At 59.8% G+C, this 107,465-nt stretch carries 129 protein-coding genes, 1 tRNA gene and 6 pseudogenes (1 of these 136 running past the window's edge); 61 read left to right on the top strand and 75 right to left on the bottom strand.

The genetic code is table 11. From position 1 onward, the window contains the following. Window positions 1-1,264 carry the end of a glycosyltransferase gene (locus HBO09_RS22585; protein ID WP_169999428.1) on the top strand. The gene continues 3,746 nt to the left of window position 1, outside the view, so 1,264 of the gene's 5,010 nt are visible here — the last part of the coding sequence; its start codon lies beyond the left edge, outside the window; it ends in the stop codon at window positions 1,262-1,264. Window positions 1,265-1,354: 90 nt separating this feature from the next. Here the strand turns inward: HBO09_RS22585 and HBO09_RS22580 are convergent, their stop codons facing one another. Then, a complete protein-coding gene (locus HBO09_RS22580) occupies window positions 1,355-2,683 on the bottom strand; it encodes a PLP-dependent aminotransferase family protein (protein WP_169999427.1) in 1,329 nt (442 codons plus the stop codon). Between the two features lie 91 nt (window positions 2,684-2,774). On the opposite strand from HBO09_RS22580, the gene HBO09_RS22575 reads away from it, so the two are divergent. The 3 genes from HBO09_RS22575 to yghX are packed head-to-tail and all read left to right on the top strand — an operon-like array spanning window position 2,775 to window position 5,145. Further along, window positions 2,775-3,665, top strand: coding sequence for a DMT family transporter (locus tag HBO09_RS22575; protein ID WP_169999426.1), 891 nt, complete (start codon window positions 2,775-2,777; stop codon window positions 3,663-3,665). Window positions 3,666-3,717: 52 nt separating this feature from the next. After that, entirely contained in the window at window positions 3,718-4,212 is a 495-nt protein-coding gene (locus HBO09_RS22570; RefSeq protein ID WP_169999425.1) for a PaaI family thioesterase, read from the top strand. A 45-nt stretch (window positions 4,213-4,257) separates the two neighbouring features. Next, complete coding sequence (gene yghX / locus HBO09_RS22565; protein WP_169999424.1) at window positions 4,258-5,145, top strand: YghX family hydrolase; 888 nt, start codon at window positions 4,258-4,260, stop codon at window positions 5,143-5,145. Between the two features lie 183 nt (window positions 5,146-5,328). Here yghX and HBO09_RS22560 read toward each other — a convergent pair whose 3' ends face one another. Then, complete coding sequence (locus HBO09_RS22560) at window positions 5,329-6,213, bottom strand: LysR family transcriptional regulator (RefSeq protein ID WP_169999423.1); 885 nt, start codon at window positions 6,211-6,213, stop codon at window positions 5,329-5,331. A 132-nt stretch (window positions 6,214-6,345) separates the two neighbouring features. On the opposite strand from HBO09_RS22560, the gene ampC reads away from it, so the two are divergent. Further along, window positions 6,346-7,488 (top strand): class C beta-lactamase, encoded by a 1,143-nt coding sequence (gene ampC, locus HBO09_RS22555; protein ID WP_169999422.1) that lies wholly within the window; start codon window positions 6,346-6,348, stop codon window positions 7,486-7,488. Window positions 7,489-7,736: 248 nt separating this feature from the next. Here the strand turns inward: ampC and HBO09_RS22550 are convergent, their stop codons facing one another. The 7 genes from HBO09_RS22550 to norR all read right to left on the bottom strand — a co-directional run bounded on the left by HBO09_RS22550 (window position 7,737) and on the right by norR (window position 14,303). Beyond that, on the bottom strand, window positions 7,737-8,213 hold the full coding sequence (locus HBO09_RS22550) for an SCP2 sterol-binding domain-containing protein (protein ID WP_070996332.1): 477 nt from the start codon (window positions 8,211-8,213) through the stop codon (window positions 7,737-7,739). Further along, the gene (locus HBO09_RS22545; RefSeq protein WP_169999421.1) at window positions 8,207-9,097 is read right to left on the bottom strand and encodes a U32 family peptidase; all 891 of its coding nucleotides are present in this window, start codon (window positions 9,095-9,097) and stop codon (window positions 8,207-8,209) included. The genes HBO09_RS22550 and HBO09_RS22545 overlap by 7 nt, the downstream gene beginning before the upstream one ends. Window positions 9,098-9,107: 10 nt before the next feature. Beyond that, entirely contained in the window at window positions 9,108-10,103 is a 996-nt protein-coding gene (locus HBO09_RS22540; protein ID WP_029294516.1) for a peptidase U32 family protein, read from the bottom strand. A gap of 55 nt (window positions 10,104-10,158) precedes the next feature. Next, on the bottom strand, window positions 10,159-11,394 hold the full coding sequence (gene glp, locus HBO09_RS22535; RefSeq protein WP_169999420.1) for a gephyrin-like molybdotransferase Glp: 1,236 nt from the start codon (window positions 11,392-11,394) through the stop codon (window positions 10,159-10,161). After that, entirely contained in the window at window positions 11,391-11,945 is a 555-nt protein-coding gene (gene moaB, locus HBO09_RS22530; protein ID WP_169999419.1) for a molybdenum cofactor biosynthesis protein B, read from the bottom strand. The genes glp and moaB overlap by 4 nt, the downstream gene beginning before the upstream one ends. 92 nt (window positions 11,946-12,037) lie before the next feature. Next, window positions 12,038-12,685: a pyridoxamine 5'-phosphate oxidase gene (pdxH, locus tag HBO09_RS22525; protein ID WP_169999418.1), complete on the bottom strand. Its 648-nt coding sequence runs from the start codon at window positions 12,683-12,685 to the stop codon at window positions 12,038-12,040. A gap of 100 nt (window positions 12,686-12,785) precedes the next feature. Then, window positions 12,786-14,303 carry a nitric oxide reductase transcriptional regulator NorR gene (norR, locus tag HBO09_RS22520; RefSeq protein WP_169999417.1) on the bottom strand — a complete coding sequence of 506 codons (1,518 nt, stop codon included), beginning with the start codon at window positions 14,301-14,303 and terminating at the stop codon, window positions 12,786-12,788. Between the two features lie 190 nt (window positions 14,304-14,493). Here norR and HBO09_RS22515 point away from each other — a divergent pair. Beyond that, a pseudogene (locus tag HBO09_RS22515) lies at window positions 14,494-14,931 on the top strand (hemerythrin domain-containing protein); the annotation flags it as partial. A gap of 124 nt (window positions 14,932-15,055) precedes the next feature. On the opposite strand, the gene HBO09_RS22510 reads toward HBO09_RS22515, so the two are convergent. After that, on the bottom strand, window positions 15,056-15,487 hold the full coding sequence (locus HBO09_RS22510; protein WP_159907313.1) for a hypothetical protein: 432 nt from the start codon (window positions 15,485-15,487) through the stop codon (window positions 15,056-15,058). Window positions 15,488-15,497: 10 nt separating this feature from the next. Then, window positions 15,498-16,685 (bottom strand): NnrS family protein, encoded by a 1,188-nt coding sequence (locus HBO09_RS22505; protein WP_169999415.1) that lies wholly within the window; start codon window positions 16,683-16,685, stop codon window positions 15,498-15,500. Window positions 16,686-17,198: 513 nt separating this feature from the next. On the opposite strand from HBO09_RS22505, the gene HBO09_RS22500 reads away from it, so the two are divergent. Beyond that, complete coding sequence (locus HBO09_RS22500; RefSeq protein ID WP_029294499.1) at window positions 17,199-17,900, top strand: Crp/Fnr family transcriptional regulator; 702 nt, start codon at window positions 17,199-17,201, stop codon at window positions 17,898-17,900. Further along, complete coding sequence (locus HBO09_RS22495; protein ID WP_169999414.1) at window positions 17,897-18,097, top strand: protein DnrP; 201 nt, start codon at window positions 17,897-17,899, stop codon at window positions 18,095-18,097. The genes HBO09_RS22500 and HBO09_RS22495 overlap by 4 nt, the downstream gene beginning before the upstream one ends. On the opposite strand, the gene HBO09_RS22490 is transcribed toward HBO09_RS22495, so the two are convergent. The 4 genes from HBO09_RS22490 to HBO09_RS22475 all read right to left on the bottom strand — a co-directional run bounded on the left by HBO09_RS22490 (window position 18,091) and on the right by HBO09_RS22475 (window position 22,526). Next, window positions 18,091-19,932 (bottom strand): VWA domain-containing protein, encoded by a 1,842-nt coding sequence (locus tag HBO09_RS22490; RefSeq protein ID WP_169999413.1) that lies wholly within the window; start codon window positions 19,930-19,932, stop codon window positions 18,091-18,093. The genes HBO09_RS22495 and HBO09_RS22490 overlap by 7 nt on opposite strands. A 73-nt stretch (window positions 19,933-20,005) precedes the next feature. Beyond that, window positions 20,006-21,427, bottom strand: coding sequence for a cbb3-type cytochrome c oxidase subunit I (locus HBO09_RS22485; protein WP_070996340.1), 1,422 nt, complete (start codon window positions 21,425-21,427; stop codon window positions 20,006-20,008). A gap of 3 nt (window positions 21,428-21,430) precedes the next feature. Continuing rightward, entirely contained in the window at window positions 21,431-21,871 is a 441-nt protein-coding gene (locus HBO09_RS22480) for a cytochrome c (RefSeq protein WP_029294425.1), read from the bottom strand. A gap of 187 nt (window positions 21,872-22,058) precedes the next feature. Next, complete coding sequence (locus HBO09_RS22475) at window positions 22,059-22,526, bottom strand: GNAT family N-acetyltransferase (protein ID WP_169999412.1); 468 nt, start codon at window positions 22,524-22,526, stop codon at window positions 22,059-22,061. 223 nt (window positions 22,527-22,749) lie between these two features. Here HBO09_RS22475 and HBO09_RS22470 point away from each other — a divergent pair, with 223 nt between their 5' ends. Continuing rightward, window positions 22,750-24,000 (top strand): ribonucleotide-diphosphate reductase subunit beta, encoded by a 1,251-nt coding sequence (locus HBO09_RS22470; protein WP_170060967.1) that lies wholly within the window; start codon window positions 22,750-22,752, stop codon window positions 23,998-24,000. Between the two features lie 135 nt (window positions 24,001-24,135). Here the strand turns inward: HBO09_RS22470 and HBO09_RS22465 are convergent, their stop codons facing one another. Further along, the gene (locus tag HBO09_RS22465; RefSeq protein ID WP_169998882.1) at window positions 24,136-24,435 is read right to left on the bottom strand and encodes a putative quinol monooxygenase; all 300 of its coding nucleotides are present in this window, start codon (window positions 24,433-24,435) and stop codon (window positions 24,136-24,138) included. Between the two features lie 83 nt (window positions 24,436-24,518). Then, window positions 24,519-25,529 carry a zinc-binding alcohol dehydrogenase family protein gene (locus HBO09_RS22460; protein WP_169998880.1) on the bottom strand — a complete coding sequence of 337 codons (1,011 nt, stop codon included), beginning with the start codon at window positions 25,527-25,529 and terminating at the stop codon, window positions 24,519-24,521. A gap of 112 nt (window positions 25,530-25,641) precedes the next feature. On the opposite strand from HBO09_RS22460, the gene HBO09_RS22455 reads away from it, so the two are divergent. The 4 genes and pseudogenes from HBO09_RS22455 to HBO09_RS29045 form a co-directional block, all read left to right on the top strand. Further along, on the top strand, window positions 25,642-26,532 hold the full coding sequence (locus HBO09_RS22455; protein WP_169998878.1) for a LysR family transcriptional regulator: 891 nt from the start codon (window positions 25,642-25,644) through the stop codon (window positions 26,530-26,532). Between the two features lie 36 nt (window positions 26,533-26,568). Continuing rightward, entirely contained in the window at window positions 26,569-27,057 is a 489-nt protein-coding gene (locus tag HBO09_RS22450) for a DUF1289 domain-containing protein (RefSeq protein ID WP_169998876.1), read from the top strand. A 163-nt stretch (window positions 27,058-27,220) separates the two neighbouring features. After that, a pseudogene (locus HBO09_RS29050) lies at window positions 27,221-27,304 on the top strand (DUF1289 domain-containing protein); the annotation flags it as partial. A gap of 163 nt (window positions 27,305-27,467) precedes the next feature. Next, window positions 27,468-27,551, top strand: a pseudogene (locus HBO09_RS29045) (DUF1289 domain-containing protein); the annotation flags it as partial. Between the two features lie 131 nt (window positions 27,552-27,682). On the opposite strand, the gene mdeB reads toward HBO09_RS29045, so the two are convergent. After that, a complete protein-coding gene (gene mdeB / locus HBO09_RS22445; RefSeq protein WP_169998875.1) occupies window positions 27,683-30,361 on the bottom strand; it encodes an alpha-ketoglutarate dehydrogenase in 2,679 nt (892 codons plus the stop codon). 192 nt (window positions 30,362-30,553) lie between these two features. Between mdeB and HBO09_RS22440 the strand changes: the two genes are divergently transcribed. Next, window positions 30,554-31,492, top strand: coding sequence for a class I SAM-dependent methyltransferase (locus HBO09_RS22440; RefSeq protein ID WP_169998874.1), 939 nt, complete (start codon window positions 30,554-30,556; stop codon window positions 31,490-31,492). A 150-nt stretch (window positions 31,493-31,642) separates the two neighbouring features. Continuing rightward, complete coding sequence (pcsA, locus tag HBO09_RS22435; RefSeq protein WP_029295130.1) at window positions 31,643-32,365, top strand: phosphatidylcholine synthase; 723 nt, start codon at window positions 31,643-31,645, stop codon at window positions 32,363-32,365. Between the two features lie 210 nt (window positions 32,366-32,575). On the opposite strand, the gene HBO09_RS22430 is transcribed toward pcsA, so the two are convergent. Next, window positions 32,576-33,361, bottom strand: coding sequence for a sulfite exporter TauE/SafE family protein (locus HBO09_RS22430; RefSeq protein ID WP_169998873.1), 786 nt, complete (start codon window positions 33,359-33,361; stop codon window positions 32,576-32,578). A 203-nt stretch (window positions 33,362-33,564) separates the two neighbouring features. Here HBO09_RS22430 and HBO09_RS22425 point away from each other — a divergent pair, with 203 nt between their 5' ends. The 6 genes from HBO09_RS22425 to HBO09_RS22400 all read left to right on the top strand — a co-directional run bounded on the left by HBO09_RS22425 (window position 33,565) and on the right by HBO09_RS22400 (window position 37,840). Further along, a complete protein-coding gene (locus HBO09_RS22425) occupies window positions 33,565-34,086 on the top strand; it encodes a DUF3455 domain-containing protein (protein WP_169998872.1) in 522 nt (173 codons plus the stop codon). A gap of 90 nt (window positions 34,087-34,176) precedes the next feature. After that, the gene (locus HBO09_RS22420; protein ID WP_169998871.1) at window positions 34,177-34,716 is read left to right on the top strand and encodes a sigma-70 family RNA polymerase sigma factor; all 540 of its coding nucleotides are present in this window, start codon (window positions 34,177-34,179) and stop codon (window positions 34,714-34,716) included. Continuing rightward, window positions 34,713-35,405 carry an anti-sigma factor gene (locus HBO09_RS22415; protein ID WP_169998870.1) on the top strand — a complete coding sequence of 231 codons (693 nt, stop codon included), beginning with the start codon at window positions 34,713-34,715 and terminating at the stop codon, window positions 35,403-35,405. The genes HBO09_RS22420 and HBO09_RS22415 overlap by 4 nt, the downstream gene beginning before the upstream one ends. Window positions 35,406-35,489: 84 nt before the next feature. Further along, complete coding sequence (locus HBO09_RS22410; RefSeq protein ID WP_169998869.1) at window positions 35,490-36,047, top strand: UPF0149 family protein; 558 nt, start codon at window positions 35,490-35,492, stop codon at window positions 36,045-36,047. A gap of 102 nt (window positions 36,048-36,149) precedes the next feature. Then, on the top strand, window positions 36,150-37,406 hold the full coding sequence (gene aroA / locus HBO09_RS22405; protein ID WP_169998868.1) for a 3-phosphoshikimate 1-carboxyvinyltransferase: 1,257 nt from the start codon (window positions 36,150-36,152) through the stop codon (window positions 37,404-37,406). 32 nt (window positions 37,407-37,438) lie between these two features. Next, window positions 37,439-37,840: a hypothetical protein gene (locus HBO09_RS22400; RefSeq protein ID WP_169998867.1), complete on the top strand. Its 402-nt coding sequence runs from the start codon at window positions 37,439-37,441 to the stop codon at window positions 37,838-37,840. An 832-nt stretch (window positions 37,841-38,672) separates the two neighbouring features. On the opposite strand, the gene HBO09_RS22395 is transcribed toward HBO09_RS22400, so the two are convergent. Both HBO09_RS22395 and HBO09_RS22390 read right to left on the bottom strand, forming a co-directional pair. Beyond that, window positions 38,673-39,353, bottom strand: a complete 681-nt coding sequence (locus HBO09_RS22395) for a GNAT family N-acetyltransferase (RefSeq protein ID WP_169998866.1) — start codon at window positions 39,351-39,353, stop codon at window positions 38,673-38,675. A gap of 28 nt (window positions 39,354-39,381) precedes the next feature. Further along, entirely contained in the window at window positions 39,382-40,287 is a 906-nt protein-coding gene (locus tag HBO09_RS22390) for a LysR family transcriptional regulator (RefSeq protein ID WP_169998864.1), read from the bottom strand. 118 nt (window positions 40,288-40,405) lie between these two features. Here HBO09_RS22390 and HBO09_RS22385 point away from each other — a divergent pair, with 118 nt between their 5' ends. From HBO09_RS22385 to HBO09_RS22360, 6 genes are all read left to right on the top strand, one after another. Further along, window positions 40,406-41,626, top strand: a complete 1,221-nt coding sequence (locus HBO09_RS22385; protein WP_169998862.1) for an MFS transporter — start codon at window positions 40,406-40,408, stop codon at window positions 41,624-41,626. A 54-nt stretch (window positions 41,627-41,680) separates the two neighbouring features. Next, the gene (locus tag HBO09_RS22380; RefSeq protein WP_057959528.1) at window positions 41,681-42,391 is read left to right on the top strand and encodes a FadR/GntR family transcriptional regulator; all 711 of its coding nucleotides are present in this window, start codon (window positions 41,681-41,683) and stop codon (window positions 42,389-42,391) included. A gap of 109 nt (window positions 42,392-42,500) precedes the next feature. Next, a complete protein-coding gene (gene lhgO / locus HBO09_RS22375) occupies window positions 42,501-43,694 on the top strand; it encodes an L-2-hydroxyglutarate oxidase (protein WP_169998859.1) in 1,194 nt (397 codons plus the stop codon). A 103-nt stretch (window positions 43,695-43,797) separates the two neighbouring features. Continuing rightward, window positions 43,798-45,126, top strand: coding sequence for an MFS transporter (locus HBO09_RS22370; protein WP_169998857.1), 1,329 nt, complete (start codon window positions 43,798-43,800; stop codon window positions 45,124-45,126). An 80-nt stretch (window positions 45,127-45,206) separates the two neighbouring features. Then, complete coding sequence (locus HBO09_RS22365; protein ID WP_169998855.1) at window positions 45,207-46,058, top strand: CAP domain-containing protein; 852 nt, start codon at window positions 45,207-45,209, stop codon at window positions 46,056-46,058. Between the two features lie 85 nt (window positions 46,059-46,143). Next, a complete protein-coding gene (locus tag HBO09_RS22360) occupies window positions 46,144-48,330 on the top strand; it encodes a response regulator (RefSeq protein WP_169998853.1) in 2,187 nt (728 codons plus the stop codon). 2 nt (window positions 48,331-48,332) lie between these two features. Here the strand turns inward: HBO09_RS22360 and HBO09_RS22355 are convergent, their stop codons facing one another. Next, complete coding sequence (locus HBO09_RS22355) at window positions 48,333-49,460, bottom strand: diguanylate cyclase (RefSeq protein WP_169998851.1); 1,128 nt, start codon at window positions 49,458-49,460, stop codon at window positions 48,333-48,335. 145 nt (window positions 49,461-49,605) lie between these two features. Next, window positions 49,606-49,833, bottom strand: a pseudogene (locus HBO09_RS22350) (amino acid transporter); the annotation flags it as partial. 240 nt (window positions 49,834-50,073) lie between these two features. Between HBO09_RS22350 and HBO09_RS22345 the strand changes: the two are divergent. Then, a complete protein-coding gene (locus HBO09_RS22345) occupies window positions 50,074-50,616 on the top strand; it encodes a hypothetical protein (RefSeq protein ID WP_169998849.1) in 543 nt (180 codons plus the stop codon). A 199-nt stretch (window positions 50,617-50,815) separates the two neighbouring features. Here HBO09_RS22345 and HBO09_RS22340 read toward each other — a convergent pair whose 3' ends face one another. Continuing rightward, window positions 50,816-51,295: a VOC family protein gene (locus HBO09_RS22340; RefSeq protein ID WP_169998847.1), complete on the bottom strand. Its 480-nt coding sequence runs from the start codon at window positions 51,293-51,295 to the stop codon at window positions 50,816-50,818. A gap of 55 nt (window positions 51,296-51,350) precedes the next feature. Beyond that, complete coding sequence (locus tag HBO09_RS22335; protein ID WP_169998845.1) at window positions 51,351-52,562, bottom strand: EAL domain-containing response regulator; 1,212 nt, start codon at window positions 52,560-52,562, stop codon at window positions 51,351-51,353. 387 nt (window positions 52,563-52,949) lie between these two features. On the opposite strand from HBO09_RS22335, the gene HBO09_RS22330 reads away from it, so the two are divergent. Both HBO09_RS22330 and HBO09_RS22325 read left to right on the top strand, forming a co-directional pair. Then, window positions 52,950-54,170, top strand: a complete 1,221-nt coding sequence (locus HBO09_RS22330; RefSeq protein WP_169998843.1) for a multidrug effflux MFS transporter — start codon at window positions 52,950-52,952, stop codon at window positions 54,168-54,170. A gap of 15 nt (window positions 54,171-54,185) precedes the next feature. Continuing rightward, window positions 54,186-54,797 (top strand): TetR/AcrR family transcriptional regulator, encoded by a 612-nt coding sequence (locus HBO09_RS22325; protein ID WP_169998841.1) that lies wholly within the window; start codon window positions 54,186-54,188, stop codon window positions 54,795-54,797. A 185-nt stretch (window positions 54,798-54,982) separates the two neighbouring features. On the opposite strand, the gene HBO09_RS22320 is transcribed toward HBO09_RS22325, so the two are convergent. Further along, a complete protein-coding gene (locus HBO09_RS22320) occupies window positions 54,983-55,336 on the bottom strand; it encodes a hypothetical protein (protein WP_029295077.1) in 354 nt (117 codons plus the stop codon). A gap of 301 nt (window positions 55,337-55,637) precedes the next feature. On the opposite strand from HBO09_RS22320, the gene HBO09_RS22315 reads away from it, so the two are divergent. The 5 genes from HBO09_RS22315 (at window position 55,638) to HBO09_RS22295 (ending at window position 57,245) form a co-directional block, all read left to right on the top strand. Continuing rightward, window positions 55,638-55,724 (top strand) — tRNA-Leu (locus tag HBO09_RS22315). Window positions 55,725-55,742: 18 nt separating this feature from the next. Further along, entirely contained in the window at window positions 55,743-55,904 is a 162-nt protein-coding gene (locus HBO09_RS22310) for a hypothetical protein (RefSeq protein ID WP_169998839.1), read from the top strand. After that, a complete protein-coding gene (locus tag HBO09_RS22305; RefSeq protein WP_133714824.1) occupies window positions 55,891-56,097 on the top strand; it encodes a hypothetical protein in 207 nt (68 codons plus the stop codon). The genes HBO09_RS22310 and HBO09_RS22305 overlap by 14 nt, the downstream gene beginning before the upstream one ends. A gap of 97 nt (window positions 56,098-56,194) precedes the next feature. Next, entirely contained in the window at window positions 56,195-56,542 is a 348-nt protein-coding gene (locus HBO09_RS22300) for a hypothetical protein (RefSeq protein ID WP_092239207.1), read from the top strand. A gap of 22 nt (window positions 56,543-56,564) precedes the next feature. Continuing rightward, the gene (locus tag HBO09_RS22295; RefSeq protein ID WP_169998837.1) at window positions 56,565-57,245 is read left to right on the top strand and encodes an SOS response-associated peptidase family protein; all 681 of its coding nucleotides are present in this window, start codon (window positions 56,565-56,567) and stop codon (window positions 57,243-57,245) included. Here HBO09_RS22295 and HBO09_RS22290 read toward each other — a convergent pair. The 10 genes from HBO09_RS22290 to HBO09_RS22245 form a co-directional block, all read right to left on the bottom strand. Continuing rightward, a complete protein-coding gene (locus HBO09_RS22290; protein WP_169877897.1) occupies window positions 57,242-58,036 on the bottom strand; it encodes a DNA adenine methylase in 795 nt (264 codons plus the stop codon). The two genes, HBO09_RS22295 and HBO09_RS22290, sit on opposite strands and share 4 nt — an antisense overlap. A gap of 67 nt (window positions 58,037-58,103) precedes the next feature. Further along, window positions 58,104-58,622, bottom strand: coding sequence for a lysis system i-spanin subunit Rz (locus tag HBO09_RS22285; protein WP_169998835.1), 519 nt, complete (start codon window positions 58,620-58,622; stop codon window positions 58,104-58,106). After that, window positions 58,622-59,047, bottom strand: coding sequence for a cell wall hydrolase (locus tag HBO09_RS22280; RefSeq protein ID WP_169998833.1), 426 nt, complete (start codon window positions 59,045-59,047; stop codon window positions 58,622-58,624). The genes HBO09_RS22285 and HBO09_RS22280 overlap by 1 nt, the downstream gene beginning before the upstream one ends. 59 nt (window positions 59,048-59,106) lie before the next feature. Further along, window positions 59,107-59,355, bottom strand: coding sequence for a hypothetical protein (locus HBO09_RS22275; RefSeq protein ID WP_169998831.1), 249 nt, complete (start codon window positions 59,353-59,355; stop codon window positions 59,107-59,109). Between the two features lie 286 nt (window positions 59,356-59,641). Then, entirely contained in the window at window positions 59,642-60,445 is an 804-nt protein-coding gene (locus tag HBO09_RS22270; RefSeq protein WP_169998733.1) for a phage tail protein, read from the bottom strand. A 57-nt stretch (window positions 60,446-60,502) separates the two neighbouring features. Further along, window positions 60,503-61,366 carry a hypothetical protein gene (locus tag HBO09_RS22265; RefSeq protein ID WP_169998829.1) on the bottom strand — a complete coding sequence of 288 codons (864 nt, stop codon included), beginning with the start codon at window positions 61,364-61,366 and terminating at the stop codon, window positions 60,503-60,505. A gap of 309 nt (window positions 61,367-61,675) precedes the next feature. Beyond that, window positions 61,676-65,536 carry a DUF1983 domain-containing protein gene (locus HBO09_RS22260; RefSeq protein WP_169998827.1) on the bottom strand — a complete coding sequence of 1,287 codons (3,861 nt, stop codon included), beginning with the start codon at window positions 65,534-65,536 and terminating at the stop codon, window positions 61,676-61,678. 59 nt (window positions 65,537-65,595) lie between these two features. Further along, complete coding sequence (locus HBO09_RS22255) at window positions 65,596-66,207, bottom strand: tail assembly protein (protein WP_169998825.1); 612 nt, start codon at window positions 66,205-66,207, stop codon at window positions 65,596-65,598. Window positions 66,208-66,269: 62 nt separating this feature from the next. Beyond that, the gene (locus tag HBO09_RS22250; RefSeq protein WP_169998823.1) at window positions 66,270-66,620 is read right to left on the bottom strand and encodes a hypothetical protein; all 351 of its coding nucleotides are present in this window, start codon (window positions 66,618-66,620) and stop codon (window positions 66,270-66,272) included. Window positions 66,621-66,682: 62 nt separating this feature from the next. After that, the gene (locus tag HBO09_RS22245) at window positions 66,683-67,573 is read right to left on the bottom strand and encodes a hypothetical protein (RefSeq protein ID WP_169998821.1); all 891 of its coding nucleotides are present in this window, start codon (window positions 67,571-67,573) and stop codon (window positions 66,683-66,685) included. A gap of 278 nt (window positions 67,574-67,851) precedes the next feature. On the opposite strand from HBO09_RS22245, the gene HBO09_RS22240 reads away from it, so the two are divergent. Both HBO09_RS22240 and HBO09_RS22235 read left to right on the top strand, forming a co-directional pair. Continuing rightward, window positions 67,852-68,271, top strand: a complete 420-nt coding sequence (locus tag HBO09_RS22240; RefSeq protein ID WP_169998819.1) for an RDD family protein — start codon at window positions 67,852-67,854, stop codon at window positions 68,269-68,271. Between the two features lie 199 nt (window positions 68,272-68,470). Beyond that, window positions 68,471-68,815: a hypothetical protein gene (locus tag HBO09_RS22235; protein WP_169998817.1), complete on the top strand. Its 345-nt coding sequence runs from the start codon at window positions 68,471-68,473 to the stop codon at window positions 68,813-68,815. Between the two features lie 75 nt (window positions 68,816-68,890). Here HBO09_RS22235 and HBO09_RS22230 read toward each other — a convergent pair whose 3' ends face one another. Then, complete coding sequence (locus HBO09_RS22230) at window positions 68,891-69,295, bottom strand: hypothetical protein (protein ID WP_169998815.1); 405 nt, start codon at window positions 69,293-69,295, stop codon at window positions 68,891-68,893. Window positions 69,296-69,393: 98 nt separating this feature from the next. Here HBO09_RS22230 and HBO09_RS22225 point away from each other — a divergent pair, with 98 nt between their 5' ends. After that, on the top strand, window positions 69,394-69,801 hold the full coding sequence (locus tag HBO09_RS22225; RefSeq protein ID WP_169998813.1) for a hypothetical protein: 408 nt from the start codon (window positions 69,394-69,396) through the stop codon (window positions 69,799-69,801). Between the two features lie 297 nt (window positions 69,802-70,098). Here the strand turns inward: HBO09_RS22225 and HBO09_RS22220 are convergent, their stop codons facing one another. Next, window positions 70,099-70,707 carry a DUF6338 family protein gene (locus HBO09_RS22220; protein WP_169998811.1) on the bottom strand — a complete coding sequence of 203 codons (609 nt, stop codon included), beginning with the start codon at window positions 70,705-70,707 and terminating at the stop codon, window positions 70,099-70,101. A 164-nt stretch (window positions 70,708-70,871) separates the two neighbouring features. On the opposite strand from HBO09_RS22220, the gene HBO09_RS22215 reads away from it, so the two are divergent. Both HBO09_RS22215 and HBO09_RS22210 read left to right on the top strand, forming a co-directional pair. Continuing rightward, window positions 70,872-71,174 carry a hypothetical protein gene (locus HBO09_RS22215; protein ID WP_169998809.1) on the top strand — a complete coding sequence of 101 codons (303 nt, stop codon included), beginning with the start codon at window positions 70,872-70,874 and terminating at the stop codon, window positions 71,172-71,174. Window positions 71,175-71,254: 80 nt separating this feature from the next. Then, the gene (locus tag HBO09_RS22210; protein ID WP_169998807.1) at window positions 71,255-71,521 is read left to right on the top strand and encodes a hypothetical protein; all 267 of its coding nucleotides are present in this window, start codon (window positions 71,255-71,257) and stop codon (window positions 71,519-71,521) included. Here HBO09_RS22210 and HBO09_RS22205 read toward each other — a convergent pair. The 27 genes from HBO09_RS22205 to HBO09_RS22075 all read right to left on the bottom strand — a co-directional run bounded on the left by HBO09_RS22205 (window position 71,499) and on the right by HBO09_RS22075 (window position 89,692). Then, window positions 71,499-71,651 (bottom strand): hypothetical protein, encoded by a 153-nt coding sequence (locus tag HBO09_RS22205; protein WP_169998806.1) that lies wholly within the window; start codon window positions 71,649-71,651, stop codon window positions 71,499-71,501. The two genes, HBO09_RS22210 and HBO09_RS22205, sit on opposite strands and share 23 nt — an antisense overlap. 24 nt (window positions 71,652-71,675) lie before the next feature. Continuing rightward, on the bottom strand, window positions 71,676-72,440 hold the full coding sequence (locus HBO09_RS22200) for a C40 family peptidase (protein WP_169998804.1): 765 nt from the start codon (window positions 72,438-72,440) through the stop codon (window positions 71,676-71,678). A gap of 2 nt (window positions 72,441-72,442) precedes the next feature. Then, window positions 72,443-73,195 carry a phage minor tail protein L gene (locus HBO09_RS22195; protein WP_169998802.1) on the bottom strand — a complete coding sequence of 251 codons (753 nt, stop codon included), beginning with the start codon at window positions 73,193-73,195 and terminating at the stop codon, window positions 72,443-72,445. Window positions 73,196-73,206: 11 nt separating this feature from the next. Then, window positions 73,207-73,545 carry a phage tail protein gene (locus HBO09_RS22190; protein WP_169998800.1) on the bottom strand — a complete coding sequence of 113 codons (339 nt, stop codon included), beginning with the start codon at window positions 73,543-73,545 and terminating at the stop codon, window positions 73,207-73,209. Next, the gene (locus HBO09_RS22185; protein ID WP_169998798.1) at window positions 73,545-76,586 is read right to left on the bottom strand and encodes a phage tail tape measure protein; all 3,042 of its coding nucleotides are present in this window, start codon (window positions 76,584-76,586) and stop codon (window positions 73,545-73,547) included. Before HBO09_RS22185 ends, HBO09_RS22190 begins: the two co-directional genes overlap by 1 nt. A gap of 27 nt (window positions 76,587-76,613) precedes the next feature. Continuing rightward, entirely contained in the window at window positions 76,614-76,919 is a 306-nt protein-coding gene (locus HBO09_RS22180; protein WP_133714842.1) for a DUF1799 domain-containing protein, read from the bottom strand. A 17-nt stretch (window positions 76,920-76,936) separates the two neighbouring features. Continuing rightward, entirely contained in the window at window positions 76,937-77,317 is a 381-nt protein-coding gene (locus HBO09_RS22175; protein ID WP_169998796.1) for a phage tail assembly chaperone, read from the bottom strand. Window positions 77,318-77,326: 9 nt separating this feature from the next. Next, window positions 77,327-77,986 (bottom strand): phage tail protein, encoded by a 660-nt coding sequence (locus HBO09_RS22170; protein WP_169391027.1) that lies wholly within the window; start codon window positions 77,984-77,986, stop codon window positions 77,327-77,329. Between the two features lie 39 nt (window positions 77,987-78,025). Continuing rightward, window positions 78,026-78,454: a phage tail terminator-like protein gene (locus HBO09_RS22165; RefSeq protein WP_169998794.1), complete on the bottom strand. Its 429-nt coding sequence runs from the start codon at window positions 78,452-78,454 to the stop codon at window positions 78,026-78,028. Beyond that, on the bottom strand, window positions 78,451-79,047 hold the full coding sequence (locus tag HBO09_RS22160) for a hypothetical protein (protein WP_169998792.1): 597 nt from the start codon (window positions 79,045-79,047) through the stop codon (window positions 78,451-78,453). The genes HBO09_RS22165 and HBO09_RS22160 overlap by 4 nt, the downstream gene beginning before the upstream one ends. Further along, complete coding sequence (locus tag HBO09_RS22155; RefSeq protein ID WP_169998790.1) at window positions 79,044-79,412, bottom strand: hypothetical protein; 369 nt, start codon at window positions 79,410-79,412, stop codon at window positions 79,044-79,046. The genes HBO09_RS22160 and HBO09_RS22155 overlap by 4 nt, the downstream gene beginning before the upstream one ends. Before the next feature lie 48 nt (window positions 79,413-79,460). Continuing rightward, window positions 79,461-79,685: a hypothetical protein gene (locus HBO09_RS22150; protein WP_169998788.1), complete on the bottom strand. Its 225-nt coding sequence runs from the start codon at window positions 79,683-79,685 to the stop codon at window positions 79,461-79,463. Window positions 79,686-79,725: 40 nt separating this feature from the next. After that, entirely contained in the window at window positions 79,726-80,229 is a 504-nt protein-coding gene (locus tag HBO09_RS22145) for a DnaT-like ssDNA-binding protein (RefSeq protein WP_169998786.1), read from the bottom strand. 59 nt (window positions 80,230-80,288) lie between these two features. Further along, window positions 80,289-80,873 (bottom strand): hypothetical protein, encoded by a 585-nt coding sequence (locus tag HBO09_RS22140; RefSeq protein WP_169998783.1) that lies wholly within the window; start codon window positions 80,871-80,873, stop codon window positions 80,289-80,291. 47 nt (window positions 80,874-80,920) lie between these two features. Continuing rightward, window positions 80,921-81,886, bottom strand: a complete 966-nt coding sequence (locus HBO09_RS22135; protein WP_070996033.1) for a major capsid protein — start codon at window positions 81,884-81,886, stop codon at window positions 80,921-80,923. A gap of 12 nt (window positions 81,887-81,898) precedes the next feature. Continuing rightward, entirely contained in the window at window positions 81,899-82,627 is a 729-nt protein-coding gene (locus HBO09_RS22130; protein ID WP_169998781.1) for a hypothetical protein, read from the bottom strand. Window positions 82,628-82,733: 106 nt separating this feature from the next. Beyond that, a complete protein-coding gene (locus HBO09_RS22125) occupies window positions 82,734-83,018 on the bottom strand; it encodes a hypothetical protein (protein ID WP_169998778.1) in 285 nt (94 codons plus the stop codon). 55 nt (window positions 83,019-83,073) lie between these two features. Beyond that, window positions 83,074-84,162, bottom strand: a complete 1,089-nt coding sequence (locus tag HBO09_RS22120; RefSeq protein ID WP_169998775.1) for a minor capsid protein — start codon at window positions 84,160-84,162, stop codon at window positions 83,074-83,076. Beyond that, the gene (locus HBO09_RS22115) at window positions 84,137-85,555 is read right to left on the bottom strand and encodes a DUF4055 domain-containing protein (protein WP_169998772.1); all 1,419 of its coding nucleotides are present in this window, start codon (window positions 85,553-85,555) and stop codon (window positions 84,137-84,139) included. The genes HBO09_RS22120 and HBO09_RS22115 overlap by 26 nt, the downstream gene beginning before the upstream one ends. Then, window positions 85,552-86,874 carry a terminase gene (locus tag HBO09_RS22110; RefSeq protein ID WP_169998770.1) on the bottom strand — a complete coding sequence of 441 codons (1,323 nt, stop codon included), beginning with the start codon at window positions 86,872-86,874 and terminating at the stop codon, window positions 85,552-85,554. Before HBO09_RS22110 ends, HBO09_RS22115 begins: the two co-directional genes overlap by 4 nt. After that, the gene (locus HBO09_RS22105; protein WP_169998767.1) at window positions 86,849-87,325 is read right to left on the bottom strand and encodes a DUF2280 domain-containing protein; all 477 of its coding nucleotides are present in this window, start codon (window positions 87,323-87,325) and stop codon (window positions 86,849-86,851) included. The genes HBO09_RS22110 and HBO09_RS22105 overlap by 26 nt, the downstream gene beginning before the upstream one ends. A 31-nt stretch (window positions 87,326-87,356) precedes the next feature. Next, on the bottom strand, window positions 87,357-87,980 hold the full coding sequence (locus tag HBO09_RS22100; protein ID WP_169998764.1) for a putative metallopeptidase: 624 nt from the start codon (window positions 87,978-87,980) through the stop codon (window positions 87,357-87,359). Between the two features lie 72 nt (window positions 87,981-88,052). Continuing rightward, a complete protein-coding gene (locus HBO09_RS22095; RefSeq protein WP_169998762.1) occupies window positions 88,053-88,517 on the bottom strand; it encodes a hypothetical protein in 465 nt (154 codons plus the stop codon). Window positions 88,518-88,595: 78 nt separating this feature from the next. Continuing rightward, complete coding sequence (locus HBO09_RS22090) at window positions 88,596-88,850, bottom strand: hypothetical protein (RefSeq protein WP_169998760.1); 255 nt, start codon at window positions 88,848-88,850, stop codon at window positions 88,596-88,598. After that, the gene (locus HBO09_RS22085) at window positions 88,847-89,038 is read right to left on the bottom strand and encodes a hypothetical protein (RefSeq protein ID WP_169998758.1); all 192 of its coding nucleotides are present in this window, start codon (window positions 89,036-89,038) and stop codon (window positions 88,847-88,849) included. The genes HBO09_RS22090 and HBO09_RS22085 overlap by 4 nt, the downstream gene beginning before the upstream one ends. Next, window positions 89,031-89,303, bottom strand: a complete 273-nt coding sequence (locus tag HBO09_RS22080; RefSeq protein ID WP_169998756.1) for a hypothetical protein — start codon at window positions 89,301-89,303, stop codon at window positions 89,031-89,033. The genes HBO09_RS22085 and HBO09_RS22080 overlap by 8 nt, the downstream gene beginning before the upstream one ends. A 53-nt stretch (window positions 89,304-89,356) precedes the next feature. Further along, the gene (locus HBO09_RS22075) at window positions 89,357-89,692 is read right to left on the bottom strand and encodes a phage holin, lambda family (protein ID WP_029294997.1); all 336 of its coding nucleotides are present in this window, start codon (window positions 89,690-89,692) and stop codon (window positions 89,357-89,359) included. A 294-nt stretch (window positions 89,693-89,986) separates the two neighbouring features. Here HBO09_RS22075 and HBO09_RS22070 point away from each other — a divergent pair, with 294 nt between their 5' ends. Further along, window positions 89,987-90,502 carry a hypothetical protein gene (locus HBO09_RS22070; protein ID WP_169998754.1) on the top strand — a complete coding sequence of 172 codons (516 nt, stop codon included), beginning with the start codon at window positions 89,987-89,989 and terminating at the stop codon, window positions 90,500-90,502. Here the strand turns inward: HBO09_RS22070 and HBO09_RS22065 are convergent. The 8 genes and pseudogenes from HBO09_RS22065 to HBO09_RS22035 all read right to left on the bottom strand — a co-directional run bounded on the left by HBO09_RS22065 (window position 90,475) and on the right by HBO09_RS22035 (window position 95,042). Further along, window positions 90,475-90,714, bottom strand: coding sequence for a hypothetical protein (locus tag HBO09_RS22065; RefSeq protein WP_169998752.1), 240 nt, complete (start codon window positions 90,712-90,714; stop codon window positions 90,475-90,477). The two genes, HBO09_RS22070 and HBO09_RS22065, sit on opposite strands and share 28 nt — an antisense overlap. Window positions 90,715-90,881: 167 nt before the next feature. Continuing rightward, the gene (locus HBO09_RS22060) at window positions 90,882-91,568 is read right to left on the bottom strand and encodes a hypothetical protein (RefSeq protein WP_169998750.1); all 687 of its coding nucleotides are present in this window, start codon (window positions 91,566-91,568) and stop codon (window positions 90,882-90,884) included. Beyond that, window positions 91,565-92,239, bottom strand: a complete 675-nt coding sequence (locus HBO09_RS22055) for a recombination protein NinG (protein ID WP_169998747.1) — start codon at window positions 92,237-92,239, stop codon at window positions 91,565-91,567. Before HBO09_RS22055 ends, HBO09_RS22060 begins: the two co-directional genes overlap by 4 nt. Next, window positions 92,236-92,751 (bottom strand): hypothetical protein, encoded by a 516-nt coding sequence (locus HBO09_RS22050; protein ID WP_169998745.1) that lies wholly within the window; start codon window positions 92,749-92,751, stop codon window positions 92,236-92,238. Before HBO09_RS22050 ends, HBO09_RS22055 begins: the two co-directional genes overlap by 4 nt. Beyond that, window positions 92,748-93,545 carry a hypothetical protein gene (locus HBO09_RS22045; protein WP_169998743.1) on the bottom strand — a complete coding sequence of 266 codons (798 nt, stop codon included), beginning with the start codon at window positions 93,543-93,545 and terminating at the stop codon, window positions 92,748-92,750. Before HBO09_RS22045 ends, HBO09_RS22050 begins: the two co-directional genes overlap by 4 nt. Beyond that, window positions 93,532-94,446 carry a helix-turn-helix domain-containing protein gene (locus HBO09_RS22040; protein WP_169998741.1) on the bottom strand — a complete coding sequence of 305 codons (915 nt, stop codon included), beginning with the start codon at window positions 94,444-94,446 and terminating at the stop codon, window positions 93,532-93,534. Before HBO09_RS22040 ends, HBO09_RS22045 begins: the two co-directional genes overlap by 14 nt. A gap of 5 nt (window positions 94,447-94,451) precedes the next feature. Continuing rightward, window positions 94,452-94,664: pseudogene (locus HBO09_RS29220) on the bottom strand (phage replication protein); the annotation flags it as partial. Window positions 94,665-94,862: 198 nt separating this feature from the next. Then, a complete protein-coding gene (locus HBO09_RS22035; RefSeq protein ID WP_017255748.1) occupies window positions 94,863-95,042 on the bottom strand; it encodes a Cro/CI family transcriptional regulator in 180 nt (59 codons plus the stop codon). Window positions 95,043-95,151: 109 nt separating this feature from the next. Between HBO09_RS22035 and HBO09_RS22030 the strand changes: the two genes are divergently transcribed. The 13 genes and pseudogenes from HBO09_RS22030 to HBO09_RS21975 all read left to right on the top strand — a co-directional run bounded on the left by HBO09_RS22030 (window position 95,152) and on the right by HBO09_RS21975 (window position 102,822). Continuing rightward, window positions 95,152-95,808 carry an XRE family transcriptional regulator gene (locus HBO09_RS22030; RefSeq protein ID WP_057959973.1) on the top strand — a complete coding sequence of 219 codons (657 nt, stop codon included), beginning with the start codon at window positions 95,152-95,154 and terminating at the stop codon, window positions 95,806-95,808. Window positions 95,809-95,862: 54 nt separating this feature from the next. Then, window positions 95,863-96,375, top strand: coding sequence for a DUF4823 domain-containing protein (locus HBO09_RS22025; protein WP_237150422.1), 513 nt, complete (start codon window positions 95,863-95,865; stop codon window positions 96,373-96,375). 41 nt (window positions 96,376-96,416) lie between these two features. Further along, window positions 96,417-96,650 carry a hypothetical protein gene (locus HBO09_RS22020; RefSeq protein ID WP_169998739.1) on the top strand — a complete coding sequence of 78 codons (234 nt, stop codon included), beginning with the start codon at window positions 96,417-96,419 and terminating at the stop codon, window positions 96,648-96,650. 47 nt (window positions 96,651-96,697) lie between these two features. Further along, window positions 96,698-96,909: pseudogene (locus tag HBO09_RS29215) on the top strand (hypothetical protein). Between the two features lie 287 nt (window positions 96,910-97,196). Continuing rightward, window positions 97,197-97,529, top strand: a complete 333-nt coding sequence (locus HBO09_RS22015; protein WP_169998737.1) for a hypothetical protein — start codon at window positions 97,197-97,199, stop codon at window positions 97,527-97,529. Then, window positions 97,519-98,295 carry a hypothetical protein gene (locus tag HBO09_RS22010; RefSeq protein WP_169998735.1) on the top strand — a complete coding sequence of 259 codons (777 nt, stop codon included), beginning with the start codon at window positions 97,519-97,521 and terminating at the stop codon, window positions 98,293-98,295. Before HBO09_RS22015 ends, HBO09_RS22010 begins: the two co-directional genes overlap by 11 nt. A gap of 426 nt (window positions 98,296-98,721) precedes the next feature. After that, a complete protein-coding gene (locus HBO09_RS22005; protein WP_133714871.1) occupies window positions 98,722-99,153 on the top strand; it encodes a hypothetical protein in 432 nt (143 codons plus the stop codon). Between the two features lie 107 nt (window positions 99,154-99,260). Further along, complete coding sequence (locus tag HBO09_RS22000; RefSeq protein ID WP_169910232.1) at window positions 99,261-99,587, top strand: DUF2388 domain-containing protein; 327 nt, start codon at window positions 99,261-99,263, stop codon at window positions 99,585-99,587. Window positions 99,588-99,804: 217 nt separating this feature from the next. Beyond that, window positions 99,805-100,215, top strand: coding sequence for a VOC family protein (locus HBO09_RS21995; protein WP_170060966.1), 411 nt, complete (start codon window positions 99,805-99,807; stop codon window positions 100,213-100,215). 127 nt (window positions 100,216-100,342) lie between these two features. Further along, entirely contained in the window at window positions 100,343-100,993 is a 651-nt protein-coding gene (locus tag HBO09_RS21990) for a zinc ribbon domain-containing protein (protein WP_262381306.1), read from the top strand. A 165-nt stretch (window positions 100,994-101,158) separates the two neighbouring features. After that, window positions 101,159-101,410 carry a DUF1654 domain-containing protein gene (locus tag HBO09_RS21985; RefSeq protein WP_170060965.1) on the top strand — a complete coding sequence of 84 codons (252 nt, stop codon included), beginning with the start codon at window positions 101,159-101,161 and terminating at the stop codon, window positions 101,408-101,410. 671 nt (window positions 101,411-102,081) lie between these two features. Beyond that, the gene (locus tag HBO09_RS21980) at window positions 102,082-102,375 is read left to right on the top strand and encodes a hypothetical protein (protein ID WP_170060964.1); all 294 of its coding nucleotides are present in this window, start codon (window positions 102,082-102,084) and stop codon (window positions 102,373-102,375) included. A 63-nt stretch (window positions 102,376-102,438) separates the two neighbouring features. Further along, a complete protein-coding gene (locus HBO09_RS21975; protein WP_070996012.1) occupies window positions 102,439-102,822 on the top strand; it encodes a helix-turn-helix transcriptional regulator in 384 nt (127 codons plus the stop codon). A gap of 75 nt (window positions 102,823-102,897) precedes the next feature. Here HBO09_RS21975 and HBO09_RS21970 read toward each other — a convergent pair whose 3' ends face one another. Further along, on the bottom strand, window positions 102,898-103,194 hold the full coding sequence (locus tag HBO09_RS21970) for a cupin domain-containing protein (protein ID WP_170060963.1): 297 nt from the start codon (window positions 103,192-103,194) through the stop codon (window positions 102,898-102,900). 143 nt (window positions 103,195-103,337) lie between these two features. Here HBO09_RS21970 and HBO09_RS21965 point away from each other — a divergent pair, with 143 nt between their 5' ends. From HBO09_RS21965 to HBO09_RS21935, 7 genes are all read left to right on the top strand, one after another. Beyond that, a complete protein-coding gene (locus HBO09_RS21965) occupies window positions 103,338-103,775 on the top strand; it encodes a hypothetical protein (protein ID WP_170060962.1) in 438 nt (145 codons plus the stop codon). Next, on the top strand, window positions 103,772-103,963 hold the full coding sequence (locus HBO09_RS21960) for a hypothetical protein (RefSeq protein WP_060773043.1): 192 nt from the start codon (window positions 103,772-103,774) through the stop codon (window positions 103,961-103,963). Before HBO09_RS21965 ends, HBO09_RS21960 begins: the two co-directional genes overlap by 4 nt. Next, a complete protein-coding gene (locus HBO09_RS21955) occupies window positions 103,960-104,163 on the top strand; it encodes a hypothetical protein (RefSeq protein ID WP_170060961.1) in 204 nt (67 codons plus the stop codon). Before HBO09_RS21960 ends, HBO09_RS21955 begins: the two co-directional genes overlap by 4 nt. After that, entirely contained in the window at window positions 104,160-104,414 is a 255-nt protein-coding gene (locus HBO09_RS21950) for a hypothetical protein (protein WP_170060960.1), read from the top strand. The genes HBO09_RS21955 and HBO09_RS21950 overlap by 4 nt, the downstream gene beginning before the upstream one ends. 144 nt (window positions 104,415-104,558) lie before the next feature. Further along, window positions 104,559-105,755, top strand: coding sequence for a hypothetical protein (locus HBO09_RS21945; protein WP_170060959.1), 1,197 nt, complete (start codon window positions 104,559-104,561; stop codon window positions 105,753-105,755). A gap of 7 nt (window positions 105,756-105,762) precedes the next feature. Beyond that, window positions 105,763-106,683 (top strand): hypothetical protein, encoded by a 921-nt coding sequence (locus tag HBO09_RS21940; RefSeq protein ID WP_170060958.1) that lies wholly within the window; start codon window positions 105,763-105,765, stop codon window positions 106,681-106,683. Then, the gene (locus HBO09_RS21935; protein ID WP_170060957.1) at window positions 106,680-107,324 is read left to right on the top strand and encodes a lambda exonuclease family protein; all 645 of its coding nucleotides are present in this window, start codon (window positions 106,680-106,682) and stop codon (window positions 107,322-107,324) included. Before HBO09_RS21940 ends, HBO09_RS21935 begins: the two co-directional genes overlap by 4 nt. A 32-nt stretch (window positions 107,325-107,356) precedes the next feature. Here the strand turns inward: HBO09_RS21935 and HBO09_RS21930 are convergent. Then, on the bottom strand, window positions 107,357-107,465 hold a 109-nt coding region (locus HBO09_RS21930), incomplete at its 5' end, for an IS3 family transposase (RefSeq protein WP_169993622.1).

The following is a 107,465-nucleotide window of genomic DNA, read 5'->3' as shown; positions in this document are numbered from 1 at the left end:
AACGCCCTGGAGGCTCGCTGACAGTACTTATGTCGTGCCGATGGACGATATCACTGCGAACCAAAACTTAAACGCTCCCTTTACCGTCAATTACAAGGGCGTGGATCATAGCGTTCGCTTCGACAGTTCAGCCGGCGCATGGAAAGCCACCAACGTCTCGACGGGTGTTGATGGGACCAACCCTATGTATTTCTGGCGCAGCGGCAAAGGCAAATGGCAGCGGGGAACATTCAATGAGCTGAAAAAGGCCAAACAAATCGACGCCCATCGATTCCAGTTTGTCGATGTTGCCTCCTCCGCAACCATCGCCGTCCCCAAGGATGCAAGGCCTTTACCCAAAGCGCTGCACTATTTTTGGGCTGGTCAGGAAATCCCCCCTCACCTGGTCGACAAAATGGTTGAAAACGCGCGCAAAGCCTCAGGGTATAAATCCGTCGTACACGTAGATGCCGACAACCCGGCCATTTTTCAAAAAATAAAAAGTGAACTGGAGAACAAAGCCCCCGGCATGACGGTGGCAAACCTCAATGACGACGAGATTTTCAAAGAGTTGAAAAACAGCGAGCTCTACAGCTTTTTCCGCCAGGGCCCAGGCAAAAACCTGGCAGCCGCATCGGATGTCGCCCGCTATCCAATCATGAACAAACACGGCGGGATTTATCTCGATACCGATGACCTCATTCAAGCCAATGTCGGCAATGCGACAGTCATGGCCGGCGCCAATGACTTCCTCCTCAATAAGCCTGTTGTTCATTACGTCAATGACTACAAAACGTTCTACAACACCAGCAACTTTGCAACGCAACCCGGCAATCCAGTAATAAGCGACATAATCACCGAAATGAAGCAACGGTTTAGCAAAAACAAGCCCTATTTCGCTGCCAATCGACCTATCGCCACCCGCCGACCTGATGGATCGATTATCTACACACCGGAATTCAAAGCGTATGAGCGTAAAATTTTTGAGACCGTGGGGCCCAACCTGTTCAACGACACCCTGAAAGCGAAAAGGCCTGATATGTATGATCTGGGCTTCGATGGAATGACCCGGCAAGCCAAAGCTGTCGAAGGAGAACAAGAACTGGTCGCCATCGGACCGGTGGTCAATGTCCTGGACAACGCCCGCAACGCCTACGCAAAAAAGGGGATTGCGCACCCTGACCTTCTGGGCCTACAACTCCTTAGAGCCAAGGAACACTACTTACCGCTTTTTCACACGTTCAACGTCAAGATTGGTGCTGAACACTCGTGGATCGGCGCCTAGGCGCGCCCGTTTCCTGATCCGGCGCAGTCAGTCCCAGTAGTAATGGGCCTGCTGTGGCAAGGGGCTGTTCCCTTGCCACAGCAAGCCGCCTCAATAACCCGCCACCACCCACCGCACCCTCAACAACGCCGCACGCAACGCGCCTTTATCCACCGAGCCCAATGCCAGGCGTATCGCGTGGGGCACATGGTCCGACACCGAAAACGGCTCTGCGGTGGACACCGAGATATTCTCCCGCGCCAACGCCATGGCGATCTGATCGGCCCGCACGTCTTCCCCCAGCGCCAGCCATAAAAAGTACGACGCGGGATGGGCAATGTAATCCAACCCCGCCAACACCTGCGCCGCCATCGCTTGCCGGGCCCGGGCGTCCTGGCGCTTCTGCGCTTCCAGTTGCAACACCGTGCCATCTTCGATCCAGGCCGTAGCAAGGGCGGTCATCACGCCAGGCGCATTCCACACGGTGGCCATGATCGTACGCTCCAGCGCCGGCACCCACGCAAGCGGCGCCACCACAAACCCCACGCGCAGGCCCGTGGCGACGCTCTTGGACAGTCCCCCCACGTAAACCGTGCGCTCCGGCGCCAAGTGCGCCAGCGGTGGCGGCGCGTGTTCGGCGAGGAAGGCGTAGGCGGCGTCTTCGATCAGAATCAGCCCATGCTCGCGGGCGATGCTGACCAGTTGCTCGCGCTGCTCGATCCCCAGCACCCAGCCCAGTGGGTTATGCAGCGTCGGCATGCAGTACAGCGCCCGCACTGGCCGGCGCCGGCACAGCTGCGCCAGCGCCTGCAGATCAGGGCCGCTCGGCGTGATTGGGATCGCGACGATTTCCAGGTGCAAGGTCTCGGCCAGCACCTTGAACCCCGAATAGGTCAGCGCATCCACCGCGATCACGTCTCCCGGCTTGAGCAGCGCCATCATGCTGACCGCCAGCCCGTGTTGCGCACCGCCGACCACCAGCACCTGCTCGGCCGCAACGCTCAGGCCACGCTGCAGCAGATGCCGCGCCATCACCGCCCGCTCATGGACGCGCCCGGCGTGGGGCTGGTAACGCAGCAGCGCCTCCAGGTCGCCGGACAACGCCAACTGGCGCAGGGCCGTGCGCAGCAGGTCGGCCTGGCCGGGCAAGGACGGGTAGTTGAAGTTCAGATCGAGCATGCCCGCCGCCACGGCCATCTGCCCGCTGCCCTGGCCCGGCGCCAGGGCAATTTCGCGCACAAAAGTGCCACGCCCAGTCTCGCCGCTGACCAGGCCCATGGCCTCCAGTTCGCTATACACCCGGCTGGCCGTGACCAGGGCCAGGCCGTGGCTGGCCGCCAATTGGCGGTGGGTGGGCAGGCGCGTGCCGGGCACCAGGGTGCCGGCGCGGATATCCCGGGCAAAGCTATCTACCAACGATTTGTAACGGGCGCGGGGCATGGGCGATGTATCCATGACAATTTTTTGATTGTCGAAATCTTCAGCCCTAGGATGCCCCAAACGCAACCCTCACTTACCGAGCGCCCCCTTCATGGAACAGACTTCCCGGATCATCACCCCCGAACATAGCCGCAGCGCCTGGATCAATGGCTTGATCGGCGTGCTGATTTTCAGCGGTTCGCTGCCCGCCACGCGCGTGGCGGTGCTGGAGTTCGACCCGGTGTTTCTGACCGTGGCCAGGGCGAGCATCGCCGCCGTACTGGGCCTGTGCCTGTTGTGGCTGTTGCGCGAAAGGCGCCCGGTGCGCGAACAGTGGGGGCCGTTGCTGATTGTGTCGCTGGGGGTGGTGATCGGCTTCCCGCTGCTCACCGCACTGGCCTTGCAGTATGTGACCTCGGCCCACTCCATCGTGTTTATCGGCCTGCTGCCCCTGGCCACCGCCGTGTTTGGTGTGCTGCGCGGCGGCGAGCGACCGCGCCCGGTGTTCTGGCTGTTTTCGATCCTCGGCAGCCTGTTGGTAATGGGCTATGCCCTGGCCCAAGGCCTGAGCGCCGCCCCCGCCGGCGACCTGCTGATGCTGCTGGCGGTGCTGGTGTGCGGGCTGGGTTACGCCGAAGGGGCCAAGCTGTCGCGCACCCTCGGCGGCTGGCAGGTGATCTGCTGGGCGCTGGTGATGGCGCTGCCGGTGGTCGCGCCATTGACCTTGCTCCTGGCCCCCGCGTCCTTCGCCGGGATCAGCCTGCCGGCGTGGTTGAGCCTAGGTTACGTGGCGCTGTTCAGCATGTTGATCGGCTTTGTGTTCTGGTACCGCGGGCTGGCCCAGGGCGGTATCGCTGCAGTCGGCCAGTTGCAGTTGCTGCAACCGTTCTTCGGCCTGGCGCTGGCCGCCAGCCTGCTGCATGAACAGGTGAGCCTGGGCATGCTGGCCGTGACCGTCGCGGTGATTGCCTGCGTGGCCGGGGCGAAGAAGTTTGCACGTTAGGGGGGTGCGCCTTTAGGCTCGTGGATTGGCCCCAGAACAATAAGGATCGACGATGCACACCCCTTCCCTGCAAGACACCACCGCGCCAGACGGCGTCTGTTACGGCTGCGGCCCGCGCAATGCCCATGGGCTGCACATCCAGAGCCGCTGGGATGAAGACGGCGTCCACATCGTCGCCGAGCACCTGCCCGAGGCTCAATATTGCGGCTGGCCGGACCTGGTCTACGGTGGCCTGATCGCCATGTTGGTGGATTGCCACTCCAACTGGACGGCCATGGCCTATCACTACCGTGCCGAACAGCGCGAACCGGGTGTACTGCCACGCATCGACTGCGTGACTGGCAACCTGGGCATCAAATTTATCAAGCCGACCCCAATGGGTGTGCCACTGACTTTGCGCGCCAGGGTCGAGGGTGAGGTCGGGCGCAAGAGCCGCGTGGTGTGCGAGGTGTACGCCGATGGTGTGCTAACGGCGATGGGCGATTCGATCTTCGTGCGGGTCGATACCGGGCGCCTGGCGGACACCGCCCATGGCCGGCAAACCTGACAATGGTCTACATTCAACGCCACACGCCGCTATAGGAGCCTGCCGATGCCTCGCCTGACCGCCAAAGACTTCGCCCCTGAACTGCTGGAACTCTACGACGGCTACGCCCACGGCAAGATCAACCGCCGCGAGTTTCTCGACCGCGCGGCCCTGTTCACCTTTGGCGGGCTAACCGCATCGGCGTTGCTGGCCTCGCTGAGCCCCAACTACGCCCTGGCCGAACAGGTGAAGTTCACCGACCCGGACATCGTTGCCGACTACATCACCTACCCCTCGCCCAAGGGTAATGGCCAAGTGCGTGGCTACCTGGTGCGCCCGGCCAAGGTCGAGGGCAAACGGCCGGCGGTGGTGGTGGTTCACGAAAACCGTGGGCTCAACCCCTATATCGAAGACGTCGCCCGACGCCTGGCCAAGGCCGGATTTATTGCCCTGGCCCCCGATGGCCTCAGCTCGGTGGGCGGTTACCCCGGCAATGACGAAAAAGGCGTAGCACTGCAACAGACCGTCGACCCGACCAAGCTGATGAATGACTTCTTCGCCGCCATCGAATGGCTGATGCACCACGACGCCAGCACCGGCAAAGTGGGGATCACCGGCTTCTGCTACGGCGGTGGCGTGACCAATGCGGCGGCAGTGGCCTACCCGGAACTGGGCGCGGCGGTGTCGTTCTACGGACGCCAACCCGACGCCAAGGACGTGCCGAAGATCAAGGCGCCGATCCTGTTGCATTTTGGCGAGCTGGACACGCGGATCAACCAAGGCTGGCCGGCCTATGAAACCGCCTTGAAGGCCGCCGGCACGACCTATGAAGCGTATATCTACAAGGGCGCCAACCACGGCTTCCACAACGACTCGACCCCACGTTACGACGAAGCGGCGGCGAACCTGGCGTGGGAGCGCACGTTGGGGTGGTTCCGCAAGTACCTTGCCTGAGCGCTAATGTCGCCCGCGCTGGGCTGCGAAGCAGCCCCAAAACCTGCACCCTCGGTCTATCTGATACAACTCAGCGGTCTTATTGGGGCTGCTTCGCAGCCCAGCGCGGGCGATGCGGCGTTCCGACAAGCCCGCTCGCCACAAGAAGCCCGCTCGCCACAACCACAACCACAACAAGGCAGCTCAAGCCAGCTCAATCGCCGTCACCTCCTCCAACCATTGCCTGAACGCCAGCATGGCCGGGGTTTCCGCCCGCGATTGCAAGCGCGTCAGCCAATAGCTACCCGTGGTGATTCCCACGTCGAACGGCTGACGGATCACGTCCTGGGCCAACTGGCGCGAGAACATCATTGCCGGCGCCAGGGCCACGCCACTGCCCTGTAACGCCGCTTCCATCATCGCCAGGGACGAGTCGAACACGATGCTGCGCGGCACCAGGGTGTCGGCGGGCAAACCGGCGGCCTGGAACCAGAGGCTCCACTCATCCGCCCGATACGAGCGCAACAACGTGTGCTTGAGCACATCGCCCGGGCCGTGCAACTGGCGGGCAATCGCCGGTACGCACAATACCGTCAGCGGCGCCGCCAGCAACTCACAGGCGTGGGTGCCATGCCACGCGCCGGCGCCAAAGCGGATTGCATAATCCAGACCTTCGGCTGCCACATCCACGCGGTTGTTATGGGTCGACAGGCGCAGATCGATAAACGGGTAGCGCGCCTGGAAATCCGCCAGGCGCGGCAGCAGCCAGCCCACCGCGAACGTGCCCACCGCGCCCACCGTCAGCACTTCGCGGTAGTGCCCGGCCTGGAACTGGCCCAGGGTCTGGGCAATACGGTCGAAAGACTCACGCAATACCGGTAATAGCGTCTCCCCTTCGCGGGTGAGCATCAGGCCACGGGGCAGGCGCTTGAACAGGGTGACATTGAGTTGTGCCTCCAGGCTCTTGACCTGATGACTGACCGCCGCCTGGGTCACGCACAGCTCGATGGCCGCCCGGGTAAAGCTCAAATGCCTGGCGGAGGCTTCAAACGCACGCAGTGCGTTAAGGGGCAGATGGGAACGCAACATGGTTTAAGCCCAAATTTTTCTAATGACTGGTGCGAGATATCATCGGTTGTCCAGGGCCGGAAAACTGCCTATCTTGGCCACGCCTGCGCAGGCCGTGATACATCCGATCATCCTCATGGAAGCGACCTCATCATGTACCAACACGTGCGTAACGTCACGATTCTCAGCCTATTGCTCGGCGCCGGCAACTGCATGGCCGCCGCCGACCTGCGCCAGGTGGTGGACGCCACCGTCAAGCCCCTGATGCAGCAACAGGCAATTCCCGGGCTGGCCGTCGCCATCGTGCAGGACGGCAAGGCCCGATACTTTAACTACGGCATCGCCGCCAAAGACAGCCAGCAGCCCGTCAGCGAAAACACCCTGTTCGAGATCGGCTCGGTGAGCAAGACCTTCGCCGCCACCCTGGCCGGCTATGCCCAGGCCACCGGCAAGCTGAAGCTCTCTGCCCCCGCCAGCGACTATTTGCCGGCCTTGCGCGGCAGCCTGTTCGACCACATCAGCGTGCTCCACCTGGGCACCTACACCGCAGGCGGGCTGCCGTTGCAGTTCCCCAACGAGGCGGACAATGCACAGCAGATGATCGGCTACTTCCAGCACTGGAAAGCCGCTTTCGCCCCCGGCACCCAGCGCCAGTATTCCAATCCCAGTCTGGGCCTGTTCGGCTATCTGGCGGCGCAAAGCCTGCAGCAACCTTTCGACGTGGCGATGGAAAAGACTCTGCTGCCCAAGCTTGGGCTCAAACACACCTATCTCACGGTGCCCAAGGCACAAATGGGCCTGTACGCCCAGGGTTATGACAAGGCCGGCAAGCCGCTGCGCGTCAGCCCAGGCGCACTGGACAGCGAAGCCTACGGCGTGAAAACCAGCCCTGCCGACCTGGCTCGCTACATGGCGCTGAACATGAACCCGACTTCGCTGGAGCAGCCGCTACAACAGGCGATTGCCGCCACGCACACGGGTTATTACACCGTGGGCAACACTACCCAGGGGCTCGGCTGGGAGATGTACCCTTACCCCCTGAGTGTCGACGAACTGCTAGCTGGCAACTCAACGCCCATGGCCATGGAACCGCACCCGGTCAAGTGGCTGACACCGGCACAGCCACTGCGCGCCAATACCCTGGTGAACAAGACCGGCTCGACCGGTGGTTTTGGTGCCTATATCGCTTATGTGCCGAGCAGAGGCATCGGTGTAGTGATCATGGCGAACAAGAACTACCCCAATGCCGAACGGGTGAAAGCGGCCCACGCGATCTTGCGGGCCATGGAGCAATGACCCCATAGCACCGCGCTTGCTTGTGGCTAGGGGGCTGGCTATGGATAGCTTTCTGTGGCGAGGGGGCTTGTCCCCCGCTGGGCTGCGCAGCAGCCCCAACAAGATCGCTGAGTTGTATCAGAGAGACCGAGGGTGCAGGGTTCGGGGCTGCTTCGCAGCCCAGCGCGGGGCAAGCCCGCTCGCCACAAGCAAGCCCCCTCGCCACAACAAGCCCCCTATCCATAGCCAGCCCTCTAGCCACAGGGGTATCAGGTCGCTCCAGTCGCCAGGCCTTTACCGGCCCGTTCCAGATTGCGCCATAACCAGGGCGGCAACACGTCCGGGTCGAGGCTGTCGATCAGGTTTTTCAGGCCCAACCCCAACTCCGTATCCCCCTCGATCACCAACCGCCGGCGGAAGAACAAGGTGTCCGGATCTTCCTGGCGGCTGGCCAATAACAGGAACTCGCGCCAGTTGCCGCTGATGGTCACCTGGGCCTCGGCCCGTTCGGCGATGCGCAGCCCGTCGCGGCCCAGGGTCAGGTACCAGCGCAAGCCCAGGTCGGGAATGCGCAGGCACATCCAGCGCCCACGCAGCAGTTCAAAACCGCCATCGCGCAAGGGCTCGGCCAGACAGCGATTCAATGCCTGTTGCAGCGCCAGCCGTTGCACCACAAACGGCACCTTGCGCATCAGCGGTAATAAGCGGTCGGCGCCCTTGAGCAGCCATTGCTTGCGATTCAGCACAGCCCCACCTCCTCGACCCGCAACATCCCGGCCTGACCATGCCAGTAGCCATTGCAGCCTTCGACAAATACCGGCGGCGTGGCGCCCTGGCGCACCCGATCAAAAGCTTCGACGATGCCCACCATGCCCTGCGCCCTTGGGCTCAGGCGCAGCAGGTCGGCGCCGCAACTCACAAGCCCCGGATAGTCGGCCAGCAGGTTGGTGACATCCGCCGACATGGTCTGGATGCCATTCAACGTAAACAGCGCCTGCCCTTCCTGGCTGGTCAAGGCCATGCCATCGGGGTAGTTCAGGCAGCAGAACTGGCAGTCATCCTTGGGCCGGTTCTCCGCTCGGGCAGTGAAGCAGCGCGCCGAGTAGGCCAGGGGCAAGTGCCCATAGGCAAAGACTTCCACCTCCGGCAACGGCCGACCCAATTCACGCACCTGCTCCAACACATCACCAATCAGCGCGGCCGAGCACTCCACCGGCGGCACCCAGCGCATCATCCCGGCATCCAGCAGTTGCACCAGGGCATGGCCGTTATACAAATTCAACGCCGGCCCACCGACAAAGGGCAGCTTGCGCTCGGCAAGCAGTTGCACGGCGCCCATGTCATTGGCCTCGACCAGCACCTGGCCGTTGTCACACAGGCGGCGCAGGCTCGACAGCTCCGATGCGGCCTCGATCAGGGTCAGGCTCGACAGCACGATTTGCGCGTGGCCCGCCGCCTGCAATTCGCGGCCCAGGCCCAACCATTGATCAAGGTTGAACGCGCGACGCTTGGAGCACACGGTTTCCCCCAGGTAGATCACATCCAGCGGCAAGCTGGCCATCTCGGAGTAGAACTGCCCCAGTTGTTGCTTATCCCAATAAAACAGCACCGGTCCCAGGCTGAGTTTCATGTGCGGTTCCTCATTGCCACGAACGATGGTAGGCGCCCAGGGTGGTCTGGCTGCCTTCGGATAGACCGGCCAGCACGCTGCGCCACTGGTCCTTGACCACAAAGCGTTCCGGCGCACTGCGGTGGGCGTCCAGCGCGGCGCGCCAGACCCCGGTGACTTGCTCGACATACGCCGGGCTGCGCTGGCGGCCTTCGATTTTTACCGCTTCCACGCCCATGGCGATCAACTCGGGGATCAGGTCCAGGGTATCTAGGCTGGTGGGTTCTTCGAGGGCGTGGAAGCGTTTGCCATCGACCATGAAACGGCCCTTGCACAGGGTCGGATAGCCCGCCGGTTCGTCCGGGGTATAGCGGTCGATCAACACTTCGCTCAGGCGTGCGCTCAGGCCATCGGCGTCTTCGCTCCAGCGCACCGCCTTGGCCGGCGAGCACACGCCGCACAGGTTCGGTGATTCGCCGGTAATGTACGAAGACAGATGGCAACGGCCTTCAGCCATGATGCACAGGCTGCCGAAACCGAAGACCTCAATGGGCACCGAACTGCTGGCGGCCACGTGTTTGACCTGGGCCAGCGACAGCACTCGGGGCAGCACCGCACGGCGGATGCCGTAGCGCTCGGCGTAGAACTGCAACGCTGCCGCATGGGTCGCCGAACCCTGTACCGAGAGGTGCAAGGCCATCTGCGGATGACGGCTGCTGGCGTACTGCAGCACGCCCGGGTCACCGGCAATCAGCGCATCCACGCCATGGTCGGCGGCGCGATCCACTGCCCGTTGCCAGCGCTCCCAGCCTTTGGGCTGCGGGTAGGTGTTGACCGCCACATACAGCTTGCGCTGGTGCTGGCGGATATGGGCGACGGCGCCGTCGAACTGTTTGTCGTCCATGTTCAACCCGGCAAAATGCCGGGCGTTGGTGTCATCGCGAAACCCCACATACACCGCATCGGCACCTTGGCGCACGGCGGCTTTAAGCGCAGGCAGGTTCCCTGCCGGGCAGACCAGTTGCATGGTTGATCCTCATCAGAAAATACATCACCAACACCACATTGATTACCGCCGACAGTTACTGCATCAGTTCGGCAAAAGACACGAACCGCACCAGGCCGCCCTTCTCCACCAACTGTTCGCGCTCCACAATCGCCAAACCATCGGCCCAGCACGCCGCGCTCAACATTGCCGAGCTTTGCCGTGGGTGCAGGGTGACGCACGCCTGGCCATCGATGCCCGGCGCCAGGCGTGCGCGCAGGTATTGGCGACGGCGGTTGCGCTGGGTCCAGGTAAAATCGGCGGGCAGCAACATCGGCACCGACGTGACCTCAGTCACACCCTGGGCGCGCAACAGAAACGGGCGCACCACCACCAACGCGGTAATCAGCGCCGCCGAAGGGTTGCCGGGCAAGCCGATCCACGGTTTGCCCGCCACGTCACCAAATGCCAGGGGTTTGCCCGGCTGGATCGCTAAACGCCAGAAATCCACGCGGCCCAGTTCCTTGATGGCTTGCTTGAGATGATCTTCCTCGCCCACCGACACTCCGCCAGAGGTCAGCAGCAGGTCACATTCCGAAGAGGCCAAGGTCAACGCATCGCGGCTGACGGCCAGTTCGTCGGCCATCACCCCATAGTCATGCACTTCCACCCCCCAGCCTTGCAGCAGTGCTGCCAGGCAGTGGCGATTGCTGTTGTAGATCTGCCCCGGCGCCAGGTGATCACCGGGCTCGCGCAGTTCGTCGCCACTGCTCAACAGGCACACCCGCAGCGGTCGGTAGACCTTGACCTGAGCCAGCCCGGCCGCCGCGAGCAAGCCCAACTCCTGGGCGCGCAAGCGCTTGCCGGCCGGCAGCAGCAAGGCGCCTTGGGTCACTTCTTCACCCTGCTTGCGCACGTGTTCGCCGGTGCGCATGGGTGGGCACCAGATACGCTGGCCATAGACCCGGCAACGCTCCTGGGGCACCACGGTGTCGGCCCCGGACGGCAAGGGAGCACCGGTAAAAATGCGCATGGTCTGCCCGCTGCTCAACGCCGTCGCGGCGCCGTCGCCAGCAGCGATGCGCCCGGCCAGACGCAGGTAGCCGCCCTCGGCCGGCAAGTCCGCGGCACACAGCGCGTAGCCATCCATGGCGCTGTTGTCCCAGGCCGGCAGGTTGACCGGGGAAAAAATATCGCCGGCCAGCACCCGACCCAAAGCCTGGCCGGTTTTCACCTGCTGGGTCGACGGGGGTGGGGGTGCCTGGGCCAGCAGGCGCTCGATGGCCTCGTCCACCGGGATCAATTCGCCGCTTTCACACACCGATAGGCTCATGACCGCGCCTCGCAGGGTGCTAGCGCTTGCGCAGCCTGGGGCTTGAGGTGCGGGGCGAAATTGCACGGCCCGGTGCGGCTGTCCAGTTGCCCCAGCAGAATCTTGTCCCAGCCGGTGCGGCACGCGCCAGGAGAGCCGGGCATGCAGCACACCAGCACGCCGTTGCTCATGCCGGCCAGGGCGCGTGATTGCAGGGTCGACATGCCGATCTCTGGCACGGAGACCTGGCGAAACAGCTCGCCAAAGCCTTCGACATGTTTGTCCAGCAACGGCAGTACCGCTTGTGGGGTGTTGTCCCGCGCAGTGAAGCCGGTGCCGCCGGTGGTGAGGATTACCTGCACCTGTGGGTCGGCGATCCACTGCGAAATGCGTGCGCGGATCTGGTAGATGTCGTCCACCACCAGGGCCCGGTCGATCAGTTCGTGCCCGGCCGCTTGCACGCGGTCGCACAGGGTTTGCCCGGAGGTGTCGTTGTCAAAGTTGCGTGTGTCGCTGATGGTCAGGACGGCGATATTCAGTGAGACAAAATTGCGTTGAGTCAGGTGTGCCATGGTGAAAATCCCGGGATAAATGAGCAATGGCCCAAGCCTGCACCGCAAAGGCCGGCGGGCCTATTCCTCCGAGGAGGTACCTCTAGGCGGATTCAGGGGGCCAGGCGGCTGCGTTGCCAGGTGCCGGCGTGGCGGCGGTAATCGAGGCGGTCGTGCAGGCGGTCGGGGCGGCCTTGCCAGAACTCCACGCGCTCGGGTTGCAGGCAATAGCCACCCCACTCCTCCGGGCGCGCCGGTTGTTGGCCGGCAAAGCGCTGGGTGACGTCGCGCAGGCGCCCCTCCAGTTCGGCGCGATGGGTCAGAGGCTGGCTTTGCGGCGACGCCCAGGCGCCGATCTGGCTGGCCAGCGGCCGCGAGTGGAAGTAATCGTCGGACAGCTGCGGCGCCAGGCGCGTGACGGCGCCTTCAATGCGTACCTGACGCTCCAGGCCCGGCCAGAAAAAGGTCATGGCCGCGCTGGGATTGCTCGCCAGTTCCTGGCCTTTGGCGCTCTGGTAGTGGCCGAAAAAGGTGAAGCCCTCGGCACTGAAGCCCTTGAGCAAGAGAATCCGGCAATGGGCACGGCCCTGGGCATCGACCGTGGCCAGGGCCATGCTGTTGGCCTCCACCGGTGCCACTTCGGTCTTGCGTGCCTGCTCCAGCCACTGGCCGAACAACACGAGGGGATCGTCCTGTACCAGGTCATCCCGCAAACCGTACAGGGTGTAGTTGCGGCGCATCTGCGCCAGGGAAAGGGGCATGGGGCGAACCTCCGGTCAGTTCGCCACAGTCTGATCAGCCGACGCGCCCGGCACCTTGACCGCGGTCAACTGCGCACCGCGGCATGGCGTCGCAGCGTTGCTACTTGAGGCCCAGGCGCCGCGCCAATTTGTGCAGGTTGCTGGAGTCCAGGCCGAGCATCCGCGCGGCGCTCGCCCAGTTATCGCCCGACAGGCTCAACGCCTGGCGCACCTTCTGGCGCTGGCAGTCGTCCACCGCGTCGCTCAAGGTCTGGAACGCCTGCACCGGGGCTTGAACGACAGGGGCCTGCGCCAAGGTGGCGCTGTCCAGGTCCAGCAGTTCGGCTTCCAGGGTCATGATCTGGTTGCGATTGCCGCCACGGCTCAGTTGCTTCAAGGCGGCGCGGCTGATCACATGTTCCAGCTCGCGCACATTGCCCGGCCAGGCATAACCGAGCAGGGTTTGTTCGGCCGCCGGCGACAGGCGCAAACCGCGCAGGCCCAGCCGTGCACGGTTGAGCTCAAGGAAGTGCCCGGCCAACAGCAGCACATCGTGACCGCGCTCGCGCAAGGCCGGGATCGGCACCGGGTACACCGACAGCCGGTGGTACAGATCAGCGCGAAACAGCCCTTCACGAATGCTCTCGGGCAGGTGGCGGTTGGTGGCGGCGATGATCCGCACATCCACATGCAGCGGCTTGTCGGCGCCCAGGCGCTGGATCTCGCCGTTCTGCAAGGTGCGCAATAGCTTGGCCTGCACACTCAATGGCAGCTCGCCCACTTCATCGAGGAACAGCGTGCCGCCGTTGGCCGCATCAAAACGCCCGGCACGGTCACTGGTAGCCCCGGAAAACGCACCTTTGACATGGCCGAACAGCTCGCTCTCGGCCAAAGATTCCGGCAGCGCCGCGCAGTTGACCTGGATCAGCGGCTTTTTGCTGCGCCGCGACAGGCGATGCAGGCGCCGCGCGAACAGCTCCTTGCCCACCCCTGTTTCGCCGAGCAACAGCACCGGCAAATCCGAATCGGCGAGCACATCCAGCTCGTTGAGCAGTTGATGCAGGACCGGGCTCTGGCCGAGGATCTCGCCATCTTCGACGCTGGGCGCACCCGCCACCGGTTCGCTGCGCGACAGGCGCAGGCTGCGGTTTTCCTGCTCCAGGCGCGTGACCCGCACCGCCGCCTCGATCTGCAGGGTGCAGCGTTTGAGTTGCTCGCGGGCATTGGCATCGAAGGTTCCGGCATGCAGCGCATCCAGGGTAATCGCGCCCCAGGGCCGGCCTTCGACGAACAGGCTCACGCCCATGCAGTCATGCACGGGTAGCGGTTCGCCGACCTGGCTGTCCAGCAGCCCGTCGTACGGGTCCGGCAGGCGGCTGTCGGGTTCGAACCAGGTCGGTTCGCGGGAGGCCATGATCGCCGCCAGCCGCGGATGTTGGGCGATCACAAAGCGCCGGCCAAGGGCTTCGTGCACCAACCCCACTGTGGCCACGGGGCGCAGGCTGTCGTCGCCATCCAGGCGCAACAGGCCCACGGCGCCGCTATGGAAATATTCGCGCAGGGTCTGCACCAGGCGTTGCAGGCGCACCGCGTTGGGCAATTCGACAATCAGGTCGGCCGACAGACTTTCACGCAGCATGGTCATTACTACCCTTGTATGGTCGGTTCTACCGTGCAGCATCAGGGTGATCCTGACCACTACAAAAAATTAATCTCTATTTTTCAACAAGTTGCCAATGGCACACGGCATGCAATCACCGCTTCATCTGTTCACTTGATGAGGAAAGCCGATGAACGCCATCGCCCCCCACAGCCTGCCCCAGGCGCAACTGATCGACCATTTGCTGCAGCGCTACCACGCCCGCCACCGCGAACAACTGCCGGAGCTGATTCGCCTGGCCAGCCGTGTCGAGCAGGTCCACGGTCACCACCTGGCCTGCCCCAATGGCCTGGCCGACTTGCTGCGTGACATCGAGCAGGAACTGGAGGGCCATATGCTCAAGGAAGAACAAGTGCTGTTCCCGATGCTGCAGATGGGCCTGGGCCCCCAGGCCGCGCCGCCGATCAACGTCATGCGCTGTGAACATGAGCAACATGGCCAGGCTTTGGAACAGTTGCAGGCGCTGACCAACCACATCCAACCGCCCAGCGATGCATGCAATACCTGGCGCGCGTTGTATCACGCGCTGGAGGTGTTTCATGGGGATTTGCTGGAGCATATTCATCTGGAAAATGACGTGTTGTTTGTCCGCGCACTAAAGCCCTGACCGACCTGTAGGAGCGAGCTTGCTCGCGAAGAACATCAACCAAAACGCGGGCTGCCTGGGTAGACGCGTTGTCCGTGAGTTTTTCGCGAGCAAGCTCGCTCCTACAGGAAGGGATCAAGGTGTCTTAACGCAGCATCAGCTTGGCCAGGATCACGATCAGGACCATATGCCCAAGGATGCTGCGCCGGATCCACACCGCCCGCAGCGGGCTCAGGCGTTTTTGCGTCAACCAGTAGGCGAGCAACAGGTAATGTCCGATGATGCTCAGCGCCAACACGATCTTCAGGCTCAACATCGCCGAAAAATGGCTGGCCCATGGCGCGCCCAGCACACCGCGGTAATGCCAGGCCAGGCCGATGCCCGCGCCATACAACAGCACCACCACGCCATGCAGCACCTGCCGCGAACGCCGGGCAATGGCTTGGTCGCTGGTGAACTGCGCCGACCACGCCAACTCTTCACGGGCGCGGTGCCAGATGAAAACCTCAAAGAACAGCGTGCCGATAAAGGCGATGGCCGCCAGCAGATGCACAATCAATAGCCACGAATACAGCATTCCCGTTCTCCTAGCCCGGATGGCCGTCAACCCGCGCATGCCACAGCATTGGGGCATAGCGCCATAGATACACGCCAAGGCCCAGGGTCCAGCACAAACCCGCCAGCCACAGCGCGGCGTACGGCCAGATCAGCACCATCAGCACCCGGCTCAGGCAGGCCAGGTTCAACAGGATAAAGGCCAGGGTCATGCCCTTGGGCGGGGTCAGTGATCGGCCGGTATGGCCCAGGCTGACCCGTGCGATCATCGCCAGGATCAAGCCGCCCATCGCCCCTACCGTCAGCGCATGCACCGCCAGGCTTGGGTTCAGTGGCACGCCCACATGCCACAGCGCCATACCCAGGCAAGCCATGGCCAGCCAGGCATAGGCCAGGTGCAGCGACCACAGCAGCGGCACGCGCCACAAGCCACGGTCGTGCCAGCGCACCAGGCGCAGCAGATGGCCGACTCCCAACAGGCCAAACAACAGGCCGACCCAGAGGCTGGGCATCAGCGCTAAACCGCTGGCATACAACAGAGCGATCAGCGCCGAGCCTACCAACAACAGGTAATCCAGCCACGGCCAGGGCTTCACCGCTTCCGTACGCCCCAGGCCACGCTGGGTGAAAAACGGAATCACCCGACCACCGATCAAGCCCATCATCGCCGCCACCAGCCACAGCCCGGTCAACACCGCCTGGCGCTGCCAGCCTTCGTCACCGCGCAGCAAGCCATACAGGGACAGGGCGTCGGCCAGGGTCAACAGCAGCAACACCAGCACAATCGGGTAGTTGCGCTGTTGCCGCACTTTCCACAAGGTCCAGCCCATCAACCCAGCGACGGCCAGGGGAAAGGTCAGTTCCAGCACGGCCAACAGCGGCCATGGCAGGTTGAACAGCCAGGCCAGGCGTGCGGCCAGCCACACCCCGGCCAGCACCGCGAGGGGCGTACCGCTGATGCCGGGGCGACCGGTCCAGGTCTGCACCGCCGTCAGCAGGAACCCGCCGATGATCGCCAGGGCGAAACCGAACAGCAGTTCATGGCGATGCCACGCCAGCCAGCCACCCGCCGGCTGCCAGCTCGCGTCGCCGGCCAGGGCCAGCAACCACAGGGGAACCGCGAGCAACGCCAACAGGCAGCCACCGAGGAAAAATGGCCGGAAAGCCAGGCGAAACAACGGGGTTATCGACATGGCCTTGCGTCGATCCAGCACTTGCATACCACCACTCCTCAAGTCATTGCCGGCCCGATCATCCGGGATTGCCCGCGCCTGGCCCTTGTCGCAGATCAAGCAGGGCTTCGAGGCGGGGCAATATCCTGGGGGCCGTCGCGGGATTGGCATTGCAAGGGCCGGGCCGAACTCCCGGGTGCGCCGCCACCCTATGTGGGAGCTGGCTTGCCTGCGATGGCATCGCTGCGGTTTAACTGGAAGAGCGAGGTGCCTGCATCGCAGGCAAGCCAGCTCCTACATGGGATCGGCGCTGATCATGAGGGTTTAAATGACCATTAGAGGGTTAAAAAAACCCTTACCAACAGGGTCATTCAAACCCTGGTGACGCTACAGCCCACATTCTGCAACGCCCTCTCTTTGGCCCAGCTCTTGCTCTACCCGGTTATCCCGTCTTCCCCTGCCCCACGGAGTCCCCATGAAAAAAGTCATCCAGCCCCTGGCCTGGTTTGTGATCCTCGGTTCGATGATGGCGGCGGCCAGTGGCCTGTCGTTGTGGCTTGTATGATCACCGACGCACCGAGGGTCCTGCACCGCGTGCATCATCAGATCCTGCGCAGCCATCACCTGTTCGAGCCGCTCAACGAAGAGCAGATGGATGAGTTGATGGCCAGCAGTCAATTGCTGAGTGTCGACAAGGGCGAGCCATTGTTCCGCCAGGGCGAGCCGGCCGAGGGGTTTTACTTCGTGATTGCCGGCGCGGTGAAGATCTACCGCCTGACCCCGGACGGCCAGGAAAAAGTCTTTGAAGTGATCGGCGAGCGGCAGACCTTCGCCGAGGCGATGATGCTGATGGACACCCCCAATTACGTGGCCTGCGCCGAGGCGGTGTGCCCGACGCAGTTGTATCGCCTGTCCAACGCCACCTATATGCGCCTGCTCCACAGCAACAGCCGCCTGACCTTTGCCCTGCTGGGCAAGTTGTGTGTGCGCCTGCACCAGCGGGTCAACGAGATCGAGACCCTGTCCTTGAAAAACGCCACCCACCGCGTGGTGCGCTATTTGCTGACGCAACTGGTGCGCCTGCACAGTGCCGACAGTTCGTTCGAACTGCCCATGGCCAAGCAGTTGATCGCCGGGCACCTGTCGATCCAGCCGGAGACGTTCTCGCGGATCATTCGCCGGCTGATCGATGAAAAAATCATCACCCAGGACGGTCGACAGATCGCCATTCTTGATCGCCTGCGCCTGGAGCAATTCGAATGAGCGCAGCGCGAGTCTGCCTGTACTGCCAGCATGCCAACCCGCCGCCGCACGCTGCTTGCGAACGCTGCGCCATGCCCCTGCCCACCTCCACCGCCAGCCTTGAGGCGCGGCGGCTCAAGCGTTTCCAATGGTTCTGCCTGGGGCTGGCCGTGTTCTGCATCACCATGTTCTTGTGGCTGCCCCGGGACTTCTACTGATCTTCGGTCAACTGCCGGTACAGCTGCGGCAAGCGTAGTGGCAGTTGCTCCGGCTGGCGGATCAGGGTGTAGCCGTGGGCGCCGAACATGTACGGCAGGTAATCCCCGGCCTGTTTGTCGATGGTGATGCAGAACGGCACCAGGCCCTGGCGCCGCGCTTCCATTACGGCCTGGCGGGTGTCCTCCACGCCATAACGTCCCTCATACAAGTCCAGGTCGTTGGGCTTGCCATCGGTCACAATCAACAGCAGTTTGCGCCGTTGCTTACAAGCGCCCAGGGTCTGGCTGGCGTGGCGGATGGCCGCGCCCATGCGCGTGTAGTAACCCGGCTTGAGGCCTTGGATACAGCCGCGGGTGTGGTCGTCATAGGGTTGCTGGAATGACTTGAGCTGTTGCAGGCGCACCTGCTGGCGACGCAGGGATGAAAACCCATACAAGGCAAACGCATCACCCAGGCCCGACAGGCTCTCGCCAAACAGCAACAGGCTGTCGCGGATCACGTCGATGACCTTTTGCGTATCGTTCAAATGGGCGTCGGTGGACATCGACAAATCGGCCAGCAGCAAACAGGCCAAGTCACGCCGGGTGCGGCGCTGCTCCTTGAACAGACCGCGCTCGGCGCACGCGCCGTGCTGGCGCTCGACATGAAAATCCAGCCACGCCTGCAGGTCCAGCTCCGCGCCCTGGGGCTGTTGGCGCAACCATTGGCGATCGGTACGCAGTTGCTGGAACTGGCGACGCAACCGCGCAGCCTGGGGCAGCAAGCGTGCCGGCAGCGGCTGGGGCGTGCTGTCGCGCGGTTGCATCAATTGCAGATTGACGAAGTTGGCGTGCAGGCATTGTTGGCGGTAGTCCCACTCCGGCAGTTTGATGCCTGCGCCCAGGGGGATATCGTCGACGTCGGCCGGTGGCAGATCCAGGTGCAGCTTCAAGCCGCCGCTCTTGCGCACGCGCTGGCGTGACAGGCTCAGCTGGTCGAGGTCTTCGGCGACCCGCGCGGCATCTTCGTCCTCGGAGTCATCGGCCCAGCGATCGAGGTCGACGTGTTCGGTCCAACTGAACAGGTTTTCCAGGCGCACCACCAGCAGGCCGCCGTCGCGGCTGTTGTCGTCGACTCGGTTGGCTTGCTTGGGCGCGCCCTGTTGTTGGCCGGGGCGGGTTGCCAGGTCATCGCCCTCGTCCTCCAGATCGCCGGCCTGCGGGCTGTGCAGGTGCAAGGGTGGATACAGCCACAACGGCAGCGGCCAGGCGGCGCGCTCGCTGCGGGGTAACTGGCGGATGCTGCCGGGCTCGCGCAGGGCTTTGCGCAAGGCCTTTTCCACGGCGGCTTCGGCGGGGTTGAGGGTGGCGGGATCCGGGCGCAATTGCAGATGGGCGTCCACCAGGCGCTGATAGCTGGGGAGCATGGCCGGGTAACGCTGCAACAGCAGCCAGGTCCAGCGCTGGTTGTCCCGGGCCCAGTGGGTCATCGGCCCGGCATGTGCGGCCAGGAGCGCCAGCCAGCGGTACAGTTCCAGGTTCAGGGCGGCCGAGGGAAACACCGCCAGGCTTGCCGGCAGGCGCAGGCGATGACCATCGCACGAGGCCAGGGGGGCTTGCCGGCAGGTACCGGCAATGCGCATCAACAGATTGCGCCGCAGCAGCAGGTCACGCTCGCTGGCGGCCTCCAGGGCAATTGCGTGGGCGCCGCCCAGGGCGCGGAACAACAGCGCCAGGCTGCGCTGGCGGTCGACCAGATCGACCCGCGCCTCGGGGAAGTCAGCACTGGCACGGCGGGTGATAAAGCGGTGCCAGACACTGCCGACCCACTCTTCCAACTCAAGGGTAAAGGCCATGTGAAGTGCTCCAGACATAAAAACGGCCCGCACTACCTGCCGGGCCGCCCTCTTGGGGATTAACGTTGACCGCTCACGCAGTCACGGGGACGGCAGAGTCCAAGCCCTTGCCCCGCTGCCGGAAGCTCCACAGGTAGCAGAGCAGGCCCAGCAGGAACACCACGCCACTGGCCAGTCGCGCCCAGAACAACACGGTCAGGTGGTCCATGGTGGCCATGAACGGCAGTGCCACACCGTCTACCTGCCAGCGTTGCAACCAGACTTGCACCGCACCGGCCGCCGTCAGGAACAGGGTGATCATCACCATCGACAGAACCATCATCCAGAAGCCCCAGATCTCCAAGGTCTGCGAGCGTGCATCCGGCGCTTCACCGATACCGCGCAGGCGGGGCATGGCGTAGCTGATCAGGGTCATGACGATCATGGCGTAGGCGCCGAAGAACGCCAGGTGGCCGTGGGCAGCGGTCAATTGGGTGCCGTGGGTGTAGAAGTTGACCGGTGCCAGGGTATGCAGGAAGCCCCAGACCCCGGCGCCGAAGAACGCCGTGACCGTGGTGCCCTTGGCCCACAATGTGGCCGCCCGGTTCGGGTGCTGGCGCCGGCGCTGTTTGACCATGGTGAAGGCAAACATCACCATCGCCAGGAACGGCAGCGGCTCCAGGGCCGAAAAGATCGAACCGACCCACAACCACACCTCGGGCGCGCCGATCCAGAAGAAGTGGTGACCGGTGCCGATGATCCCGGTGATCAGGGCCATGGCGATGATCACGTACAGCCATTTCTCCACGACCTCACGGTCGACACCGGTGACTTTGATCAGTACGAAAGCCAGCATCGAGCCCATGATCAGCTCCCACACGCCTTCAACCCAAAGATGCACCACCCACCACCAGTAGAACTTGTCCCGTGCCAGGTTGCCGGGGTTGTAGAACGAGAACAGGAAGAACACCGCCAGGCCGATCAGCCCGGTCATCATCACCATGCTCACGGTGGTCTTGCGACCTTTGAGCAGGGTCATGCCGATGTTGTAGAGAAAGCCCAGGCACACCACCACGATCCCCATCTTGGTGATGGTCGGCTGCTCCAGAAACTCCCGACCCATGGTGGGCAGCAGTTCGTTGTGGGTCAGCTTGGCCAGGGCCGCATAGGGCACCAGCAAGTAACCGAGGATGGTCAACACCCCCGCCACGGCAAACACCCAGAACAGCAGGATTGCCAGCTTGGGACTGTGCAACTCGCGGTCGGCCTCTTCCGGCACCAGGTAGTAAGCGGCGCCCATGAAGCCGAACAGCAGCCAGACGATCAGCAGGTTGGTGTGGACCATGCGGGCCACGTTGAAGGGGATCAACGGGAACAGAAAGTCGCCGACCACGTATTGCAGGCCCATGATCAAACCGAACAGCACCTGGCCCAGGAACAGGATCAGGGCGAACACAAAGTAGGGTTTGGCCACGGCCTGGGATTGGAATTTCAGATATGGATTGACGGTACGCATCCCTCAGCCCTCCTTGTTTGGCGGCCAGCCGTTGGTGTTGATCTTCGAGCTCCATTTGAGGAACTCGGCCATATCGTCCACCTCTTGGTCGCTGAGGTTGAATTGCGGCATCGCACGCCGGCCGGGAACGCCCAACGGTTGCATCTTCATCCAGGCATGCAGGAACGGCTTGAACGCTTCCTCGCCGCCCCGGCGGTTGAACACGTTGCCCAGTTCCGGCGCAAAGTACGCGCCTTCGCCCAGCAGGGTGTGGCAGCCGACACAGTTGTTGCGCTCCCAGACGCCCTTGCCACGCACCACTGATTCGGTGAGTAGCTCTTGATTGCTGCGAGAGGGAAAGGTTTGTTCGGTGTGGTAGGTCAGGGCCAGGAATATCAGGAAGAAGAACACGCTTCCTCCGAAGTAGATATTCCTGGCCATGCCCTTGGTGAAGGTCTCTGACATGGTCGCTTCCTCATTGCTTGGCGGGGACCATGATAGGAAGTGAGGGGGTAAAAGCTGCTTGATGGCGATCAAGAAATGCCGATGGTTTTGGTCGGGTATTGGGTCATGACGATTGGCAGCGAGTTGTTCCTGTCTTCCAGAGCGGACGTATTGCACGGCTATAAGGAGCAACCACTGGAGCACGAAGCTACAGGCCGCGCTCCATCTTGATGATCTCGATGGACACCGGGCTATTGCCACGGCTGAAGGTGCCTTCGCCGATCTTGCGAAAACCCTGCGCGGCGTAGAATTTTTCGGCGGTCAGGGTCGCTTCCAGATAGGCCCTGCCATGCCCAGCGGCGGCGATCCGTTGCAAAGCCTCGGCCAACAGACGTGCACCGAGCCCCTGCCCCGCTGCCTCCCCGCGAATAAACAACTTGCTGACCTCATTACCGTCGATCTCCACGAAGCCCTGGAGCGTGTCGCTGCAAGCCAACCACAGGTTGCCGGCGGCGATGGCCGGGCGGTAGGTCTCGGGTGAGCGACCGTCCAGCCACATGGCGATCTGCTCGGGACCGTAGTCGGCGCTGCACAGGTTTTCGACGGAATTTTTATGCACCCGGAAGATGCTCTCGGCGTCTTCTTGGGTGGCTGGGCGGATCAGTAGATTTTTCATTCCCTTGAGATTCCAAGTGTGGCCAATAAACCCAGGCGTTATAGCTGAACTTACGCCTGGCAGCGACCGAAAACCGCACATCCTGTGCGTTGACCATCGTTCCTACACACCATATAGTGTGCCCACCCACGCAGCCGACCACTACATAGTGTGCGACGCCGGTAATTATCGAGTTTTCTGGACGGTCTCATCACCGTCAGAACAGACCAGGAAGGAGTATTTCATGCTGAGTTGGGATGAAGTCGACAACGAAGACACCGGTGCGGCAGTAGTCCGTGGCGCCAACGCCGGCCACGCCACCGAAGCCAACATGGACCGCCTCGACGGTGCCGGCGCTGCCGCCGCCATCGAAGCCCGCGCCGTGACCGCCAACGACTCCGCCGCCATCGTGCGGGCCAAGGCCGCCCTGGACAAACTCGACATCGCCGAAGGCCTGGCCGAGCTTGAGGGCGCTAGCGCCCGTGTCGCCGTTGACGAAAAGCGCATGATCAACTGCCGCGCCGACCTCAACCAACTCGTGCCTTTCAAGTACGACTGGGCCTGGCAGAAATACCTCGACGGCTGCGCCAACCACTGGATGCCGCAAGAGGTCAACATGACCGCCGACATCGCCCTGTGGAAAAACCCCGAAGGCCTGACCGACGACGAACGTCGCATCGTCATGCGCAACCTGGGCTTCTTCTCCACCGCCGACTCCCTGGTCGCCAACAACCTGGTCCTGGCGGTGTACCGCCTGATCACCAACCCGGAGTGCCGCCAGTACATCCTGCGCCAGGCCTTCGAAGAGGCGATCCACACCCACGCCTACCAGTACTGCATCGAATCGCTGGCCATGGATGAAGGCGAGATCTTCAACATGTACCACGAGATCCCATCGGTCGCTAAAAAAGCCGCCTGGGGCCTGAAATACACCCGCTCGATCTCCGATCCGAAGTTCGAAACCGGCACCGTCGACACCGACAAGGAACTGCTGCGCAACCTGGTCGCCTACTACTGCGTGCTGGAAGGCATCTTCTTCTATTGCGGCTTCACCCAGATCCTGTCCATGGGCCGTCGCAACAAAATGACCGGCGTGGCCGAGCAGTTCCAGTACATCCTGCGCGATGAGTCGATGCACCTGAACTTCGGCATCGACGTAATAAACCAGATCAAAATCGAAAACCCACACCTGTGGGATGCCGAAATGAAGGAAGAAGCGACCCAGATGATCCTGCAAGGGACCCAGCTGGAGATCGAATACGCACGCGACACCATGCCGCGCGGCGTGCTGGGCATGAACGCGGCGATGATGGAGGACTACCTCAAGTTCATCGCCAACCGTCGCCTGTCGCAGATCGGCTTGAAGGAAGAATATCCAGGGACAACTAACCCGTTCCCGTGGATGAGCGAGATCATGGACTTGAAGAAAGAGAAGAACTTCTTCGAGACCCGCGTGATCGAGTATCAGACTGGCGGGGCGTTGAGCTGGGATTGATTGACCCACACCATCTGTAGGAGCGAGCTTGCTCGCGAAGATCGTCAACGATAACCCAGGTATCCAGGCTAAACGCGGCGCCTAGGCGTTTTTCGCGAGCAAGCTCGCTCCTACAATCAGTTGCGGTGTACGGCCTCAGTTGGACACTTGCTCAAGAAAGATCAGTTTCAGCGGTTCCTGGAGCAAGTCGTCCGCCGTAGCGGCAAAGCGCTGGAAGTACGGCATTGCAAAATGCGCATCGAGGGCCGCCTGGTTCTTGAATGCTTCACGCATATAGAACGTGCCGGGTTCATCACGCAGTTCAAACAACACGTAATCCAGGTTGCCAGGCTCGGTGCGGGTCGGGTCGACCAAGGCCAGCAGGCCAGCCTTGAGCGCTTGTTCCTGGCCAGGCTTGGCCTTGAGTACGGCGATGGATATCAAAGGTTTGGTCATGCTGGCGACTCCATTGGTAGGTTGGCTGGCGCATCCGGCAAGCATTACGCACAGCGATAAGCCCAGGGCTTTGATCAGGGTGTTCATTGGAAATCTTCAAGCACAATCTTGCCTCGCGCCTTGCCGCTTTCTACCAGGGCATGGGCGCTGCGCATGTTGGCCGCGTTGATCGCACCAAAATGCGCGCCGAGGGTGGTGTGCAACACGCCCTCGTCGATCAGTTGTGCCACCCGATTGAGCAGATGGTGTTGCTGGATCATGTCCGCGGTCTCAAACAGCGAGCGGGTGAACATCAGCTCCCAGTGCAAGGACAGGGATTTGAGCTTGAGCGGCATGACATCCAGGCTGGCCGGATCGTCGATCAAACCCAGCCGCCCTTGGGGGCGCAGCACTTCCACCAGTTGCGGCAGATACTCCTCGGTATGGGTGAGGCTGGCGACATGGCTGACCGCGTCAATTCCCAGTGCCTGGAGCTGGGCCAGCATCGGCTGACGATGGTTGATCACATGATGAGCCCCCATGCGCTGAACCCACCCGATGGTTTCCGGGCGCGAGGCGGTGCCGATCACGGTCATGTTGGTAAGCTGACGGGCCAGTTGCACCAGGATCGAACCCACGCCACCACCAGCACCGACCACCAACAGCACCTCGCCCTCGCCGCCGCCTTCGGTCACGCCAAGGCGATCGAACAGCAACTCCCAGGCAGTGATCGAAGTCAGCGGCAAGGCGGCGGCGTGGGCCGCATCCAGTGTGCGCGGCTGGTGGCCGACGATGCGCTCATCGACCACCTGGTATTCGCTGTAGCTGCCGGAACGGATCAGGGAGCCTGCGTAGTACACCGCGTCGCCCGGTTTGAACAGGGTGACGTCGGCGCCCACCTGGCGCACGATGCCCGCCGCATCCCAACCGAGGATTTTCGGCTCCTTGGCGAAAGTACCGGAGCGCACCTTGGTATCGACCGGGTTGACCGCCACGGCCTGCACTTCTACCAGCAGGTCCCTGGGGCCTGGCTGGGGAACATCGATATTCACGTCGATCAGCGAGCGCGGGTCGTCAATGGGCAGGCCGTGTTGGGTAAAAGAGATTGCTTTCATGGGAACTCACGGTTGATGAGGGACGATGGCCCTCGATGGCTTGCATCTTTACCGTTCCCAGCGCGAAGAAAAATCGACAAAATGCAGCAACACTTTCATCTCTGGAGTGAAAATGATCCGCATCGATGATCTTGGGCTGTTCCTGCGTAGCGCGGCCCTGGGCAGCTTCACCGCCGCTGCGGTTGAGGCCAATCTGTTGCCTGGCCAGGTCGCCGCAGCCATCAAGCGCCTGGAACGGGAACTGCAAGTGCGCCTGTTTACCCGCACCACCCGCAGCCTGCGGTTGAGTGCCGAGGGCGAACAGTACCTGCCGACCGCCCGTGCCGTGCTGGAGCAGTTGGAGCTGGGCCGCGAACGCTTGCGCGGCGATGACGCGCCGCTGCGGGGCACATTGCAGATCGCTGCGCCTTCGGACCTGGGGCGCAATATCCTGCTGCCGATGCTCACCGAGTTTCGCCGCCTGCACCCTGGGCTGACCTTGCGCTTTCTGGTATCGGATCAGGTCACCAACCTGTTTCGCGACCCGGTGGACGTGGCCCTGCGTTATGGCTGGAATGAGGATGCCAACTATATCGCCCTGCCCTTGGCGCCATGGAATCGCCGGGTGCTGGTGGCATCGCCCGATTACGTGGAACGCCACGGCGCACCGACCTCCGTCGAGGACCTGCCCCACCACCCGTGCCTGCTGTACCTGCAAAACGGCCGCCTGCATAACCGTTGGGAGTTGGGCGAGCAAACCGTGCAGGTCTCCGGGCCCTTGTTCAGTGATGACGCCGACGTAGTGCGGCGCTGGGCCGTCGCCGGTGAAGGCATCGCCTACAAGACCTGGCTGGATGTGTACGCCGATGTGCAGGCACAGCGCCTGGTGGTGCTGCTGCCGGAAACTCCCGGGGATGTGTACCCCTTGAGCTTCGCCTGCCCCCATCGCGGGCAGATGTCGCGGGCAGTGACCCAGTTGTATCAATGGTTGAACCAGCGCTTCAGCGCCCTGGAACGCCTGTGAACCCTTTTGTAGTGGATTAGGAAAGACGCGCTTTTTATGCCCAATCAAACCATCAAGACGCCGTGCGTCGGTCTGTGTTCCACCGTTTATGGCGACCTGGTGTGCCGTGGCTGCAAGCGTTATCACCATGAAGTCATTCAGTGGAATGGCTATAGCGCCGAGGAAAAACAAGCGGTCTGGCTGCGCCTCGAACAATTGCTGGTGCAGGTCATGGCCAGCAAGCTGCAAGTGCTGGATGCCCCGCGCCTGCGCCAGCAGTTGGAAGCGCGCAAGATCCGTTTTATGCCGCACCAGTCGCCTTACTGCTGGGCCTATCAGTTGATTGCCCGCGGTGCGCGGGTGATTTCCAGGCTCGATGCCTATGGCCTGGCGCTGCTGCCGGAGTTTCGTGAGCGGCACCTGGCGGATTTGCGTGATGCGATTGATCGGGAGTTTTTCCTGTTGTCAGAGGCGCATTACCAACGCTATATCGCGCCGCAGTTTTTGCATGAGGCGTTTGGGCCCCAGTTGATAGCCACTCTCTAAAGCCCAGCACAAAACCCTGTGGGAGCGGGCTTGCTCGCGAAGGCGGCGGGTCAGTTGATGCATAGGTGACTGACCCACCGTCTTCGCGAGCAAGCCCGCTCCCACATTTGTTCCTCATTTATCTTGAAGGGTCATGTGCAGGCTGTAGCGCTCGATGGCCTGTTTGTCAGAGGCGCATTACCAACGCTATATCGCGCCGCAGTTTTTGCGTGAGGCATTTGGGCCCCAGTTGATAGCCACTCTCTAAAGCCCAGCACAAAACCCTGTGGGAGCGGGCTTGCTCGCGAAGGCGGCGGGTCAGTTGATGCATAGGTGACTGACCCACCGTCTTCGCGAGCAAGCCCGCTCCCACATTTGTTCCTCATTTATCTTGAAGGGTCATGTGCAGGCCGTAGCGCTCGATGGCCTGTTTGTCAGAGGCGCATTACCAGCGCTATATCGCGCCGCAGTTTTTGCGTGAGGTATTTGGGCCCCAGTTGATAGCCACTCTCTAAAGCCCAGCACAAAACCCTGTGGGAGCGGGCTTGCTCGCGAAGGCGGCGGGTCAGTTGATGCATAGGTGACTGACCCACCGTCTTCGCGAGCAAGCCCGCTCCCACATTTGTTCCTCATTTATCTTGAGGGGTCAGTGAGTCCAGGACGCGGCGCGCTCGGTGTGCAAGCCGTAGCGCTCGATTGCCTGCTGGCACACTTGCGCCTGCAGGCTACCCTGCTCCACCAGGGCCGACAGCGCGGCGAGGACGATGTGGTGGCGGTCTACCTCGAAGAAGTCGCGCAACGCCGCACGGGTGTCGCTGCGCCCGAAGCCATCGGTGCCCAACACGGTGTAACTCGACCCCAGGTAAGAAGCAATCATCTGTGGCACCGCACGTATGTAATCCGACACCGCAACCACTGGCGCGCCTTGGGGCAGGCAGGTCGCCAGGTGGCTGTGCCGTGGGCTTTGCAGGGGGTGCAGGCGATTGTGGCGCTCCACCTCCCGCGCTTCGCGGGCCAGTTCGCTGAAGCTGGTCACGCTAAACACCTCGCTGTCGATCTGCCAATCGTCTGCCAGTAACTGCGCGGCAGCCTGGGCCTCGCGCACCAGGGTGCCGGAGCCGAGCAGGCGCACCTTGGCGCCGGCACTGCCGTCGAGGCGGTACATGCCTTTGATAACTGCCGCTTCGACGCCCTCGGGCAGGCTCGGCTGCGGGTAGTTTTCGTTCATCAGGGTCACGTAGTAGAACTCGTCGACGTCGTGCTCAAGCATCTGGCGCATGCCATGGTCGAGGATCACCGCAAACTCGCCGGCGAATGCCGGGTCGTAGGCGCGGCAGTTGGGCACGGTCGCGGCCATCAGGTGGCTGCTGCCGTCCTGGTGCTGCAAGCCCTCGCCGCCCAAGGTGGTACGCCCCGCCGTGGCGCCCAGCAAAAAGCCGCGGGCGCGCTGGTCGGCAGCGGCCCAGGTCAGGTCGCCCACGCGCTGGAAACCAAACATCGAGTAGTAGATGTAGAACGGCAGCATGCGCAAACCATGCACCGAGTAACTGGTGGCCGCCGCGACCCAGGAGCTGATGGCGCTGGCCTCGCTGATGCCTTCTTCAAGGATCTGCCCGTCGGTGGCTTCGCGATAACTGAGGATCGAACCGATATCTTCCGGCTCGTAGCGCTGGCCGACGCTGGAATAAATGCCGATCTGCTTGAACAGGTTGGCCATGCCAAAGGTGCGCGCCTCGTCGGCGACAATCGGCACGATCCGCGGGCCCAGGGCCTTGTCCTTGAGCAGGTTGCTGAGCATGCGCACAAAGGCCATGGTGGTGGACATTTCCTTGCCTTGGGCCTGGGTCGCGAAGCCGGCGTAGCCACTTATCAAAGGTACGGGCACCGGCTCGGCGCTCTGGCTGCGGCTGGGCACATAACCCCCGAGGGCGGCGCGGCGCTGGTGCAGGTAGCGCATCTCCGAGCTATCGGCGGCGGGTTTGTAGAAGCTCAGGGATTCGGTCTGCTCGTCGGTCAAGGGCAACTGGAAGCGGTTGCGAAAGCCGATCAACGCCTCGCGGTCGAGTTTTTTCTGCTGGTGGGTGGTCATCTTGCCCTGACCGGCCTCGCCCATGCCGAAGCCTTTCTTGGTCTGGGCCAGGATCACCGTAGGGCGCCCCTTGACCCGCCGCGCAGCGTGATAGGCGGCATGGATTTTCAGCATGTCGTGGCCGCCGCGCTTGAGCCGGTCGATCTGCTCATCGCTCAAGCCAGCCGCCAGCTTGGCCAGGGATTCATTTTGGCCAAAGAAGTGCTCACGGTTATAGGCACCGTCCTTGGCGGCAAAGGTCTGGAACTGCCCGTCCACGGTCTGGGACAAGGTGCGCACCAACGCACCGTCTTCATCCTTGGCCAGCAAGGCGTCCCAGTCCGAACCCCAGACCAGCTTGATCACGTTCCAGCCGGCACCGGCAAACAATGCCTCCAACTCGTCGATGATCCGCCCGTTGCCGCGCACCGGGCCGTCGAGGCGTTGCAGGTTACAGTTGACCACCCAGGTCAGGTTGTCCAAACCTTCGCGGGCAGCCAGGGTCAGGGCTGACATGCTTTCCGGCTCGTCCATCTCACCGTCGCCGAATACGCCCCAGACGTGGCGGTCGGTGGTGTCCTGCAAGCCGCGATGGTGCAGGTAACGCATAAAGCGCGCCTGGAAGATCGAGCTGATCGGGCCGATGCCCATGGAACCGGTGGGAAACTGCCAGAAGTCCGGCATCAACCACGGGTGCGGATAGCTGGACAGGCCACGGGCGCCCGCCTTGACGGCGCCCAGTTCCTGGCGATAGTGGGCCAGGTCCTGCTCGCTCAAGCGGCCTTCAAGAAACGCCCGCGCATAGATGCCGGGCGCGGAATGGGGCTGGTAGAACACCAGATCGCCGCCCTCATTGTTGTGGCGCGCACGGAAGAAATGGTTGAAGCCCACTTCGAACAGGTCCGCCGCGCTGGCATAGCTGGCGATATGGCCGCCCAGTTCGCCATAGGCCTGGTTGGCCCGCACCACCATGGCCAGGGCATTCCAGCGCACCAGCGAGGCCAGGCGTTCTTCGGTGGCCAGGTCGCCGGGAAAGTGGGGCTGCTGATCCACGTCGATACTGTTGATGTACGGCGTGCCATGGCGCGGCTTCCAGCCGATGGCCGGGGTATTGCCGGCGTCGGCCAGCATATCGAGGATCTCCCGCGCGCGCTCAGGGCCGGCGTGGCGCACCAGTGAGTCCAGGGCATCGCGCCACTCGGTGAGCTCCTGCTGGTCAATGGCTGTTTGATTGACTGTCTTGACGAAACCGTTCATGGGCACCTCCGAGCTGTTTTTTCCAGTTTATGTCTGCCCAAAAGGATTTTTTGACTGTTCTGGGTAGGTCAAAGGCCGATTTGCAGCACAAAACACCGAAACACCGCTGATTAAAAGCACGTTGTGCTTCTACCACCTGAAACACCGCAATTGTGTTTAAAATGCCGCCCGTTTAATGATCGACGCTGCCCGATGACCCCAGACGCCCTCGCCCTGCTGCACACCCATTTGCTCGCTGCCCTGCGCGACGTTCCCGCAGAAACCCGGCGCCTGTTCCACGGCCGTGGCCGCTGCTGGCCGGGCCTGGAACAACTGACCGTGGACTGGCTGCAAGGCGTGGTGCTGGTCTCTTTGTTCAAGGAGCCCGAAGCGGTGCAACTGGATGCTTTGCAGCAATTGCTGCGCAACCTCTGCACCAGCAGCGAATGGCAGCAGGCCGGCGCACACACTCTGGCGTTGCAACATCGCTATCTGCCGCAAAGCACCACCGAATGGTTGTGGGGCCAGATGGTCGAGGAGCTGACCATCACCGAAGGCGGCCTGCTGTATCGCATCGACCTGGGCAAAAAACAGAACAGCGGGCTGTTTCTGGATATGCGCTACGGGCGCAATTGGGTACGCGAACACGCCCGTGGCCTACGGGTGCTGAACCTGTTTGCCTACACCTGCGGGTTCTCCGTGGCCGCCATAGAGGGCGGGGCCGAGCATGTGGTCAACCTGGATATGGCCCGTGGCGCCCTGAGCCGGGGCCGCGACAATCACCGGCTCAATGGCCATGACCTGGGCAAGGTGAGTTTCCTGGGCCACGACTTGTTCAAGTCCTGGGCCAAGGTCACCGGCAACGGTCCCTATGACCTGGTGATCATCGATCCGCCGTCCTTCCAGAAAGGCAGCTTCCTGCTGACCAAGGACTATCAGCGCGTGCTACGCCGCCTGCCAGATTTGCTGACGCCCCAAGGCACCGTATTGGCCTGCATGAACGACCCCGCGTTTGGCGAAGACTTCCTGATCGAGGGCGTCACCCGCGAAGCGCCGGGGCTGCGGTTTGAACAGCGCCTGGCCAACCCGCCGGAGTTTCCCGATATCGACCCGCAAAGCGGCTTGAAGGCCCTGGTGTTCCGTCAGGGCTGATGCCGAATCCGTCAACGCTTGCTACGCTAAACCTAACGCCGTGGTGGTGAACCTTATCCCCACCTTTCCGGTCGATACCTGCATCCCTTGGCCAGATTCGACGCGCAATCGCCGTCGGCTGCCGTGTTTCACCTTTTGGAGAACGCCCCTGTGATATCGACCCTGCATGTAGCCAGACTCAAAGCCTGGGGCGCCCATGGTTTTACCGCCACCGGCGTGGTACTGGCCTTCCTCGCGACGCTGGCGCTGCTGGAGAACCAACCCAAGGCCTGCCTGCTGTGGCTGGGCCTGGCATTGATCGTCGATGGCGTGGATGGCTCGCTGGCGCGGCGGGTCAATGTGCAGACCGTGCTGCCAAGCTTCGATGGCTCGGTGCTGGACCTAGTGATCGATTACCTGACGTATGTGTTTATCCCGGCGCTGTTTATCTACCGCTATATCGACCTGCCGGACTTCACTCACCTGTTCACCGTCTCGGTGATCCTGGTGTCGTCGCTGTTCTGCTTCTGCAACGTCAACATGAAGAGCAAGGACAACTACTTCCAGGGCTTCCCCGCCGCCTGGAACGTGGTGGCGCTGTGTGTCTACATCATCGACCCGGACGCCTGGATCACCCTGGCCACGGTGATCGGCCTGGCGCTGCTGACGGTGACGCCGATGAAGTTCCTGCACCCGTTCCGGGTCAAGCGCTTTATGCCGATCAACATTGCAGTGACCACGGTGTGGCTGCTGTGCAGCCTGCTGCTGGTGATCGACCAGCCGTACACCAACAAGCTGACCATGGGCTTGTGGTTGTTGATGTCGGCGTACTTCCTGGGGATTTGTATCTGGCGCACGGCGGTGGAGTGGCTGGATAAATCGCGTAAGGCATAAGGCTTATCGTGGCAAGCGGACTTGTTGTGGGAAGCGGGCTTGTTGTGGCGAGCGGGCTTGCCCCGCGCTGGGCTGCGCAGCAGCCCCCCCAATAACCCCAGACACACCGCGCAATCCGGTTTTGGGGCGGCTTCGCCACCCAACGGGGGCGATACGGCGTTCCGGCAAGCCCCCTCTCCACAAAAGCACCACTGCCACAACATACCGCAGTCAGAACGCCAGCTTGAAGCCAATCAACCCCAGCATCACCGCCAGGCACGGGCGCAGCAGTTCATCCGGCACCCGGCCTGACATATGGCTGCCAAAGTAGATCCCCGGCAGCGACCCCATCAGCAAGAACCCCAACAAATGCCAGTCCATGTTACCCATGCTCGCATGCCCTAGGCCTGCGACCAGGGTCAGCGGTACGGCGTGGGCGATTTCGGTGCCCACCAGGCGCTTGGTGGCCAGGAACGGGTACAGGATAAACAGCGCCACGGTGCCCAGGGCGCCGGCACCGATGGAGGTCAAGGCGACCATGGTGCCGAGGATCGCACCGGTGAACACTGTCAGCCCGTTGAGGTTGCGCGGGCTCATATGGTAGTTGTCGCCCGCATGGCGCTGGGCAAAGGCCAACAATCGCTTCTTGAACAAAATCGCCAGGGCTGTGAGCAGCAGCACCACACCCAGGGCTTGCTTGATCACCTCGTTCATCGCGCTGGGGTCGGTGTGCAGACTCTTGAGGAACCACAGCGTCAGCAACACCGCCGGGACGCTGCCCAGGGTCAGCCAGCCGGTGATGGTCCAGTCGATGTTCTTGTTCTTGCCATGCACCAGCACCCCACCAGCCTTGGTAATGGCTGCGTACAGCAAGTCGGTGCCCACCGCTGTGGCGGGGTTGATGCCGAACCACAACAGGATCGGGGTCATCAGTGACCCGCCACCCACGCCAGTCATGCCGACGATAAAACCAACGATCAGGCCTGCCACTACAAAACCAAAATTACCCACATCCATTACAACTACCTGCGGCCTTATAAAATTCTGGCGGCAGCATAGCGATTTTTCTTATAACGACTTATATCAATACGATCTGACTTTATTCCTTTTGCGTCTCAGGGATTTATTTGTCGCGCCGTGCATCCAGTCAGCCGTGTCGTGAGTAGTACAGGTAGTAGCCACAACGCTGCTCTGCTGTTCACCCCTACGGAGAGACACCGATGAACACTAAACCCCTGCTCTGCCTGACCGTCCTGCTGCTCACTGCACCGGCGGCCTTTGCCCAGACCAGCCTGCCCGATAGCATCAAGGTGCCGGACGGCCACAAGGTGACCATGGAGACCACCGGTGTCGGCGAAATAACCTACGAGTGCCGCGACAAGGCCAACGCCGCCGGCCAGACCGAATGGGTCTTCGTCGGGCCCAAGGCAGTGCTCAATGATCGTAGCGGCAAGCAGGTCGGCACCTACTTCGGCCCGCCCGCTACGTGGCAGGCCCAGGACGGTTCGAAAGTCACCGGCACGCAATTGGCCGTGGCACCGTCCAGCGCAGGCAACCTGCCCTATCAACTGGTCAAGGCCAACCCGGCCGAAGGCAAGGGTGCAATGAATGGTGTCAGCTATATCCAGCGCGTGGCGCTCAAAGGTGGCGTGGCGCCAAGTGCCGAATGCAGTACCGCCAACAAAGGCAAGCAGGAAGTGGTGAAGTACCAGGCGGATTACATCTTCTGGGCGGCCAAATGATGCACCCGGTAAAAAAAGTCGTCTAAGCTGCTGCGTTAGCACCCCGGCCACTCGCGGCCGGGGCTTGACCCTCAAAGGCGTCCCCAATCCTTGCCCGAACCTCTCTTTGACTATGAAGCCTGCCTGTTGGCTTGCGCCCGCGGCGAACAGCAAGCCTTGCGTCAGTTGTATGAACAGGATTGCGCCCGGCTGCTCGGCGTGGCCAAGCGCATTGCGCGGGACACAGCCCTGGCGGAGGACATCGTGCATGAGGCATTTATCAATATCTGGAACGGCGCCGGCGGCTTCGACCCGCGTCGGGGTTCGGCCCGTGGCTGGGTCTATAGCGTGACCCGGCATATGGCGCTCAACGTCATGCGCAAAAAGGGCCGCGAAGTCGCGCTCAGCGATGAGCACGAACACACATTGGTGGCTGAACCCAGCACCGAGCATTTCGAGTACCGCGCCCGTAGCGGCAAGGTTTACCAGTGCCTGGAACACCTGGAACCGTCGCGTCGCAGTTGTATATTGCATGCGTATGTCGACGGTCTGTCCCACAGTGAAATCGCACAGAAACTGGGCACCCCGCTGGGGACTGTCAAAGCCTGGATCAAACGCAGCCTCGCGGCATTGCGTGAGTGCATGGCATGAACCCCGAAAAATTGGATGAATTGGCCGGCGAATACGTACTGGGCACCCTGACGGCCGAGCAACGCCTGCAGGTGCAGCAACGCCTGGAACACGATGCACCCTTGCGCGCGGCGGTGGAGGCCTGGGAACAGCGCCTGTTGCCGCTGACCGAGCTGGCCGAGCCGGTGGCGCCTTCGCCCTATCTGTGGCGGCGCATTGAACGCAGCCTGGGCCATCACGCCGTGGGCGATACGCCGTCGGTGCCATGGTGGAACCTGCTTGCACTGTGGCGTGGCCTGGCCGGCGCAGGTTTATTGGCCAGCTTGGTGCTGGCTTCGCTGTTGCTGACCCGCCCCGCCGCCATCAACCCAACGGCCTACGTGGTGGTACTGATGGCGCCACAAAGCCAGGCCCCAGGCTGGGTGGTCCAGGCCAGCAACGATCAGCAAATCCAGTTGATCCCCCTGGGCGTCATGCAGATACCGGCGGACAAGGCATTGGAGTTCTGGACCAAGGGTGACGACTGGCAAGGCCCGGTTTCCCTCGGGCTGGTCAAGCCGGGGCAGAGCCTGTCGATCCCCCTGGATAAACTGCCGCCGCTGGCGCCCAACCAACTGTTCGAGATGACCCTGGAAGGCCCCAATGGCTCGCCGACCGGTAAGCCGACCGGGCCGATCCAGGCGATTGGCCGGGCTGTAAAGGTGATCTAGCACTGGATTAAAACGCCGACTCGCGCCATCCTCCGCGTTTTACGCCGCCTTATCTGCGGCGCTTGACGCTCAAAGGATATTTTCATGCACGACCCAGCCCTCGCCCCTGCCGATTTCGAGTTCATCGAAGACATTCTGCTCAAGTACGGCGACGACAACTCGGTACTGAACCTGGCCGAGCTCGATGGCTACTTCACCGCCCTGGTATCCGGCCCGGATCTGGTGGAGTTTGACATCGGGTTCCCGGCCATCTGGGGCGACCAGATCCCGGCATGGGAAAGCAAGGAAGAGCTCAAGCAGTTTATCGACCTGTGCACACGCCATATCACTAGCATTGCCCAGCGGTTGGCCAGTGATGCCCAGGGCTTCCAGGCGCGCTTTGAACACACCGAACACCAGGGCCTGCCGCTGCCCCTCGCCGAAGAATGGTGCTTTGGCTATATCCGCGGCGCCGCGATCAGCCAATGGCCCCCTTTGCCAGCCGAGCAGGCAGCACACTTGGAAGCCATCGCTTGGCGCGCCGAGCAGGACAACTTTGAATTGCCAGCCGACCTGGATGTGGCAGTCCATCAACAACAGGTAGCACGCATTGAACCTGCGGCCAGGGCCTTGCATGCCTATTGGTTGAGCCAGCGCGGTTAAACCTGCGCCATGATTTGACCCTAGCGTGCCGGATGGTCGATTATTCGTCTCCGCCAGCCGGCCACTCCCAGCCACCGCGCCTTGAATCAGGAGCCTTGTACCTTGAGTTCGCAGAAAACCGTGACCGTGACACCGCCCAACTTTCCATTGCACGGCAAGGTAGCGCCTCCCGGCTCCAAATCCATTACCAACCGCGCCCTGTTGCTGGCGGCTCTGGCCAAGGGCACCAGCCGCCTGAGTGGTGCGCTGAAAAGCGACGACACCCGGCATATGTCCGTGGCGTTGCGCCAGATGGGCGTGACCATTGATGAGCCGGATGACGTGACCTTTGTCGTCACCGGCCACGGCAAGCTGCAACTGCCGGCGCAACCATTGTTCCTCGGCAACGCCGGCACCGCGATGCGCTTTCTCACGGCCGCCGTGGCGACCGTGGAAGGCAGCGTGGTACTGGATGGTGACGAGTACATGCAAAAGCGCCCCATCGGCCCGCTGCTGGCGACCCTGAAGCAGAACGGCATCCAGGTTGAAAGCCCCACCGGCTGCCCGCCAGTGACCGTGCATGGCACTGGCCGCATCCAGGCCAAGCGCTTCGAGATCGATGGTGGCCTGTCCAGCCAATACGTGTCGGCACTGCTGATGCTCGCGGCCTGCGGCGAGGCCCCTATCGAGGTGGCATTGACCGGCAAAGACATCGGCGCCCGTGGTTACGTCGACCTGACCCTGGACTGCATGCGCGCGTTTGGCGCCCAGGTGGAAGTGGTCAACGACAGCACCTGGCGCGTGGCCCCTACCGGCTACATCGCCAATGATTACCTGATCGAACCCGACGCGTCTGCCGCCACCTACTTATGGGCTGCCGAAGTGCTGACCGGCGGCAGCATCGACCTGGGCGTCGCCGCACAGGATTTCACCCAGCCCGACGCCAAGGCCCAGGCCGTGATCGCCCAGTTCCCGCAAATGCCGGCCACGGTGGTCGGCTCGCAGATGCAGGACGCCATCCCGACCCTGGCGGTGCTGGCGGCATTCAACAACACCCCGGTGCGCTTCACCGAACTGGCCAACCTGCGGGTCAAGGAATGCGACCGCGTCCAGGCCCTGCATGACGGCCTCAACGAAATCCGCCCGGGGCTGGCGACCATCATCGGTGACGACTTGCTGGTGGCCAGCGATCCGGCATTGGCGGGCACAGCCTGCACCGCGCTGATCGACACCCACGCCGACCACCGCATCGCCATGTGCTTTGCCCTCGCGGGCCTGAAAGTCTCGGGCATCCGGATCCAGGACCCTGACTGCGTGGGCAAGACCTATCCTGAGTACTGGAACGCCCTGGGCAGCCTGGGCGTGCAACTGACCTACTGAGCCGTCAGCACCAGCGTGGGGAGGGAGTGATCATGACAATTCGCCAACCCTGCCCACCTGCTGTGTGTGATTGCGAGCGCGAGCAGTTGCTCGATGCGCCCGGCGCCGACCAGCGCATCCTGCAACTGACCCGCCAGGAAGAAAAAAAGCTGCTTGAACGCCTGGAAAACCTGCAAAGCCTGGCTGATCTTGAGCGCATGCAACACCTGATGCACCAGCAATTGGGCATCCGCGTGCACATCGCCCCAGGGCATACCGAAGTCAAAAGCATGCGCGGGATCCAGATCGTCATCGACGAACTGCCGGGGTTGTGTCGCAAGACTCGGCAGTCGATTCCGGCGGCGATTCGCAAAGGGCTGGAGAAGCGGCCGGAGATTGCGTATCGGCTGCTCGATGCCCACGACCTTTTCCGCGACAGCCCGCCGTTGTTGTGACCAACCGGCTTTATCTGGCCCAGGGGTGGGCAGTTGTGGAAAGGGGCTGATGTGGCTAGGGGGCTTGCCGGAACGCCGTATCGCCCCCGTTGGGTTGCGCAGCAGCCCTAAAACCTGCCACCTCGGTGTGTCTGGTGGAGCATGGTGAGCCGGTTGGGGTGGCTTCGCCACCCAGCGCGGGGCAAGCCCGCTCGCCACATAAAGCTAGTGGTCCACAGTAAATTCGAGGGCGCTGCAAGTTCCCTGTGGCGAGGGGGCTTGTCCCCCGCTGGGCTGCGCAGCAGCCCTAAAGCCTGCCACCTCGGGGTGTCTGGCAGAGCATGGTAGGCGGTTGGGGTGGCTTCGCCACCCAGCGCGGGGCAAGCCCGCTAGCCACATAAAGCTAGTGGTCCACAATAAGTTCGATGGTGTGGCAAGTTCCCTGTGGCTAGGGGGCTTGCCGGAACGCCGTATCGCCCCCGTTGGGTTGCGCAGCAGCCCCAAAACCTGCCATCTCGGTGTGTCTGGTGGTGCATGGGGAGGCGGTTGGGGTGGCTTCGCCACCCAGCGCGGGGCAAGCCCGCTCGCCACATAAAGCTAGTGGTCCACAGTAAATTCGAGGGCGCTGCAAGTTCCCTGTGGCGAGGGGGCTTGCCGGAACGCCGTATCGCCCCCGTTGGGCTGCGCAGCAGCCCTAAAGCCTGCCACCTCGGGGTGTCTGGCAGAGCATGGTGAGGCGGTTGGGGTGGCTTCGCCACCCAGCGCGGGGCAAGCCCGCTCGCCACATAAAGCTAGTGGTCCATAGTAGGTTCGAGGGGGCTGCAAGTTCCCTCCCCACAACAACGGCTCCTGGTCAGGCCAAGCGGCTCTGTACGAATAGCCGGGCCTTGCGGGTCATCTGGTCGAAATGCCGGTCGCGCTGTTTCTCGGCGTCGATCATCGCGCGCTTGCCGTGCTTTTGCAGCAGGTAGGTGTGGATCTGCCGCACTTCCAACGAGCTGTAGATCGACGCTACGTCCAACACGCCCATCAGGCCATCGGTGCTGTAGTCGCGGGTGTTCATCAACACCTGGGTGCCACGCACGCCGCGCACCTGGAAGCCCATGGCTTCGAACGCCGGGACTTTTTCCACCGCGCAGGTCAGTTCGCCATGGGGGTAGCGGCTGAGCATTTCATTCATCATCGCCCGCGCCACGCCCTGACGGCGGTGGCTGGCATGCACGGCCATATAGGCCACGCCGCAAGCCTGGGGGTCGTCCTTGACCGGCAGGTACAGCAAGAAGCCGACGACCTTGGCCGGATCCTGCTCATCGGTCGCCACAATCAGCTCGACCGCAATGCCCTTGGCCCCACCCAGCGCCTCCAGATACAGGTGCACTTCGTAGCCGATTGCATACTGGTAGATGTTGTACAGCAGGTTGCTCGGCGGTAAGGCGACCGAGCTGATATCGGTCAGGTAGTCGACCACCATCTGCAGGATCTGGCTGTTGACGGGCTCGGGGCATGGAGTGGTGTAGTGGGTAAGGGTGAACATCGAATTCCTGTTTCCTGGTATTTCGCAATCAAGGCAGCGGGGATTGTACCTGTTCTGCGCCACACACCTGGCGCAAACAGCCGCGCAACCAGCGATGCGCCAGGTCTGCATCCAGGCGTGGATGCCAGAGCATCGCCACGCTGAACGGCGGCACCTGCACCGGCAGGGCAAAACTGAACAGGCCATCACGCAGGCCGCTGGTATAGCGCTCGGGAACGCTGGCAATCAGATCGGTCCTTTGCGCCAAGGCCACGGCCGTGGAAAAGCCGGTGACGATGGTCGCCACGTCTCGCGTCAGGTGCAAGGCCTCGAGGGCGTCGTCGATCTGCCCGCGTTCGCGCCCGCGCCGAGACACGTAGATATGCCGGCCAGCGGCGTAGCGTGCGGTGGTGATGGGGCCTTGGCTCAATGGGTGGTCGGCGCGCACCACACCGATAAAACGGTCGCGAAACAACAACTGGGTGAGGACTTCCGGGTTGGCGCTGCTATCGACAACGCCGGTTTCCAGGTCCACGCCGCTGTCGCGCAGCGGTGTACCGGGCTTATGCACAAAGTGCAGGCGCACGCCGGGCGCCTGCTCGGCAACACGGGCGATCAACGCGGGGCCGAAACTTTCGACGAACCCTTCGCTGGTGCGCAGCACGAAGGTCCGCACCAGGCCCTTGAGGTCCAGGACCTGCAGCGGACGCAGCAGCGCTTCGGCCTCCTGCACCAGTTGGCCGACCCGTTCGCGCAGTTCCAGGGCCCGGGGCGTCGGCACCAGGCCGCGGCCGGCGCGCACCAGCAGCGGATCGCCAGTGGTTTCCCGCAGCCGCGCCAACGCACGGCTCATGGCCGAGGGGCTCAGGCCCAGGCGTTGGGCGGCACGGGCGACGCTGCCTTCGGCAAGCAGTACGTCCAGGGTAACCAGCAGGTTGAAGTCCGGTAGCGACACGGCGGCGATCCTTATCAGGCGCTTGACGCACGTATAGAGTGCAACTGGTGCGTCTTCCGCCATGTTAGGCGACGTCGTAGATTGCGGGCAACGACCACGGTCAGAACAAGGAAATCCCATGACGTCCCCTACCCCACGCGGCGCGCTCGCCGGTTTGTCGTTGTGCATGCTCCTGGCTTCACTGGGCACCAGCATTGCCAATGTCGGCCTGCCTCAAATGGCCGACGCCTTTAGCGCAGCCTTTGCGGCGGTGCAGTGGGTGGTGCTGAGTTACTTGCTGGCGATCACCGCCGTGCTGGTAGGTGTCGGTCGCCTGGGGGATCGTTTCGGCCATCGCCGCCTGCTGTTGGCGGGCGTGCTGGTCTTCGCCGTCGCTTGTGCCCTGTGCAGCGCCGCGCCTTCTCTTGGCGTGCTGGTCGCGGCGCGGGCGCTGCAAGGGTTTGGCGCGGCGATCATGCTGGCAATGACTATGGCACTGGTCGCGGCCACCGTGCCCAAGGCGCAAACCGGGCGCGTCATGGGGTTGCTGGGCACCCTGTCAGCGGTGGGCACAGGCCTGGGACCGGCCATCGGTGGCGCTCTGATTGCGGCGTCTGGCTGGCGTGCGCTGTTTCTGGTGATGTTGCCGTTGGCCGCCCTCGCCTTTGCGCTGGTGCAACGCACCCAGGCCGATAGGGATCCGCAACCACCGGGCGCCGTGCGCTTGAGTGTCTTCGCGACACTCCATGATCGCGCCCTGGGCGCCGGGCTTGGCATGAGTACGCTAGTGGCCGCGGTGATGATGACCACCCTGGTCGCCGGGCCTTTTTACCTGAGCCATGGCATAGGACTCGATCCCGCGCAGATGGGCCTGGCGATGGCGGTAGGTCCGTGTATCGCGGCGCTGGCGGGTGTACCGGCCGGGCGCCTGACCGACCGCTGCGGCAGTTACGCCACCACCCTGGGCGGACTGCTGTGCATGCTGGCCGGCTGCCTGATGCTGGGGTTGATGCCCCTGGGCGCCGCCGGTTACATCGGCGCGCTGGGGATCCTCACCCTGGGCTACGCGCAATTCCAGGCAGCCAACAACACGGCGGTGATGAGCGATGTGCCAGCGGATCGACGCGGAACGATTGCAGGCTGGCTAAACCTGTCACGCAATCTGGGCTTGATTATCGGTGCGTGGGCGCTGGGGGCGGTGTTTGCCTGGGGCATGGGCGATATCCATTCGGCCCTGCCCGCAGCGGTTGGCCGGGGGTTTCACCTGGCGTTCGGGGTGGCCTCGGGGCTGGTCGCACTGGCGCTGCTGCTGGCCTGCTCGCGCCGGGTAAAAACCCTGCCGGCCAGCACGACGCCTTGACAAGGGAAAATCGTAACAGCTATTGTCTGACAACCTGATCACCTAGGTTTTGCCATGCTTGAGCTCCAGCGTCCAGATTCCCTCGTCGTGCGTGTTGTCAGCGCCATACGGGCCGAGATTGACTCCGGACAACTGGCGCCCGAGTCGCGCCTGCCGACCGAGCAGCAACTGGCCGAACAGTTGAATGTCAGCCGTTCGGTGGTGCGCGAGGCGATTGCCCAGCTCAAGGCCGATGGCGTACTGACCGCCCGGCGTGGCCTGGGCTCGTTCATTTCGCAGACCCCGGCCGGTACGGTATTCCGCTTTCCAGAAAAGAACGGCCGGCGCCCTGACCTCGCGCAAATGTTCGAAGTGCGCTTGTGGATCGAAACCCAGGCCGCCTCCATTGCCGCCCAACGCCGTGACGCGGACGACCTGCAGCGCATGAAACGGGCCCTGCAGGAAATGCACGACAAGCGCGCAGACTTTGAAGCCGCCGCCCTCGCCGACGTGGAATTTCACCGGGCCATCGCCGACGCCAGCAAAAACGAATACTTCGTCGCCTTCCACGACTTTTTGCGCAGCCAGTTGGCCAGCGCGCGCAAGACCGCCTGGGAAAACTCGGCGTCGCGCTTTGCCAGCGGCTCGGCCGACGCCACCCAGGAGCACCAGGCGCTGTACCAGGCCATCGTCGACGCCGACCCCCAAGGCGCCGCCGCTGCCGCCGAGGCGCATTTGCGCGCTGCCGCCAAACGCCTGCAACTGGAGCTGCCCGCAACCCACTGATGGACCCAACACCGATAAAGCGTGCCTGCGGGCGCGCCGTTTTTTTAACAAAAACATTAGTCTGACAACCTGATAAGCAGACTGAAATGTACTGATTTAGGTAGCCCACATGATTTATGACTTTTGCATCATCGGCGGCGGGATTGTCGGCCTGGCCACCGCGATGGAGCTGCTCAAGCGCCAGCCCAACGCGTCCCTGGTGATCCTGGAAAAGGAAGCGCTATTGGCCAAACACCAGACCGGTCACAACAGCGGCGTGATCCATGCCGGCATCTACTACGCGCCGGGCAGCCTGAAGGCCGACCTGTGCAAACGCGGCGCCGAAGCCACCAAACAGTTCTGCAGCGAGCATGGGATCAAGTTCGAGGTGTGCGGCAAATTGCTGGTGGCCTCCACGGCCCTGGAAGTGCAGCGCATGGAAGCGCTCTATGCGCGCTCGCAACTCAACGGGATGAAAGTCGAGCGCCTGGACGCCGACCAGTTGCGTGCCCGCGAACCGAACATCGTCGGCCTTGGCGGGCTGTTCCTCGACGCTACCGGGATTGTTGACTACCGCCAGGTCTGCGAGACCATGGCCGAGGTAATTCGCCGCAGTGGCGGCGAGATCTGCCTGGAAAAAACCGTCACCGCGATTGCCGAAGACACCGACAAAGTCACCGTCAGCACCCACGATGGCGCCTGGCAGGCGCGGCACCTGGTGGTGTGCGCCGGCCTGCAATCGGACCGCCTGGCGACCCTGGCCGGGATTGATATCGACCACCAGATCATCCCGTTCCGTGGCGAGTATTTCCGCTTGCCCGCGTCGAAGAACAACATCGTCAACCACTTGATCTACCCGATCCCGGATCCGGAATTGCCGTTCCTGGGGGTGCACCTGACCCGCATGATCGATGGCAGCGTCACCGTCGGCCCCAGTGCCGTGCTGGGCCTGGGCCGGGAGAACTACAAGAAGTTTTCCATCAACTGGAAGGATGTGGCCGAGTACGCGCGCTTCCCCGGGTTCTGGAAAACCATCTGGCAGAACCTCGGCTCCGGCAGTGTGGAAATGAAGAACTCATTGTTCAAGTCTGGCTACCTGGAGCAATGCCGCAAGTATTGCCCATCCCTGGAACTCGACGATCTGCTGCCCTATGAAGCCGGGATCCGCGCCCAGGCGGTGATGCGTGACGGCACTTTGGTACACGACTTTCTGTTCGCCCAGACGCCACGCATGTTGCACGTGTGCAACGCGCCATCACCGGCGGCCACCTCTGCCATTCCGATTGGCGAAATGATCGCCGACCGCATGTTCACACCAAACTAAATACCCCTGTAGGAGCTGCAGCCTCGCCAAGGCTCCACAGCTCCTACATTCGCCCGCGTTTGCAACACCCTAATAAATATAATGACTGAGAAGGAAGTACAGCATGACGGCAAAAGCCCACAACCCCGCCACGGTGGAAACCCCGGCACAAACCAAGAAACGCCTGCGCAAGGTCGCTGCCGCCACCATCTTTGGTTCGATGCTGGAGTGGTATGACTTCTACCTCTACGCAACCATGGCGGCGATTGTCTTTTCGAAAATCTTCTTTGATAACAGTGATCCGAAGACCGCGACCCTGATGGCGTTTTCCACTTTCGCCATCGGTTTTATCGCCCGCCCCTTCGGCGGCATTCTGTTCGGCTACCTGGGCGACAAGTTCGGTCGTAAACATGTACTGGTGTTGACCTTCTGCATGATGGGCGTGTGCACCACGCTGATCGGCCTGATCCCCAGCTACGCGTCGATTGGCATCTGGGCGCCGATCATTCTGGTGTTTATCCGCATCATCCAGGGCCTGGGCGCCGGCGCTGAGCTGTCGGGGGCAGCGGTCACTTCCTACGAGCATGCGTCAGAAGGCAAGCGCGGCAGCCAAGGTGCCTGGCCGGCGCTGGGCTTGAACCTCGGCCTGCTGCTGTCATCGCTGACCGTGTACCTGCTGACCATCAATGGCAATGAGTTCCTGCTGGCCGGCGGCTGGCGTATCCCGTTTATCTGCAGCATCGCCCTGGTGGGTGTGGGCCTGTGGGTACGTAACAGCATTCCGGAAACCCCGGAGTTCAAGGAGTTGAGCCAGGAGCCGGCCAAGGCCAAGGTCTCGCCGCTCAAGGCCCTGTTCAAGAACGACCTCAAGGGCCTGGCCGTGGTGTTCTTCGTGGCTATTGGCTACAACGCCCTGAGCTATATCTTCAAGACCTTTTCCCTGGCCTACCTCACCCAGTTCAAGGGTGTCGACGTGCATGTCACTTCGCTGTCGGTAACCATCGCCAGCCTGGTCGCCATTGTCGCCGTGCCGTGCTTCGGCTGGCTGTGTGACAAGTGGAGCAGCAAGTCGGTATTGGTGCTTGGTGGCGTGCTGTCGCTGCTGTTCGCCTACCCGTTCCTGGCGCTGTTGAACACCGGTGAAAGCCTGATGATCTACCTGGCCATCGGGATCGGCACCGGGATCCTCGCGCCAATGATGTTCGCCCCCCAGGGTTCGTTCCTGAGCCGCCAGTTTCCGACGCAGACCCGCTCTTCGGGCTTTGGTACCGGGCGTGAAATCGGTACGGCCATCGCCGGGGGCTTGGCGCCGCTGGGTGCCTTGTCGATGGTTGCGGCCTCGACCACGCACTCGACAAGCGGCGTGGTGATCATCCTCGCCATCGCCTCGGTGCTGGTGGTGGTGTTTGCCCTGTGTGACCAGGGCCGCAAGCACTCGGCATTCAAGAACTGAGGGCAAAATGTTGCCCAAGGGGTGCATCTGCGCCCCTTGATCGCGCATCATGGGCACTTTCATGCTCAAGGGAAACGTCCATGCGCGTTCTGTCATTGATGATGGGTGTTACCACAATGGCCGCCAGCCTGGTGTTTTGCGCCACCGCGTCGGCGAGCGAAGAGAGTCAACTGATCGACTCAATCAACCAGTACCGCAGCCAACTGCAGCGCTGTGGCGACCAGGGTTCCCAGGAGTTGCCACCGCTGGCGGTCGACCCGCGTCTGGTATTGCCAGTCAATAATGTCGGCGACTTGCAACAGGCCTTGGCCCAGGCGGCCTACCCGATGGTGAATGTGCAGGCGATCAGCCTGTCCGGGCCTCGCGACGCGCAATCGGCGATGAAAGCGGTGCGCGAGAGTTTCTGCCGGGTGGTGCTGGACCCGCAGTTCGTCGATATCGGCGTCAGCAACAATGGCCAGGACTGGCGCATTGTCCTCGCCCGCCCGCTGTTGAGCCGCGGCCTGGCCAGCTCCCAGGAAGCCGGCCCGCAATTGCTGGAGATGGTCAACGCCGCGCGCAAGCAACCGCGCCAATGTGGTGAGCAGGCCTTCGAGGCCACCACGCCACTGGCCTGGAACGCGCAACTGGCGAGCGCCGCCGACAGTCATGCACGCAACATGGCCAACCACAATTTCTTCGACCACTTGGACCGTGACGGCCGCACCCCGGGCGATCGCGCGGAACTGGCTGGCTATGTGGCCCAACAGGTCGGTGAAAATATTGCAGCGGGCCTGGATACGCCGCGCAAAGTGGTCGATGGCTGGCTCGCCAGCCCCGGACATTGCGCCAACTTGATGAACCCACGGTTTCGTGAATTGGGTGCCGCCTATGGGCTGGATCCGAAAAGCGACGCGGGGATTTACTGGACGGCGCTGCTAGGCGTGCAATAGCGCTGAACTGCCGGACATTGCCCGGGTCTGTTGTTTGATATTGCGGTGCCATATCGCAGCGTGGGACGAACTAGGTATTGAGTAGATGACAGACTGGCTACAAGGCTGCGGTGAGATGGCCGAACGGGTTCGCCGCCATGACTGGGCCAATACTCCCCTGGGGTCGATGGACCAATGGCCGGATGTGCTCAAGACGACCGTGTCGTTGAGCCTTGCCTCCCATTTCCCCCAGGCGATAGTCTGGGGCCCCGAGTTGATCACCCTGTACAACGACGCGTTCCTCCCGATCCTCGGTAACAAGCCCGACGCACTGGGCCAGCCCTTCAGTACGATCTGGCAGGAAGCCTGGCGCCAGATCAGCCCGATCGCCGATGCCGCATTTGCAGGTCGCGCCACGTTTATCGAAGACTTCCCGTTGATCGTCGAGCGTGGTGCTGCGCCGGAACAGGCCTATTTCACGTTTTGCTACAGCCCGATCCGCGATGCCTGCGGCAACGTTGTGGGCATGCTCGATACCGTCACCGAAACCACCAGCTCGGTGTTCATGGCCCGCCGCCTCGCTGTGCTGGATGCGATCAGCAACGGGGTGGCCAATGCCACCGATCCTGCCGCGATCATGGCGGCCACCACGCAGATACTGGCGACCCACCTGAACCTGTCCAACTGCGCCTATGCCGACATGGACGCCGATGAAGACGGCTTTACCATTCGCGGCAACTGGGCCGCCCAAGGCTCGCCCAGCATCGTCGGGTATTACCGCCTGGCGGACTTCGGCCAATTGGCGGTCGAGCGCCTGCAGGCCGGTGAGCCGTTGATCATTAATGACAACCTCACGGAACTGACGCCCGAGGAAGCCGCGACCTTCCAGGCTATTGGCGTGACGGCGACGATTTGCATGCCGTTGATCAAGTCCGGACGCTTGACCGCGCTGATGGCCATTCACGACCGCGTGCCACGCCGCTGGTCTTCCTACGACCTGGCGCTGCTGGGTGAGGTCACGGAGCGCTCTTGGGCGCATATTGAACGGGTGCGCGCCGATGCCATCGTGCGCGAGGGCCTGTCGGCGCTGGCCGATTTGAACGCGACTCTGGAACAGCGGGTGGTGGAACGAACCACCCTGCTCAACCAGACTGAAGCGGCGTTGCGCCAGTCGCAGAAGCTTGAAGCCATCGGCCAGTTGACCGGAGGCGTGGCCCACGACTTCAACAACCTGCTGACGATCATCCGCTCGTCAGTCGACTTCCTGCGCATGCCCAACCTGCCCGAAGAGCGCCGTCAGCGCTATATGAATGCCGTGACCGATACCGTAGAGCGTGCCAGCAAGCTGACCAGCCAATTGCTCGCCTTCGCCCGGCGCCAACCGCTGAACCCGCAAGTGTTCAATGTGGGCCAGCGCGTACAGAACATCGGTGACATGCTGGAGACGGTCACCGGCGCACGGATCCATGTCAGCGTGCAATTGCCGGAACTGGCCTGTTACGTCTGCGCGGACTCCAGCCAATTTGAAACCGCCTTGATCAACATTGCCCTCAATGCCCGGGATGCGATGGACGGCCAGGGCACGCTGGTGTTGCGCCTGGAAAGAGACCAGCCGCTGCCGTGCATACGCGGGCATGGCGGTTCAGGCAAACCTTTCGTGGCAATCTCCCTGGCAGACACCGGCAGCGGAATTGCCCAGGCGACCTTTGAACGCATCTTCGAGCCGTTCTTCACCACCAAGGAGGTCGGTAAGGGCACCGGGCTCGGGCTGTCACAGGTGTTCGGGTTCGCCAAGCAGTCGGGGGGTAACGTCGATGTCGCCAGCGTACTCGGCCAGGGCACCGTGTTTACGTTGTATCTGCCGCAAGTGGAGCCCGAATCAATCCTCGACAACACGGTCCAGACGCCGCTGGAACTGAACCCGGACGCCGTGCGGCGGCGCATCCTGATCGTGGAAGACAACTTGGAAGTGGGCCGTTTCGCCAACCAGATCCTGCAGGACCTGGGTTACCAGACCGTCTGGGCCACCCATGCCGAAGAGGCCCTGGAGATGATCGGCCCGGATGCACGGGCGTTCGACGGGGTATTTTCCGACGTGGTGATGCCGGGCATGGGTGGCGTGGCGCTGGCCCGGGAGTTGCGCCGACGCCGGCCCAACCTGCCAGTGATCCTCACGTCCGGCTACAGCGCGGAACTGGCCAGTTGTGGCTATGACGGCTTCGAGTTCCTGGCCAAGCCCTACTCCGCCGACCAGATTTCACGGGTACTGGCCAAGATCATGGGCAAGGATTGAGGCTAGGACGCAACCGCCACCTGGTTGCGCCCCATGGCCTTGGCGCGGTACAGGGCTTGGTCGGCGGCATTCATCAAGTGCTGCAAGTCGTCACCCACAGCATAGTTCGATGCCACTCCCAGGCTCGCACTCAATACCTGTACCGGGTCGATGCTCAAGCGAGCAATGGCGCGGATCAGTTGCTCGCCGATCTCTCGCGCCACTTCCAGGGTGGTATCAGGTAGCAACACCGCAAACTCCTCGCCCCCCAGCCGCCCGTAGATATCCGACTGGCGAAAAGACGCGCTGATCACCTGGCCGATCTGGCGCAACACCTGATCCCCGACCTGGTGGCCATAGTTGTCGTTGATCGCCTTGAAGTGATCCATGTCCAGCATCAGCGCGCATAACGGCTGGTGAGTGCGCTTGCATTGGTCATAGAGCACCTGGGCTTTTTCAAAGAACGCGCGGCGGTTCATCAGCCCGGTGAGTTCATCGGTTTGCGCGGCGCGCGTTGAAATACTGTGGGCCCGCTCTATTTCGCGGGTCAGGCGAAACGCCGTCTCCAGGGCCTCGGACAATTTACGCGAAGCGCCCACGACAAATGACGAGAACACCAGCACGGCAACAGCCATGCCCATCTGCATCTTGGAAGGTTGAAACAACAGCCACAGGGTGCACGGCAAAAGCACCAGGGCCATGGACACTATGGTCATGTAACGGTAGGCCGAGTAGCACGACACCGCGCTGACCGACATGCCCACGGCAAAGAGCATGACCAGCGCCTGGGTCAAGCGGTCATCGGCGGGCATCACGGCAAAGGCCCCCATGCCCCAGATCCCGGCGGACAACACCAGGGTGATCCAATAATGACGCTCCCAGCGCTGGGGCGTGCGCTCGCTGCGGGGGCTGCGAAAATACTGGAGGAACATCGACAAACGCAGGACCGACGAGCCGGCCAGCAATACCAGCCAACCGATCATCAGCCGGGGTTCAAGCCGGTCCCAACATAGCCAGCAGAGCATGCCTGCGGCCAGATAGCTGCCAAAAACCGCAGAGACGGATTGGCGAAACAACTGACGCAGGCGATCAGTGCGCACCTGCTCTTCGATGAAAAAATCCTGGTGCTGCTCACGCCCAAGGCCATTCATTTGGTTCGCCTGATCCTAGTGCTGCGACAAAATGGCATTGTGGCACCCTGCCAGCACTCAGGACAGCGAAATTCATTGTAGATACGGGGTAAAAGCCCGCGTTAAAGCTATCGGGCTACTGAAGGAGACGGCTTGCCGGCGATCCTTACAAGGAGTGAGACAACGACCAGCGTTTTTTAAAGGTCGAGAGCTGATAGGCAATCGCCAGCCAGATAAACCACCCCGGCATGACACACAGTGCCAATCGGGTATCCGGACGCAGCGCCAGCAGGCACAGGACGAACCCGAGGAACGCCAGGGAGCACCACGCCATCGGCACGCCGCCAGGCATCTTGTAGTGTGACGACGCGTGCAGGTCAGGTCGTTTCTTACGCGTGCTGCGGCGCCAGCTGGGGATCGCCTCGATCCAGTCGAGCCTGGCGTTGCGCGAGGTGAAGACCACCAGCCGGGTGACGATTCCAGGGCGTCGGGATAAGTGGGTGTGAGCTGCGAGCCTAAAGACTCACGCTCATCTGCCGATAGCGAAGTCCTTACAACGTTTCATTCGTAAGGTCTGTCACTTGCAAGAGGCAATAGACAGTCAATATGTTCGAATTGACGAGGATAGTTTCAAATGATTTTTTTGGTTATTGCCGCCGTAGGGGCACTGCTTGTTTTTTACAAGCTATGGGCCGCAGCTCCATCAGAGCAAAAGTATGAAAAATTCAGCGCAGTCTCATCTTTTTTCACATTGGCGGTTGCCTTTAGTGCGGCATTCGTTGCCTACGACCAGTTGAATGAATCGAAACTGGCTTCGGCCAAGTCGATCTACAAAGATTACATTTCTCTGGCCTTTGCAAACCCGAAGTTTTCCGCAGCCTCCTACCCCATTGAGTCACCGCGATTCGAGAGCTTTAAGCCGGGCAGCGAGGAATATGAACAATATGAGTATTTTGTTGGGTTCCTGCTGTACTCCGCCGAATCGATCTTGCCGCTGGTGGGGGATGATGAAAACTGGTACTCAACATTGAGCGACCAGTTGATGTACCACGCGCTTTATCTGAAAAGCGGCAAGGCCAATATCAAGAACTACTCACCACAAATCGACAGCATCGTGAATGAAGCAATAAGGCGCTACGAGCAAGAGCCCCTCCAGAAATGCCCACAACCGTCGTAGCCGTGAACGAGTCCGTCTCTACGCAGTTCTGAGCCATGGCCAGCGAGCCTGATAGCTCCTGGCTTTGTGCTCGAGCAGCTCTGGCTACGGGGTGATGGGGTTGACCATCGCCAGTTCGACCAGCCTCTAGGCCGTCAATTTCATACGCATTCCCTTGCCGTTACTGCATGTTGAAAACGCAGGTTATACCAGAGTCTCATCAACCCTTGAGCGCCGCCTCAATGCCGGCGATGTCGATTTTCACCATGCCCATCATTGCCTTGAATGCGCGTTTGGCCGCCGCAGGATCGGGATGGATGATCGCTGCCGTGAGCACCCGTGGGGTGATTTGCCAAGAGAGGCCCCACTTATCACGGCACCAGCCACAGGCAACCTCCTCGCCGCCGTTGCCGACAATCGCCTGCCACAGGCGATCCGTTTCGGCCTGGTCGTCAGTGGCCACCTGGAATGAAAACGCCTGGTTGTGCTGGATACCCGGCCCGCCATTGAGGCCCAGGCACGGGATGCCCATGACGGTGAACTCCACGGTCAGGACATCGCCTTGCTTGCCCGCAGGATAATCGCCCGGGGCTTTATGGACGGCATCTACCGTACTGTCCGGGAATGTGCGGGCGTAGAAGTTGGCAGCCTCTAGTGCGGCGCCGTCGAACCAGAGGCAGATGGTGTTTTTGTGGGGCATCTGGAGTCTCCAGGAAAGGCAAGTGAGCCTTGAGTCTAGCCCCTGTTTTCCAACATCAGAGCGTGCTGCGTGATGCCAATTTCATTGCCAGCCACGAGAGCGTACGCGTGGCGTCCATGGGACGTGCGCAGAGATAGCCCTGGCCCTGAAGGCAGCCCAACTTGAGCAGGTGCTGGCGCTGGCTTTCGTGCTCTATGCCCTCTACTACAACCGCCATATCCAGCGCTTGAGCCAATGCCAGGGTGCTGCTGATCACTGCACGGTTACGCCGGCTGCGATCAAGGTCGCGCACGAAACGTGCATCGAGCTTGATCTCGGTGAATGGCAGTAGGCACAGGCGCTCCAACGACGAGTAGCCAATACCAAAATCATCGATAGACAGGCCGGCGCCCATCATCCGCAGACGGATCAAGGTTTCGAGCACCTTGGGACAGACCTCCAGCAGCCCGCTTTCGGTGATTTCGAACGTCAGGCGTGACGCAGGTATCGCGTAGCCCTCCAGCGCCGTGTACAGATGCGCCAGCAGTGACTCATTGGACAGTTGCTGTGCGTCCAGATTAAACGCCAGTGACAATACCTGCCCCTGCGTCTGCGCCGCTTGCAGGAAGGCCAAGCCCTGGTCCAGCAGGGCAAAAAACAGCTCATCCATCAAACCGAACTGGCTGACCTGGGGCAGAAAGTCCGCCGGGCCTAGCACGCCGTACTGCGGATGCTGCCAGCGCGCGAGAACTTCGAGGCTGGCGACTTCACCGGTCGCCAAATTGAACTTGGGTTGAAAAAATGCCTTGAGCTCATGCCCGGCAATGGCCTGTTCAAGGCCTGCCTGGCTGACGCTCCTGTAGCGAGCCTTCTGCGGTGCGTGCTCGGTGGCAAGGGTGGTTTCCAGATATCGGCTTAACAGCGGCGTTATCGACCCAGCGCGCACCGGCACATCGACATACCCCAGGACGCTGACCCCAAGCATGCCGACCATACGCTCAATGGCGTCCTGCAGGTCTGGGGCAATAGCACTGCAAATGATGAGCGCCTTGACCCGATGGCTACGGCCAAGTAGCTCAAGCGTCGCCAGCCCCTGCATGCCCTCCTCCTTCAGGGCACAGAGCACGATATCCACCGCCCCTGTGTGGTCCAACAACTGCAGCGCAGCGTTCACATCAGCCACGCCCAGCACGCTGTCACATCCTGCCTCCTGGAAGGCCTGAGTGGCAACGAGCTGCTTGAAGGGGTGATCTTCGACGACCAGGACACGAATCGGCAGAAAGGACATGACACATCACAGATGAGATAAAAGTGCGCCCATTCTCACGACACCTCCTACCGGCGTATTTAGGAAAACGCCCAAATCGAAATCGAAAATTCCACGGGGCTTGAAAACTCCGCCAATCAACCGGGGGAGCTGGCTTGCATGCGATGGCCACCGGTAGCTACACAATTGTCAGAAGCTGACGAATTTCCCTGTGGCGAGTGGGCGGGAGTCCAATTCAATCGAAAAACTAAAGAAACACAACAGAGAACGGCGCCCACTCCCCCCAGCAAATGGCACTGCAACCGTGTGAATCCCCTTGAGTACTGTGGCGTTGACCGATTTATGAGGTATCGCTATCATGCGCAAAACCTACCGACCGGTAGGCTGCTTTTTATGGCTGGAGACTATATGAATTCGCAACCCACCCCCAGGGTCGCCCTGAGGCTGGCTATTGGCCTGGGACTGATCGGCGCCCTCGGCCCATCGGCTGTCGATATGTACCTGTCGAGCCTTCCCGAGATTGCCCGCGAATATCAGAGCAGCTTCGCCAGCGTGCAGTTGACGCTGACGTTCTTCCTCCTGGCCATGGGCGCCGGCCAGTTGATCTTCGGGCCTATCGTCGACGCCTACGGACGCCGCCGGCCCCTACTGGCCGGCCTTGTGGTGTTTACCTTGTGCTCATTGGGCGCAGCATGGGCTCCGACGCTTGAGACGCTGATCGCCCTACGCTTCGTCCAGGGGCTTGGCAGCGCCCTGACGCTGGTGGTGATCATGAGTATGGTCCGCGACGTCAGCGAAGGCGTGGCCGCGACCAAGCTCTTCGCATTGCTGATGACCATCGAAGGCGTCGCGCCTATCTTCGCCCCGGCACTGGGCGGGGTCATCGACACTCACTACGGCTGGCGTGCGGTGATGCTGGTGCTCGCTGCATTTGGCTTGGCGGTACTGGGCAACAGCTGGCTGTCGCTGCCGGAAACCCTGGCCGTCAGCCAAAGGGAGCCCTTGCGCCTGGGCGCTGCCTGCCGCACTTACCTGACGATTGCCAGGGACCGGCATTTCCTGCGCCCGACCCTGGCCGTGGCCGCCGTGTTCTTCTTTCTGTTTGCCTACATCGGCGGCGCGACCCTGGTCTACCAGCAGACCTACGGCCTGAGCCCGCAAGCCTTTGGCATGCTGTTCGGGGTCACGGGTGTAGCCATCTTGATCGGAGCGATGAGCGCCGGCAAACTGGTCAGTCGGCTAGGCTTGGGCCGCCTGTCGCTGATCGGCGTGTCATGCATGGCCGGTGGCTCGGCAATCGCGATGGCATCCACCCTGACCGACCTGGGTCTGCCCGGTATAGTGGCGGGCATGGCCCTTGCCCTGTTTGGCCTGGGCATCGCCGAATCCACACTGATGTCGCTGGTGATGTCCTCGCAAAAGCGCGCGCTGGGATCCACCGCTGCACTGCTGGGCGCGTTCCAACTGTCCGTTTCCGCGAGCGCGACGCCACTCTCTGCATTGGCGCTGACCTATGGACCGGTGGCTTGGGCAACACTGCTGCTGGCCAGTGCATTGCTGACCTGCCTGCTGACGACCATCAGCCTGCCCCGGGGGGCGGGCGAAACCTTTGACCTGGCCGGGCACTGATTAAGGAAAAACGATATGACATCCACCACCCTGACCTCGGCAGCCGAACGCATCGCGTATCTGGCACTGGACCAATTTGCCGAGCATGGTTATGACGCCGCGTCGCTGAATGATATCGCCGTGCGCGCAGGCATCAAAAAGGCCTCGCTGTACGCGCATTTTGCGAGCAAGGACGCGCTGTACGTGGTCGCACTCGAACTCGCACTGCGCGCCGAACTGGACTACGTGCAAAGCCAATTTGCGAAAAACTCACGATCGATCAAGGCCCCCGGCGAGGTCTATATCGACAACCTGCAACGCCGCTACAACCAGAATGAATCCCTGCGATTTTTGCTCAGGGCCGCATTTTATCCACCGACGCCGCTGAGGGACGTGGTCATGTCCGGGTTCAATGACTACATGGCCACGATCCGCAGTCACTTTCACAAAGGCTTACTTAAAGCCTATCCAGGCGTAGAGGACCAGGCCAGTGAAGTGCTGGCAGAGGCCTATCTGGTGACGATCGACAGCCTGCATGTCGAGCTGATCTATGGTGATGCAAAGGCCTATTCCCGCCGCCTGGATGCACTGCAACGATTGTCGCAGGCGGTCGGCTACGAAGAGATCATTCGACGGTTGCGCGGATAAATGCCGGGGTTGGCTTGGCGAACATCTCGCACAAGCCCTCTCGGTTTACTTGTTCACCCGCCTATCTCTTTCAACGCGTATCGAATGGCACTGGGGGCACAACAGCCCCAACCGCACCGCGCGCGTGAAGCGATGCTCGCACTTCTTGCAGCGGAAGAAATACGGCGGACCGTCGACAAAACCGCTCATGACTGTTTCTTTTTCAGGACCATTTTTCCGGCCTCGAAAGAGATCTCCTCATAACCCTTGAACAGGGCAATGATCAGCCCGAGCCCCAATGACGCTGCTGTAATAATGGCCGCGACTTCAAGCCCAGTCAGCGTGGCGATAGGCACAGCCGCTGCCATCGAAAGACCACCCGTAAAGGGCACAGCCGCCAATGCAGTGGCCAACAGCCCAACCGTGATCGTCCCCGCTACCGCGATCTTCTTGGACGATTTGAGCTTGTTCGCAAGCTCACCTTCAACCGTGATCTGCTCGTACCCGGCATTCTTGGCAGATTCAAGTTCCGTTTTGGTTCTCACCGTGATGACGCGCATGCCACTTTCCTATTCAAGTGCTTTAAACCTGAATGATCGCACAATGCCATGCGTTAAACTGCAGCCACCGGCCCTGCCTGGTGCCAGCCTGGTTGACGCGCAGGCGAATCGCCTACCCGCACCTGCAAATGTAGATCACTGATATAGCGAGCTTTTTTCCAAAGCCGACACACGCGATCAAGTCGAAAAAGAGCGCATGCAAACTTGCGCCACGGTGCCTTGATCTATATATTCCCTAGCCTGCTGCACCGCTCAAGCGCTTTGCCAAGCAAAGCCCATTGAGTCGCTTCACCGCGCTACCGCCCGAATGGCGAAACTGGTAGACGCATGGGACTTAAAATCCCCCGCTCGTAAGGGCGTCCCGGTTCGATTCCGGGTTCGGGCACCATAGATATCAAGGGCTTGCATGATGAACTTCATGCAGGCCCTTATCTTTTCTGTTCCGCAATTTTACAAGCTGTTCCGCAATTCTCTTCCCGGCGTCCTGCCGAACGAACACAATCCACCACCAAGCAACCCAACTGCTACGCTGTTCACTCCAAGGAGGAACACCGATGCCGAACTCTGACCTGCTCCCTTCCCTGCTGTCCAAAATCAACGAAAACCAACTCGCCCTTGAGGCGGCCATCATGGAGCTTACGAACTGGGTTGAGCAGCAGGGCGGCACCGAAATCGCCGACAACGTTCGCGGCGCGTTGGACACCATCGACCGCAACGAAGAGTTCATCAAGCTAACCTTGGCCGTTCTCAACGCTCCCTGACTGATCGTCGGGAACACCAGCAGTTCGTCGCCTCGCAACCTCAGTCCGCACAATTCTCGATTACTGTATGAATATACAGCTTTCGGATTCTCCAACCATGAACATCGATGAAGACACCTGCGAGTGGCTTGGATGCCCCACGCCTCTCGAAATGCACAAGCAACACGCCCTGCTCCTAGAGAACGAGATTCAGGAACTGCAACTGCAGCTTCGCAAAGCCAGAGAGGACATCTACGGCTTGGTGCGAATGCACGCTGAGTTATCTACCGAGCGCGACAAGCTTCGGGCAGAGCTCAAGGCGTCCGATAGCGCTCTTTCTAGCTGCAATACAGACCTGGGTTTTGTCACAAGCAAGCTCAATTCACTTGAATGGGCGCTTGCGCGGGCTACAAACGGGGCCTGGGGAAGCACCCCCATGAAGATTCTGCCGAGTGATCTAAGCTGAAGTTTCTACAGAGGGCTTGCCGATGTGCGGAAGACTTTCACAGTACAGCGGAATTCATGACTTCGTTGCGGTACTGAGCATGCCCAACGCCCTGGCAAACTCAGTGGGTGAGGCACCGCTTGAGCATTACAACGTAGCACCAACCACCCAGGTCGCCCTGCTCCACCAGCAGGATGAAACCCTGCACGCAGATCTGGTGCGGTGGGGTTGGCGACCACACTGGGCCAAGGACCGTGCTGCGGCGATAAACGCTCGAGTCGAAAAAGTGGCCCATGGCCCATTCTTCCGGACGATCTGGCCACACCGGGCAATCACGCCCGTGGACAACTGGTTTGAATGGGTTGATGAAGGCGGGCCAAAGAGACAGCCCTACCTGATCCGCCGGCGGGATGGCGCGCCTGTGCTGTGCGCGGCCATAGGCCACCTACCCGACGCAGATGAAGGCCAAGGCGAGCATGACGGCTTTGTGATCATCACCGCCGACAGCGCCGGCGGCATGGTGGACATTCACGACCGGCGGCCCGTGGTGCTGACGCCCGAACTGGCCCGGGAATGGCTGGACCCGGCCACGCCCAAGGAGCGTGCCGAGCAGATGGTGTTGCACCAAGGTGAACCGGCCGAGGCTTTCGAGTGGTTCAAGGTCGATACGGCCGTGGGCAACGTAAGGAACAAAGGCCCGGGGCTGATAAAGCGCCTGGCCTAGAAAAGCCCGCCGAGGTCAGAGGGCTTCCAATTCATTATCACCAACTCCCCGCTCACCTCGGCCTTCCCTTGCCGCTGATTCGTCGTGGAATAGCGAATATCCACAGTTTCAAAGTGGAACCCCTCAAATACCCGCCGTATGTCCGGATGGTCATTGATGCTGACCATCACCTTTCCTTTGCAGCGCCGCATGAAGTCAGCCATCCGTTCATAGTTTTCAAACGGAAAGTCCACACCGTAACCGGCGGTCTGCCAATAAGGCGGATCCATGTAATGGAAGGTGTGAGGCCGGTCGTAACGTTCGGCACATTCAAGCCAGCCGAGGTTTTCAACATAGGTTCCGGAAAGACGCTGCCACGCGGCTGACAAGTTCTCCTCGATCCGGAGCAGGTTGATAGCTGGGCCCGTCGTCGCTGTGCCAAAGGTCTGTCCGCTGACCTTGCCCGCAAATGCGTGGTGCTGCAGGTAGAAAAACCGCGCAGCCCGCTGAATGTCGGTGAGCGTTTCAGGCCTGGTCATCTTCTGCCACTCAAATACCTGGCGCGAGCTGAGCGCCCATTTGAACTGGCGCACGAACTCCTCCAGGTGGTTCTGCACGACCCGGTACAACGTCACCAGGTCGCCATTGATATCGTTAAGAACTTCGACTGGTGCAGCCTGAGGGCGCATGAAGTAAAGCGCAGCGCCACCAGCAAACACTTCAACGTAGCATTCGTGCGGTGGAAACAGTGGAATAAGGCGGTCAGCCAGACGACGTTTGCCGCCCATCCATGGAACGATTGGGTTTGTCATTTTTGCAATCCTTTGCAAATGGGGTGTTTGTTGGGGGCATGTTAATTTTTTCGACCGGGAATGTAGGTCAGGGCGCAATGGCCCTGACGTACGCCTGGCACGCCCGCAGCGCGATCAATCCTTGGTCGCCGGCATCGGTGATGGCGACAATTCGTTGAGCATGCGCTGGGTCAAGTTGGGCTCGACGGGCTGCATGAACCACGCCGACGGCGCCGGAGGCGGGAGGCACGTTGCAGCCACTGGCTGAATCCGTGGCGTCGAGAAGGACTGACAGCCGCAAATCAGTAGTAGCAAGGCGGTCAAGCAGGCGGGCCTGGTTGCGTTGAGCATCGGAAAGTTCTCGGGTGTGTTGTTGATCGGAGGTGGCCAGCGTCTTCTCCAGGGCCTGGCGCCTACCCTGCTCTTCGCTCACCTGCTTGGCGGCCGCGGCACTGACACCGTCCAGTTCGCCCTGGTGCAGGCCGTCCTGCTCGGCCAACTTCTTGCCCATCCGCCATTCCTGAACCTGCCAGGTGACGCCGGCGGCGCTGGCCATCAGCACCAGGGTCAGCACCACCAGCCCGGCCAGCTTCTGTACGGGCGTCATCACGGCACATCCTTGAAGAAGACGTGATGCCCGAGGCGCAGCGTTTGCTTGGCCTTCGCCGCCCAGGCCGGGGCCTTGGGCATGGTGGTTGCGTAGTAGTGCGTGGCCCCGCCGGTTGGATCCGGTACCGCGCCGGCCATCACCTGGTCAGCAGCGCGCTGGGCCTGGGCGAACTGCGCGGCCGGGATCGGCTTCGCACCGCTCAGGTAGGCGTAGTTCGGGTCGTTCTGGTTCCAGCAGCTGAACTGCCAGGGTTTCAGGCACACGCCGGCGTAGCCCTCGCCCCACCAGGACTTGGCCTTGCGGTCGAACACGCGGTTGCGGATGGTCCAGGCCACGGCGATCTGGCCGTCCAGGCCCTCGCCACGGGCTTCACCCCACAGCGTGCGGGCCAGGACGTCCCGGTCTTTTTCGGAAGTGGTCATGCTTTTCTCCAGGCAAAAATAAACCCGCTCGATGGCGGGTGTCGTTACTCGGTCGCAGATCAGTCGCCGGATGGCTCAACCACGGGCAGCGGGTAGCGCGCCTTGATAGCCGCAACCGACGCCAGCCATGTGGTGTAGTCGGGCGTGAGGCCCTGGCTCAGGGCGTCGTAGTCGGCTTCGAGGCGAAGGGGGTCCGACTCTGCCAGATAAGCAGATCGTCGAGAGGCAAGAGCAGCATCGTGAGCTTCTTGGTCTTTTGCAGCCTGCAGTTGGCCGGCAGTTTTCATCTGGCTGAAATCAATATTCATTGGGGGATACTCACGGTTCCGTCAGGCGGGCTGACAATATCGAACGGATAGTTGGCGGCATCGGTAGCATCCGGCCCACACGGCAAGAGCAAAGTTAGAATCAGTTCGCCTCCCGTTCGAGTGATGTCCCCAATTATGAATTCGCAGTCAACGGCAGACGCTGGCAGCGTTGCCCCCTCAGGTACGGCTCGAAAGTCGAAGCGCTCCCCGTTGATAATGAGAACATCGCCTCGCTTGCTAACGGCCAGCGTGTCATCTCGACGCTGCGGCGAAAACTTAATGAGCATTAGAACCACCTCCCGATCGCAACGTAGCCTGGCCAGATCGCAGAGTTGGCCGCATGGCCGTAAATGGCTATCTGACATGTAGTTTTCGTTCCTGAGAAAGGAACTCCCCAGCCGCGTGCGGCTCCCGCAGCACCGTTACCGGGATGGTCAAACAGACTCGAATCAATGACACGGGGGAAAGTGGAAAACACTGCCGGGAAGGTGAAAGACGCTGTTGAACTGGCGATGTAAAGGGCTCCGGCCGCGTTAGGAGTTGTGAAATACAGCGGTGAAATCCCCCAACAAATCATAGTGCCATCTGCGAACTTGACGTACTCGCCATTTGAATTACCACCACGCTCAATTATTGCGCCCACTGGTGTACCGCCTGACTGCGAGACAGTTCCGACGATTGGCGCAACAGCGGCCGAACCAAGACCCAGGTTGGATCGAGCGGCAGCCGAAGTTTCTGCGCCAGTGCCACCTTTCGTCACCGGCACGATGTTCTCCGTCGACACAGCACCCAGTCCTGCAAGCGTGGCGCCCCACTGCTGGATAATGCCGCCGGCCGCAATCGCCAGGTCACGCTGATAGCCCTGCACCGGAATCAGCGCGTAGCTCGCGTTCGATACCGTGGCGCTGCGGTACTCAGGACTGATCGAAAGCGTGGTAGCGCTGGGCACGTTGGTGACTTCGTACCACTGGCCGTCCGGGCCGATGAATGCATCACCCACCAGGGAGTTTGCGGCGAAGTCGGTACCGACCCCAGTGACGCTTGTCTGTCCCGCGACAACGTTCACTTTTCCTGCTTTGTACCAACCCATATTTATCTCCAGACAAAAAAACACCCGCACTGAGCGGGTCGTGGACGTTCAAGAAAATCAATTAAACGGAAATGGGAGGCCGCCAGTTTTTATAACAAGTGCAGACGGTCGCCGATCAACAGGAAGAGAGTGATAGCCAATAGACGCAGTGCCATCGGCCGGCCAGTTCTGACTCGTAGTCCTACCCGGCGAGGCAAACATAAATGAGATCCCACCAGACCTCCCGAAAGCCCCTTCAGCCATACCGTAAGTGGTTGTATAGGCGCCTGGGATTGTGTCCGGATCAACGATGCCGCACGATCTGCTCCACGGGAGGAAAGCCGCGTACTCAACGCCACTGTCGATACTGATGTCGACAAGGCTGTGCACAGAGGCTGAGCCCGATGTGGACTGGTAGGAAATCCGCTCATTTCTTCCGCCAAGGTAGGTGGTGGCCGGTCGCCCGTATCTGTCCAGAACCCCACGATCTGGAGCAATGATCGAAGAAACAACGTTCAGCGGTATTTGGTTGGAGTTAAAGGTTAAGACATTGCTCGCCTCCCTAGTTTTTAAATAAGGGCCCGGCAGGCCGTCATCCCTCATCAAATCAAAACAGTAGTATTTGGTCGATGCGCTGGCTCCGGCGAACAGGTAGGTCCAGGTGTTCCCGCTGACCTTTAAACCAGTAACCACTCCTCGACCACTCAAGAAAACTATCGGAGCGACCGGACTGGCAATTGAAAACCCAAACTGGTCGTCACCCGGAATCCCTTGCTCAACCCAGCTACTACCAATATTTGGATCGACGTTTACTCCTCTCAACCTCAATCGACGCCAGTTCTCCACATATGACAAGTACCCAGTCTTTACGAGACCGTAACTAATCTTAGTTGTTTCATAAAGAAGACTGGAATCACTTAGCCTAACAACAAGATCTGCCATATCTAATAGTACCCGTAAGAGATACGGCAATTGGCCGAGAAAAATCCCCAGCCAGCCGTGTTATATGAATAGGCCCAAGACAGAGTGGTTCCAACAAGAGTAACGCCGGGCCTCTTCCCTTTTTCCACCTGCAAATCAACGAGCGGGCAAACGGAAAAGAACAAGTGCCGACCTGGCGGCGCAGCCGGGATCTGAATAGATCCATTCTGCCCGCCAGTCTCAACACTGCCGGTCTCCTGACTGATGAAGCTGGTCATATCAACCTTGATGAGGCCAGAGTTTTTGTCCCTTATCACTAGTCCTACCATGTCAAAGACTCAGGTCGATGCCATCAACACCGTTGGCATAAGTGAATTTAAGCCCGTCACTGTTGAGCAGCGAGGTGTTACCGTTCTTGCTGCCACGGAATACGAACTTGCCTGTTTCCATATTCAGCTCGATTAGCGGCTGCCCATTGGCATCGACAGCAGCTGAACGCAGCACCATGCCTAGAATGATCTCCTGAATGAACGCCTTGCTGATGATGGCCTGGTTCAGTACTACCTGATTACCCTCCACCACAAACATCGGAACAAGTTGGCCGCTTACCTCATCCACCACTGCAAATCGCTGAGCAAAGATCAGGAATTCCGCTTGCTCTCCGTCAGAACCAAAAGCAAAACCAGAAGTAACCCTCTTTCCACCCACAATGGTCTGCGCCTTAAGCGTAACCATTGACGAAACACGCCCATCGAGACCTACCAAAGTCTGGTTCACTTGCTGAACCGAGGCGCTGGTCTCGCCGATGTTCGATTGCAGCGTTTCTGTCGTCTTGGCTAGCGCTTCATTGGCCGTTGCCTGGACGCGCTTTTCTGCTGAGAAGCTGGCTGTCGCCTCCCAAGCTTTGACCACGCCGGCCAAGTCAGCTATGCCATCATCGCCACGCACCGCGGCCCGGAGCGATTCATTGCTGGCCGCCAAGGAGGTTACCTTGCCATCAACCTCGGTGACCTTTGTGTCGAGGCCAGTGATAGCCACGGCATTACCGACCACCTTCTCATCGGTCAGCGCCAGATCGCTCTTCAGTTGGTTTACTTGAGTGGCTGCCGTCTCCCTGTTGGTCGCCACCACCTGTTCCAGAACGGTCAGCCCTGACTTGTTCGCCCCCACTTGCGCGTTCATCGTCAGCAGCTGCTGAGCCATGGACTCGCTTTCTGTTGCCCTGGTGCGTTTCTCCAGCGCCAGATCAGCGGTTGACTGCCAGCCTTTGATCACGCCCGCCAGGTTGCCAGCGCCGTCATCGTCGCGAGCTGCTGAACGCAGCGCCTCAATGGATGAAGCGGTGGCCACCACCTTGCCGTCGAGTTCCACAATCTTGGTTTCGATCACCTGAACCTGCGACGCCAAGGCGTTTGCAGTTTCCAGGATGGTGCCGATATCGGACCAGTACGTGGCGTTCGGCGGGCTGGTGTTCACCGGTACCGGGCCTTTCGCCTGGAACAGGTGCTGGTCCAAACGAACGATGTCCCCCTTCGCATACGGCTTGGCAGGGTCATAGGCCAGGGCATCCGTAACCTGGTTGATCAGCTCTTCCAGCTCCTGCTTGGCCTGCTCCAGGCGCTCATTGACCGACCCAGGCCCATCGCCCGTAATCAGCTCGATCTCTTCGCGCAGGTTTTGGTACAGCGCCCCTTTGCCGATCTTGTCGGCAAAGTACTTCTCATAGTCGCTCTGGTCCGAACTGGCCTGGCCATTGACCGCGCCAGGGATCGGGAAGAACGGCCCGACGTTGCCGGTACGATCCACCAGGCGCGCCCAGAAAAACAGGCTCGCCCCCGCCAGCAGGCTGTGCATTTCATGCTTGGCCTGCGGGTAACTGAAGTCGCTCAGCTTGATCGCCGTCGTCAGGTCCGGCGACTCGCTGTACCAGACCTCTGTGCGCTGGGTGTCTTCTGCACCTGGTGGAAAGCCCCACTGGATGCCGATGCCGTAGACCAGGCTGGTGGTGGTCAGGAACGCCACCGCCGGCGGTAGGCCAACCTTGCCTTCCAGGTTGGTCAGGTTTGAGCTCTTCCAAATCGAAGAGATCTCAAATGCGCTCACTGAACGTACCCGGGCCAGATAGGCGCCCGAGTAGATGCCCGTAACGTCCACGCTCGTCGAGCCAGTGCGCTGCAGCTTGATCCAGTTGCCGCTGTCCTTGCGCCACTCCACGTCATAGGCGACAGCGCCAGCAACGGCGGGCCAGGAGATGTTCATGGTGCTGATGGCCAGGCCCTGGTCCACGGAGTAATTCGACGTGATGTCGACGCTCGCCGGCGCCGGAACGACGGTGATCGGCACAACGCTGATCGGGCGATCTTCAAGGCGCGCGCCGGTGTCGATGTGTGCGAACTTGCTCGGGTCGTACTCGACGGCCGATATCTCGAACACGCCGGGCTCCGGCCGGGCCACGCTTACCACCCTGTATAGCGGGATTGCGAGGTCGTCGGCATCCAGCGCCCACACCAGTTCAGGCTCGGGCGCAACGGAGTAGGCAACGGTCACGGTGACCTGCCGGCCGCTGACCAACTGCACGGTGCGCCCCTCGCACTTGCCGTCGGGCAGGTTGAGGATCAAACGGTCACCGGGCTTGGCCTGGGTATCACGGTCCAACTTGATGACCTTGCCATTCACCGCCGAGATGCGTCCGCCCACCGGCCGCCCAGCAAGCAGTTCGTCAGCGATAGGGATAACGTAGCCAGGCAGCGGGATACGCCCGTCGAGACCAACCTTGAAGGTAACGGCCCGATCCTTGGAGTTCGTCAGCAGCGCCCACTTACCGCGGCGCTGGGCCTCCGACTCGCGGTCACATGCAATAGCACTGATTTCAAGCGGGTTATCGCCGTAGCGACGCTGCAGCTTCTGGTCAGTAACAGAGGTGACATCGGTGTCGTGGTTATTCTCACGGTTGTCGTAGCTGACCAGGGCCCGGCTATAGCGGGTACGCTCCGACGCGCTGGAATATGTGAACTTGCCATCAATAACGTTCGCGCGGGTGTAGGCGAAGTCGAAGTCCGTAGCGCGCGGCATATCCGACAGGGTGAAGACCTGGCCCTGAGCCCAGTAAGTCATGCCCCGATAGATCGCCGAGATATCACGCAGCAGCGACCACGCGTCAGCCTTGCTCTGAAGGTTGAGGTTGCAGATAAAGCGCGGCTCCATGCCACCCTTCCCATCCGGCACCTGCTGGTCGCAATACTGCGAGATGCGGTACAGCTCCCACTTGTCGACCATCCACGGCTTGATGCGGCGGCCCAGGCCGAAGCGGTCGTTCGTGGTGATGCCGTAGGTGTGCCAGACGGGGTTGTCCGTCCAAGCCTCTTTGAAGGTGCCATCCCACACGCCTGTATAGCTGCGAGAGCGCGAGTCGTAGTTGCTTGGAACCTGCCATTTTCGGCCATCACACACGACAGTCACGGCAGGAATGCTGCGGAACTGCTCAGCGGAGAACTCGATGTAAAGTAGCGCGGTATTCGGGTAGCGGATTTTCGCGTCTATCACCTCCGTGAAGCCGGCAATCTGCATCGTGTCGGAGATTTTGTTGTTGTTCTGATTGATCGTCAGTCGCGTGATGCGCATCAGCCAACCGCTGACTGCCTTAGGCAGGTCGATTCGGCGAGTTCGCTCGTACACAGTCGTGGTCTTGCCGTCGACGGCCTCGCTCAGCACCTGCTGGTAGGCGCCGCCGTCGGTGGCGACTTCGACCTTATATTCGATCCGGTAGCCATTGATATTGCCGCTCGTATCCACGGACTGGAGCGCCGGCCAGGCGAAACGTACTCGCACGGCAGAAAGCTGGGTGTTGCTGATCGCTCGAACCCAAGGCGTACCGCTGCGCAGCTCAGTGCTGATCGTCGTTTCGTTCTCGATCGACGGGATGCCTTGGATATAGGTCTGGTCCACTGCCCCGGTGCGCCACTCCCACTTCACGTTCGGGAAGTTCATGTTTCCTTGGGGGTCTTGCAACGGGGTACCGTCGAGGCGAATATCGCGATCCGTAGGTGTGCCTTCAAACTCGCCCTCGCCTACAGCAATCAACATCTTTGCAATGGCCACTGAGCGCAGACTGTCCGGCGCCTCGGTTGGGGTTTTAGGCTTTGCTTCGCCACCCTTGGCGCCGTGGATATCAATTTTTCGTACTGCGCCCATGCTTTCCTCCAGGCAGTAAAAAGCCGCCTCAAGGGCGGCTGCAGTGCTTCACGTGCGGGCTACATCTGGTCTTCGGCGTAAATCGCTGCACTAATGATTGCCCCACCCCAAGGACGTCGTCCCGCGCACAAAGGGACCGGGTTACCGGATGCCGTGGTGTTTTTGGCGCTGCCGAAGGCATAGCCGGGGGTGTTCTCAGGCGCGGCGCTGGTCTTCAAGCCGCCGGCTTGGGGGCTGAGCATTTGAATAACGCCGCCCAGCACCATCGAGCCGCCCATCATGATCAGAGCTGAGCCAAAAGGCGCGCCTGCGCCGAAGGTGCCACCGGTAATGACAAGGCCTACGACAATCAACACTGCTCCGATGATGGTCTGCAGCGCTCCGCCTCGCTTGCTGCCGGTGATGACCGGCGCAATACGAATGTCACCTTCGCCCATAAAGCCAATCTCCTTCTCCGCCAGGTTGGTCTTCCCTCGAAAGACAGCGAACTCAACGCCTCGCGACTTGGCATTCGAAAGGAAGCGTTCGAACCCTGGAAGCTGCACGCAAAGAGCCTTGATTGCTTCAGCAGGCGTCCTCACGGCCATACGGAAAGACCTGCCAAACTGGCGAAGTTGGCCATAGAGAAGGATCGTCGTCATGGACTGATAGTTGATGGCAAGTGCCGCCATGTGCTTTTCTCCAGATAATAAAAAGGCCCGCCGAAGCGAGCCTTGAAAAGGTTGTTGTGCTGCTATAGGCAGCCTTGCAGTGCGGTCAGCCTTTTATTGGCGATCCAGTTACCAACCACCACGTAATACTTCGCTTCAGACCCCGCGCCTTTCGGCTGAATATCAACGAAATACTGCGAGCCTTCAGTGAATACCGTGTATCCAGCATCTCGTCCTGGCTGCAGCGTTGCACCAGGAGTGCCGCCGAAGATCGGCTGATTCTGCCATTCGTAGTGAACGCACTTGGCCAGCGCCGCGTCGGTTTTCTTCGAAATCAACACTTTGTACGGACCATCCTGACGCGCCTCATTCATCGTCGGTGCCATACACCCCGCCAGCATCGCCACCGATACCGCCGCTATCAAAATCCGCATGTCGTTCCCTCTTTGGTTTGGCGGGACTGTAGCACTACGAATCGGTCGCGTGGAATCCAGCCTTACTTAAGAGACTGATTCATATTTTCGAGAGCGTTTAACACGTTTCTCGTGACCCCTTTGTCAATGGCGTCGTTGGATGACTGCGAAAGAGTATCTACGGCATTTTTTGCGGCCTTTTGTCCTTCTTTTGAACTACCACTCACTTGAGTGACCGTCTGTGCCGTAACTTGCTTTACTACCGATTGTTGCTCCGCATTTGATGCGCCTGCTGGCATGGACTGAGATATCGCAACTCCCGCCGCCTGTCCCGCTTCAGCGCTTTGTGTGGCAAGCGCTACAGCAGTAGAGCCAGCAGCGACCGCGGCGGCAGTTGCGCCATCAACTGACGTGCCTGCTCCTGATAATGGCGTCTGTGCAGGCTTGGTGGAACCGCCGGGTTCAAGTGTCTTTTCTGTGGGCCCAATCTTTCCTCTGCTTGCCGCCAGCTCAGATTCTATAAGGGGGGCCGCCACTTTTCCTGCGTTTATCAGAGAGTCAATATACTGAGTTGCTGTCATTTTTGGATCATTAGCAAAAGCCATGCAAAGGCCTGACGACATCGCTTCGTATAGCATCAATCCTTGTGTTTTTTGCGACACGTTGGCAACGGTTTTCGCGGCGCTTTCAGCAAATGAATTTTTCGCCGAGGGGTCACCTGCCTGCGTTTTCAACGCTACGGAAAGTGAATTGCTCAAACTTGCACTGATGTTTTCCGCCACTCCAGCGGGCGGTTCGCCACACGTCCGATCAGTGGCGTTGTTTATGATAAATATCCTACGGTCGGCAGTTGTAGTTAGAGCTGTGAACGCTGACTTCTCGTTAACCGAAGTCACAATCGCAGGGTCGGTCATTCGATCGGTTGTGCAAGCTGATAGCAAAAACGTACCTGTCAATACCAAGCTAGTTCTCATGACCGCCTCCGCGATGGCGATATGCCATTTTCACCGAGAATAGTGGGCACTATCAAAATTAGCCAGGCGATAAGACGGATTGGCTCATCGAATCCATCCGAACGAAAATCGACTGTCCAGGCATCCAGCGTGGATGAAATGCCAGTAACAGGGCTTTCGCTTGACGTAGAGCGTTGGCCCTTCTCACAATCGAGAAAGAGTCACGTCAATTTGAAGCCTGGCCCACCGGGCTTTTACTTGCAGCATGTAAGTCGCTGAATCCGCGCAGGGAGCAACCAATGGAAGTATCCAGGACATCTTTACTGATTCGGCGTATCGGCGCCTACGTCATCGATTACGGCACGATTATCCTGATTGGTCTCTGGCTATACCGCCAAGAGGGCCTTCCGCTTGCAGGCTTTGAGCTGATCTTTGTGTACCTGTTTCTCTACCCCCTGTGCGAATGGCTTTTCAAAGGGCGGACTCCAGGAAAGTACGTATTTGGCTTAGTCGTCATCAACGGCGCAGGTGGACCTCCCAACTTTGTCCAGGCCTTCATTCGTGGCCTGACCAGGCACGTAGAGGCGCCCTTGGGGATCATCACGATATTCATCTACGCTCAGTCCGCACGATGCCAGCGGGTTGGCGATATGCTGTCGAGAACCTATGTCATACCCTCAAAAGACTTAGCTGAACTTCGTGAGACGATGCAAAGCTGAGCCTCATTCACAGCTTAGAGGCCGCCGGGATTTTTCATGCCCATGTACACCCCCATCTTTCAGCGCTCGACAGGGATCACAAGGAATGAGTTCAGCAGCAGGAAGCGCTCCACGATCTACTGGCACAGCGATAGCGGTAATAGGCCTCGCTATGGGCCTAGCCGCTGCCGTCTACATAAGCCCTAAAAACGAGTATTTCTTGGGTAATTTTGCATACATGTGGTTACCGCAAGCAGCCGTGCTTGCTTTGGCTCTGGTGTGCAAGGCATCCCGAGAATCACTGGGCGGAATAGCTATAGCATTGGCCCTGTATTTGAGTGTTTTCGCCTTCTGGTTCTCTGGCAAGAACGCTGACTCCATGGCTTGGTTGGGTTATTTCTTCAGCTTCCCTGGAGCCTTAATTGGCGCAGGCTTTGCAATCGTGTGCGAGAAGCTCAAAACGCCCATCGCTCCAATCCTGCAGGCGCTCGGGTGGGTGGTTCTTGGCGTAGCTGTTAACCAGACGGTCATTTGCTCTACTATCTTTTATTGCCTCGGGAATTAGCAGCTCTAGGCGATCATTTGACTGACCAGATGCAAAAAGCCCAGCGCTAAGACGGGCATTTAAGAGAGTCAGGTGTCATCGGTTTCTCTGGTCGATCACTATGGCAGCCGCTTCACCTTTTGCAGTATCCAGCACTTCCTTCAAGCTTTGGTCCATCAGTCCCTGCAGATACGATTTTGCTTGACTGGTTACGCTTTTAGTTTTTTCACTGGACTCATCGATCGGAAAACTATCAACAACGTTAACTTGGTAGTAGCTCTTAAATTCTTCAAATTGCCTCTGGCATCTGAAGTTCGCGGCGTCAGCAATCTCAGTCGGGGATGCTCCTGGGCCAGCATGAGCCCGAGCGTATGCTTCCACGCACTCTCGATACGCAAGGGCTCTGGTAAGAACCTGCACCTTGAGGTCATCAGACGCCATCGCCGCCGAGGCAACGAAATAGGATGCAGCCACCGCTACCGACGCTATCAAAATCCGCATGTCGTCCCCTCTTTGGTTTGGCGGGACTGTAGCACTGAGGGGTAGGATGCAAAAAGCATCGCGCACAACCTCTGCGCATTACAACCGAGCAAGGGAACATGACTCAAACTCTTGAGCTGGAAATCAACGGCACACCTCCGGACCTATTCGGCCTGGTATGCGACTCCTTCATCTGCGAATCATTTGCCTGTGACGGGAAAGTGATCGCCCCGGCGAACGTGAGTCACATTAGTTTCGGTGGTCGGCGGTACCGGGCCTATTTTGATTGCGGCATTATCTTCTGGCGATCGTCCTCAACACCACCGGAACCCTGGAGCGATTCGGAAGAAGGTTGGAATTGCCCACATATCGATGTTGGTGCGCTCGCAGGCGTTGTGGGCGTAGCGTTAAGCGGATACGTCATGGCACCAACCGTCACCGGAAGCGTCATAGCATTTCATTTCGAAAATGGAGTGCAGATCAAGCTAGAGGATTTGAACGATGAAACCCATTTCAACATCCTGTGAATGATGTTCGCCGATTCAGGCGAATCACACTGAAAGCGCGAGTTTGGCCTGGTATTCACTTCATTGAGGGGCGTATGCAAAAAGCCCAGCGCGGGGCTGGGCTCTAATTAACTCACCTTCGACCGTAACGGTTACGATCGCGATCCGTGTCATCCACTCGGTCCCTGTCGGGAGGGGCTGGAGGAAAGGACGGCGGGTGTCTCGGAATCACTCTGCTGCTTGGTGTCCGATTGATATTCATTCCTTCTTCCGAAACCTGCCCCCCCACTACACTAGGTGGTCTAACCGGCCTATCCTTCATGCGACCTCCTCTGGCTGATCAAGAAACTCAACCCACTGCACGTCACTGTTGGCTATAAGTATAACGCTAATCCCACTGCACGGTCTCATCTCTTCCTCGACGAGCCAATGGGGCGACTCAATTAAAAAGTGCCCTGTCAGCGGGTCGCTTGGCCAAGTTTTCGGAAAACCGAGCAGCCGTCTACCATCTAGCAAATTCAAAACAATTGCCCGATCCCGATACCTCAGAAATGAGAACTCATATTCTGCTATTAGGGCCGAACTTCGAGACGTAAGGCCTCTACTCCTTGCCCATGAGTAAAGCGTGTCATGAAACGCACACCACGCAAGCAGTAAACCTATTGCAATAGCTAAACCCATTGACCAAGTTGTTTCTACGGTCGCGGACCAAGTTCCAATGCTCCACCAATGTCCTAACCAGAGAAAAGCCATCATCAGCCCTTCAACAATCAGCTTGATGATACCGCTACAAATCAACGCTTGGACGATCCGCTCGAATTGGCTGGGCTTAGGCGCCTGTGCCAGCCAATAAAAAATCATCGTAGTGATGAAGCCAGGCAAAAGAGCCTGCAGCAATGTAACTGCCTGTGTTGAAACCTCTTCCATGTGTACATCTCCAAGTCTGCCGGCAGGATAGCGGCCTACCCCTGCCAAAGCAAAACCCGCGGGAACATCGCCTGTCCGGGCATCCAGCGTGGATGGAATGCCAGTAACTGGGGTGATCGTCGGCGTAGTAGCGTTGTGCCTTTCCGAATCGCCAAGGAGTGGCAATGCCGCATCGCCTGACGAAGTTAAAAGCTGCGCTCAATCAGACGCCAAACGACACCTACTCACAGTTCCAGGCTCTGAGAGACGGCCTCGTAGCCTCGCTTATCGACTGGCCAGCGCAAAAGTGGGATATCGCTGATGAGCACTTACCGACAGATCAGCCGGCCTCTCAAAATTCTAGAGCTTGGCTAAACGCGCTGACCGTGGCACTGGCCCAGGATCTCCCCACCAATAAGTCGGAAGCTACTCCCGAGCGACTGAAAGACATCCTGGCGCTCACATCGATAATGTCAATGTGTATGTGAAGGATTTCCCAGCCCTACGCCTGTAAGCCCAAGGACTGGGGTTGCGCCAATATCGGCGCGTTTATGACCTGGAGGTCAATGTGAGCAGTCAATCAGATATCGAAGTTGCCATGACGCCAACTGAGCTTGGGCTATTCATGGCAATGAATGCCATTGCCTTGGCTCTGAAGTCTTCACCGAATTTCAATAACGAGGCATTGAAAGTCTTGGCGGAAAAGTTTATCCGCGAAGCCCCTTCTGCTGTACAGGGAGGCGTTGCGAAAGAGGCGTATGAGCGCCCTCTCCGCTTCCTGGCGAACGACCAGACTCAAGCCGTTGATTGGCTCAAGCAGAGCGGCATTGCTTGATCTGTTTGTCGTAAATACGGAATGAGCCGTCTGGCGTAAGCTCCCAACCGCTTACGCCAGCTTGAAAATTAACGGACCGAATTAAAGCATCCGAAAGATCGGTCTTTTTGATTTTATCTTTGGCGCTCATAGTTTCTCCTGCGGCCATGCCGCGTCATGTTGGTTGTTTTACGTCTTTGTGCCTGAGGATCAGGCGCGTTCGGTCATGCCAGGGGCCGCCGAAGACGATGATCTCTGACGGCCTGCCATACAGGTGGTGCAGCAGGAACGGCCCAGGCCCGAAGGTGCTCGACTCTTCGTGAGGTAGTGACGGATCAGCACCCAGGTAGATCCCTGCATGGTTCGGGTGAACCGTGCGCCCTACCTGCATAACGATCATGTCGCCGCGCTGAGGGCTGTCTACGCGCACGAAGCCTGCCTCCTCGTAGTTCGCCTCGTACAAGCTGGTGTTGTCGGCGCCCTCCCACCATCCATCGGCGCGTTGGAAGGTGTCAAACGCCAAACCCCATTCGCGCTGGTACCAGTCAGCGCAGACCTGCCAACAGTCCCAGGCGCCGTGTACGAACGGACGATTGAGTAATGGTGTATGACCGGTCGGCGTGATCGTGCGTAGGTCGCCCTCAGGCCAACTCAGGATGTGCCAGGGCAAGGCTGTGGCCTCGCACATTGCCAAGTCATGAGGTGACGGCCTGCTGGTTGCGTCCGGGTGGGAGTGAACGATGCCGATCACTTCGCCCAGGTCTTCCGCCGCGGCGTAGTCCTCGGGGTCGAGCCGGAATTCTTCATTCGGCTCCGTGGCGATGTTTCGGCACGGGAAGTACTTCTGCTTTCGCCCGATGGACACCAACAGACCGCACGACTCTGAGGGATAACACTGCTCTGCATGCGCCTGGATGGCCGCAATGATGTGCTTATGCATAGTCAACTCCTGCTGATCAAGTTCACAGCGGGAAATCCACCGAAATTTAGCTCTTCGTTTTCGCCGAATCTGAGCTTGCAGGACGACAGACAGCCCTTGCACTGATCCTTGGCGGGATCGCCCGTTGGGTTGTCCTCGTCGTCAAACATCGCTTTCCCCGTGTAGTTACAGTCAGGGCCCCTGTATCCCCCCGTCATGGCCCAGTGGCAAAAAGTCGTCATCTGCCGCCCAGGTAACCCGTGGTTATCGATCTCGCCCGGGGAGGACAGCTCCCAGACCACGGCGTCACCGTCCTCACTGGTTTTCTGGTCGATGTACCAGATCTCCAGCGCTTCCTGAGTAGGATCAGCAGTTGGGTTTCCTTCGGGGAAATTCGCTGCATCCAGGTACTTGGCCAGCGTCTCGCGAACCGTCAGCTTGAACTTGAGCAGGTCCTCGAAGGCGAGGCATAGCGCGGTGACCCGCCCATTCACGTTGCCAGCGGCGAAAGTCGGCCGAGCGGCGGTGCCGTCGCTGCTCGAGGAAATACCCTCAATCTGAACCGGCCAGGCCGCATACTCCTTGCCCTGCCACCAAATCGACTTGGCCGGGAGCTCCTCGTCGGAATGCTCGTAGGCCAGCAGTTCTTCGGGTGTATGCGGAATAGCGTGCCCGTGGAAGCGCAGGTAATCCGCGCCGTACTCGGTCCCGTCAATTTCAAAAAGGCGAATTTCGCCGCCGGGCTCCAGTTTCTGGATGTCCGTGATCAGTGCCATGGGCGGTTATCTCAGGGGTGAAAGGTTTGCTGGAAGGTGGCGGTGATGGCATAGACCTGGCCGCCGCGGTGCACAGGCTTGTAGCCGTTGCACTTGTAGAGCCCAAGCTCGCCGAGGGGAGGTTCCCAAAGGAAGCCCTTTGCCCCTTTGTGTCGATCGAGGAACTCCATGATTTCTTTAATGCGCCCCTTCAAGCCCGTGAAGGTCACGGGCCAGGATTGCGAGCGGTTGTTGAGGCCATCCTCTACCGACTGCTCATAACCATCGGCGAACTGCTTGGTCCGGACACGCTGAGTCACATCACCCTCCGCGCCCTTCTCCGTCGCCCAAGTAAATCGTTCGATTGCCATCAGCGCCCCTTGATTGCTTTGTTGATGACGCCGCCTTGGCGCATGTCCTTCGTCCGCAGCTCCTGGTACTTCTGCTCGACGAACGTTGCCAGCTCTTTGCCGAATAGGTCGTAGCCAAGGTCGTCAGAAGAGGACGACGCGTTGCCGTCACCATCGATGTGCACCTCGACGTTGATCTGAGTTGTGCCTCCACCGCCGCCGCCCATGGCCAAAACACCCAGCTTCCCGCTGGAGGTTCTGGTCAGAGGCATAATTGCCTCTTCTCCAGCCTCCCCCATGACTCCGGTCTTGCCATTGGCCATACCGAAGGCCGTTGGCTTACTGACAATGGAGTTGGTGAACGCACCGCCGTCGGCGAACATCTGAACGCCGCCGGACCAGGCGCCACCTTTTGCCTGGGTCACACCTGACCAGCCAGCCAATACTTCAGGGCTATACCCGGCCGCTGTCGACCCTGCTGATGTCGCGGCGCCGCCGCCAAAGTACGAGCCAGCAGCAGACACGCCGAGCCCCACTAGGGAGCCGAGAAGGCCAGAGGCTGCTTGTCGGGTCGCGATGCGAGCCATATCCGCCAAAATCGACTTGGTGAAGTCAGCAAACGAGAGCTTCCCGGTCATGGCGAAGTTGACGATTGAATCCTCCATCGAGCTGAACGCGTTGCCGAACAGGCTCTTGGTCTGCCCTGCCACGTTCCGTGCCGAATCCAGATAGTTTTCCCAGGCCGATGTCGCGCCCTTCGTCCAATCACCCTGAGCGGCCGCCACATCCGCGTAGTTTTGCCGGATCTGATCGGTCGCCTTCTTGTTCGCATCTGCGAGCGCCTGCGATTTTCGGGTGAACTCTTCGTCCGACATATTGCGCGATGGATCGGAGCGCTGGTTTTCCAGATCCAGCGACTGCTGAGCAAACCGATCTTGCTGGCTGTTCAGCTCCCCGTTGAGCGCGTTTTGCCGATCTCCCTGGCCAACGCCGAGCACCGCACGCTGGCCGGCAAGCTTCAGGGCTCGCTGTTGCTGCCCCAGCGCCTGCACGTACGAGCTGATTGCCCGCTCCTGCTTGGCCAGGCGCCCGGTCTCATTGGTAGCCAACACCTCGAGCTGGCTGTCGGCGTCCTTCTGCGCCTTTACCATCCCTGCTCGCGCGTCTGCGATCTTCTGGTCCAGCTGGATGCTCTGCGCCACAGAAGTGGTCTTCTTGCCCTTGGCGGCCTCCAGCGCGGCGATCTCAGCCTCGTAAGCGGCTGTCACCTCATCGCGCTCATTACCGATCATGGCTTCGCGCTTCAGGGCGTAGTCCGACTGCGATACCAGGCCAGCCTTCTGTGCGGCGTCCAGTTCCTTCTGAGCGTTTTTGTACTCGTTGACGATTCCGGCCAGGTTGTTCTTGGTTCCGTTGAAACCGGTCAGATCAACTGGAGTACCTGCAGCTTTCGAGTCTTTGAACTTCGCGTTGATGTTCGAGATGTTTTTGTCGATCGCTGACTGGTTGAGGCGAGAATCGTTGGGATCTGTTTTTCGGATGTCCTCAAGTTGCTGGCGATACTCCTTGAGAGCCTCATTTCGTTTCTGCTCGTTCGTCCATGTCGACTTGGTCAGCGCATCAACTTTGACCATCGCTTGCTGAGACGCTAGCTGCGCCTTGGCCTGATCACCTTCCCACTTAGCGATATCGGCCTGGGCGTCCCTCTGGTCCTCCAACAGATTGAGTCGGTCGGTGTACAGCTCGACCATCGCATCTTTATTTTGGAAGGCGCCTATATCTCCAGCCTGCGCTCGAGCAAGATCCTGCCGAGCTTGCTCGATGTCTGCGCCGATATCTGGGCGCCCGATATTCTTGAGATTGTCTGCCGCGCGCGTCACCGCGTTGTAACCCTTCTCCCACCAACTCAAATTCTCCAGAATCTTCGGAGTTCTCTCGTTGATGGCGTCGGCGTACTGCTCGGTGGCCAGCTTCACGGCACCCGCATGGTCCCCCTGCGCTTCCAGTGCGGCAATCTGCGAGTAAACCGAGGCCGTCAGGTAGTGATACTGCTCATTCAGTGCAGCAGAGGCCTTCACCGGGTCGTCTGCCAGCTTGGAGAATTCGGCGACCGTCTCGCTCACCGCCTTGCCGGTGGCTTCCTGCATTGAAACGGCGGCCTGGGTAATGCCGGTAAAACTCTCGCCGGCGATCTTCCCGTTACCAGCCAGCAGGGCCAAAACTTCAGCTGCCTGCCCGGTCGTGCCGACAGTGGCACTCACCTGCCGGGCCATATCGCCAAGCTGCCCAGCACTGATGCCGGCGTAGTTACCGGTGAGGATCAGTGATTTGTTGTAGCGGTCCTGCTCCTCGCTACCTTTGTAGTAGGCAACAGCTAGGCCGCCAACGGCTGCTGTGGCCAGGGCCAGCGGCCCCAGAATGGCAAGCAGCCCCGCAGCACCCGCCCCGGCGCCCGCGCCCAACTGAGCCACGGCGCGTACGCCGCTACCCCAGTCGCCAGAGGACAGCGCATTACCCAGCTGCACAACGTTTTCCTGCGCCTGACGGGTGCCGAGGCGCAGCTTGTCGAATCCCGTGGCGGTCTTTTCGAGCTTGGCGTAGTCCTTGTCGATCTTGCCCAGGGCACTGTTGTACTGATCCTGGCTGATACGCCCCTCGTCGAAGTGCTTGCCAAGTTGCTCGACCTGGGTATCCAGCTTCGCCAGAGCAGCGCGGGCCGGGTCGATGGCACCCAGAAGGCTGTTCAGGGCCTTCTGCTCATCCAAGGCAGACTTGGCCAGAGCCACCTGCTGCTTGTCGAGCTGCGCGGAGATCTTCGCCGCCTCTGCCTCGCCATAGGCGCCGGTCTTGGTGAGTTTGGCGAGCGCATCACGCTGCTTTGCCAGGTCCTGTGTGGTCTTGGCACTGGTGGAAAGCGATTTCTCCAGCGCCTGCATTTCGTTCATCAGCGAAACGGCGGACTGCTCGGCCCGGCCGCCGGCCTTCGCCATTTCATCCAGGCTCGTTTTTGCCTGGATCGCATCGGCCGAGTCGATCTTGACGCCGAGTTCTGCAATGTTCATCGACTCACCTTGAATAAGTGCCCGTGGTTACGGGCTGTTTTCCCTTTCCTCCGCCATGACGCGCAGGGCTTCGCCTTCCAGGACTTGAAGGTCAGGGAAGATTTCAGCGAGCTTCTTTTTCTTGATGCCGAGGAACCCGGCCACGTCGCGGATGCAGCTGTAGTCGAGACCGATCGCGCCGCCGGCGCCTGCTCGCCACTGGGTAGACATACGATTGAACAGCAGGAAGGCCGGCCAGTTGCAAGGCCAGACCTCAACATCTTCCTCATCGAGATCGGCAGCCGTCAGCCCGAGAGCAGCCAACTGCTCAGCAGATTGGCCGCTTGCGTACATTGCCTTGGCTGCCGCTATCAGTTTCCCAGGCGAGCGTGGCTGAACGCGTCCTGATAAGCGCTGACGACCGCTTCGGCGGTGCCATAACAGGACTTAACAAGGGCCTGGATGCTCTTGTCGTCGAACTTGTCATCGAAGCCCCAGCCTACAACTAGGTCCTTGATCTGCTGCACTTGAAGCTCCGTCTCAGCTGCGACGACATCGGACAATGTGGTCGCCTCACCGAAGCTCTCGCGCATCTCCCTCCCCTTTGCGCTCCATTCATCGAATAGGGCGGCAAGTCCCGGGCGATCCCGATACTTGAAGGTGAACTCGATTTTTTCGGGCTCCTCTCCAACAATTGGGATCAGCACGAATGCCTTGAATGTTGGGCTCTGGGCGATCCTGATCTTTGCCATGGGAAGTCCTTATGCGCCAGCCAAGTAGCGAAGCGAACGAGCAGAAAGCCCGATGCTGATAGTGCGCGTCATCACGTTGTTGCGCTCCATCGTCGGGTCGGGAGTGATGCTCACATAGCCCGGGTAGAGAATTTGATCGCCGTTCCGCAGCTTCATGCGGACCACCGCCAACTCCTTGGTATCGTCATAACCTTCAACAGTTTCGACGTACTGGGCCGTTGGCTGGTCCTCTACAACGATGGTAATCGTCGTGGGGTTGCGGTTGGTTGGAAACTGCTTGTCGTCGTCATCCTCCAGGTAGCCGACAGTTTGATACTGCTGCTCGCCGCCGGAAGATGTGAAAGACGTGACCTTGGAGATCTGCGTCCAGCCGGATACCGGGATCACTGAGCCAGCACCTGCGCCCACGGTGTACTTGTCGGTATTGGTGGTGTTGAGGCCGGCCAGAGCGAAAGCATCAGCAGTAATGCCGGAAGCCTTTACTGCGCGGTCGTTGATCAGCGCCCAACCAGAGTTGATCAGCAGGACGTCGCCGTTTTCAATGCTGTGCCCTACAGACGCAGCGACTGGCGATTTTGCATTGGTCAATGTGGTGAAGGCGACTGCGGAGCCCATAACGCTGGCGATCTCCAGCACAGCGCCGTTCGGCAGCGGGAAGCGTGCGGCCATGGTGTATTTCCTCTTGAGTGCCCGCCTGGCGGCGGTAGGTTATGCCCCAGCGGGCGGTTGGTCTGCGACACCCAGATAGGTGAAGCTGGCCGGGACCGTGTAGGTCGCCGACTCTGTGATGGTTGGCCCCTGATCTACAGGCTCGGTGATCAAGCCTTCGAACCCATTGCGGGTCAGAGCTGTGTCGACGCGAAACAGCCGCGTCAACTCATCGATTAGCGTCTCGGCGGTGGCCATGGCCTGCGCAGAGGGGCAGACGATGCTGACCTGATAAACACCGGCGTACTCGTAAGCCTCCCCGCCGAGATAGCGGCAGGTGGTGCTGGCCGGCAGCTGGTAGGCTCGCAGGTACGTTTCAGAGGTGCTTGGTGTAAAAGGCTGGTTTGCGTAGGCCACTCGTATCGGGCGCGCAGCCGCCCATACGGCCAGCTTCGTTTCGATGGCCTGACGGGCGCGTGCGTGACTCATACCTGGTTGTTCCTTATGGCCTCCACCACGATCTGCTGAAAGCGAGCCACGGTTACCCGGACCATGCCGCCAGGGGCCTGGGTCGAATGGCCGAACTCCAGCGGGATCGAATAGGGCAAGTTGTTGATAATGTAGGCCATCTGGCCGGCGGTGAAGTCGCTCATTGCCGCGACGAGCGCGGCAGTGGTTTCGGCGCCGCTGGGGTCTACCTCGTCAAATGTGACGTTTTCGACCACGCCGAGCGAGATGTGCCAGTTCGCCCGGAACCGGCCGCCGACATAGCCTTCTGGGGCGATAACATCCATGCCGTCGTGTAGCTTGCGGCCCTTCTTGAGCCTGCCACCTTTCGTGAGGTTGGTCGGATCGCTGCGCAGAGCGCTGTTGTGCTCGTCGACAGCCTTGTTGTACTGGGTCGCTACGGCGTTCTGTGCCCAGATCTCCGGGTTGCCCACAGGAGACATGCGGATCAGGCTGCTGCCGACTTCGATGATGATCTCACGCACGCTGGCGTCGATGGCTTCACCGGCTTGGGCGGCGAACTCGGCCAGGCTTAAGGCGAAGCTGCCGGATTGTCCGGCGCCGGCCCGGCTCACGACCGTACCTGCAGTTCATACAGGATCGGAGTGCCAGCAGGGTTGACCTCTTTCAGCGGAGGGACGATTGACCAGGTGCGGCCTTGGGCGACCACCTTGTCGAGCAGGCCGGGCACCCAGGCCAAGCCCTTCGCGGCGATCTTGAGCTTCTTGTCGCCCTGCCGGATGAGGCTGTTGTTTTGAAATTCGAGGCCGGTAAAGTCGATGAGGATGCCCTGGGCGGTTTGCTCGACGGTCGCACCTGGCGACTCGCCGCCAGTCTCTGGGTCGTACTCGCCCGGCTCCGTCTTGCTGATGGTTACAGGTTGGCCGAACTCTGTGATCATCTCCAGAGCCATCACGGCCATTTCGTCGTAGAAGGCCATGGTGGCTCCAGATGTTAAAAGCCCAGCGCGGTGGCTGGGCAGTTTGAGTTAAAGCTTGAGAGGCACGCTTCGAGCCGTCGCCTTTTTCTCAGGGAACAACTCTCTCCGCTCGTTGAGTAGCAAGGTAGCGAACTGTGCGGCCTTTGAAGCCGCCAGTTTATTTGGCTCGCTTCCTATAGCAACAAGCGAGGAAAGAGCAGCGCTGGCATAAGCATCCCAAGCGTCTTTTTCATCCTGATTCGGGTGTTTTCTAACTATCTGATGCTCTGCCATATCGACTTCCTTTTTGATGGAGTCGCAAGCCTACGCCCGATTATGCCCGCACAGCAAACAGCCCCCTTTTCTGGAGGTAATCAGCAAACTGAGTGGCGCTCGGCCGATCCGGCGCTGCCGGCAGCAGCCGGTTGCTGGTGGACGGGATAGCCGCATACTGCCGGGTTACCGCACCTTCGACACGATCCAGCAGCACCGCGCCTTTGCGTTTTTCCACCGGGTCGATATCGTCCTGATAGATCTCAGCAGCCAGGGCCATCTGCCCGTACTGGATCCTCGCCGGAAGGTAGTTGTTCGGCTTGATCTCATAATCCAACCGCACCTCCTGGCGCGGCCAGGCCAGCCCCTGCTCGCTGCTGGTCTTGCGGCCCTTCCAGGTCATTCCATCCATAGCCAAAGCGGCCCGGCGCAGCAACGCTTCCTGCTCAGGAACACCTGCTGGAATGACCGTGCCGAATTTCACGGCATACCGGGCCAGATCCTCGGCGCTCGCGTAACTTTCGGCGTCAGGCTTGCCGGTGCCGTCCTCGATGATCAGTGTCATGCGTTAACTCGCTGGAATGGTTTGAAGAGTGGCCGCCAGGTAACCGACAGCCAGCAGTATTACTCCTTGGTCAGCTCAGCGACGAGCTTTTCCAGGGATTCTTTAGAAGCGTTGGCCCGGTACGGAACCTGCGCCTCATCGAGCTTTGCTTTCAGCGACGCGATTTCACCAGCCTCTCCAGCCGGCGGCGTGATGGCGGCCTCCTTCAGCGCTTCAACCTCATCACGCAGCCCGTCGACAGTAAGAAGCAGGCCGTCACGCTCGGCGGTCAGTTCGCCAACTGAGACATGGATGGTGCCCAGCACTTCGAACAAGCGTAGCGCCAGCTCGCCCGACTCGGGACGGTGAATCTCGCCAGCTTCCAGAGCGTCAACTAGGATCTGGATCGATCCATGCTCAGCACGCAAAGTCGCGATGATTTTTTCCAGTTCGACCTGATTGGCGGCGCCAACAATCTGCACCCGCTTGGCCTCCTTCACCGACACATCAATACCGGCCGCTTCGTACGCATCAACAACGCTCGGCCAATGGCCGATTACCAGCACACTGGTCACTCCCGCTTCTGGCTTGTCGAAGTGTTCCGGGTTGCGGTAACGCTTCTCCGGGTCGAAGCCGGAGAGTTGGTTGCTGTAAGTCAATTCCATGTATTTCTCCAAGGCGGCCATCGCTGACCGCGCGTTGAGTATGAGACTTAGCCGCCAGAGGCAGGAGGCGTCGCAGTGAGCTTGATCATCACGCCGGCGGTGACCTTGTTGCTGCCCGCGTGCTTGACCCAGTTTGCAGCGGAGCCGACAGCGGCCAGGGTTGGGTTGGAACCGCCAGTGGTGGCTTTCCAGCTATAACCCAGCACGTCGATGTTCACGGTGCCCTCCGCGCGGTAGCCAATGCTCAGGTTCTCTTCGTCGTTAACTTCGTACGAACGGAAGCCCGGGGCCTGCGACTCGGTGATGGTTACGGCATTCGGCAACAGGCCGAAGATGACATCCGCCGGCGCGGTGTCGGTTACCAATACAGGCTTGCCCAGGGTGCCAGGCAGACCGCCGTAGATCACAACGCCAGCTTCTTCGTAGATCTTGTTGGTGATCGCTTCATCGACAATGTCGAAGTAAGCGCTGGAGTGCATGACCCACAGGGCGATCCGGCCGAACTTGTCGCCGAACTTGCGCATGCCGCGAGTCAGGGTCTTCTTGCCGTCGGTTTCGATGTTGGCCGAGACCACCATGTCAGCGTTAGAGCCAATAGCGGCACGCAGACCAGCCGTTGCGTACTGGATGAAGCCCTCCAGGGTCGCGTCAGCAACGTCGGCACCAACGATCTGGGAGAACTCCTCGACCGGACGACCGCGGCGCTTGAACGCCTCTTCGGTGGTCTGGTACGGGCCGTACTTCCAGGGAGCCTTGACGCCGACAGCTTCCCCGGCGCTGATCTTCTTGGCAGTTACCTTGCCTTCGGAGTTGACGTCGCGATGTTCCAGCGAGCCATTCAGCTTGTAGAGGGCGCGCTTGCGGAAGTCACCTTCGATCAGCTCGTTGTCGAGCACCATCGCGCCATTGGAGGATGCGTTGAACACATCCAGGTTGTCCTGGACTCGCTCCAGGTATGCGGTCTGCGCCTCATCGTTGTAGATGATCAGGTCGCTGTTAACGGTTGTAGCCATGGGTAAATCCCCTTACTTGGGCAATTGCAGATATGCGGTTTGGCCGTGCTTGCGCTGGAAGTCGCGCTTCTGCTCGGAGGTCATTTCGGAGCGCTTGAATGCAGCCTTGCCGCCACCCCCGCCCGGGGCAAATGTCCCTGAAGCCCTTGGCCACAGGTGAGGTGCGCTTTCACGCAGAGATTCCGCCCATTCGAGCGGAGTCAGAGGGGTCTTGCCGTCTTTACCGAGGATGACCTGGCCGGATTCATCAACGGCGACCGCATCGCCATCTTCGTTAAGGGTGAACACGCCTTTGGCGCGCAGGATGATGTCGTCGGTTGCTTCAGGTAGAGCGCCGGCTTTCAGTGCTGCGCCGCGTACCGAGTCGCCCAGGACTTTGCCCTGGAATTTGGCGGCGAAGGATTCGGCCTTCTCGGCGCGCTCACTGATGGCCTTCAACTGCTTGTCGTAGTCACCGCGCAGGCGCTCAGTGCGGCGGTTAAAGACCTCGTCCACCTTGCCCTCGGTCAGCAGCTTGGTTTCTTCGTCCTGGCCGGCACGACTGAGCAGGCCTTTGACGGCGTCGATGTCGATGCCTTCAAACTGGGTTTCGAACTGGGTCAGCTTGCCGGAGGTTTCCTTCAGCTTGCCCAGCAGTTCCGAGTTCTTGGTTTTCAAACCGGAAACAGATGCTTCAACGGCAGTCGCGATAGCGGCCTTGATTGCCGGGTTCTCCAGGTCGATTTCGTTTTCTTCTGCCACGTTGATGCACCCCTTGGGTTTGGTTGGCCCGCTTTGCAGGCACAAAAAAGCCCAGCATTGGCTGGGCTTAAAGATGTTCAGAGTTGATAAGTAGCTCTGGCAAAACCTATCTGGTGAAGGGTAATACTGTGTAGGTCGTAGTGCCGCAGGGCTTGAGGTGAATAACCACTTCACCGTTGATATGGACTACCCGCGCTGGAACCCAGTTACCATCGAAAGGGCTACCCGTTCCAACTCCAGCGCTATGGAGCTCTCGAAGCTGGTCGTCGCTCAATTCATAGGTGTTGTACATGGTTTGAGCATAGTTTTTCTGAAGCTGCTCATCTGTTTGCTGGTCAAGATTCACCTGCACAGGCTCCAGCTTTTCAGGATAGTGATAGTGCTCGGTCATACTTCGCTTCCTTGTGACACTGATATTGATGGCCAAGTGATACTACATCAAAAAATCAATTTAGCCCTGCTCGCTCAAATGCCAACGGCTCCAAGCTTTTCATCTGCGCCAGGGTCAGCGGCGCAAAGTTGCGATCCAGCTGCAGCTCAGTGAATCGCTCGACAGTCAGCCCGCCTTCGCGGAACAGCCTGGCCCGGACTGGGCCGATAGCAACGTCCTGGAACGAAGCTGGCTGCTGCTGGAGCCAGTGGTAGTAATCCAGGCTTGCACTGACCTGCTGGCCGCCATTGGCACCCACCGAAGCGCGGGTAGCTCCCTTGGCGAACATCTCGCTAAGTTTGGTCAGCAGAACGAACGTCGTACGGCAATTCGGGTGAAACGGCGGCCGTGGGCCTGAATCGACTGGAAACCGGCGTTTGTCCATCGAGCGACATAGCTGGCTGGTCTTGCTGTCCAGCGTGGCCACCACCTGGATTTCTTCGACGATATCCGTGTTGGCCTTGGCCACCGCCATCCGCGCCTGGGATGACACATGCTGAATGGCGGTGTGCACGACGGTGCTGGCATTGCGGTTGGTGGTGGCAAGAATGCCGTCCTTGTAGCCGGCCGCCTTGGTACCGCGAATGTTGCGGATGATCTGAAAATTCGTCTGTCCTTCGAAGAAGCCCTGCCGGATGGTACCGGTGACGCGCTCACGTTCGGCGCCAGTCCACCCCTTAATGAAGGCCTTGAGCAGCTTCCCGCCGCCGGCACCGCGCACGCTGAGCGGGTTCGTCAGCACTGCGGTTCGGATTGCAGCAGCCGTCGGTGCCACGACGTCGAGCGACACGCCAACCGGCGCTGATCGGGCCAAGCTCGTCGCTTCGAACTGCGCTTCGTAGTTGGCGATGTCCACCAGGTCGAGGTTCAGTTGCGCGCTGTAGCGGTCGAAGATGCCCAGCAACAGGCTGTCGACCTCTTTCAGCAGTGCTTCCAGGCGCTTGACGTTGTACTCGGTCAGGTCCGCCTGGATCAGCCGCTCACGGATAGACCGGTCAATCTCCTTGAGGAAGGGAGCGAACTTGCCCACCTCCCCCGCCTTGAGCTTTTCGAGGAACACTGCGTGCCGGATGGTTGCATCAAGTATCGCTTGGTTCACCGCCATCTACTTTGTCCTCGTCGTCCAGGCCCAGGCCGTCGCCCTGCTCTTCCAGCTCGCCGTCGATCTGTTGGTCGGTGCGCTCTGGTGCGATCAGTCCAAGCTTGCGCAGATATGCTCGAAGATCCGCTTTCGCGAAGCCGCCGTTCTGCCACAAGCCCACCAAGGCCGTGATCATCTGCGGATCGGCCGTCAGCTCGACGAACTCTTGATTGACCTGGTAGGCGACTTTCTTGTCGGTGATGCCCATGTAGGCGCAGCACCACATGATTGCCCGGGTGTAGGCCTCGCTGACGTTCGCCACGCAGCCAGCCAGCACCGATGTTGAGGCTGACTGATCGCCGCGGGACTCCGTAGCGGTCTTGGTAGCAAGTGACGCAACCACCATCCGGGCGCCCAGCTCGATCATCATCTGGTTCTTGTCGGCCATGGCCTCTTTGACCAGGGTGTTCGGTAGTGGCTGCGCATAGGCGAAGGCGCCGCCGGCTGGAAGCAGCATTGGCGCCCGGGAACCGACGTAAATGCCGTTTTTCTCCATGTGGTCACGCCATTGCTCATCGAGACCTGAGATATAGGGCTGAGCCTGCCCACACCAGAAAACGCTATCTTCGTAGTCGGCACTGTTCCGGTAATGGCCCAGGTTGATCATGGCGATGTCGTAGAGCGGCGACTCGTCGATGCTTGGATCGTTGTTCTGTGCGCCAACGAAGGTGAACGGGATCTCCTTGAGGCGCCCAGTGACTCCTTCCGGCCTGAACTCTTCGGTGACCGCCAATGGCCCGCCACCTTTCGGCCCAGACCGGCGCCAAACGCGGCAAACGAAACCGTCGCCTTCCAGCGCCAACTCCCGGTACTGCTCAACCGTCTTGAACCCAAAGCCTTCAGGTATCTCGGGCGACTCGCGCAGCACCACCAGGGTCAGCACGCTGTGCCCATTCACCATGCCCGTGCGCCAGTTGATGATGTCTTCAGCGCAGTAGGAAAGGATCACCGAGTGGCCGCCGATACCGTCGTCCTGGTGATAGTCGACGTACAGGCCATGCCGACCGGCCTCAAGCACCTTCTCCAGCGTGCCCTGCGAGTGCTGGTAGATGCTCACGCCCGAGCCGTTGGCGTTGTCCTGCAGGTATTCCAGCTTCTTCGACACCGTCAACGTTGGGTCTTTGTGGAACGCCAGGCCGAGCAGCCCGTTACGGGTGTGCCCAGTGGCGTTCTTGAATACCGCACGTTCGCGATAGGCCTTGTTCCGGTCTACGTTCTCAGGCGACTTGTCGTGTGAGTTAATGTACGGCAGTCGGTCGACAACCCGGTGCTGGCCGGCGCAGACGTCGCGAACGGTCGCCCAGCGATCCAGCACAGCGATGTATTCCGCCCGCTTGAAGGAGACGTCGTTGCTCATCGGGCGTATCCCATTTTGATGGAGGTGACGATTGCTTTGATCGGGTAACGCTTGGCGATGAAGTAGCCCGCCGCGTCGTTCATGTGGTCATGGCCCTTCTTCGGGTCTTTGTCAGGCTCGCCCTTGTCGGTGTAGGTCTGTCGCTCCAGGCACAAGGTGAGCTGAGGGCACTGGTCGATATTGACCTTCAGTCGTCGCTCACCGTAGGCGTTCAAGAACATGGCGTTTACCGAGTTCACGCGGTCTTTCACACCAGGGTTTGTGGAGTCGACGATCACCGTGAATTTTGCTTTTTTCAGCAGAGACAAGTCGGACTCGCTCGCGTTTTTGCTACTGGTGTTCTGCCCGCTGGCGTCGGGATAGACCGCCACCGAGTGACCAGGGAACCGTGCCTGGATCTTCTCGATCATCTCAGGCGTGTCCCGAACACCATGAAATTCATCCAGGGCCATCGGCAGATCGTTACGCACGACATAGACAACGGCCGCCATCTTCATGACGTTGAAGTCCATGCCGATGTGCAACGCCTCGCCCGGTTTGATTCGCTCGCTGGTTCGGCACTCATCGCGATTGAACGTGTAGTAGACGACGCCTGCGTAGTTCTCGAAGCCGGCTTCGTACTCTTGCCGGAAGGTGCGCGGGTCCATCTTCCGGCGGGCTGCCTCCAGCTCTTCAGGAGGAACGTTTCCGCCTTGTAACGAGGTGTACTGCCAGCTCTTGTGGTCTGGCTCGCCGCCTGGCTTGCCGTCCAGATAAGTGTCGTAGCAGTGGTTGAATCCCTTCGGAGTGCCAATGCGCAGTGCATGGCCTCCCTTTCGCATACCAACGTCTGGAATCTGGTACTGACAAGTCGATAGCATCGGCCGCAGCACTTCTTCCCACGCCGCCCACGGGCAGTCTGCCCATTCATCCACCAGGACGAAGAACAGGCCGGAGCCCCGCAGGTTGTCGTAGTTGTCGAGCCCCACCACGCGCATGACGTGGCCAGACTTGAGGGTAATTGAGCACTCAGTCTCGTTCGGGCGGTGTGCACGCCACACTTCGGGGATAGCCTGCTTCAGGCGCCGCCAAAACACACGCTTGGCCTGCTTGAACGTCGGCGCGCCATACCAGATCTCGTCCTCAACACTCACGCCCCACTCAGCAGCCAGGCGGGCAGCACGGCGCATTTCGGCCTTGCCCAGGAACGTCTTGCCGAACCGGCGGCCACACACCGCATCGCGGAAGCGGGCCTCAGGCTGGAAGCCCCAGCAGTAAATGTTCGCCTGCTTAGGCGTCAGCTTCACCGGCGGGTCAAAGGTACGGGGTAGCGGGGACATTCTCATCAGGCTCCAAGGTGTACTCAGCAACGGCGTGCTGCTGGTCCGCTTGGGAGCCCAGAGGTTTCTCAGGTTCGAGGCGGCGATTCACGTATACGTCGCCCACCTCTTTGGCGGCCTGCTCGTACAACTGAGCGGTCAGCGCCAGGTTGCGCATGCTCTCGGCCTTCTCAGCCATTCGCCCCAGGCCACGAAGCCGATAGGCGCGATTGGCGATGGGTATCTCTGCGGTCTCTTCGCGGAATCGCTTGCGAGTGTCGTGGAACAGGGTCTGCCACTTCACCGCCAGCCCCTTCCCAGCAGACTTAGTTGGGTTATGCGTCTCCACCTGCTGGCGGCTCACCACAAGCCCGTATTCGTTCTTGACGGCCTCCACCACCTGGGATGGGGTGTCAAAGCAGGCCAGCGCCTGAACGATGAAGCTCTTCACCTCATTTTTCAGGGCTGCCATAAATTCTCATCCGTCTAGAGCCTGTCAAGAATCAGGCCGATCTCAGCAGACAGGTTCCGCAGGCCCTCGCAATGTTTAATTTCCCCACCTCAGCAGGACTGTTTGCAGCATCCACCAACGCTTGAACGTCAGGGCTTGCACCATAGCGACGGACGACACCTACAAACTCTTCGACGTCGTGGCCGTGCATCTCTAGCTTCGGCGCCCCTTCCTTCGTGAAGGCAGGCTGGCCGCACTTATCGTTGGCGTGGGCAATGTGGTAAAGCTCATGCTCTACCAGGGCACAGAAGTCGGTGTCGCTGCACTGGGCGCAGTAGTCGGCGGCCAGAGTGATGATGAAGGTCGGCACATCACCGAACCAATCACGCATCTGTTGCTCCATTCGGGCCTTCTGCCAACCGCCGGCGCGGAACGCTACCTGCTCGGCTTGGCCCAGAACCGTCCTACCCTGCTTCTCGAAGCTCGACGACGCCCACATGATCCTGATGTCTGCATCCAGTAGGTGGGCATGGTCTTCGTTGTGAATGCTGCCGGTGTCGGCAAGGATCTCGGCCTGGAGCCATTCCCACACTTCAGGAGCGGGTGTCAGGCGGATACCGAAGTCGGACAGGTCCGACAGTTCAAGCAGTGACGATGGCGGGTATGGTCGATCCATAACGCCCCTCCCCACAAAGTAAAATGCCCCGCAGATACGCAGGGCATGGTTTCAGCAACTTTCATTCAGTGTTCAGTTTGCGCCTATCGAGTAAAGCATCGACAAGCCGAGTCGCCCGATATCATTGTTCGAGCTTCCGGGGTAGCTATCACGGATTTCGATAGGCTCACCGCCTTCCTCTTGCGTATAAACCACCCCGTCTTTGCTAATTCGGACGAGCCATACCGCGCGCCATGAATCCGCACCGTCGATATTCTTGACTGATCTTTCCACTATGTACCGACCGAAGACACCATCATTGCCGACATGAATGGTTGTGGTCACCCTCGCAATACCAAAAGGACAAGTCAGACTTGCAGACTCGCCCGTGCCTTCTGGCACGAAAGTCACGCCCCAATATTCTTTGGGATGATCCTGGCCAAACAGCTGAGCAAATCGCTCACTCAAGTTGCGGGCCGTTTTGGCAACCTGCTCCGAATCACGAACCAGATATCGAACTTTATTTTGATCCTGCTCAGTCACAAGTGGAAATCCCATACACACCTCCATCCGATTTGGACTGGAAGTATGGCATTACACGATCTCGGCCCACCATCCTAGTAGTGCGAGGAAAGCTCACCCCTCCCCGCCATCCAGCAGCACATCAATCAGCTTCTGCTCACCCAGGCGCATCGCACCGAGGCATTGCAGGTCGTCGCATTTAGGACCGAGGCCGAACACAGTCACCTCTCCCTTCGCACCGATCAGCGTCAAGGCGCCTACGGTGCATTCAGGATGCTCACCCGCGTCCATGTCGTCGGCGATCTTGCGCAGGGTCTTTGACGCGTCGCGCCAGTCTTCCCGCTTGAACTCCAGAACCTTGACGGTCATTCGCTCACCATCTGATGTGTTTGTGCGTGGGCATGGCCGTGGAGCAAGCCAATGACCAGGCCCTGGGGCAGCCCGGCTTCCTTGGCGGCGTCAACGGCATCAGCAATAGCCTTGTCGAGAGCGCTTACCGCTGCATTTATGTCCTGGCTCAACGGTAGCGCGTGGCGCAGGCGGGTTACGTTACTCATTGAATACCGGCCCCTCTCCCACGCGGAACGTCTTGTTGGCGCCGGCATAGCCGCCGCAATAGATGACACTGATCTCACCCCACACAGGGTGGAAGTCGACATGCTCTCCATCGGAGGACTTGAGCGGAGCATCCAGGACAACAGCTATACCGGCCTTGGTGTCGCAGTAGGTCACACCGTCAACTCGCTGGCCGTCGATGATCACTTCCCGCCGGCCTCGGCCATCATCCCAGTAGTGGACGTGCTCGCCTGATTGGTCGCCCATGCCCTGCTCCTATCTAGCGCCACGATTTGGCGCATTCGAAAACGTGGCGCGGATTACTGCCCCGCACCGCTCCTGGGAAACTTGAATTCGGCGACCCGATCAGCAAAGTCGGCCAGCTTCTTCACGCCCAGGAACCCGATAAACACCCCGGCAGCCGTCGCAAGGTTCTGCGGCAGACCGAAGTATTCAAGGACTGGGATCAGACCAATCGTGATCAAGGTGCAGATTGCCGCCTCAAGCAGTGCCTGGCGCCGGGTACCGCCGCCATAGATGATCCTGATACCAGCCATCAAGGCAGATAGCCCGGCAGCATAAAGCGTTGGCGAATGCTGACTCAGCCATGCAAGCACGATGAGCCAGGTGTCTGGTTTGTCTGGCATGTTGGACATCTCGGTTCCTCCCCGTCAGGGAGTTAGGGATACAGCAGGCCATGACCTGCGAATTTGAATCAGCCCCAGCAGCACTCCCAGCTCGGAGCAATGGGTGTGGTGGGGCCGAAAACGAAAAAGCCCCGATCAATGTCGAGGCCCTGAATAGGTGCGCAGTCTTTCCCGCTGTCAGCCGAAGACTATCTAGGTATCGACGCACGAGCGTTACCGAGGGCTGTAGGTTTAAAGTAGCGACACTCGGCGCTACTCAATGCAAACGTCGCCATTTGCTCTGCATTACAGGACTCTCGCACGATGGATCTCGCCAACATCCAAACCAAAGATTTGCTCAGGCTTCAGTCTGAAGTAATAGCGGAGCTCAGAATTCGTGGAATCCTGAGAACAATGAACAATCCCGTCGGCGACTACGCTGAATGGCTGGTTGCTTCAGCCCTGGGATTGAAGCTCGCCAAGAACTCATCTGCCGGCCATGACGCAGAATCTGAAGATGGCAAAAAAATTCAGATCAAGGCCCGCCGAATCAGCCCTAACAACAAATCCAGACAGCTAGGCGTAATACGCAATTTAGATAAAGGCGATTTCGACGAACTGATCGCAGTTATTTTCAGCGAGTCATACGAGGTAGTAGAGGCAGTATCAATCCCGCACGCAGTAATATCCGAGTACAGCACGCATAGATCCCATGTAAATGGCCACGTTTTGAGCCTACGTGGAAAACTTCTCTCCGACGGTCGCGTTCGGGATATTCGCGCCGAACTTAATCGAGGAGTATCCCAGCAGCCTCAGAAAACTGGCGAGATATCGAAGTAATAGTCCTTCCCTTCTTCGAAATGCTCTGCGCGGTCAGCGGCCACATTTACGGTGTATTCACCGTATGGCGTGTACTTGCCATAGATCGCATCCTCTTCCGCCGGATTGGCCGACCACACGGCACCGAAGTGCAGGCGGGTCAGTGATTCCGTCGAGCCCTGAACAGGCCCTTTGGAGCGGAGAGTCATCTTGCATCGGGTGATTTTCGTCATCGGTAGATCCTCGGACATCAATTGAGCAGGAGGGTCTTTCCGGTCTTTCGCCTGCGATTCGGTAATAAAAAACCCGGCGCTTGGCCGGGTTCAGGGTTTCGTGTGCGTTTCGCGTTACTTGTGCACTATGGGGAAAGTACATCAAAAACCCCAACATGACAACACCTTTATGCCGCTACCTCTTCTTTTTCTGCATGAATTACCTGCCACACAGGCTGCTGCACACGAATATCCACTTCTTCAATGGCGTCTCGCAGGAAATTCCACGCTTCCTTCCAGTCCCGATCCCACACTTTTGGCTCTATGTGGACGCCGTAAAGCTGGAGCATGCCCTCGGCGATACGAGCGGGCCCCCACTGAGCTCCGTCATGAGCCTCGACCTTGTAGGACTGCAGGGCCATCGTCACAAGACAATGCACCTTCGCCTCCTTTGCTTCCGTCAGGGTGGAAAAGTCCACGCAACTCCAGATCAGCTTCTCGGCGTTGAGTACATGAGCGAGCGTCATGCATGGGTGATACAGGTAATGCCCGAACTGTTGCTCCTGGAATGGCAGGGTTCCGATGGAGCGCAGGACTTTACCGATCGTGGCCAGGTGCGCGGCGCGGGCCGTGGACTTGCCCGCCGATGTGCGCCTGGTTTCGCTAATGCTGATGCGCTGCCCCGGCACGGAGAAACGCCCAGCCTCCTCCCCCTTCTCGCTGCTCATCGCCGGGAATTGCGCGTCACGCTTGCCAATTTTCCCGCCAGTCTTGAGCGGTGCCGACTCTGCCCGGTCAATTGCCGCAGCGCTGATCGACGCGTTCGATTCGTGCTGAGCTTCGGTCCATACCTGCCTTGCGTTGATCAGTTTCATGCTGCGAGCCCCTTCTTAAGTTCTTTGGTCTTTGCCCGGTATTCGGCAGTGATGGCTTTCAATTGCTCTACTGTTTCTTTGCGTGGCGTGTGGTCGGCTTCCATCGCCTCGACAGCCTCCAGGCCGATTCGGGCGATAAGGCCGGTGCGGAAACCCTGGGAAACCGTCTCGCCTTTGCGGGCGAACTTCGACGACCCCGCATTACAGCTTTTGCACTGAAGCCAGATATTGCTGGGCACCAGCCTCAACTCTGGGCGAGCGCCCTTGCCAAGGAAGTGCCCGGCATCAAATGCGCCGCCAGTCTTCCAGCCCTGGGCGTGGAGGATTGATTCCTGCGATTCGCCGCAACTGATGCAGCCGCTACCAATGCTCAACTCATAGGTGCGCCGGTAGTCGCGCACGGCCTTCTCTGCGTCCTTCATGTGGTCCACCCGGGTCTTCAGCGCCTCTTTGCGCACCTTGATCTCGCGGCGACCGACATCCGCCAGGGCCTTCTTGGCGTTCGCCTGCCCCTTCTCCGACTTACCGTAAGCGATGGCGCACTCGATCTCGCCGCACACCGCCTGCGAGCCGCGGGCAGGCGTGAACATCACTCGGCACTCTGGGCAGCGCTTGCGGCGTGGCCCACCGGACGTGAGTGGGGTTTTGCGTTGTAGTGGGGTGCGCTTCATGCGGCCTCCTTGAATACTTCGAACTCTGCCATTTCGGTCAGGCGCTCTTCCGTGAGCGTCGGCCAGTCATGCAGTACCAGATACGCACAGCACTGGCGCCAAAAGTCTTGGAATGTCTCCTCCCCCATCGAATCGTAGGAAAGGCTGCGGGGTGTCTTGCGGGTGAGTTGGCCCAGGCCAGGTATGTCGAATGCTTCCTCGTCGCAGTACACGCCCGACTCAAGTTGCAGTGCCTTGATTGCGTCGTGGGACTGCTTGCCAGAGAACCGATCGATGTTCTGGCTCAGTACCCGGCCCAGGCCGTGGACCAAGCCATTGAACCTTGGGTTGCGCGGCTGCTTCAGGTCGGCGCGGATCTTGGTATTGATCCGAAAATCACGCTCACGAAGGATCGACCGGTCAGCATCGGAGGACGGCACAAACGCGGCCACCTCCCTGCCGGTGGCAGGATCAATCAGGCGGCGCAGCACCAGGTACACGGGCATTGGGCGAGGTTTCGCTGGTTTGGTCATTTCGCCGCCCTCTTCTCTTCCAATTCCTGGACCTGCTTTATCAGCAGCGCTCGGCGATCCGCCAACTCGTTAGCCGCTGCAATCCGTATCTCATCCTTTCGCTCTGCGCTGGCCTTTCGCATTTGCAGCATCGAGGTCTTAACGATCTCAAGCTTTGCGCGAATGGCGGGTTCCGGCCGGGTGACGGTACCGGTGACCAAGCCAGCGATCGCGCGCCCGTCTTCGGTGACCGGCTCGACGCTCAGGTCTGCCAGGTACTTTTGGCCGTGCTCGCGGGGAATACGCTTCAGCTCCATGGCCTTGGTTACGGCCTGGATTCGACGGTTGGCGTCGAAGCCCACGGACACGTGCCAGTTGACCGGCTTCGCATCCTCACGGGCCTGACTCACGAACCGCTGGTAGGCGTCGATGAACGCCATGCGAGCACCGATCTTGTCGCCACCATCCAAGATGGGTTTCGCAGCAGCCAGAGCCAACTGGATCTCGTCGATCAGCACCACGGTTTCAAATTCGTCGTTGGTGGCCATGGCGATGGCCCAGGCCTCGTCCTTCCCGGGGCGGCCGTCGGAGGTCTGGACACGTTGCAGGATGTCAGCCATAGCCAGCTTGCCCTTCACCTCGAAACGGCAGGCCTTCAAGGCGGCTTTGACAACGGGTACCGGGTACGCGCAGAGGTCTTCGGCCATCATCGCGGCAGTGCCTGGGTTCATTTCCTGGCCCATGGCCTCGGCCGTTGCGCAGATGGCAGCAGCCAGTCCGGCAACCTGCTGGTCGTTCATTTCAGAGGTATTCATTGCGGTCACCTGCTTGGCGTTTGGCCAAAACCATCTGAGCGGCCTGTTCCGCTGCGGACAGGTTGGCCTCGGTTCGTTCCATCTGGCGGGCCGTCGTGCCGTTGATGCGCTGCCCGGTCACCCACTGGGTGTGGTAACTCTCGGCGTTGGCCAGCAGCTCGTTGAGGCTGTGGCACTTGCGCAGCACAGCGGCATCGCTGGTTTTCAGATAATGCGCTGCGACGTGGTGGGCTACGTCGGCGCCCAGTCTGTCGACGAGCAACGCCATCTGCTTGCCAGCCTTGGCGTTCCACACCGGCCAGGCGCTGTAGCGCTTGCGGTAGGCCATGGCGTAGTTGGCCCAAACTTTGAAAGTCTTGCAGGCCTGGTCCTTCGGCCCCGGCATGTCGGCAGGAATCTCAACACGTGGTTGCTGCAGAACGAGTTGCACGACCTGCCCCGTCACGACCTTGGCGGTAGCCTGGGGCGTAATTGGTTCAATGACCGGTTCCATGACTGGTTCAAGAGAGTTACTGATTCTGGGTGCAGCTGCTGCACTACCCCCTAGTGCAGGAGATTCACTAGGGGGTGAACCTGCTGCACTACCCTGGTGAATCTGCTGCACTACCCCTGGTGCAGGAGGTGCACCACCTCCCTCGAGGGTGAGGAAGTAAACGTTCGACGAATTCCCCTTAGGTCCGCCCTTACGAATTTCCTTACGCAGCAATCCCGCATCACACAGGGCCGTGATGTGGTTCATGACAGAGCGCTTGCTGATCTCGCACTGATCGGCGATGTGCTGATAGGACGGCCAGCACTCGCCTACATCGCTGGCGTTGTCGGCAAGCTTGATCAGTACCAGCTTGCGCAATGGATTCCCGACGCGAAGCTTCATCGCGGCGACCATAAGGCCCATGCTCATGCTGCACCTCCGACAAAGGCAAACAGCAGGGCCTGCTGAGAATTCAGCCCCCACTCCAGCGCCTTCACCTGGCTAATCGTGACGGTGTATTGCATGTCAGGCCGCCAGTCGAACTGAATACGAGCATTTGCGCGCCACGTTTTCAGACTGCGAAAAACGTGGCGCGAGATTGGTAGCGCTATTGATATGTGGCTGGGTTTGCATATAATCGGCCTCACAAAGTGTTATCGAATTAGCCGACCTCGACCGTCGGCTTTTTTTTGCCTGTAATTCAGCGCCGAAGCACCAACCTCCCCACCCTGCTCCCCGCTTCGCCTCTCTTAAAACCCACTGGATAAAACTCCAGCAACTTCAGGTTTCTTACTTCGTAGACCGAATGGGCCGATACTGGCTACATGGGCAGCAGGGGTCGCCTGTCAGGCGGCTTGGTCTTTCTTTGTCGCCTTGAACTTTCCCTTGGAAAGGACCTGGATCTGGTACTGCCGGGATTCGGGAATCGTTTCCCCCCACATGGTCACGGCGCTTGGACGGATGCCCAAAGCGAGTGCCAGCTTCGTCTTGCTGCCGAAGAATTCGGCGACTTCATGCGTATTCATTGCGCATCCTCGTTCGAGCCTGTCGCGATTTAAGCATGCTTAAGTTATGGCATCAACGGTGTTTTGCACCTACTGCATGCTTAAATTCAGTTAACTTAATATTGAGTCCATGGAAAGACACGAACGCATCGCCCGCGCCATACAGGTCAGCGGTAAAAAGAAAGGGGAAATTGCATCGCTTTGCGGCGTTGCTAATTCGGCCGTCACTCAATGGATTACCGGTGAGAGCAAAAGCCTCAGGCCGGAGAACCTTTACGCCTTGGCGAAAGCGACCGGCTTCCGAGCTGAGTGGCTGGCCATTGGCGAGGGTGGTGAGCGGGAGGCTTCTGAATCGAACGTCTCCCCTGCCGCCCAGCCCACCAAATCATTCCGCTATCCGGTAGTTAGCTGGGTTGCCGCCGGCGCCTGGGCAGAAGCCGTGGAGCCCTATCCGACTGGAATCTCGGACACTTATGAGTTTTCGGAGTACGACGCCAAAGGCCCCGCTTTCTGGTTGACGGTCAAAGGTGACTCGATGACGGCGCCCGCTGGCCAGAGCATCACCGAAGGCACGCTGATCCTAGTAGACACCGAGGCTGAGGTCGCGCCAGGTAAGCTGGTGGTGGCCAAGCTACCGGATAGCAATGAGGCGACGTTTAAGAAGTTGGTCAGCGATGGCGGCCGGCTGTTCCTGAAACCGCTGAACCCGAGCTACCCGATCGAGGCGGTGGACGAGAACTGCCGGATCGTGGGCGTGGTTGTTCAGGCGCTGCAGAAGTTTTACTGATCAAGGGATTTGATTCAATTTTGCAGAACATCTGAAAAGGAAATCGAGATGCGAATGCCCGCAGTTCTAATCCTGATAGCAGCGCTTTCTGGCTGTGCCGACTCCCATCAATGGCTACCAAGTCAGTCTGTCTCAACTCAGCAGCTCAATCGAACGGACAAGATAATCATCGCTACTCCGGTAGATGGTGAATACGGCGACCACGTTTACAAAGGCTCCGGTCGTAATACAGCTCAAATCCTCTACGCGGCGTTTGCGAGGCGATCGGCAGGAGTAACGGTGGATTCAGAAGCCTTGAGCTATGATCTGGCCTTAGAGAAAGCGAAGCGCAGCGGGCAAGACATCCTAGTTCTTCCGACCATCCTGCATTGGGAAGATCGCGCAACTGAATGGTCGATGATCCCTGACCAGGTAGAGGTCAAAATAAGCGTAATTCAGGTTTCTTCAGGGGCTGTAATCAGCTCCGGGATCGCGTCCGGTGAAAGCGGTATTGCAACATTTGGCGGGGATCACCCACAGGATTTACTGCCCGAGCCTATTGAGGCTTTCGTCTCATCTTTATACTGAGCAGGCGCCAACATCTAGCGCCTATCACCTCGGAGGCCTCCATGCCCCTCACCAAGCCCAACCAGCAACTGCGCCGCGATCTCAAGGCGATCGCCTCAAATCTCGAGGAGTCCTGTATCGACCTGGGCAAGCTCGCAGAAAAACTAAGCGATGCAGACGCCATAGCCCTGATGGGGTTGGTAGGTACACTTTATGAGGAAGCTGACAGGCTAGTGGGTTACGCGGATGAGGTGAAGGCCGGCCGGATAAGCCGGGCTTCGAAACAGAACAAATGACTGCATGGCGAGAGCAAAGCTGATGGAGCAAGGCGTGGACCTATCCTCTGCTGACGCTCATGGCCGTTTTCACAAGCTACGCTGGTATTTGGCCAGGCGGAGGCTCCTCGGGCCGCAGGCGGCTCTTCAGCCCTAGCTTCGTTGTGCTCTGTATTTTCGTGGCTGTGGTTGAACTACATTGCTAAATCATTTTAGTCGGATTCGCAGCTGCAACCACCGCCATCTTCGGTTTGACTGGAGTAACTGCCGCAGGCACTGAAATGCAGAGAGCATTAGCTATGCTTATAAATTTTTGAATACTTTCAAACAGTTAATCTAGTCTTGTGAGTTTTTTACGCCTCGTTAGGCACATGCGAGAGATAATTTACCTCATCTATCAATATGGATCCCAGCCCGAGACCTCTACCAGTTAACTGTCGTGGATCCCCAACGTAACAATCAGTAAAGCCAGCATAGCTGTCTCTCAAATGGAATGTATTCTAAACGGACATGATGTCATAATGACATTTTGAACCTCAGCCATACAACACTCAAGGAAGGCGCGTTTTGACAGAAATAAAAGAGGCAATCATCAAAAATAAGCTGCAAGCAACCCTTTCCGACGGGTACTTGGAAACCGTGAGCGACAGAGCATTGGTCGTAGGTTTTTCTAAGGAAAAAAAAGGCGATAAGACCATCAGCCTGCTTTTTTCACGTACGATTGTGATTCCTACGTTGGGTGTAGCAACGGAAAAGCCATTTGAGCTATCAAAACGTTACGTAGCCAATATCACGATGCAAGAAAATGTGGCAAAAAAACTGGCTCTAGACATCCTTCACGGCCTTGGGATCAAGAGCTTAGAAGCGGAGGAGAAGGACGTTCCGACAAATGAAGTCTGAGCCTAGCCTGAAAATGAAGGTCTTTGCGACAAAATCGTCCTTCAACAATGCCATTTTTATTAGCGTGCTTTCCGATGACCCTGAGCTGTTACATGCGGCCCAATCTGAGGGATTCGTGAGCTATTCTGGCGATGATGAGGCTTGTAGCTCCGAACCTGAAGTCGCAGCTATGTTGCATTCTCCAAACTTGAATTTGGAGAGCTCTGCCACAAGGTTAGATTTAGAAGGGGATGACATTCCTTCACATCGGAAAGATACTGGCCATATGAACGACATAACGCGTGAAGAACTCAAAGATGCGCTCCTAGGCTTAGAAGACCGAGTGGACCGCCGAATCGACCGGATGGGCGACGAACTCCAGCGCGAAATGCGTCTGCGCGAAAGGTCAGCTCGCAGGGAAGCTATCGCCAACAACTCTGCGCTAAAAGCACATATTGAATCCAATGACAAAGCCGTTGCTAGCACTCTGGCCGCGCTGAGTCGTACAGAAACAGAGTTCGGCAAGGTAAAACAGGCTAACAAAGAACAGCGTTACTGGATGGCCGGTATAGGCGTTGCGATTGTGCTGGGTATCATGGGGGCAAACGCAACCATTTTTAGCGGTGGCAAATCATTTTTTGATGGTGGCAAAGAAGCGATTGAAAGCCAGCGTGCTTTAGACTCTATTGTTCGTCAAGCTCAGGAGCAAACGGAATCAAATCGCCGAATCCTCGATGAAATCAGAGCGTTCCAATTATCTACCCCGAAACCGAAAGCCGGGGAATAGCCTCTCGGTCATACCTACCCCGGCGCCGGGCTTCTTGGATCGGCTCTGCCCTTAGTCGTGCCACCATTAAGTAGGCAATCCGTGAGATTGCCTACTGCCCGCGCTTAAGGATCGGCGCCCCAGATGTTATAGAGAGCCCGCACCAACGCGGGCTTTTCTTTGTCTGAGATTTGATCGTGTGAAGCTAGACCAGCACCGGGCTTCTTGTTTCTGCCATTTCGCATCCGGGTTTCTCTGGCCATCCCAATTCCTAGTGGGAGCCCGCTTAAGACCACCCTCCCCGGCCGAATTCATCCTGGCATACCTTGTTACAACCATTCACCCATAGGCAGCGCCCGTAGAGAACTTCAAACTTTCACTCTAGTCCTAATGCTAGGCGTGCTTTAAACCGTGAGCGCCTGCTGACAGCCCATTGAGGTTCACAAAATGAAAATGACACTACCCGCCCTAGCTTTGGGCGTCCTAATTTCGCAAGGAGCGATGGCAGCCGGAGATGGCACAGCCGCTCTTGGAGGCGGCGTTGGTGGTGCTCTAGGCAACATCGTAGGCCAGCAACTCGGAGGCTCGACAGGCGCAGCGGTAGGTGCAGGCGTAGGTGGTGCGGCCGGTAGTGCTGTAGGTGCTCAAAAAGGCAATAGAGCCGAAGCTGCATTAGGTGGCGGTATCGGCTCGGCCGGTGGCTCACTCATTGGTAATCGCCTGGGGGGCACAACTGGCTCGACTATCGGTGCAGGTCTCGGCGGCGCCGCGGGTGGTGCGATCGGAAACAACCTGGCGGACGATGAGAGCAATCATCGGTCGGATGGTAAGAAGCACAAAGGCAACAACAAGCATAAACACAAGAACAAGCATCGTTAGTTTCTGACGCGGTTACATCGAGCCCGGCCCAGCGCCGGGCTTCTTGTTTCTGGCGAGCCTCTACCCTGCTATTGTGGCGCCTTAGATCGCAATGGAAGCAATGAAGCATGGAGTCATGGAAGACACTGGCGATAGCCCTACTGGCATCGGTCAGCACGCAGGCCGTATCAGGTGATGGCGCCAACCCTATCGCTGCCGCGATATTTCTCACAATTTCCGCGCCAACCATTTTAATTGGGGCGACCACATCCCTCACGACCGAGCCGCCTGAGATTTTCAAGTCAGCCAAGACTGACGCCCTGGCGTTCATAGGTTCGGACGGCGAAATTCGCGGCGCCCAGTTTGAGCAAGCCTCCAAGTACTACCGCTCGACCAGCCCGCCGCCGCTGATGTCAGACACGCAACTGGCCCGGGCAATCGCGACGTCCTACTGAGCGCAACATTTCACATCCCTTTCACAGTCGGGCACTTATGGTTACCCCAGCTCCTAAAGTACATCCCTTTAAGCCCGCTACTCCCCATCGCGGGCTTTTCTTTGCCTGCGATTTGGAGGGCCGAAACTCGCCCTCCCCGACTTACCCAACGACGGCTATACACGCCCACCTTCAAAATGACACGATAACGCCTCGCCTTCGTAAGTAGGAATACAGGATGTTCAGTCACGTAACCGTTGGGACAAACGATCTTGATAAGGCCTCTACCTTCTATGACGCTGTGCTGTTCCCCCTGGGCCTCTGTCGCAGGCCTGTAACGCCTGATGGCGGGCCACCTTCGGCTTGCTGGATTAAGCCAGATAGCGTTCTCCCTCGCTTTTATGTGTACAGCCCTTATGACCGCAATGAAGCCGGAGCAGGGAATGGCAGCATGGTGGCTTTTACCGCACCATCTCCAAATGCGGTAGACAGCGCCTATGCAGCTGGGCTTCTCGCGGGCGGATCTGATGAAGGTGAACCTGGCCAACGTCCCCACTATGGTGACGGTTACTACGGTGCGTACCTACGTGATCCAGATGGCAACAAGGTGCATATCGCTCATCGTGGAGATTTGGACTTGGCGGGGTAGCAGCCGCTCACAGTATTCACGTGACGCCCGCCATCGAGCGGGCTTTTTGTTGTCCGTGCACCCTGCCCTTCGATGGTGGCTGTGCGCCACGAATGGTAAAGTGCGAGCTCAATTACTGGAGGGATCAATGGAACGAGCATTCAGGAATCCAGCAAACGGCCACACTGAAAGTGTTGGAGGGATGTCGTGGCTCGCGGTTGTTGTCTTTGGGGCTTTATACCTTGCATACAAAGGCTTGTGGGGGCACTTTTTCATCTGGCTATTGTTGGTTGGAGGCTTTTCGATCCTAACGGGCGGCCCTGGGCTGATTATCGCCCTCCCCTTGGCCAGTATTGGATATGCCATTGGCATCAACGGCATTCTGACGAACTCATATCTTCGGAAGGGTTGGGTCGAAGTGTCAGGAAATTCGGCAGGCGCGCAGAATAGCGACCTCCGTGACTGCCCGCTCTGCGCAGAGACAATCAAGAAAGCTGCCGTGAAGTGCAAGCACTGCGGCGCCGATGTTGAGCCAGTAGTCGCCCCGCGCCTTAAAAATGGGTGGGTTGCATCCACCAGCTGCTGCGACGAAGAGGAGCAGCAGCGCACCATTGAAGCCATTGCCAGCGCCGGACTTCCAGTTGTCTCAATGATCGGCCTGGCCGTGGGTGCCGGCCCATTCGAAACGAAGGAAGAAGCCAAGCAAGCCCTGATCACAATGCGCGACGGCCCCCGGCTATTCAGCGAGATCGTCTACAGGGACTCAGTTAGCGGCAAGTACCCACCGATTGCCGATTGACACATCCGAATCAGCAGAGCTCGCCAAGTGCGGGCTTTTTCATGCCTAGCAGAAAGTACGCTCCAAGCCAATATGCATTTATGCATGAAAATTCCTGTCGCCCTATTGCCAAGATATGCCAGTGCAAATACTGTACATGCATACAGTATTCGCAAGGAGCGAGGCATGAACCAGGCACCCTACCCCACACCCATACCGAGAAATTCCTACGAGCTTGTGGGCCGCCGCCTTCAAGGCTTGATCGCCTCTCCTCAGGTACAAAGGATTCAGTTGGTCGAGGTTTCCAGGCGCGACGATGAAAGTCCTGAAGCCTGGCACCAGGTTATCCAAGACATCGGCGACACCGCCGGCATCAGGATCGAGCATCTGGAGGACGGAGCCGTCAGGATCGGTTGGCGCGAGTACTGCGACGCATAAAAGAGCCCGCCACTGAGCGGGTTTTTTATCGACATGAATTTCAGCAATCTGAATTATTCACTTAAGCATGCTTGACACTTTAATTTCAGCTTGCTTAAATTCAACTCAAGCCAGCAACGAACACCGCCGGCCAGCAGCGAGAGCTGCGCCGCTCTTTAACAGCCAGCGCAACACAGAAAAACCAGCAGACCGCATTGCCTCTACCGGCGACCGGCGATCAGACGGGTCAGATAGCCCGCCCACGACAGGAGAACCCTGTACGGCTGATCGAGAGCGAAACGCTCGAACCGTGCGAATGACCTGGCAAGCAATGCGCCCCGCGAATCCCAGCGGCAGAAGGGAGACTCAACTGAACAGAATTAGCGGTCCCGATAGCCTCGGCTGGGAACGCCGGACCTCATGCACCCTGCCCCACTCAACCAGGGCATTCAGAGCTGTAGCGTGCATGTTGTAAGGACCTGTGATCCACGGCGAACAGATGCTGTTTGACGCCGTGAGGAGGAAGCTCGCCGCCCACCCACGAAGACGACCGGCCAGCCCTGCAATCAGCAGCGGGCAAGGGGCCACACCCCTGACGCAACAACCCCGGCCTGTCGCCAGTAGCGAGGTCGGGGGTTTCACCGATAGTCCTTGGCAACAGGGCCTAACGGGAAACCAATCGGGAGAAATTTATGGCCAAGAAAGTTGGCAGGACTACCAAAACAGCGTCACTCACGCTTCGAGTCAGCCCAAGAACGCGGTACCTCATGGATGTAATGGGGCGAATTCAACGGCGATCTTTGACGGCGGTCATCGAAGCGGCTGTAGAGAGCTACGCGACAGAGGCGGAAAGCTCGCTAGCCGCCCACACCTGGTCAACCGATGAAGGCGAGCGCCTGCTTAATTTGTACTCGAAGGCACCGCACCTCTGCTCATTTGACGAGGAGATTGATGCCAAAGCAGCCATAGCCGCGCGAAGCGAGTAATCGGAAATTTTCACTTCTGCCACCGCCTCGGTGGCAGCGGGAAACCAACCGAGGGTTACAACGATGGAAGCAACAATCATCAACGGTTCATGGAAGGGTCACCTCGGACGTGGCCTGGCGCCGCGAGAGCTTCAGTTTCTGCTTTGGATTGCCCAGGGCTTCACCTCGAAAGAGATCGCCCGCGAAGCAGGGATTGAGGCAGGCACCGTCAAGAAGCGCCTGACCAATGCGATGTTCAAGCTGGGCGTGACGAAGCGTACGGCGTTAGTGGCTGAGGCGATGAAACGTCAGATCATCACGCCGGTTTGCTTTGTACTGGCGGCGCTGCTTGCCATGCACTCAATGATCAGTGACGACTCAATGCGTCGTGATCGTAGGGCACCGGAGAGGCGAATGGCTCAGGTTCGGATGGTGCGCCGGACGGAATGTCCTAGGTTGACCGCTTAACAGAGGCCACCAGGACAGCCTGTCGTTAACTGTCTGGTCAGCTGCGTGCCGGCCAGTTCCGGCACCTGCGGCCTTTCAAACATCAATGATGACAAGTGTCCCGTAGCTTCCAGACAAAACTGCATGCGGAACACCAGCTTCAGCCAGATAAATTTGTCCCTCTCCCACGCGCACGCACTCACCATCGACTCCCAACAATAACTGTCCGGAGATGACTAACAAGCCCTCAGTGTAGTCATGCACCTCTGCTTCAACGGACATTTCATCCATGCGCAGAACTTTGATACTGGAGCCGCCTACCCGTCCTAGAACGGTGGACTTCCAAGCTTTAGGCAAGGCCTTCGAGATCAAATCAAGATCCACCAGGGACATAGAAAACTCCTTGTTTAGGACTGCCCTACTTATACCCCTCCTCACCTCTACCCGTCAGCACTTACCCCGCGCCCATCGGCAACCAGCGGGAGGCATGAGTATTGACGAATACAGGTGAACAACCCGCCACCTTGGAGGCGACCATGAACGCAGCATTGAATATTTGCCAGGTGCGTTACGACGCTCAGTTGCCTCCAGAAGTCAGCGAGAGCGACGAGGTGACGGACTGGCTTGAGCATTCGGCGGAGCGCCTAGTGTGCGGCGTCGACATCAAGTGGAAGCGCCGCTACGGCCAGCCGCAGGTTGTGACGTTCGACCGGTTCTGCACTGTCCTGCAAGGCCACCTGAATCAGCGCCAGATCGACGGCCTGGATCAGCGAGACTCGTTTGCCCGCCTGCTGCTGTCGGCAATGCTCGGCAGCCAGAGCGATGCCCGGTCCCACGCTGCCGACCTGCTGGGCCAGCAACGGCCCATCGAAGCGGTCGAGAAGATCGCGGTAGCGCTGCTGAGACCGTATGCCGAAGACGCTGTAGCGGCGGAACGGGAAGAGCGCGAAGACGATGTGGATGCCGATGTATGAGCCCGCACATCCTGATCGATGAAGCGCTGGAGGCACTGGAGCATCCGGCCAGCGAGCCGGGTGCCCAACGAGTCGTGCTGAACATGATCACCAACATGCTCACCGGAAACGCCATCACCAACGAAGAATTCGCCCACTACTGCCAGCGCCTGCTGAAAATCACCAGGCACCGCAAGGAGGCTGCATGACCACGCCAATCGTGAAAACGCTGATCGACGAGCAAATCGAAGAGCTACCCGCCGACCGCATGATCCTGGCCTTCACCCACACCAAGTGGCTGGGCGCCCTTTCGCTGGCTCATGACGCTGGCATCCCAAATGTCCACGCCTGGAGCGCTCGGGCCTGCATGTGCGGTGAGTGGACTGTCGCTTATGAGGTGAAGGCATGAAGCTCAGAAGGTTCGACGCGACTGACACCGCGCGCATTCGCGCAGCGCAGAGCAAACGTAACAATCGAATCGAGCGCAACTACCGTAACGAAGCCTCACAGGGGCGGGAGCCTGAGGGGTTGCAGCGGATCGGCAAAGTTTGGAAAGCAGAGTGCAGGTCGTGCGGGAATGACTACGTGTTCGACTGCGACGCGCGTGAGTTCAACCCCGATTACAGCTACTGCGGCGGTAGCGAGCGGTGCATACCATGACGACCCGCCAAGCCATCCGCCTGACCTCGGCCGTCGTCGGCCTGACCTTCATCGCAGTTGTATTCCTGGGCCCCGCCATCGGCGGCCTGATCACCCAATAACCAACACCTTCAATCGCTGCGAGCATCGCGGCAAGGAATCCCCATGTCCGCAGAACAGCAACTGGCGATCCTGCCAGCTAAAGAAGTAGCCCTGGCGGTATTCAGCGCCCCCAACGGCCTGGACCCATACCTACAAAGCGTCCGGGAAGAAATCGACAAGTTCAACGCCTCGGCACCTGACGTTAAAACCAAAAAGGGCCAAGACGCGTATCGCTCGATTGCTTACAGCTTGGCGGGATCAAAAACGAAACTCGACAGCCTGGGCAAAGAGCTCGTCGCAGAACTGAAGGATGTACCGAAAAAGATCGACGCCGAGCGCAAGCGCGTTCGTGATTTGCTGAGCGCTTGGCAAGAGGAAGTTCGCAAGCCGCTGACTGACTGGGAAGTCGCCGAGCAGGCTCGCAAGGATCGGCACGTCGATGCCGTACAGGCAATTGCGGATTTTGCGTTGGATCTGTCGGACGTCACCGCCGCGGAACTGCTTGAGTCTATCGCCTCGGTTGAGGCGGTGAAGATGGGCGAGCACTGGGAAGAGTTCGAGGCTGATGCTGCCCGCACCAAGGATCAGGCTCTGGACAAGCTGCGCGCCACCCTCGCCGCACGCCAGAAATATGAAACCGAACAGGCGGAACTGGTCAGGCTGCGCGCCGAAACAGAAGCGCAGGCCCAACGCGAGCGTGACGCCCAAATCGCCCGTGAAGCTGAGGAGCGCGCCCGCCGCGAAGCCGAGCAGCGTGCACAGGCAGAACGTGATGCCGCAGCCAAGCGTGAAGCCGAAGCAAAAGCCGCCGCTGATCGCCGCGAGCTGGAGTTGAAGCTGGCTGCTGAGCAAGCGGAGCGTGCCGCCGCCCAGGCGGCGCGGGAAAAGATCGAGTCAGAGCAGCGCGCCGCGCAACAGAAGATCGAAGACGAGCAGCGACATAAGCAAGCGATGGCTCAGGCCGACGCCGATCGAGTCGCTGCCGAGCAGCGCGCAGAACAAGAGCGCATTGACTCGGAGCGCCGCCAAGCTGAAGCCGCTGAGCGAGCGAGACTCGCAGAGATCGCCCGGGCAAATGCCGCTGCCGACGAGATCAACCGCCAAGCCGCCGCGCGGGAAGCGGACAAGGCGCACAAAGCAAAGATCAACCGCGCTGCGCTGGATGCATTTATCGCCGGCGGTATGCCCGTGGAATGCGCGAAACAGGCAGTCACCTTGATTGCTCAGCGCAAGATTCCAGCCATCGCTATCACTTACTGAGGTCGTCATGAACGAGATCATTCAAATGCCGGCACGCGAAAGCGCCGGCCTTACGGCTGCCGAGGTTCACCGTTTCTCGGCCGTAGAGATTCGCCAGCGCGTTAACCTGGTGCAGGAAGTGATGCAGGGCATCATGAAGCGGGAAACGCACTACGGCACCATCCCAGGCACCCAGAAACCAACCCTATACAAGCCGGGTGCTGAAGTGCTTTGTGTGACCTTCCGGGTTGCGCAGGAATACCGAATTGAAGATCTTTCCGGCCCAGGTGTAGCGCGCTACCGGGTCACTTGTGTTGGTCGTCACCAGATGACCGGTGTTGCTCTCGGCGAAGGCGTCGGCGAATGCTCGTCCAGCGAAGAGAAGTACAAGTGGCGCGGCGTCATCTGCAAAGCGGAATTGGACGCCACTCCGGAGAATCTGCGCCGGAAGAAATACTACAAAAACGGCAATACTGCCGACCAGATCCGCACCGAACCAGCAGACCTGGCCAACACCATCCTCAAGATGGCCTGCAAGCGGGCCATGATCGCCATGACGCTCAACGTCACTGCGGCATCGGACATCTTCACGCAGGACATCGAAGATCTACCCGAGGAACTGCGGCCACAGGAGCAGGCTCAGGCTCAGACGCAAAGCCAGAAGGCCGCACAAGTCCCCCATGATCCTGCCCTGTCCGCTCACTGGATTACACAGGCCGAAGCTGCAATCACGCCAGACGCGCTGACAGAAGTTTGGAAGGCCGGGGTGGCTGTCATCAATGACGCCAAGGACACAACAGCCTACGACCTGTTCAAGGCTGCGGTGGTGGCGTGCGGAGTGAAGCTCAAGGCCACCGAAGAGGCCAAGCCGGAAAGCGAGGACGTCGCAGACCAGCAGCCCGAACCACCAGCCGACGAAGAAGTTGAATTTGAGGAGGTCCCAGAATGATCATCGTGAATTGCGCGCAGGGGTCGGAAGAGTGGCACCAGGAGCGAGCCGGAGTTATCACCGCCAGCATGTTTGGCGATGCTCGAGCCAAACTGAAGTCAGGCCCGAACAAGGGCGAACCAACCGCCAAGGCCCAGGATTATGCATTCCGATTGGCTGTGGAGCGGATCAGCGGCAAGCCCCTTGATGGCGGTTTTGAAACCTGGCAAATGCGCCGCGGGCATGAACTCGAACCACAGGCCCGCATGGAGCATGAAGCTCAAACCGGCTTGATTGTCACCCAAGTCGGACTTGTAAAAACCGACGACGGCGCATTTGGCGCCAGTGCAGATGGCTTCATCGGCGAAGATGGCGGCTCGGAGTACAAGTGCTTCCTTGCCCCTGAAAAACTTCGGTCGTTCCACATCGACAATGACGCCAGCGAGATCATGGACCAGGTACAGGGGTGCATGTGGATCACCGGTCGCAAGTGGTGGCACATCGGGATGTACTGCCCTGCCCTTGAATCGGTCGGACGACAGTTGTGGTGGAAGGAATTCAAGCGCGACGACAACTACATCGACAAGCTTGAAGAGGAGCTTTGGGAGTTCAAGCTCCTGGTGGACGGATATGAGGAGAAACTGCGGAGTAAAGCAGCATGATCAGCCCAGAACTCTGAATCGCCCCGGATTCTTTAGACACCTTGCAAACTCATTGCGTAACGCTTTTCAAACTCTACCGGTGACAGCTGATTGTTGAAACTATGGCGGCGTTTTGCGTTGTAGAACATCTCGATGTAATCA

Source organism: Pseudomonas sp. WS 5027 (assembly GCF_012985695.1).
Classification (GTDB): Bacteria; Pseudomonadota; Gammaproteobacteria; order Pseudomonadales; family Pseudomonadaceae; genus Aquipseudomonas; species Aquipseudomonas hygromyciniae.
The sequence above is the reverse complement of the archived record's forward strand: the minus strand, read 5'-3'. Positions and strand labels throughout refer to the sequence as shown.

Excerpts from the sequence above, each read along its gene's own strand:
- HBO09_RS22580 (WP_169999427.1), bottom strand. The coding sequence starts at position 2,683 with ATGCCCCGCGCCCGTTACAAATCGTTGGTAGATAGCTTTGCCCGGGAT.
- HBO09_RS22575 (WP_169999426.1), top strand. The coding sequence starts at position 2,775 with ATGGAACAGACTTCCCGGATCATCACCCCCGAACATAGCCGCAGCGCC.
- HBO09_RS22570 (WP_169999425.1), top strand. The coding sequence starts at position 3,718 with ATGCACACCCCTTCCCTGCAAGACACCACCGCGCCAGACGGCGTCTGT.
- yghX (WP_169999424.1), top strand. The coding sequence starts at position 4,258 with ATGCCTCGCCTGACCGCCAAAGACTTCGCCCCTGAACTGCTGGAACTC.
- HBO09_RS22560 (WP_169999423.1), bottom strand. The coding sequence starts at position 6,213 with ATGTTGCGTTCCCATCTGCCCCTTAACGCACTGCGTGCGTTTGAAGCC.
- ampC (WP_169999422.1), top strand. The coding sequence starts at position 6,346 with ATGTACCAACACGTGCGTAACGTCACGATTCTCAGCCTATTGCTCGGC.
- HBO09_RS22545 (WP_169999421.1), bottom strand. The coding sequence starts at position 9,097 with ATGAAACTCAGCCTGGGACCGGTGCTGTTTTATTGGGATAAGCAACAA.
- HBO09_RS22540 (WP_029294516.1), bottom strand. The coding sequence starts at position 10,103 with ATGCAACTGGTCTGCCCGGCAGGGAACCTGCCTGCGCTTAAAGCCGCC.
- glp (WP_169999420.1), bottom strand. The coding sequence starts at position 11,394 with ATGAGCCTATCGGTGTGTGAAAGCGGCGAATTGATCCCGGTGGACGAG.
- moaB (WP_169999419.1), bottom strand. The coding sequence starts at position 11,945 with ATGGCACACCTGACTCAACGCAATTTTGTCTCACTGAATATCGCCGTC.
- pdxH (WP_169999418.1), bottom strand. The coding sequence starts at position 12,685 with ATGCCCCTTTCCCTGGCGCAGATGCGCCGCAACTACACCCTGTACGGT.
- norR (WP_169999417.1), bottom strand. The coding sequence starts at position 14,303 with ATGCTGCGTGAAAGTCTGTCGGCCGACCTGATTGTCGAATTGCCCAAC.
- HBO09_RS22510 (WP_159907313.1), bottom strand. The coding sequence starts at position 15,487 with ATGCTGTATTCGTGGCTATTGATTGTGCATCTGCTGGCGGCCATCGCC.
- HBO09_RS22505 (WP_169999415.1), bottom strand. The coding sequence starts at position 16,685 with ATGCAAGTGCTGGATCGACGCAAGGCCATGTCGATAACCCCGTTGTTT.
- HBO09_RS22500 (WP_029294499.1), top strand. The coding sequence starts at position 17,199 with ATGATCACCGACGCACCGAGGGTCCTGCACCGCGTGCATCATCAGATC.
- HBO09_RS22495 (WP_169999414.1), top strand. The coding sequence starts at position 17,897 with ATGAGCGCAGCGCGAGTCTGCCTGTACTGCCAGCATGCCAACCCGCCG.
- HBO09_RS22490 (WP_169999413.1), bottom strand. The coding sequence starts at position 19,932 with ATGGCCTTTACCCTTGAGTTGGAAGAGTGGGTCGGCAGTGTCTGGCAC.
- HBO09_RS22485 (WP_070996340.1), bottom strand. The coding sequence starts at position 21,427 with ATGCGTACCGTCAATCCATATCTGAAATTCCAATCCCAGGCCGTGGCC.
- HBO09_RS22480 (WP_029294425.1), bottom strand. The coding sequence starts at position 21,871 with ATGTCAGAGACCTTCACCAAGGGCATGGCCAGGAATATCTACTTCGGA.
- HBO09_RS22475 (WP_169999412.1), bottom strand. The coding sequence starts at position 22,526 with ATGAAAAATCTACTGATCCGCCCAGCCACCCAAGAAGACGCCGAGAGC.
- HBO09_RS22470 (WP_170060967.1), top strand. The coding sequence starts at position 22,750 with ATGCTGAGTTGGGATGAAGTCGACAACGAAGACACCGGTGCGGCAGTA.
- HBO09_RS22465 (WP_169998882.1), bottom strand. The coding sequence starts at position 24,435 with ATGACCAAACCTTTGATATCCATCGCCGTACTCAAGGCCAAGCCTGGC.
- HBO09_RS22460 (WP_169998880.1), bottom strand. The coding sequence starts at position 25,529 with ATGAAAGCAATCTCTTTTACCCAACACGGCCTGCCCATTGACGACCCG.
- HBO09_RS22455 (WP_169998878.1), top strand. The coding sequence starts at position 25,642 with ATGATCCGCATCGATGATCTTGGGCTGTTCCTGCGTAGCGCGGCCCTG.
- HBO09_RS22450 (WP_169998876.1), top strand. The coding sequence starts at position 26,569 with ATGCCCAATCAAACCATCAAGACGCCGTGCGTCGGTCTGTGTTCCACC.
- mdeB (WP_169998875.1), bottom strand. The coding sequence starts at position 30,361 with ATGAACGGTTTCGTCAAGACAGTCAATCAAACAGCCATTGACCAGCAG.
- HBO09_RS22440 (WP_169998874.1), top strand. The coding sequence starts at position 30,554 with ATGACCCCAGACGCCCTCGCCCTGCTGCACACCCATTTGCTCGCTGCC.
- HBO09_RS22430 (WP_169998873.1), bottom strand. The coding sequence starts at position 33,361 with ATGGATGTGGGTAATTTTGGTTTTGTAGTGGCAGGCCTGATCGTTGGT.
- HBO09_RS22425 (WP_169998872.1), top strand. The coding sequence starts at position 33,565 with ATGAACACTAAACCCCTGCTCTGCCTGACCGTCCTGCTGCTCACTGCA.
- HBO09_RS22415 (WP_169998870.1), top strand. The coding sequence starts at position 34,713 with ATGAACCCCGAAAAATTGGATGAATTGGCCGGCGAATACGTACTGGGC.
- HBO09_RS22410 (WP_169998869.1), top strand. The coding sequence starts at position 35,490 with ATGCACGACCCAGCCCTCGCCCCTGCCGATTTCGAGTTCATCGAAGAC.
- HBO09_RS22400 (WP_169998867.1), top strand. The coding sequence starts at position 37,439 with ATGACAATTCGCCAACCCTGCCCACCTGCTGTGTGTGATTGCGAGCGC.
- HBO09_RS22395 (WP_169998866.1), bottom strand. The coding sequence starts at position 39,353 with ATGTTCACCCTTACCCACTACACCACTCCATGCCCCGAGCCCGTCAAC.
- HBO09_RS22385 (WP_169998862.1), top strand. The coding sequence starts at position 40,406 with ATGACGTCCCCTACCCCACGCGGCGCGCTCGCCGGTTTGTCGTTGTGC.
- HBO09_RS22380 (WP_057959528.1), top strand. The coding sequence starts at position 41,681 with ATGCTTGAGCTCCAGCGTCCAGATTCCCTCGTCGTGCGTGTTGTCAGC.
- lhgO (WP_169998859.1), top strand. The coding sequence starts at position 42,501 with ATGATTTATGACTTTTGCATCATCGGCGGCGGGATTGTCGGCCTGGCC.
- HBO09_RS22370 (WP_169998857.1), top strand. The coding sequence starts at position 43,798 with ATGACGGCAAAAGCCCACAACCCCGCCACGGTGGAAACCCCGGCACAA.
- HBO09_RS22365 (WP_169998855.1), top strand. The coding sequence starts at position 45,207 with ATGCGCGTTCTGTCATTGATGATGGGTGTTACCACAATGGCCGCCAGC.
- HBO09_RS22360 (WP_169998853.1), top strand. The coding sequence starts at position 46,144 with ATGACAGACTGGCTACAAGGCTGCGGTGAGATGGCCGAACGGGTTCGC.
- HBO09_RS22355 (WP_169998851.1), bottom strand. The coding sequence starts at position 49,460 with ATGAATGGCCTTGGGCGTGAGCAGCACCAGGATTTTTTCATCGAAGAG.
- HBO09_RS22345 (WP_169998849.1), top strand. The coding sequence starts at position 50,074 with ATGATTTTTTTGGTTATTGCCGCCGTAGGGGCACTGCTTGTTTTTTAC.
- HBO09_RS22340 (WP_169998847.1), bottom strand. The coding sequence starts at position 51,295 with ATGCCCCACAAAAACACCATCTGCCTCTGGTTCGACGGCGCCGCACTA.
- HBO09_RS22335 (WP_169998845.1), bottom strand. The coding sequence starts at position 52,562 with ATGTCCTTTCTGCCGATTCGTGTCCTGGTCGTCGAAGATCACCCCTTC.
- HBO09_RS22330 (WP_169998843.1), top strand. The coding sequence starts at position 52,950 with ATGAATTCGCAACCCACCCCCAGGGTCGCCCTGAGGCTGGCTATTGGC.
- HBO09_RS22325 (WP_169998841.1), top strand. The coding sequence starts at position 54,186 with ATGACATCCACCACCCTGACCTCGGCAGCCGAACGCATCGCGTATCTG.
- HBO09_RS22320 (WP_029295077.1), bottom strand. The coding sequence starts at position 55,336 with ATGCGCGTCATCACGGTGAGAACCAAAACGGAACTTGAATCTGCCAAG.
- HBO09_RS22310 (WP_169998839.1), top strand. The coding sequence starts at position 55,743 with ATGATGAACTTCATGCAGGCCCTTATCTTTTCTGTTCCGCAATTTTAC.
- HBO09_RS22305 (WP_133714824.1), top strand. The coding sequence starts at position 55,891 with ATGCCGAACTCTGACCTGCTCCCTTCCCTGCTGTCCAAAATCAACGAA.
- HBO09_RS22300 (WP_092239207.1), top strand. The coding sequence starts at position 56,195 with ATGAACATCGATGAAGACACCTGCGAGTGGCTTGGATGCCCCACGCCT.
- HBO09_RS22295 (WP_169998837.1), top strand. The coding sequence starts at position 56,565 with ATGTGCGGAAGACTTTCACAGTACAGCGGAATTCATGACTTCGTTGCG.
- HBO09_RS22290 (WP_169877897.1), bottom strand. The coding sequence starts at position 58,036 with ATGACAAACCCAATCGTTCCATGGATGGGCGGCAAACGTCGTCTGGCT.
- HBO09_RS22285 (WP_169998835.1), bottom strand. The coding sequence starts at position 58,622 with ATGACGCCCGTACAGAAGCTGGCCGGGCTGGTGGTGCTGACCCTGGTG.
- HBO09_RS22280 (WP_169998833.1), bottom strand. The coding sequence starts at position 59,047 with ATGACCACTTCCGAAAAAGACCGGGACGTCCTGGCCCGCACGCTGTGG.
- HBO09_RS22275 (WP_169998831.1), bottom strand. The coding sequence starts at position 59,355 with ATGAATATTGATTTCAGCCAGATGAAAACTGCCGGCCAACTGCAGGCT.
- HBO09_RS22270 (WP_169998733.1), bottom strand. The coding sequence starts at position 60,445 with ATGGGTTGGTACAAAGCAGGAAAAGTGAACGTTGTCGCGGGACAGACA.
- HBO09_RS22265 (WP_169998829.1), bottom strand. The coding sequence starts at position 61,366 with ATGGCAGATCTTGTTGTTAGGCTAAGTGATTCCAGTCTTCTTTATGAA.
- HBO09_RS22260 (WP_169998827.1), bottom strand. The coding sequence starts at position 65,536 with ATGGGCGCAGTACGAAAAATTGATATCCACGGCGCCAAGGGTGGCGAA.
- HBO09_RS22255 (WP_169998825.1), bottom strand. The coding sequence starts at position 66,207 with ATGGCGGCACTTGCCATCAACTATCAGTCCATGACGACGATCCTTCTC.
- HBO09_RS22250 (WP_169998823.1), bottom strand. The coding sequence starts at position 66,620 with ATGCGGATTTTGATAGCGGCGGTATCGGTGGCGATGCTGGCGGGGTGT.
- HBO09_RS22245 (WP_169998821.1), bottom strand. The coding sequence starts at position 67,573 with ATGAGAACTAGCTTGGTATTGACAGGTACGTTTTTGCTATCAGCTTGC.
- HBO09_RS22240 (WP_169998819.1), top strand. The coding sequence starts at position 67,852 with ATGGAAGTATCCAGGACATCTTTACTGATTCGGCGTATCGGCGCCTAC.
- HBO09_RS22230 (WP_169998815.1), bottom strand. The coding sequence starts at position 69,295 with ATGCGGATTTTGATAGCGTCGGTAGCGGTGGCTGCATCCTATTTCGTT.
- HBO09_RS22225 (WP_169998813.1), top strand. The coding sequence starts at position 69,394 with ATGACTCAAACTCTTGAGCTGGAAATCAACGGCACACCTCCGGACCTA.
- HBO09_RS22220 (WP_169998811.1), bottom strand. The coding sequence starts at position 70,707 with ATGGAAGAGGTTTCAACACAGGCAGTTACATTGCTGCAGGCTCTTTTG.
- HBO09_RS22215 (WP_169998809.1), top strand. The coding sequence starts at position 70,872 with ATGCCGCATCGCCTGACGAAGTTAAAAGCTGCGCTCAATCAGACGCCA.
- HBO09_RS22205 (WP_169998806.1), bottom strand. The coding sequence starts at position 71,651 with ATGAGCGCCAAAGATAAAATCAAAAAGACCGATCTTTCGGATGCTTTA.
- HBO09_RS22200 (WP_169998804.1), bottom strand. The coding sequence starts at position 72,440 with ATGCATAAGCACATCATTGCGGCCATCCAGGCGCATGCAGAGCAGTGT.
- HBO09_RS22195 (WP_169998802.1), bottom strand. The coding sequence starts at position 73,195 with ATGGCACTGATCACGGACATCCAGAAACTGGAGCCCGGCGGCGAAATT.
- HBO09_RS22190 (WP_169998800.1), bottom strand. The coding sequence starts at position 73,545 with ATGGCAATCGAACGATTTACTTGGGCGACGGAGAAGGGCGCGGAGGGT.
- HBO09_RS22185 (WP_169998798.1), bottom strand. The coding sequence starts at position 76,586 with ATGAACATTGCAGAACTCGGCGTCAAGATCGACTCGGCCGATGCGATC.
- HBO09_RS22180 (WP_133714842.1), bottom strand. The coding sequence starts at position 76,919 with ATGTACGCAAGCGGCCAATCTGCTGAGCAGTTGGCTGCTCTCGGGCTG.
- HBO09_RS22175 (WP_169998796.1), bottom strand. The coding sequence starts at position 77,317 with ATGGCAAAGATCAGGATCGCCCAGAGCCCAACATTCAAGGCATTCGTG.
- HBO09_RS22170 (WP_169391027.1), bottom strand. The coding sequence starts at position 77,986 with ATGGCCGCACGCTTCCCGCTGCCGAACGGCGCTGTGCTGGAGATCGCC.
- HBO09_RS22165 (WP_169998794.1), bottom strand. The coding sequence starts at position 78,454 with ATGAGTCACGCACGCGCCCGTCAGGCCATCGAAACGAAGCTGGCCGTA.
- HBO09_RS22155 (WP_169998790.1), bottom strand. The coding sequence starts at position 79,412 with ATGGCCTTCTACGACGAAATGGCCGTGATGGCTCTGGAGATGATCACA.
- HBO09_RS22150 (WP_169998788.1), bottom strand. The coding sequence starts at position 79,685 with ATGGCAGAGCATCAGATAGTTAGAAAACACCCGAATCAGGATGAAAAA.
- HBO09_RS22145 (WP_169998786.1), bottom strand. The coding sequence starts at position 80,229 with ATGACACTGATCATCGAGGACGGCACCGGCAAGCCTGACGCCGAAAGT.
- HBO09_RS22140 (WP_169998783.1), bottom strand. The coding sequence starts at position 80,873 with ATGGAATTGACTTACAGCAACCAACTCTCCGGCTTCGACCCGGAGAAG.
- HBO09_RS22135 (WP_070996033.1), bottom strand. The coding sequence starts at position 81,886 with ATGGCTACAACCGTTAACAGCGACCTGATCATCTACAACGATGAGGCG.
- HBO09_RS22125 (WP_169998778.1), bottom strand. The coding sequence starts at position 83,018 with ATGACCGAGCACTATCACTATCCTGAAAAGCTGGAGCCTGTGCAGGTG.
- HBO09_RS22120 (WP_169998775.1), bottom strand. The coding sequence starts at position 84,162 with ATGGCGGTGAACCAAGCGATACTTGATGCAACCATCCGGCACGCAGTG.
- HBO09_RS22115 (WP_169998772.1), bottom strand. The coding sequence starts at position 85,555 with ATGAGCAACGACGTCTCCTTCAAGCGGGCGGAATACATCGCTGTGCTG.
- HBO09_RS22110 (WP_169998770.1), bottom strand. The coding sequence starts at position 86,874 with ATGTCCCCGCTACCCCGTACCTTTGACCCGCCGGTGAAGCTGACGCCT.
- HBO09_RS22105 (WP_169998767.1), bottom strand. The coding sequence starts at position 87,325 with ATGGCAGCCCTGAAAAATGAGGTGAAGAGCTTCATCGTTCAGGCGCTG.
- HBO09_RS22100 (WP_169998764.1), bottom strand. The coding sequence starts at position 87,980 with ATGGATCGACCATACCCGCCATCGTCACTGCTTGAACTGTCGGACCTG.
- HBO09_RS22095 (WP_169998762.1), bottom strand. The coding sequence starts at position 88,517 with ATGGGATTTCCACTTGTGACTGAGCAGGATCAAAATAAAGTTCGATAT.
- HBO09_RS22090 (WP_169998760.1), bottom strand. The coding sequence starts at position 88,850 with ATGACCGTCAAGGTTCTGGAGTTCAAGCGGGAAGACTGGCGCGACGCG.
- HBO09_RS22085 (WP_169998758.1), bottom strand. The coding sequence starts at position 89,038 with ATGAGTAACGTAACCCGCCTGCGCCACGCGCTACCGTTGAGCCAGGAC.
- HBO09_RS22080 (WP_169998756.1), bottom strand. The coding sequence starts at position 89,303 with ATGGGCGACCAATCAGGCGAGCACGTCCACTACTGGGATGATGGCCGA.
- HBO09_RS22075 (WP_029294997.1), bottom strand. The coding sequence starts at position 89,692 with ATGTCCAACATGCCAGACAAACCAGACACCTGGCTCATCGTGCTTGCA.
- HBO09_RS22070 (WP_169998754.1), top strand. The coding sequence starts at position 89,987 with ATGGATCTCGCCAACATCCAAACCAAAGATTTGCTCAGGCTTCAGTCT.
- HBO09_RS22065 (WP_169998752.1), bottom strand. The coding sequence starts at position 90,714 with ATGACGAAAATCACCCGATGCAAGATGACTCTCCGCTCCAAAGGGCCT.
- HBO09_RS22060 (WP_169998750.1), bottom strand. The coding sequence starts at position 91,568 with ATGAAACTGATCAACGCAAGGCAGGTATGGACCGAAGCTCAGCACGAA.
- HBO09_RS22055 (WP_169998747.1), bottom strand. The coding sequence starts at position 92,239 with ATGAAGCGCACCCCACTACAACGCAAAACCCCACTCACGTCCGGTGGG.
- HBO09_RS22050 (WP_169998745.1), bottom strand. The coding sequence starts at position 92,751 with ATGACCAAACCAGCGAAACCTCGCCCAATGCCCGTGTACCTGGTGCTG.
- HBO09_RS22045 (WP_169998743.1), bottom strand. The coding sequence starts at position 93,545 with ATGAATACCTCTGAAATGAACGACCAGCAGGTTGCCGGACTGGCTGCT.
- HBO09_RS22040 (WP_169998741.1), bottom strand. The coding sequence starts at position 94,446 with ATGAGCATGGGCCTTATGGTCGCCGCGATGAAGCTTCGCGTCGGGAAT.
- HBO09_RS22035 (WP_017255748.1), bottom strand. The coding sequence starts at position 95,042 with ATGAATACGCATGAAGTCGCCGAATTCTTCGGCAGCAAGACGAAGCTG.
- HBO09_RS22030 (WP_057959973.1), top strand. The coding sequence starts at position 95,152 with ATGGAAAGACACGAACGCATCGCCCGCGCCATACAGGTCAGCGGTAAA.
- HBO09_RS22025 (WP_237150422.1), top strand. The coding sequence starts at position 95,863 with ATGCCCGCAGTTCTAATCCTGATAGCAGCGCTTTCTGGCTGTGCCGAC.
- HBO09_RS22020 (WP_169998739.1), top strand. The coding sequence starts at position 96,417 with ATGCCCCTCACCAAGCCCAACCAGCAACTGCGCCGCGATCTCAAGGCG.
- HBO09_RS22010 (WP_169998735.1), top strand. The coding sequence starts at position 97,519 with ATGAAGTCTGAGCCTAGCCTGAAAATGAAGGTCTTTGCGACAAAATCG.
- HBO09_RS22005 (WP_133714871.1), top strand. The coding sequence starts at position 98,722 with ATGAAAATGACACTACCCGCCCTAGCTTTGGGCGTCCTAATTTCGCAA.
- HBO09_RS22000 (WP_169910232.1), top strand. The coding sequence starts at position 99,261 with ATGGAGTCATGGAAGACACTGGCGATAGCCCTACTGGCATCGGTCAGC.
- HBO09_RS21995 (WP_170060966.1), top strand. The coding sequence starts at position 99,805 with ATGTTCAGTCACGTAACCGTTGGGACAAACGATCTTGATAAGGCCTCT.
- HBO09_RS21990 (WP_262381306.1), top strand. The coding sequence starts at position 100,343 with ATGGAACGAGCATTCAGGAATCCAGCAAACGGCCACACTGAAAGTGTT.
- HBO09_RS21985 (WP_170060965.1), top strand. The coding sequence starts at position 101,159 with ATGAACCAGGCACCCTACCCCACACCCATACCGAGAAATTCCTACGAG.
- HBO09_RS21980 (WP_170060964.1), top strand. The coding sequence starts at position 102,082 with ATGGCCAAGAAAGTTGGCAGGACTACCAAAACAGCGTCACTCACGCTT.
- HBO09_RS21975 (WP_070996012.1), top strand. The coding sequence starts at position 102,439 with ATGGAAGCAACAATCATCAACGGTTCATGGAAGGGTCACCTCGGACGT.
- HBO09_RS21970 (WP_170060963.1), bottom strand. The coding sequence starts at position 103,194 with ATGTCCCTGGTGGATCTTGATTTGATCTCGAAGGCCTTGCCTAAAGCT.
- HBO09_RS21965 (WP_170060962.1), top strand. The coding sequence starts at position 103,338 with ATGAACGCAGCATTGAATATTTGCCAGGTGCGTTACGACGCTCAGTTG.
- HBO09_RS21960 (WP_060773043.1), top strand. The coding sequence starts at position 103,772 with ATGAGCCCGCACATCCTGATCGATGAAGCGCTGGAGGCACTGGAGCAT.
- HBO09_RS21955 (WP_170060961.1), top strand. The coding sequence starts at position 103,960 with ATGACCACGCCAATCGTGAAAACGCTGATCGACGAGCAAATCGAAGAG.
- HBO09_RS21950 (WP_170060960.1), top strand. The coding sequence starts at position 104,160 with ATGAAGCTCAGAAGGTTCGACGCGACTGACACCGCGCGCATTCGCGCA.
- HBO09_RS21945 (WP_170060959.1), top strand. The coding sequence starts at position 104,559 with ATGTCCGCAGAACAGCAACTGGCGATCCTGCCAGCTAAAGAAGTAGCC.
- HBO09_RS21940 (WP_170060958.1), top strand. The coding sequence starts at position 105,763 with ATGAACGAGATCATTCAAATGCCGGCACGCGAAAGCGCCGGCCTTACG.
- HBO09_RS21935 (WP_170060957.1), top strand. The coding sequence starts at position 106,680 with ATGATCATCGTGAATTGCGCGCAGGGGTCGGAAGAGTGGCACCAGGAG.